Source organism: Streptomyces sp. NPDC003379, assembly GCF_053589195.1.
Map to the genome: position 1 here is coordinate 1 of NZ_JBSFRK010000024.1, position 113,413 is coordinate 113,413.

The 113,413-nt window shown below is 70.3% G+C and carries 93 protein-coding genes and 8 pseudogenes (1 of these 101 cut by a window edge); 26 read left to right on the forward strand and 75 right to left on the reverse strand.

The genetic code is table 11. The annotated features are described in order from the left end of the window. The 10 genes from ACWDVB_RS23510 to ACWDVB_RS23555 all read right to left on the reverse strand — a co-directional run. Positions 1-3,191: amino acid adenylation domain-containing protein (locus ACWDVB_RS23510; protein WP_451519410.1), on the reverse strand; the 3,191-nt coding region annotated here is incomplete at its 3' end. Between the two features lie 214 nt (positions 3,192-3,405). Next, positions 3,406-4,716: a sensor histidine kinase gene (locus tag ACWDVB_RS23515; protein WP_451519411.1), complete on the reverse strand. Its 1,311-nt coding sequence runs from the start codon at positions 4,714-4,716 to the stop codon at positions 3,406-3,408. 212 nt (positions 4,717-4,928) lie between these two features. Further along, positions 4,929-7,076, reverse strand: coding sequence for an ABC transporter ATP-binding protein (locus ACWDVB_RS23520; RefSeq protein ID WP_451519425.1), 2,148 nt, complete (start codon positions 7,074-7,076; stop codon positions 4,929-4,931). Positions 7,077-7,123: 47 nt separating this feature from the next. Beyond that, positions 7,124-7,348, reverse strand: coding sequence for an MbtH family protein (locus ACWDVB_RS23525; RefSeq protein WP_451519412.1), 225 nt, complete (start codon positions 7,346-7,348; stop codon positions 7,124-7,126). A 98-nt stretch (positions 7,349-7,446) separates the two neighbouring features. Continuing rightward, positions 7,447-8,256: an alpha/beta fold hydrolase gene (locus tag ACWDVB_RS23530; RefSeq protein ID WP_451519413.1), complete on the reverse strand. Its 810-nt coding sequence runs from the start codon at positions 8,254-8,256 to the stop codon at positions 7,447-7,449. 10 nt (positions 8,257-8,266) lie between these two features. Further along, the gene (gene dpgC, locus ACWDVB_RS23535; RefSeq protein ID WP_451519426.1) at positions 8,267-9,541 is read right to left on the reverse strand and encodes a (3,5-dihydroxyphenyl)acetyl-CoA 1,2-dioxygenase DpgC; all 1,275 of its coding nucleotides are present in this window, start codon (positions 9,539-9,541) and stop codon (positions 8,267-8,269) included. Between the two features lie 89 nt (positions 9,542-9,630). Beyond that, the gene (gene dpgB, locus ACWDVB_RS23540) at positions 9,631-10,317 is read right to left on the reverse strand and encodes an enoyl-CoA-hydratase DpgB (protein ID WP_451519414.1); all 687 of its coding nucleotides are present in this window, start codon (positions 10,315-10,317) and stop codon (positions 9,631-9,633) included. Between the two features lie 46 nt (positions 10,318-10,363). Continuing rightward, positions 10,364-11,416, reverse strand: a complete 1,053-nt coding sequence (gene dpgA, locus ACWDVB_RS23545) for a 3,5-dihydroxyphenylacetyl-CoA synthase DpgA (protein WP_451519427.1) — start codon at positions 11,414-11,416, stop codon at positions 10,364-10,366. A 151-nt stretch (positions 11,417-11,567) separates the two neighbouring features. Continuing rightward, complete coding sequence (locus tag ACWDVB_RS23550; RefSeq protein WP_451519415.1) at positions 11,568-13,961, reverse strand: aminotransferase class I/II-fold pyridoxal phosphate-dependent enzyme; 2,394 nt, start codon at positions 13,959-13,961, stop codon at positions 11,568-11,570. 101 nt (positions 13,962-14,062) lie between these two features. After that, the gene (locus ACWDVB_RS23555) at positions 14,063-15,199 is read right to left on the reverse strand and encodes a prephenate dehydrogenase (protein WP_451519416.1); all 1,137 of its coding nucleotides are present in this window, start codon (positions 15,197-15,199) and stop codon (positions 14,063-14,065) included. A 171-nt stretch (positions 15,200-15,370) separates the two neighbouring features. On the opposite strand from ACWDVB_RS23555, the gene hppD reads away from it, so the two are divergent. Both hppD and ACWDVB_RS23565 read left to right on the forward strand, forming a co-directional pair. After that, on the forward strand, positions 15,371-16,471 hold the full coding sequence (gene hppD / locus ACWDVB_RS23560) for a 4-hydroxyphenylpyruvate dioxygenase (protein WP_451519417.1): 1,101 nt from the start codon (positions 15,371-15,373) through the stop codon (positions 16,469-16,471). Next, positions 16,461-17,594 carry an alpha-hydroxy acid oxidase gene (locus tag ACWDVB_RS23565; RefSeq protein WP_451519428.1) on the forward strand — a complete coding sequence of 378 codons (1,134 nt, stop codon included), beginning with the start codon at positions 16,461-16,463 and terminating at the stop codon, positions 17,592-17,594. The genes hppD and ACWDVB_RS23565 overlap by 11 nt, the downstream gene beginning before the upstream one ends. A 23-nt stretch (positions 17,595-17,617) precedes the next feature. Here the strand turns inward: ACWDVB_RS23565 and ACWDVB_RS23570 are convergent, their stop codons facing one another. Then, positions 17,618-18,109, reverse strand: coding sequence for a cold shock domain-containing protein (locus tag ACWDVB_RS23570; RefSeq protein ID WP_451519418.1), 492 nt, complete (start codon positions 18,107-18,109; stop codon positions 17,618-17,620). Between the two features lie 150 nt (positions 18,110-18,259). Here ACWDVB_RS23570 and ACWDVB_RS23575 point away from each other — a divergent pair, with 150 nt between their 5' ends. Next, on the forward strand, positions 18,260-20,611 hold the full coding sequence (locus ACWDVB_RS23575; protein WP_451519419.1) for an ATP-binding cassette domain-containing protein: 2,352 nt from the start codon (positions 18,260-18,262) through the stop codon (positions 20,609-20,611). Here the strand turns inward: ACWDVB_RS23575 and ACWDVB_RS23580 are convergent. The 4 genes from ACWDVB_RS23580 to ACWDVB_RS23595 form a co-directional block, all read right to left on the reverse strand. Then, positions 20,596-22,110: an acyl-CoA synthetase gene (locus ACWDVB_RS23580; RefSeq protein ID WP_451519420.1), complete on the reverse strand. Its 1,515-nt coding sequence runs from the start codon at positions 22,108-22,110 to the stop codon at positions 20,596-20,598. The two genes, ACWDVB_RS23575 and ACWDVB_RS23580, sit on opposite strands and share 16 nt — an antisense overlap. Before the next feature lie 67 nt (positions 22,111-22,177). Beyond that, a complete protein-coding gene (locus ACWDVB_RS23585) occupies positions 22,178-22,924 on the reverse strand; it encodes a succinate dehydrogenase/fumarate reductase iron-sulfur subunit (RefSeq protein ID WP_451519421.1) in 747 nt (248 codons plus the stop codon). Continuing rightward, a complete protein-coding gene (locus tag ACWDVB_RS23590; protein WP_451519422.1) occupies positions 22,921-24,879 on the reverse strand; it encodes a fumarate reductase/succinate dehydrogenase flavoprotein subunit in 1,959 nt (652 codons plus the stop codon). The genes ACWDVB_RS23585 and ACWDVB_RS23590 overlap by 4 nt, the downstream gene beginning before the upstream one ends. Before the next feature lie 3 nt (positions 24,880-24,882). Further along, a complete protein-coding gene (locus ACWDVB_RS23595; RefSeq protein ID WP_451519423.1) occupies positions 24,883-25,590 on the reverse strand; it encodes a succinate dehydrogenase in 708 nt (235 codons plus the stop codon). Positions 25,591-25,685: 95 nt separating this feature from the next. On the opposite strand from ACWDVB_RS23595, the gene ACWDVB_RS23600 reads away from it, so the two are divergent. Further along, a complete protein-coding gene (locus ACWDVB_RS23600) occupies positions 25,686-26,567 on the forward strand; it encodes a LysR family transcriptional regulator (protein ID WP_451519424.1) in 882 nt (293 codons plus the stop codon). 194 nt (positions 26,568-26,761) lie between these two features. Here the strand turns inward: ACWDVB_RS23600 and ACWDVB_RS23605 are convergent, their stop codons facing one another. From ACWDVB_RS23605 to ACWDVB_RS23615, 3 genes are all read right to left on the reverse strand, one after another. Next, the gene (locus ACWDVB_RS23605; RefSeq protein ID WP_451516285.1) at positions 26,762-28,906 is read right to left on the reverse strand and encodes a putative bifunctional diguanylate cyclase/phosphodiesterase; all 2,145 of its coding nucleotides are present in this window, start codon (positions 28,904-28,906) and stop codon (positions 26,762-26,764) included. Continuing rightward, positions 28,903-29,715: an SAM-dependent methyltransferase gene (locus ACWDVB_RS23610; protein WP_451516286.1), complete on the reverse strand. Its 813-nt coding sequence runs from the start codon at positions 29,713-29,715 to the stop codon at positions 28,903-28,905. The genes ACWDVB_RS23605 and ACWDVB_RS23610 overlap by 4 nt, the downstream gene beginning before the upstream one ends. 208 nt (positions 29,716-29,923) lie before the next feature. Beyond that, on the reverse strand, positions 29,924-30,949 hold the full coding sequence (locus ACWDVB_RS23615; RefSeq protein WP_451516287.1) for an SCO0930 family lipoprotein: 1,026 nt from the start codon (positions 30,947-30,949) through the stop codon (positions 29,924-29,926). A 346-nt stretch (positions 30,950-31,295) separates the two neighbouring features. On the opposite strand from ACWDVB_RS23615, the gene ACWDVB_RS23620 reads away from it, so the two are divergent. The 4 genes from ACWDVB_RS23620 to ACWDVB_RS23635 all read left to right on the forward strand — a co-directional run bounded on the left by ACWDVB_RS23620 (position 31,296) and on the right by ACWDVB_RS23635 (position 33,696). Then, positions 31,296-31,829: a hypothetical protein gene (locus ACWDVB_RS23620; RefSeq protein ID WP_451611992.1), complete on the forward strand. Its 534-nt coding sequence runs from the start codon at positions 31,296-31,298 to the stop codon at positions 31,827-31,829. Positions 31,830-31,844: 15 nt separating this feature from the next. Then, positions 31,845-32,612, forward strand: coding sequence for a bestrophin-like domain (locus ACWDVB_RS23625; protein ID WP_451516289.1), 768 nt, complete (start codon positions 31,845-31,847; stop codon positions 32,610-32,612). A gap of 102 nt (positions 32,613-32,714) precedes the next feature. Then, complete coding sequence (locus ACWDVB_RS23630) at positions 32,715-32,933, forward strand: hypothetical protein (protein WP_451516290.1); 219 nt, start codon at positions 32,715-32,717, stop codon at positions 32,931-32,933. A gap of 211 nt (positions 32,934-33,144) precedes the next feature. Beyond that, complete coding sequence (locus ACWDVB_RS23635; RefSeq protein ID WP_451516291.1) at positions 33,145-33,696, forward strand: hypothetical protein; 552 nt, start codon at positions 33,145-33,147, stop codon at positions 33,694-33,696. 115 nt (positions 33,697-33,811) lie between these two features. On the opposite strand, the gene ACWDVB_RS23640 is transcribed toward ACWDVB_RS23635, so the two are convergent. Then, positions 33,812-34,303, reverse strand: coding sequence for a hypothetical protein (locus tag ACWDVB_RS23640; protein WP_451516292.1), 492 nt, complete (start codon positions 34,301-34,303; stop codon positions 33,812-33,814). 349 nt (positions 34,304-34,652) lie between these two features. Between ACWDVB_RS23640 and ACWDVB_RS23645 the strand changes: the two genes are divergently transcribed. Then, a complete protein-coding gene (locus ACWDVB_RS23645; protein WP_451516293.1) occupies positions 34,653-35,333 on the forward strand; it encodes a class F sortase in 681 nt (226 codons plus the stop codon). Between the two features lie 11 nt (positions 35,334-35,344). Here ACWDVB_RS23645 and ACWDVB_RS23650 read toward each other — a convergent pair whose 3' ends face one another. Next, positions 35,345-36,190 carry a polysaccharide deacetylase family protein gene (locus tag ACWDVB_RS23650; protein WP_451516294.1) on the reverse strand — a complete coding sequence of 282 codons (846 nt, stop codon included), beginning with the start codon at positions 36,188-36,190 and terminating at the stop codon, positions 35,345-35,347. A 344-nt stretch (positions 36,191-36,534) separates the two neighbouring features. Here ACWDVB_RS23650 and ACWDVB_RS23655 point away from each other — a divergent pair, with 344 nt between their 5' ends. After that, the gene (locus ACWDVB_RS23655; RefSeq protein ID WP_451516295.1) at positions 36,535-36,996 is read left to right on the forward strand and encodes a universal stress protein; all 462 of its coding nucleotides are present in this window, start codon (positions 36,535-36,537) and stop codon (positions 36,994-36,996) included. A 142-nt stretch (positions 36,997-37,138) separates the two neighbouring features. Then, complete coding sequence (locus ACWDVB_RS23660; RefSeq protein WP_451516296.1) at positions 37,139-38,560, forward strand: amino acid permease; 1,422 nt, start codon at positions 37,139-37,141, stop codon at positions 38,558-38,560. A gap of 26 nt (positions 38,561-38,586) precedes the next feature. Here the strand turns inward: ACWDVB_RS23660 and ACWDVB_RS23665 are convergent, their stop codons facing one another. Continuing rightward, positions 38,587-39,741, reverse strand: coding sequence for a CapA family protein (locus tag ACWDVB_RS23665; protein WP_451516297.1), 1,155 nt, complete (start codon positions 39,739-39,741; stop codon positions 38,587-38,589). Positions 39,742-40,143: 402 nt separating this feature from the next. Here ACWDVB_RS23665 and ACWDVB_RS23670 point away from each other — a divergent pair, with 402 nt between their 5' ends. Next, on the forward strand, positions 40,144-40,659 hold the full coding sequence (locus ACWDVB_RS23670; RefSeq protein ID WP_451516298.1) for a hypothetical protein: 516 nt from the start codon (positions 40,144-40,146) through the stop codon (positions 40,657-40,659). A 72-nt stretch (positions 40,660-40,731) separates the two neighbouring features. After that, the gene (locus ACWDVB_RS23675; RefSeq protein WP_451516299.1) at positions 40,732-41,370 is read left to right on the forward strand and encodes a zf-HC2 domain-containing protein; all 639 of its coding nucleotides are present in this window, start codon (positions 40,732-40,734) and stop codon (positions 41,368-41,370) included. Positions 41,371-41,436: 66 nt separating this feature from the next. On the opposite strand, the gene ACWDVB_RS23680 is transcribed toward ACWDVB_RS23675, so the two are convergent. The 9 genes and pseudogenes from ACWDVB_RS23680 to ACWDVB_RS23720 form a co-directional block, all read right to left on the reverse strand. Then, positions 41,437-42,297 carry an Fpg/Nei family DNA glycosylase gene (locus tag ACWDVB_RS23680; protein WP_451516300.1) on the reverse strand — a complete coding sequence of 287 codons (861 nt, stop codon included), beginning with the start codon at positions 42,295-42,297 and terminating at the stop codon, positions 41,437-41,439. A gap of 21 nt (positions 42,298-42,318) precedes the next feature. Continuing rightward, on the reverse strand, positions 42,319-44,346 hold the full coding sequence (locus ACWDVB_RS23685) for a SpoIIE family protein phosphatase (protein WP_451516377.1): 2,028 nt from the start codon (positions 44,344-44,346) through the stop codon (positions 42,319-42,321). Positions 44,347-44,510: 164 nt separating this feature from the next. Next, the gene (locus ACWDVB_RS23690) at positions 44,511-45,494 is read right to left on the reverse strand and encodes a streptomycin biosynthesis protein (RefSeq protein WP_451516301.1); all 984 of its coding nucleotides are present in this window, start codon (positions 45,492-45,494) and stop codon (positions 44,511-44,513) included. A 445-nt stretch (positions 45,495-45,939) separates the two neighbouring features. Further along, positions 45,940-46,992, reverse strand: coding sequence for a 3-deoxy-7-phosphoheptulonate synthase (aroF, locus tag ACWDVB_RS23695; protein WP_451516302.1), 1,053 nt, complete (start codon positions 46,990-46,992; stop codon positions 45,940-45,942). Between the two features lie 153 nt (positions 46,993-47,145). Next, positions 47,146-48,429 (reverse strand): sensor histidine kinase, encoded by a 1,284-nt coding sequence (locus tag ACWDVB_RS23700; RefSeq protein ID WP_451516303.1) that lies wholly within the window; start codon positions 48,427-48,429, stop codon positions 47,146-47,148. Positions 48,430-48,436: 7 nt separating this feature from the next. After that, positions 48,437-49,090, reverse strand: coding sequence for a response regulator transcription factor (locus ACWDVB_RS23705; RefSeq protein ID WP_451516304.1), 654 nt, complete (start codon positions 49,088-49,090; stop codon positions 48,437-48,439). 216 nt (positions 49,091-49,306) lie between these two features. Continuing rightward, the gene (locus ACWDVB_RS23710) at positions 49,307-51,586 is read right to left on the reverse strand and encodes a LuxR C-terminal-related transcriptional regulator (RefSeq protein ID WP_451516378.1); all 2,280 of its coding nucleotides are present in this window, start codon (positions 51,584-51,586) and stop codon (positions 49,307-49,309) included. A 177-nt stretch (positions 51,587-51,763) separates the two neighbouring features. Then, positions 51,764-52,201, reverse strand: a pseudogene (locus tag ACWDVB_RS23715) (ATP-binding protein); the annotation flags it as partial. A 420-nt stretch (positions 52,202-52,621) separates the two neighbouring features. Next, positions 52,622-53,806 (reverse strand): DUF6777 domain-containing protein, encoded by a 1,185-nt coding sequence (locus ACWDVB_RS23720; protein WP_451516305.1) that lies wholly within the window; start codon positions 53,804-53,806, stop codon positions 52,622-52,624. 122 nt (positions 53,807-53,928) lie between these two features. On the opposite strand from ACWDVB_RS23720, the gene ACWDVB_RS23725 reads away from it, so the two are divergent. Then, the gene (locus ACWDVB_RS23725; protein ID WP_451516306.1) at positions 53,929-55,356 is read left to right on the forward strand and encodes a lipase maturation factor family protein; all 1,428 of its coding nucleotides are present in this window, start codon (positions 53,929-53,931) and stop codon (positions 55,354-55,356) included. On the opposite strand, the gene ACWDVB_RS23730 is transcribed toward ACWDVB_RS23725, so the two are convergent. The 8 genes and pseudogenes from ACWDVB_RS23730 to ACWDVB_RS23765 all read right to left on the reverse strand — a co-directional run bounded on the left by ACWDVB_RS23730 (position 55,344) and on the right by ACWDVB_RS23765 (position 63,280). Further along, positions 55,344-56,210 (reverse strand): amidohydrolase family protein, encoded by an 867-nt coding sequence (locus ACWDVB_RS23730; RefSeq protein WP_451516307.1) that lies wholly within the window; start codon positions 56,208-56,210, stop codon positions 55,344-55,346. The genes ACWDVB_RS23725 and ACWDVB_RS23730 overlap by 13 nt on opposite strands. Further along, positions 56,207-56,374: pseudogene (locus ACWDVB_RS23735) on the reverse strand (hypothetical protein). Before ACWDVB_RS23735 ends, ACWDVB_RS23730 begins: the two are co-directional and overlap by 4 nt. Further along, complete coding sequence (locus ACWDVB_RS23740) at positions 56,371-57,390, reverse strand: aldo/keto reductase (RefSeq protein ID WP_451516308.1); 1,020 nt, start codon at positions 57,388-57,390, stop codon at positions 56,371-56,373. The pseudogene ACWDVB_RS23735 and the gene ACWDVB_RS23740 overlap by 4 nt, the downstream one beginning before the upstream one ends. After that, positions 57,387-58,142 carry an SDR family NAD(P)-dependent oxidoreductase gene (locus ACWDVB_RS23745; RefSeq protein WP_451516309.1) on the reverse strand — a complete coding sequence of 252 codons (756 nt, stop codon included), beginning with the start codon at positions 58,140-58,142 and terminating at the stop codon, positions 57,387-57,389. Before ACWDVB_RS23745 ends, ACWDVB_RS23740 begins: the two co-directional genes overlap by 4 nt. Further along, on the reverse strand, positions 58,139-59,479 hold the full coding sequence (locus ACWDVB_RS23750; RefSeq protein WP_451516310.1) for an L-fuconate dehydratase: 1,341 nt from the start codon (positions 59,477-59,479) through the stop codon (positions 58,139-58,141). The genes ACWDVB_RS23745 and ACWDVB_RS23750 overlap by 4 nt, the downstream gene beginning before the upstream one ends. Before the next feature lie 66 nt (positions 59,480-59,545). Beyond that, a complete protein-coding gene (locus ACWDVB_RS23755) occupies positions 59,546-60,583 on the reverse strand; it encodes an ABC transporter permease (RefSeq protein WP_451516311.1) in 1,038 nt (345 codons plus the stop codon). A gap of 79 nt (positions 60,584-60,662) precedes the next feature. Next, positions 60,663-62,201 (reverse strand): annotated as a pseudogene (locus tag ACWDVB_RS23760) (sugar ABC transporter ATP-binding protein); the annotation flags it as partial. Then, the gene (locus ACWDVB_RS23765) at positions 62,198-63,280 is read right to left on the reverse strand and encodes a sugar ABC transporter substrate-binding protein (protein ID WP_451516312.1); all 1,083 of its coding nucleotides are present in this window, start codon (positions 63,278-63,280) and stop codon (positions 62,198-62,200) included. The gene ACWDVB_RS23765 and the pseudogene ACWDVB_RS23760, both read right to left, overlap by 4 nt. A 200-nt stretch (positions 63,281-63,480) precedes the next feature. On the opposite strand from ACWDVB_RS23765, the gene ACWDVB_RS23770 reads away from it, so the two are divergent. After that, a complete protein-coding gene (locus ACWDVB_RS23770) occupies positions 63,481-64,191 on the forward strand; it encodes a FadR/GntR family transcriptional regulator (RefSeq protein ID WP_451516313.1) in 711 nt (236 codons plus the stop codon). A gap of 154 nt (positions 64,192-64,345) precedes the next feature. Here ACWDVB_RS23770 and ACWDVB_RS23775 read toward each other — a convergent pair whose 3' ends face one another. The 5 genes from ACWDVB_RS23775 to ACWDVB_RS23795 form a co-directional block, all read right to left on the reverse strand. Further along, positions 64,346-67,363, reverse strand: a complete 3,018-nt coding sequence (locus ACWDVB_RS23775; RefSeq protein ID WP_451516314.1) for an alpha-mannosidase — start codon at positions 67,361-67,363, stop codon at positions 64,346-64,348. 139 nt (positions 67,364-67,502) lie between these two features. Further along, on the reverse strand, positions 67,503-68,756 hold the full coding sequence (locus tag ACWDVB_RS23780; RefSeq protein WP_451516315.1) for a glycoside hydrolase 5 family protein: 1,254 nt from the start codon (positions 68,754-68,756) through the stop codon (positions 67,503-67,505). Between the two features lie 45 nt (positions 68,757-68,801). Next, positions 68,802-69,716: a carbohydrate ABC transporter permease gene (locus tag ACWDVB_RS23785; protein WP_451516316.1), complete on the reverse strand. Its 915-nt coding sequence runs from the start codon at positions 69,714-69,716 to the stop codon at positions 68,802-68,804. Next, positions 69,713-70,612, reverse strand: coding sequence for a carbohydrate ABC transporter permease (locus ACWDVB_RS23790; protein ID WP_451516317.1), 900 nt, complete (start codon positions 70,610-70,612; stop codon positions 69,713-69,715). Before ACWDVB_RS23790 ends, ACWDVB_RS23785 begins: the two co-directional genes overlap by 4 nt. A gap of 65 nt (positions 70,613-70,677) precedes the next feature. Beyond that, positions 70,678-71,976 carry an extracellular solute-binding protein gene (locus ACWDVB_RS23795; protein WP_451516318.1) on the reverse strand — a complete coding sequence of 433 codons (1,299 nt, stop codon included), beginning with the start codon at positions 71,974-71,976 and terminating at the stop codon, positions 70,678-70,680. Positions 71,977-72,287: 311 nt separating this feature from the next. Between ACWDVB_RS23795 and ACWDVB_RS23800 the strand changes: the two genes are divergently transcribed. From ACWDVB_RS23800 to ACWDVB_RS23815, 4 genes are all read left to right on the forward strand, one after another. Then, on the forward strand, positions 72,288-73,358 hold the full coding sequence (locus ACWDVB_RS23800; protein ID WP_451516319.1) for a LacI family DNA-binding transcriptional regulator: 1,071 nt from the start codon (positions 72,288-72,290) through the stop codon (positions 73,356-73,358). A 187-nt stretch (positions 73,359-73,545) separates the two neighbouring features. Continuing rightward, entirely contained in the window at positions 73,546-75,258 is a 1,713-nt protein-coding gene (ctaD, locus tag ACWDVB_RS23805; RefSeq protein ID WP_451516320.1) for an aa3-type cytochrome oxidase subunit I, read from the forward strand. 171 nt (positions 75,259-75,429) lie between these two features. Next, on the forward strand, positions 75,430-75,564 hold the full coding sequence (locus ACWDVB_RS23810) for a hypothetical protein (RefSeq protein ID WP_451516384.1): 135 nt from the start codon (positions 75,430-75,432) through the stop codon (positions 75,562-75,564). A gap of 53 nt (positions 75,565-75,617) precedes the next feature. Then, the gene (locus tag ACWDVB_RS23815) at positions 75,618-75,803 is read left to right on the forward strand and encodes a hypothetical protein (RefSeq protein WP_451516321.1); all 186 of its coding nucleotides are present in this window, start codon (positions 75,618-75,620) and stop codon (positions 75,801-75,803) included. 36 nt (positions 75,804-75,839) lie between these two features. Here ACWDVB_RS23815 and ACWDVB_RS23820 read toward each other — a convergent pair whose 3' ends face one another. From ACWDVB_RS23820 to ACWDVB_RS23835, 4 genes and pseudogenes are all read right to left on the reverse strand, one after another. After that, positions 75,840-76,739 (reverse strand): nitroreductase/quinone reductase family protein, encoded by a 900-nt coding sequence (locus tag ACWDVB_RS23820; protein WP_451516322.1) that lies wholly within the window; start codon positions 76,737-76,739, stop codon positions 75,840-75,842. Between the two features lie 438 nt (positions 76,740-77,177). Continuing rightward, positions 77,178-77,831: pseudogene (locus tag ACWDVB_RS23825) on the reverse strand (family 20 glycosylhydrolase); the annotation flags it as partial. Between the two features lie 22 nt (positions 77,832-77,853). Further along, positions 77,854-78,018 (reverse strand): hypothetical protein, encoded by a 165-nt coding sequence (locus ACWDVB_RS23830; protein ID WP_451516323.1) that lies wholly within the window; start codon positions 78,016-78,018, stop codon positions 77,854-77,856. Positions 78,019-78,131: 113 nt separating this feature from the next. Continuing rightward, positions 78,132-78,455 (reverse strand): putative quinol monooxygenase, encoded by a 324-nt coding sequence (locus ACWDVB_RS23835; RefSeq protein ID WP_451516324.1) that lies wholly within the window; start codon positions 78,453-78,455, stop codon positions 78,132-78,134. 64 nt (positions 78,456-78,519) lie between these two features. Here ACWDVB_RS23835 and ACWDVB_RS23840 point away from each other — a divergent pair, with 64 nt between their 5' ends. After that, positions 78,520-78,891, forward strand: coding sequence for a MerR family transcriptional regulator (locus tag ACWDVB_RS23840; protein WP_451516325.1), 372 nt, complete (start codon positions 78,520-78,522; stop codon positions 78,889-78,891). Between the two features lie 149 nt (positions 78,892-79,040). Here ACWDVB_RS23840 and ACWDVB_RS23845 read toward each other — a convergent pair whose 3' ends face one another. The 7 genes from ACWDVB_RS23845 to ACWDVB_RS23875 all read right to left on the reverse strand — a co-directional run bounded on the left by ACWDVB_RS23845 (position 79,041) and on the right by ACWDVB_RS23875 (position 86,924). After that, a complete protein-coding gene (locus ACWDVB_RS23845) occupies positions 79,041-79,214 on the reverse strand; it encodes a hypothetical protein (protein WP_451516326.1) in 174 nt (57 codons plus the stop codon). A gap of 307 nt (positions 79,215-79,521) precedes the next feature. Further along, positions 79,522-81,000 (reverse strand): SDR family NAD(P)-dependent oxidoreductase, encoded by a 1,479-nt coding sequence (locus tag ACWDVB_RS23850; protein WP_451516327.1) that lies wholly within the window; start codon positions 80,998-81,000, stop codon positions 79,522-79,524. A gap of 69 nt (positions 81,001-81,069) precedes the next feature. After that, positions 81,070-82,440, reverse strand: a complete 1,371-nt coding sequence (locus ACWDVB_RS23855; RefSeq protein ID WP_451516328.1) for a wax ester/triacylglycerol synthase family O-acyltransferase — start codon at positions 82,438-82,440, stop codon at positions 81,070-81,072. Positions 82,441-82,573: 133 nt separating this feature from the next. After that, positions 82,574-83,512: an SDR family oxidoreductase gene (locus ACWDVB_RS23860; RefSeq protein WP_451516329.1), complete on the reverse strand. Its 939-nt coding sequence runs from the start codon at positions 83,510-83,512 to the stop codon at positions 82,574-82,576. 150 nt (positions 83,513-83,662) lie between these two features. Beyond that, positions 83,663-84,880, reverse strand: coding sequence for a glucose-1-phosphate adenylyltransferase (gene glgC, locus ACWDVB_RS23865; RefSeq protein ID WP_451516330.1), 1,218 nt, complete (start codon positions 84,878-84,880; stop codon positions 83,663-83,665). Positions 84,881-84,918: 38 nt separating this feature from the next. Beyond that, a complete protein-coding gene (gene glgA, locus ACWDVB_RS23870) occupies positions 84,919-86,103 on the reverse strand; it encodes a glycogen synthase (RefSeq protein ID WP_451516331.1) in 1,185 nt (394 codons plus the stop codon). A 47-nt stretch (positions 86,104-86,150) separates the two neighbouring features. Further along, positions 86,151-86,924 carry an IucA/IucC family C-terminal-domain containing protein gene (locus ACWDVB_RS23875; RefSeq protein ID WP_451516332.1) on the reverse strand — a complete coding sequence of 258 codons (774 nt, stop codon included), beginning with the start codon at positions 86,922-86,924 and terminating at the stop codon, positions 86,151-86,153. A 261-nt stretch (positions 86,925-87,185) separates the two neighbouring features. Between ACWDVB_RS23875 and ACWDVB_RS23880 the strand changes: the two genes are divergently transcribed. After that, on the forward strand, positions 87,186-88,241 hold the full coding sequence (locus ACWDVB_RS23880) for a DMT family transporter (RefSeq protein ID WP_451516333.1): 1,056 nt from the start codon (positions 87,186-87,188) through the stop codon (positions 88,239-88,241). 41 nt (positions 88,242-88,282) lie between these two features. Here ACWDVB_RS23880 and ACWDVB_RS23885 read toward each other — a convergent pair whose 3' ends face one another. The 4 genes from ACWDVB_RS23885 to panD all read right to left on the reverse strand — a co-directional run bounded on the left by ACWDVB_RS23885 (position 88,283) and on the right by panD (position 92,664). After that, positions 88,283-89,512 carry a transglycosylase family protein gene (locus tag ACWDVB_RS23885; RefSeq protein ID WP_451516334.1) on the reverse strand — a complete coding sequence of 410 codons (1,230 nt, stop codon included), beginning with the start codon at positions 89,510-89,512 and terminating at the stop codon, positions 88,283-88,285. A gap of 121 nt (positions 89,513-89,633) precedes the next feature. Continuing rightward, positions 89,634-90,608: an acetylxylan esterase gene (locus ACWDVB_RS23890; RefSeq protein ID WP_451516335.1), complete on the reverse strand. Its 975-nt coding sequence runs from the start codon at positions 90,606-90,608 to the stop codon at positions 89,634-89,636. Between the two features lie 907 nt (positions 90,609-91,515). Next, positions 91,516-92,196 (reverse strand): aspartate/glutamate racemase family protein, encoded by a 681-nt coding sequence (locus ACWDVB_RS23895; protein WP_451516336.1) that lies wholly within the window; start codon positions 92,194-92,196, stop codon positions 91,516-91,518. 51 nt (positions 92,197-92,247) lie between these two features. After that, complete coding sequence (panD, locus tag ACWDVB_RS23900; RefSeq protein ID WP_451516337.1) at positions 92,248-92,664, reverse strand: aspartate 1-decarboxylase; 417 nt, start codon at positions 92,662-92,664, stop codon at positions 92,248-92,250. Between the two features lie 890 nt (positions 92,665-93,554). Here panD and ACWDVB_RS23905 point away from each other — a divergent pair. Then, a pseudogene (locus ACWDVB_RS23905) lies at positions 93,555-93,719 on the forward strand (IS630 family transposase); the annotation flags it as partial. Positions 93,720-93,782: 63 nt separating this feature from the next. Here the strand turns inward: ACWDVB_RS23905 and ACWDVB_RS23910 are convergent. The 12 genes and pseudogenes from ACWDVB_RS23910 to ACWDVB_RS23965 all read right to left on the reverse strand — a co-directional run. Further along, positions 93,783-93,905: pseudogene (locus ACWDVB_RS23910) on the reverse strand (flavoprotein); the annotation flags it as partial. 489 nt (positions 93,906-94,394) lie between these two features. Next, complete coding sequence (locus ACWDVB_RS23915) at positions 94,395-95,906, reverse strand: hypothetical protein (RefSeq protein WP_451516338.1); 1,512 nt, start codon at positions 95,904-95,906, stop codon at positions 94,395-94,397. 843 nt (positions 95,907-96,749) lie between these two features. Next, positions 96,750-97,301: a DUF6624 domain-containing protein gene (locus ACWDVB_RS23920; protein ID WP_451516339.1), complete on the reverse strand. Its 552-nt coding sequence runs from the start codon at positions 97,299-97,301 to the stop codon at positions 96,750-96,752. Further along, positions 97,298-98,137: an SAM-dependent methyltransferase gene (locus ACWDVB_RS23925; RefSeq protein ID WP_451516340.1), complete on the reverse strand. Its 840-nt coding sequence runs from the start codon at positions 98,135-98,137 to the stop codon at positions 97,298-97,300. The genes ACWDVB_RS23920 and ACWDVB_RS23925 overlap by 4 nt, the downstream gene beginning before the upstream one ends. A gap of 7 nt (positions 98,138-98,144) precedes the next feature. Further along, on the reverse strand, positions 98,145-99,296 hold the full coding sequence (locus ACWDVB_RS23930) for a quinone oxidoreductase family protein (protein WP_451516341.1): 1,152 nt from the start codon (positions 99,294-99,296) through the stop codon (positions 98,145-98,147). Between the two features lie 52 nt (positions 99,297-99,348). Beyond that, positions 99,349-100,305, reverse strand: coding sequence for a 3-oxoacyl-ACP synthase III family protein (locus ACWDVB_RS23935; protein WP_451516342.1), 957 nt, complete (start codon positions 100,303-100,305; stop codon positions 99,349-99,351). After that, positions 100,302-100,757 carry an ester cyclase gene (locus tag ACWDVB_RS23940; RefSeq protein ID WP_451516379.1) on the reverse strand — a complete coding sequence of 152 codons (456 nt, stop codon included), beginning with the start codon at positions 100,755-100,757 and terminating at the stop codon, positions 100,302-100,304. The genes ACWDVB_RS23935 and ACWDVB_RS23940 overlap by 4 nt, the downstream gene beginning before the upstream one ends. After that, the gene (locus ACWDVB_RS23945) at positions 100,757-101,332 is read right to left on the reverse strand and encodes a GNAT family N-acetyltransferase (protein ID WP_451516343.1); all 576 of its coding nucleotides are present in this window, start codon (positions 101,330-101,332) and stop codon (positions 100,757-100,759) included. Before ACWDVB_RS23945 ends, ACWDVB_RS23940 begins: the two co-directional genes overlap by 1 nt. After that, positions 101,298-102,047, reverse strand: coding sequence for a flavoprotein (locus ACWDVB_RS23950; RefSeq protein WP_451516344.1), 750 nt, complete (start codon positions 102,045-102,047; stop codon positions 101,298-101,300). The genes ACWDVB_RS23945 and ACWDVB_RS23950 overlap by 35 nt, the downstream gene beginning before the upstream one ends. Next, positions 102,044-102,940, reverse strand: coding sequence for a T3SS effector HopA1 family protein (locus ACWDVB_RS23955; protein ID WP_451516345.1), 897 nt, complete (start codon positions 102,938-102,940; stop codon positions 102,044-102,046). The genes ACWDVB_RS23950 and ACWDVB_RS23955 overlap by 4 nt, the downstream gene beginning before the upstream one ends. After that, positions 102,927-103,829: a phosphotransferase family protein gene (locus tag ACWDVB_RS23960; RefSeq protein ID WP_451516346.1), complete on the reverse strand. Its 903-nt coding sequence runs from the start codon at positions 103,827-103,829 to the stop codon at positions 102,927-102,929. Before ACWDVB_RS23960 ends, ACWDVB_RS23955 begins: the two co-directional genes overlap by 14 nt. A 93-nt stretch (positions 103,830-103,922) precedes the next feature. Next, positions 103,923-104,075 carry a hypothetical protein gene (locus tag ACWDVB_RS23965; protein WP_451516347.1) on the reverse strand — a complete coding sequence of 51 codons (153 nt, stop codon included), beginning with the start codon at positions 104,073-104,075 and terminating at the stop codon, positions 103,923-103,925. Between the two features lie 1,263 nt (positions 104,076-105,338). On the opposite strand from ACWDVB_RS23965, the pseudogene ACWDVB_RS23970 reads away from it, so the two are divergent. Then, positions 105,339-106,223: pseudogene (locus tag ACWDVB_RS23970) on the forward strand (transposase); the annotation flags it as partial. A 342-nt stretch (positions 106,224-106,565) separates the two neighbouring features. On the opposite strand, the gene ACWDVB_RS23975 reads toward ACWDVB_RS23970, so the two are convergent. From ACWDVB_RS23975 to ACWDVB_RS23985, 3 genes are all read right to left on the reverse strand, one after another. After that, entirely contained in the window at positions 106,566-107,567 is a 1,002-nt protein-coding gene (locus ACWDVB_RS23975; RefSeq protein ID WP_451516348.1) for a zinc-binding dehydrogenase, read from the reverse strand. 15 nt (positions 107,568-107,582) lie between these two features. Then, positions 107,583-108,344, reverse strand: a complete 762-nt coding sequence (locus ACWDVB_RS23980; RefSeq protein WP_451516349.1) for an SDR family NAD(P)-dependent oxidoreductase — start codon at positions 108,342-108,344, stop codon at positions 107,583-107,585. Between the two features lie 107 nt (positions 108,345-108,451). After that, complete coding sequence (locus ACWDVB_RS23985) at positions 108,452-108,832, reverse strand: hypothetical protein (protein ID WP_451516350.1); 381 nt, start codon at positions 108,830-108,832, stop codon at positions 108,452-108,454. 1,856 nt (positions 108,833-110,688) lie between these two features. Here ACWDVB_RS23985 and ACWDVB_RS23990 point away from each other — a divergent pair. From ACWDVB_RS23990 to ACWDVB_RS24000, 3 genes are read left to right on the forward strand one after another with little or no spacing between them, the layout of a single operon-like run. Further along, positions 110,689-110,982: a mycothiol transferase gene (locus ACWDVB_RS23990; protein ID WP_451516380.1), complete on the forward strand. Its 294-nt coding sequence runs from the start codon at positions 110,689-110,691 to the stop codon at positions 110,980-110,982. Beyond that, on the forward strand, positions 110,963-111,331 hold the full coding sequence (locus ACWDVB_RS23995) for a helix-turn-helix domain-containing protein (protein WP_451516351.1): 369 nt from the start codon (positions 110,963-110,965) through the stop codon (positions 111,329-111,331). The genes ACWDVB_RS23990 and ACWDVB_RS23995 overlap by 20 nt, the downstream gene beginning before the upstream one ends. Next, the gene (locus tag ACWDVB_RS24000) at positions 111,225-112,148 is read left to right on the forward strand and encodes an IS630 family transposase (protein WP_451516352.1); all 924 of its coding nucleotides are present in this window, start codon (positions 111,225-111,227) and stop codon (positions 112,146-112,148) included. The genes ACWDVB_RS23995 and ACWDVB_RS24000 overlap by 107 nt, the downstream gene beginning before the upstream one ends. 14 nt (positions 112,149-112,162) lie before the next feature. On the opposite strand, the pseudogene ACWDVB_RS24005 reads toward ACWDVB_RS24000, so the two are convergent. Beyond that, positions 112,163-112,395: pseudogene (locus ACWDVB_RS24005) on the reverse strand (mycothiol transferase); the annotation flags it as partial. 218 nt (positions 112,396-112,613) lie between these two features. Next, a protein-coding gene (locus tag ACWDVB_RS24010; protein ID WP_451516353.1) for a cytochrome P450 crosses the window boundary here: on the reverse strand, positions 112,614-113,413 show its 3' portion. 436 nt of this gene lie beyond the right edge of the window; 800 of the gene's 1,236 nt are visible here — the last part of the coding sequence; the start codon falls outside the window, past its right edge; the stop codon is at positions 112,614-112,616.

Genomic DNA, 113,413 nt, shown 5'->3' on the forward strand with positions numbered 1-113,413 from the left:
CCCCCCTCACCCTCACGCACCAACCGCGCCAAACCCGCCACCGTCGGCGCACCGAACAACTCCCCGATCCCCACCTCCACATCAAGCACCGCACGCACACGCGCCACCAGCCGCATCCCCAGCAGCGAATCCCCACCCAGGTCGAAGAACGACACATCGGCGCCGACCCGCCCCAGGCCGAGGACCTCGCCGAACAGCCCCCACAGCACTTCCTCCACGGGCGTCGCGGGCGCACGGCCACTTCCCGCGCCCATGAAGCCCATGAAGTCGGGCGACGGCAGGGCGGCCCGGTCGAGCTTCCCGTTCACGGTCAGGGGCAGCGCGTCCAGGACCAGTACCGCCGACGGGACCATGTACTCCGGGAGCGCCCTCGCCACGTGGTCCCGCAGCAGCCGGGGGTCCGCGCCCCGCTGCCCGTCGGGTACGACGTAGCCGATCAGCCGCTTGTCCCCGCCGGGGCCACCAGGGCCACCAGGGCCGCCGAGGCCGTCGTCCTGGCGGGCCACCACCACGACCGCCTGAGCCACCGATTCGTGCCCGGCGAGGACCGCCTCGACCTCGCCCGGCTCCACCCGGAACCCGCGGACCTTCACCTGCTCGTCCGCACGCCCGACGAACGACAGCTCGCCATCGGCCGTCCACCGCACCAGGTCACCGGTGCGATACATCCGCCCGCCGGCACCGAACGGGCACGCCACGAACCGCTCCGCCGTCAGCCCCGAGCGCCCCAGATAGCCGCGTGCCAGACCCGCCCCCGCCACATACAGCTCACCCACCACACCGGCCGGGACCGGCTGGAGAGCCGCGTCCAGCACGTAGACCCGACGGTTGGCCAGCGGGCGGCCGATCGGCAGCACCGGAGTGCTCGCCGCACCCACCGGCACCACATGCCACGTCGCGCACAGCGTGATCTCCGTCGGCCCGTACAGATGGCGCACCGTCACCTCCGGGCACGCCTCCCGCACCCGCGCCACCGCACCGGCCGGCACCACATCACCGCCCGTCAGCACCTCGCCGAGGCCGGTGAAGCACTCCGGGGACTCCTCCGCGAGCACCCGGAACATCCCCGCCGTGACATGCAGCGCCGACACACCGTCCGCGATCGCCGCGCGGACCCGTGCCGCGTCCACCACACCCGGTCCGGCGATCACCACACGGCCCCCCGCGACCAGCGGCACCCACACCTCGAACAGCGACACGTCGAAGGCGTGCGGGGCGTGCATCAGCACCGTGTCGCCCGCGCCCACCGACCAGCCCGAGTCGGAACTCACCAGCGCCGCCACTCCCCCGTGCTCCACCGCCACGCCTTTCGGCACCCCCGACGAGCCCGACGTGTACATCACGTACGCCAGGTCCTCCGCGCCCACCGGGACCGCGGGGCCGTCGATCCGGCACGCGGCGACGGCTGCCCGTACCCGGGGGTCGTCGAGGACCACCGGCTGCGCGTGGGTGTCCGCGGGGATCGCGTCCCGGTACGCCTCGGTGCAGAGCACCGCCGCCGGTTCCGAGTCGGCCAGCAGGAACGTCACCCGCTCGGCCGGATACTCCACGTCCACCGGCACGAACGCCGCGCCCGCCCGCCACACCCCCAGCAGGGCGACGATCAGGTCCGCGGAGCGCTCCATCACCACCGCGACCCGATCCCCGCGCCGCACTCCGACAGCCGCCAGGTATGACGCGAGCCGGCCGGACGCCGCGTCCAACTCCCCGTACGTCAGGGCCTGTTCGCCGTCGGCGACCGCTACCGCGTCCATGGACCAGCCGAGCTGGCGGGCCAGCAACGCGGGCACCGAGTCCGCGGCCGGCGGCCGCCGGGTGGCGTACCCGCCCTCCACCAGCGCGTCACGCTCGGTCCCGGCCACCGCCTCGACGCGGCCCACCGGCACCGACGGGTCCTTCACCGCCTTCTCCAGGAACGTCAGGAACGACCGGTGTGCCGCCCGGAGCCAGTCACGGTTGTGGAGCGCGGGGTTGGCTTCGAAGGTGACCCGCATGCCCTCGTCCTCGGACCAGCCGCTCACCAGCACGCCGAAGTCCTCGACCCGTCGGCTCGACAGGTCACGGACGATGCCCCGGTACTCGCCGAACCGCAGAATCTCGCCGGCCATCGGCATGACGTTGACGGAGGGGCCGAAGTGCCATCGGTCGCCCACCGGCCAGTTGAGTTCGCGGCGCAGCCGCTCTCCTCGGAAGGCCTGGTGGTCGAGGAGGCCGCCGATCTCGCGCCCCGCCTCCCGCGCCAGGTCCACGAGGCTCATACCGGCGGCCACGGGCAGCCGGAGGGGAAGCATGTTCGCCATCGTGCAGGGGGTCCGTCGCGCCTGGTCGCTCACGCGGCCGGAGACCGGGAGGCTCAGGACGGCCTCGTCCGATCCGGTCAACCGGCCCGTGAAGGCGGCGACCGCCGCGACGACGAGCCGGGGCCAGCTCACCTCGGCACGGGCAGCCGCCGCGCGCAGGGCCTCGACGGTGGAAGGCGGCAGGTGGCCCGTCTCGCGCAGGACCTCGCGCGCGTTCTCGGGCCGTGCGGCCGGACCGGGGCCGTGTCCGGGGACGGTGACCAGGCCCGGACGGTCGGCGAAATGGTCGAGCCAGTACCGCCGGTCGAGGGCATACCGCTCCGAGGCGCGGTACGCGGACTCCTCCTCAAGGAGGTCGCCAAGCGAGGCGTGTCCGGCCGGTTCCGGGGACCGCCCGCGCAGCATCGCCGAGTAGACGTCCGCGAAGCGACGAGCCACGAGGGAACATCCGAAGGCGTCCATCAGCAGGTGGTCGTAGCGCTGGAACCAGATGTGCCGGTCGGGAGCCAGCCGGAACAGGACGTAGGAGAAGGGGTGACCGGCGTGCGGGCCCGTCTCCTGGCGCAGTTCCGCCCGCATCCACTCTTCGGCAGCCGTCGGGGAATCGTCGACGTCGCCGAGATCTCCGAAATCGACGAGATCTCCGAGATCGACGTAGTGCAGAAGAGGGGAGGGGGGATTCTGCGGGGCGGTGACTTGTGAGACCTTGTCGCCGTCTTCCACGAATCGCACCTGGAGGATTTCCGTTTCGGCGACCACCTGCCGCAACGCCCGCTCGAATACCTGCTCGTCAATCCGTCCCGATATCTCGACGTACTGGCCGACGCTGTACATCCGACGGGAGCCCTCCACGCGCTGCGCCAGCCAGATCCCTTCCTGGGAATCGAACAAGGGCAGAGTGCGACCAGCTTTGCCGTTCATCTTTCCCCCTCGCCGAGCGATCCGCCGCGTCGGCTATTTCATTACCGAGCCGTCCAACCGCACGCTTTGCGCACTTGGACACAGGGCAGGCGCATGAACAAGCGCGGTGAATTCGATGCTATGCCCGACAGGGGAATTGAGGCGAGCGTCCGCGGTGACGGCGGGGGGGCACCCGGAGGCGGGGTCACCCGGAGGCGGAGCCGCCCGCGGCCGTCACGGAGGCGGCCTGGGGCAGGCGATGCCCCCCACCGTTCTGCTGGTGCCGGGTCTGCTGGCGTTCCGCCGCCTGCAGCGGGAAGGCGACCTCCACGACGAGCCCGCCCCCCGACCGGGCGTGCGCGTTCAGGGTCGCGCCGTGGGCCGCCGCGATGGAGCGCACGATGGACAGGCCGAGGCCGTGGTGGCCGTCGCCCGCGGTGCGGTCGAGCCGCTGGAACGGCTCGAACAGCCGGCTCACCCGGTCCGGCGGAATCCGGTTGCCGGAATTGGCCACCCGGACGACGGCGCTGTCGCCCTCGACGCGGGTGACGACCTTCACCCACCCGTCGGGCACGTTGTAACCGATGGCGTTGTCGATGAGGTTGGCCACCAGGCGTTCGACCAGCGCCCGGTCGCCCCAGGTGCCCGCGGCCTCGGTCGCCGCGTCCATCCGCAGCCCTCGCCGCTCCGCCTGCTCGCGGCAGCCGAGCACCGCCTTCCTCGCCAGCTCCGCCAGCTCCAACGGCTCCCGGCGGTCCAGGCCGCGTTCGCTGCTGGACAAGGTCAGCAGCGACTCCAGGAGCCGTGCCTGCTGCTCGCTCAGGACCAGCAGCCGTTCGAAGTTGGACCGGAAGGACTCGACGGTGGCGTCGCGGTCGATCAGCGACTCCTCAAGGAGCGCGTGTTCGACGGTCAGTGGAGTACGCAGTTCATGCGCGGCATTGGCCACGAAGCGTTTGTGGGAGTCCAACGCCCCTTCCAGCCGGCCGAGCAGCCCGTCGACCGTGTCGGCCAGGCCCTTCAGCTCGTCGCCGGGGCCCTCGACGGCCAGCCGTTGGTGCACGTTGTGGGCGGAGATCCGCTGGATGGTGGAGGTCATCGTGCGCAGCGGCCGCAGCACCCGGCCCGCGACGAACCAGCCGAGGCCGATCGCGATCACCGACATGATCGCCAGTGCGACGCCGGACTCGATCAGCAGGCGGCTCATCTCCAGCTCGTGCTGGCGCATCGCCTGCTGGCGCCGGGCCTCGGCGACGCTGTCCAGCGCGGCCGACGTGCTGCCCGTATACATGTGGACGCCGTCCGGCGCGGGTGTGCCGGACCCGCCGCGGCTGAAGAGGTACATGCCGTTGGAGCGGCTGACCAGCAGATAGGTGATCGTCAGCAGGACGGCGCCGGACACGACGAACAGCGAACCGTACAGCAGTGTGAGCCGCATGCGGACCCGCTTGGGCAGGAGACGGGAGGCCGCCCAGGCCCGGAGCCTGGCCGCGCGGGGCGAGCTGGGCAGACGCATCGGCATCTCACATCACATCGTCAAGTCCGGTACCCACAACGGGCGATGGTCTCGTCGTGACCGACGGCACCGCCGCGGCCCCGCATGAAGCGCATTCGCCGTCCAGGCTACCGGCGCGCACCGCCCTCAGGAGGGCTGTTCGCGGCAGCACGGCATCCGCGGCGCGGAGAGCGCGTCGCGGATGCCGTGATCCGTGCGGTGAGCGGGTGGGCTCATCCGTGGCCCGGGGGTGGTGGGCCCCCATGGGGACCACCCGGCGGACCGCCTGGGCCGGGGCCGGGGCCCGGGCCACCTGGGCCAGGACCTGGTGCGTAGTAGACCCCCGGGGGCTGCGGACCCTGGAAGGCACCGGGCGGCCCAGCGACCGTCATGGGGCCGCCGGGACCGCCGGGACCACCGGGGCCGCCGTTGATGACGCGGCCGGGGCCCTGCGGTCCACCGACCGGCTCGGGCACCGGCGCGTCGCCGTTCTTGGACGGCTGGCGGGAGAACTGCGTGCGGTACAGCTCCGCGTAGAGCCCGTTCAGCTCCATCAGTTCCTCGTGCGTGCCGCGTTCCTGGACGCGGCCCTTGTCGACGACCAGGATCTGGTCGGCGTCCCGGATGGTGGAGAGCCGGTGGGCGATCACGAGTGAGGTCCGCCCGCGCAGCGCGGTCTTCAGGGCCAGCTGCAGGGCCGCTTCGGACTCGGAGTCCAGATGTGCGGTGGCCTCGTCGAGTACGACGATGGGCGGGGCCTTGAGCAGCAGGCGGGCCATGGCCACGCGCTGTTTCTCACCGCCGGAGAACCGGTAGCCGCGGTCTCCGACGACGGTGTCGAAGCCGTCGGGGAGCGATTCGATCAGGCCCCAGATCTGTGCCGCCTTGCACGCGTCGATCAGTTCCTGCTCGGTGGCGTCGGGTCGCGCGTAGGTCAGGTTGTCGCGGATGGTCGCGTGGAAGAGGTGCGCGTCCTGGGTGACCATGCCGACGGTGTCGTTCAGCGACTGGAGCGTGACGTCGCGGAGGTCGTGGCCGCCGATCCTGATGGCGCCCTCGACCGGGTCGTACAGCCGCGGCACCAGGTGGGTGATCGTCGTCTTGCCGGCTCCGGACGGGCCGACCAGCGCGGTGAGTTTGCCCGCGGGCGCGGTGAAGGTCAGGTCGCTCAGGGTCCAGGTGTTCTGCGTGCGTTCCTGCATGGGCAGGGCGATGGACTCCAGCGAGGCGAGCGAGACGTCGGCGGCCCTCGGGTAGCGGAAGGACACCCCGTCGAACTCGATCTCCGGCGCCCCTCCGTCGCCGCCCGTGGCGGGCAGGGGCACGGCGCCCGGCTTCTCGGAGATCAGCGGCTTGAGGTCGAGGATCTCGAAGAGCCGGTCGAAGCTGACGAGCGCGGTCAGTACGCTCGTCTGCGCGCCGGCGAGCTGGTTGATGGGCCCCATCAGCCGGGTGAGCAGGGTGGCCAGCGCCACCAGCGTGCCGATCTGGAAGGTGCCTTCGATGACGAGGCTGCCGCCCAGGCCGTAGACGAGCGCGGTGGCCAGCGAGCCGACCAGCATCATCGTCAGGAAGAGCATCTTTCCGTAGATGGCGGTCTGGACTCCGAGGTCGCGGCCCCTGGCGGCCAGCCGGGAGAACATGCCCGTCTCGCCCGCGGGACGGCCGTACAGCTTGGCCAGCAGGGCGCCGGTCACGTTGAAGCGCTCGCTCATGAACGAGCCGACCTCGGCGTTGACCTGCATGTGCTCCCGCATGATCCGCTGGAGCCGCCCGCCGACGAGCTTTCCGGGCAGGACGAACAGCGGGATGATCACCAGGGAGATCAGTGTGACCACCCAGGACAGATAGAACATCGTGATCAGTACGAGGATCAGCGTCAGCCCCGCGGAAGCCACCGTGGACAGCAGGGTCGTGACCGCCTGTTGGGCGCCGACCACATCGGTGTTCAGCCTGCTGACGAGCGACCCTGTCTGCGCGCGGGTGAAGAACGCCAGCGGCTGCCGCTGCACATGGTCGAAGATCTTGGTGCGGAGGTCGTAGATGAGCCCCTCGCTGATCCGGCCCGAGTACCAGGCCTCCGCGAACCCGAGCGCCGTGCTCAGCAGTGCGATGCCGGCGACCGCGACGGAGATCCACACGACCACCGAGGTGTTGCGCTCGACGATGCCGTTGTCGATGAGGTACATGAACAGGATGGGCGTGGCCACCACATTGATCGCGTTGAGCGCGGTGATGGCCAGGAGGAGCACGATGTTGAGCCGATACGGTTTTGTGTAGGGGATGACGCGTTTCGCCGTGCCGGGCTTGATTCGCTGTTTGGTCACCGGCTCGTCCGGCCCCATACCGCTCATTATCACCGGCCCCGGGCCACCGATCATGGCCACGAAAACCTCCTGTTTTCGTTGTCGTTGTGATCTGGGCGCGTCTAACCGGCGGCTTCGTACTTGTCCATCTCGTCGATGAGGCTCTTGGGACGGATGTCCGTCCAGTTCTCCTCTATGTACTCCAGGCAGGCCTTGCGCGTGTCTTCGCCGAAGACGGTCTTCCAACCGGTCGGCACTTCCGCGAAGGAAGGCCAGAGCGAATGCTGGTTCTCGTCGTTGACGAGAACCAGGAAGGTGCCGTTTTCGTCGTCGAACGGGTTCGGCATGACCACTCCGATCAATTTCCGTAGGATGTGTTTCACGCTAGCCGGGCCCCTGCGGGCCGACAAGGCCGTCCAGTAAATGCGTGACGGGTGGGCGGAATTCACGGCCTTCGGCCGGCGAAGAAGTCGGTGATCACCGAATTCACGGCGGCGGGCCTCTCCAGATATCCGTAGTGGCCGCAGCCGGGGATCTCGGCATGGTCGCTGCCCGGAATGCTGTCGGCGACCTCGCGGGACAGCCGCGGGCGGATGACCAGGTCGTCCTGGAAACCGATGACCAGGCACGGCCGGCTGATCCGCCGGTACGCGTCGAGGCGGTCCGGGATGAGCTGGAGCCCGAGCTGGCCGCGTACGCCCGTCAGGTCCACGGCCGACATCTCGAACACGGCGAGCCAGTCCCGCAGCCGCTCCTCGTCGTTGAGGGTGCGCGGCGAGAGGTTCTGGAGGGCCTGCACATAGGCCGCGAAGCGGGGCGGCAACTTTCCGTAGCCGTCGGCGAGTTCGAGGTCGGCGGCCGTCATGGCGGCGGTCAGGGCGTCCGTTCGTCCGCTGGTCGCCATCAGGACGGCCCGGTGTACGAGTTCGGGGCGGGCCAGGAGCAGTTCCTGGACGGCGATCGCGCCCAGGGAGTATCCGACGACCCGGCACGCGCCCGCGTCCAGGTGTTCGATGAGGCGCGCGATGTCCGCCGCCATGTCGGCGAGGGTGAATCCCTCGGGGCAGGGGTCGCTGGGCGGGATGCCCCGGTTGTCGAGCGTGATCACCCGGTAGCCCGCCCGTGTCAGGGCGGGCACCTGGTGGGTGCGCCACATCCGGCCGGGCGCGCCGGTGCCGGTGACCATGACGACCGGCTCTCCGGTGCCGTACTCCTCGTAGGAGAGTTGGATTCCGTCCGTCCGGACGATCGGCATGAGGGTCCCTTCAGCCTGCGGCGAACCGGCCGACCTTGTCGATGACGTCCTGGCCGTAGATCCGCAGTGCCTGCTGGAGCGCGAACTCCGCCATGTAGGCGCGGAACGCGTCCGGCGGCTCCTCGGCGAGGTTGAGCATGCGGCGGTTGGCGAGCACCGCGGCGCCGTCGAGCCGTGCCAGGGCGCGCTCGACGGCGGCGTCCATCTCCTCGGGTTCCACGACCTCGTCGACCAGGAGCCGGGCCGCGGGTTCGGCCGCCCGGATCCTGCGGCCTTCGAGGATGACCTGCCGGGCGAAGCGGGGGCCCACGTACCGGCCGAACCGAAAGTTGGCGACGCCGGGGATGATGCCCTCCTTGGCCGCGGGCAGGCTGAGGTAGGCGTCGGAGGCGGCGAGCACGTGGTCGCAGACCAGCAGGACCTGGGCGCCGCCGCCGATGGCGAAGCCGTCCACGGCGGCGACCCAGGGCTTCTCCACGCGGGGCGAGTGCCACTGGCCTGGGTGGTCGGTGAGCACGCCGCGGACGAGCTTGTGGAGGTAGCCGAGTTCGCGCCGCAGCAGGAAGCCGACCAGCGGGATGTCGCCGGAGCTGAGGCTCTTGAGGTTGATGCCGGCGCTGAACACGCGCCTGCCGCGGTGGCGCGGGTGGCTCATCTCGCCGCCGCGCAGCAGTCCGACCCGTACGGCCGGGTCGAGCAGGGCGAGGTCGACGGCGGTCTCCATGTCGTCGACCTGGCAGGTGTCCTCGGCGTTCAGCCGGTCGTCGCGGCACATGGTCAGCCGGGCCACGCCGTCGTCGCTCCGTTCGAGGCGCAGAGACTCCATCCGCACCACGCCGGTGGCGGTGAACTCGGCGAGCAGGTCGAGGGCGCGCCGCGTCGGGCGGAGCATGGCGTCGAGCAGGTGCGGGCCCGCGGTCGGCGAGCGGAGCACCGCCCGCAGGAAGATGCCCTGGTCGATCTCGTGCCCCTCCTTGGCGGCCTGGGGCCTGCTCCGCTCGGACGCGAGCCGGGCCTCGTCGGGCACCAGGCCGGGGAGCTCGGTGGCGGCGGCGTCGAGGAGTTCGTCGATCCGCAAGGACGCGGTGCGGCCGGTGGTCAGCCGGTCGTACACGGCGTCGGCGTACGTGTCGAGGAAGGCGGCCCGCAGCGCGCGGGCCGCGTCCTTGGCGGCGGTCATCCCGGCCCGCTCGCCGGGCGTGCGGGCGGGCGGCTCCGGCAGGGCCGCCGCCAGTTCCTCGACGCGGGCGACGGCTCCGGAGGAGGCGGACAGGGCCGACCAGATGTTCCTGACGTCGTCGCGCTTTGACGGCGCGGGCCGTGTGCGGGGCCCGGGCTGGCCGCCTGCCTCGGCGGTGGTGTGGTGGACGGTCGTCACGAGGCCGCCACCTCTTCGTCGGCCCCCTGGCGCAGGGCGCGGTCGCAGGCCGCGAGGTGTGCGCCGAGGGCGTCCTCGAAGCTGGTCGTCGCGGCGTCGAACAGCAACTGCCGCCGGATGGCCAGCTCTCTGCCGGACAGGCCGTCCGCCAGTCGCGCCGCGGCGCTCACGGCGCCCGCCGGATCGTCGGCCAGTTCGTCGACGATGCCCAGCGCCAGCGCCTCGGCGGCCTCGATCGGATGGCCGAACAGGACGGCCTTGCGGACCCGCGCCGCCCCGGCGAGCTGGACCAGGCGGTAGCCGGCCATGCCGGGCCAGGTGGCCGTGGCGTCGCGCGGCAGGAGGAACCGGGTGTCCGGGGCGGCCACGCGGAGGTCGGCGGCCAGGAACGCGTCGAGCGCGGTGCCGCCGCAGTCGCCGCGGGCCGCCGCGACCGTGGCCGTGGGCAGCCGTTCCAGGCGGCGCAGGGCGCGCTCCCACTTGGTGACCAGCATGACGTCGAGGCCGCCGGTCCAGTCGCCGGCCGGCGCCCCGGTGACGTGGAGGACCGCGATGCCATGGAGGACCGCGATGCCGTGGCCGTCCCGGTCCTCGGCCCGGTCGCAGAGGTCGGCGACGGCCTTGACGGCCGTGGCCGAGAGGGGCTCCGAGCCGTCCAACTTCAGCGCGCGCAGGGGCTTCATGGTTCCGTCCGTCCTCACCATGGGCTCGTCCTCCGTCGGCTCGTCCTCACCATCGGACCAGCGCCGTCTCGATCGTGGAGCCCGGGCCCATGGTCATGAGCACTCCGTACTCTCCGGGCCGGGCGGCCTCCTCTGCGAGGAGGCGTTCGTAGGAGAAGAGGAACGAGCCGCTGGACACATTCCCGTGGTCGCGCAGCACACCCACGGTGTGCCGCACGTCGTGGCGGGTCAGCCCGAGGTTGACCACGACGGCGTCGATGACCTTCTTGCCCCCGGAGTGCACCAGCCAGTGCCGGATGTCGCTCCTGCGCAGCCCGGTGCCGTCCAGCAGGCGGTCGACGACGATCTCGGCGTGCGCGCCCACGACGTAGGGGATCTGCGGGTCGAGGAAGAAGCTGAACCTGCCCTGGTCGCGGTCCCAGTCGTAGCGCATGGCGTCGACGGCTTCGGGGATGATGCAGCTGGCGAACTTCAGGACGGCCGGGCCCTCTTGCCGGTCCGGGCGCCGCTCGGGGCCCGGCTCGGCGCGGAGCGCGACGGCTGCCGCGCCGTCACCGAAGAGGCTGTTCACGACCGCCGTACGCATCGTCGAGTCCATCACGTACGCGGCCGAGCACGCCTCCACGCAGAGCACGACGGCGAGTTCGCCGGGGTGGGCCGCCGCCCAACCGGCTTCCACGCTCAGCGCGTTGAGCCCCGCGTTGCAGCCCATGCCGACGATGTCGGCCCTGCCGCAGTGCCGGTCGATGCCCAGTTCCCGTATCAGCAGGGCGCTGAGGCCCGGTGTGAGCAAGCCGGTGGAGGTCACGCAGCACAGGTGGCGCAGGTCGGAGAGTTCGGCTCCGGCGTTCTTCAGGCAGGCGCGCAGGGCCTCGCCGCCCATCTCCAGCGCCAGTGCCTTGTGCTTGTCGAGCAGGTCGCCCTGTGACTCGGGGACGCGGACGCCGTGGGCGTCCTCGGCGGGCAGCGTGAGGTTGCGCCGTTCGATGGCGCTGTTCAGGAAGACCGAACGGACCTTGGGGTCGGTGATGCCGAAGGCGTCGAGCACTTCCCGCTGGGAGTAGGAGGTGGCGCTCACGGCCGTGCCCACGCCGATCATCCAGATGTCGTCCAGGACCCCGGTCGGTGCCGTGTCGGTGGTCGGTGGTGCTGTGTCGGTAATCGGTGGTGCTGTGTCGATGGTCATCGGAAGGTCCACCCCCACATACGTGGCTTGCTGCGACGCGGTTCTCGCATGGCGCTGGTGCCGGTCACTGTGCTGTCCCCTCTGGTGTCGTGGTGCCGGGAATCCGGCTCTGCGCCTCGATGAAGCGCGCGAGCCGCGCGGTGCCCTCCGCGATCTGGGCGGGCGTCAGATAGCTGGTCGAGAGGCGGATTCCGTGGAGGCCGCCACCGCCGGGATGGAAGTACGTCATGGGCGTCCAGATGACGCCGTAGTCCTGCGCCGAGCGGATCAGCGCGGCGTTGTCGGCGCGGAACGGCACGCGCAGGGTGAGGAAGAAACCGCCGGTGGGTTCGTTCCAGCGGACGCCGAGGGCCTCGCGCCGGGCCCGCGGCAGGTGGCGGTCCAGTTCCCTGAGCGTGGCCCGCATGGCGTCGCCGTAGTAGGCGGCGGCCGCGGTGTTCAGCTCCGAGACACGTCCGTCCGCCGCGAGGAGCGCGCCCGCCACGGCGGCCTGGCTGAGCGACGAGGTGTTGACCGTCACCATGCTCTTGATCTTCGCGAGTTCGTCCGCGAGCAGCCCGGTGCGGCCCGCGTCGTCCAGGACGGGCTGGTCGGCGATGACGAAGCCGACCCGGGCGCCGGGGAACACCGTTTTCGAGTACGAGCCCAGGTGTACGACGGTGTGCGCGCGGTCCAGGGACTTCAGGGTCGGCAGCGGCCTGCCGGGGCTCACCAGACGGTAGGGGCTGTCCTCCAGTACGAGGATGCCGTGCCGGGCGGCGAGTGCGAGGAGTTCGGCGCGGGCGCGCGGGCCCATCGTGGTCCCTGACGGGTTGGAGTGGTCGGGTACGACGTAGAAGGCGCGGGGGCGGCGGCCGCGTGCCCGCTCGTCCCTGATCGCCGCTTCCAGGTCGGCGCAGGAGATCCCGTCCTCGCGTTCCTCGACGGCGGTGACCGCGATGTCCAGGAGCCGGGCCGCGCCGGTGATGCCCACGTAGCAGGGGCTGGAGACGAGGAGCACGTCGTCGGGTCCGGTGATGAGGGCGCGCAGCACGAGGAGCATCGCCTCCTGCGCGCCGACGGTCACCACGATGGACTCGGCCGGTACGTCGATGTTCTCGTCGGCGCGCAGCGAGTCGGCGATGATCTCCCGGATCTGGCCGGCGGTGGGCCCGTACTGGTACATGGCGGTGCGCACTTGCTGCGGCGAACTCCCCTGCTCCTCAAGGTGGTTCAGGTACCGGCGCAGGTGCGTGAAGATCTGCTCGCTGTCGAAGAAGCCGTCGTAGGGGCGCCCCGGCGCGAAGGAGATCGCTTCCGGGTAGCGGGAGGTGATCTCGTTGAGGAACGTCATCGTGTCCAGGACGGGGTCCGACACGCTGGCGTGCAGTTCGGTCTTCCGTAGCGGCCGCGCGGCCCGGGTCGGTGCCACGTCCGCCGGGCGCGGGCCGGTGCGGATCGCTTCGGGGCCGATCTCCGTGACCGTGGCGGCGCCGGTGAACGCCATGGCGTCGGCCAGCTCGCGGACGAGGCCGTCCAGCGCTTCCGTCACGCCCGCGCGCCCGCCCGCCCGGAGCCCGTCGAGGACCGGGCGGCCCGCGAAGACGGCGTCGGCGCCCGAGGCGACCGCGGCGAGGATGTCCGCGCCGCGGCGGACGCCGCCGCTCAGCAGCACGGGGCAGCGGCCCGCCACGGCCTCGGTGATCTCCGGGAGCGCGTCGAGGGCGGTGACGACGATGCCGTCGGCGCCGGTGTCGAGGGCGCGCCGCGCGTCGGCGGTGTTCCGGACGCCCGCGACGAGCAGCGGCAGTGCGGTGGCCGCGCGCAGCCATGCCACGTCGGACCAGCCGGTGCGGGCCTCGAGCAGCGTGCGTACGTCGTCGAAGGGGCCCGGCACGCCGAGGTCGGCGGGGGCGGCGACGCGCCTGGCGCGGACGTCGTCGCGGTCGCCGAGCGCGAGGAGCAGCGCCCCGAACCCGGCGTCCTCGGCCCGCCCGGCGAGGTGCCGTGCCGTCTCCCGGTCGCGGAACGCGTAGGTCCGCAGCCAGAGCGGGACGTCGGAGGCCGAGGCCAGCTCGGCGAACGTGCGCTCGGCGAAGGCGCTCACGACGGCGGGGAGCCCGGCCGCCGCGGCGGCCTTGACGACGGCGAGTTCGCCGCCGGGGCGCGCCGGGGCGTCGAGCGGGCCGACCACCAGCGGCGCCGACCAGCCGCGGTCGAGGATCTTCACGGTGGTCTCGGGCGGCCCGGCGCTCACCTTCCGCTCCGGTCGGCGCCGTTGACCCTCCCGGCTCTGTCGCAGGCCGATCCGGTCGAACGCGTCGAGGTTGGCGGCGGATACGTGGTCGGCCGTCGATGAATTGCCCGGCACGCAATCCGCGCCCTGGTGATCCCCGTGCGCGGAACGTGCAGGTTCGTCGGCGATCTGTTCCGCCATGAATTTCTCCCCGGCGTCCGGCAGTTGTCGTGAATTCGGCATCGGCGCTCAGAGTCACACAAATCCCGACGGTCCGACAGCGTCGTCCAACCGCCCGATTCGCGCACTTGGACATGACGGGACGCAATCGGACACGGCGCCGCTCACGCGCTGGAAACCCTGGATCCCGCCTGTCCCTCCCGTACGACGTCCCAGCCCTCGGCACCGAGTACGTCCGCGAGTTTGTCGGCGGTCCGGGCCGGGACGGCGAACCGCACGGTGAATTCCGCGCCGCCACCGGTCGTGTCGACGGCGGCGTCCTCCGCGGCGACACCCAGGTCCGTGACCGCCGCCAGGAGCCGCGCCAGCTCCCCGGGGCGCTCCGCGACCGCCACGCGCACCCCGTGCCCGTCGCCGCCCTCGTCGGCGGGGCCGCCGGTGCCGGGCCCGGCCGCCGGGATTCCGGCGAGGCCGGAGATGCCCCGGTCGAGCAGGTCCACCAGGGTCCGCATCCCGAGGTCCCGGTCCGCGCCGCCGGGCCGGGCGAGCGCGTCCAGCGCCGGCACGAGGCGGGACAGGTCCGTGTGCAGGTCCTTGAGGACACCCGCGACGGCTGCCGCGTTCGCCTGCAGGATGTCGCTCCAGAGCCGGGAGTCGCCGGCGGCGATCCGGGTGGCGTCGCGCAGCCCCTGGCCCGCGACCCGGGAGAGCCCGGCGGGACCCTCGCCCAGCCGGGCCGCCATCAGGCTGGCCATCAGATGCGGCACGTGCGAGGTCACGGCCACGGCCGCGTCATGTTCCTGACTGCGCATCACCACGGGTACCGCGTCGCACAGGGCGACCAGTTCCAGGGCCCGCTCGAAGGCCCCGTCCGAGGTCAGCCGGGACGGGGTGAGCACCCAGTTGCGGTCCCGGAACAGCTCGGCCCGGGCGGCCAGCGGGCCCGAGCGTTCGCGGCCCGCCAGCGGGTGGCCGCCGATGTAGCGGGCGGGGTCGGGGGCGCGGCGCAGCACCGCCTGTTCGGGCTCGGCCTTCACGCTCGCCACGTCGGTGTACGTGTGGGCGAGGCCGCGTTCCTGGGCCTCGGTGAGGACGGCGCCGACCCGGCTGGGCGGCACCGCGATCACGGCCAGGTCGACGGTTTCGCCGGGTTCCCGCGCCAGACCGGCGCCGAGGGCCGCGGCCGTTCTCGCGGCGCCGGGGTCCCGGTCGGACAGGAACACCGTCACGCCGCGTCTGCTCACGGCGAGCGCGACGGAAGTGCCGATGAGACCGGTGCCGATGACGGTCATGGTGCGCATCACTGAACATCACCCGTTCGAAAGGACATCGCCCATCAACCGAAAGGCCGCTCACTTTATTCTGGACGGTTCGGGACGGCAAAGTCGGCCGTCCATTTCGTTTGTGGCCAGATACGCGGCCCGGATCGTAGAGTCCCAGAAACTCATTTCTCTCCGGATCTGGAGACATTCATGAGCTCTTTATCAGAAGCGGGAAATCCACTGGATGACCTGTCGATCGACTACGTCGAGATGTACGTGGAGGACCTGGACGCGGCGACGTCGTCCTGGGTCGACCGGTACGCCTTCGGCGTGGTCGGCACGAGCACGACCTCGGATCACCGCGGCGTCGCTCTCCGCCAGGGGCGGATCACTCTCGTCCTCACGCAGGCGACCTCGGACCAGCACCCCGCGTCGGCGTACGTGATGGGTCACGGCGACGGTATCGCCGACATCGCCCTGCGCACCGCGGACCCGGAGGCGGCGTTCCACGCGGCGCTCGCGCGGGGCGCCCTCGCGCACCGGTCACCGGAGCGGCACACCGATGGCGGCCCCGCCGTCACGGCGGCGGTCCGTGGCTTCGGTGACGTCGTCCACACACTCGTCCGGCGCGAGCCCGGCGAGGGTCCGGGGCTGCCCGCAGGGTACGTCCCCACCGCCTCGGCCCACGAACCGGCGTCGGACAGCGGCCTGTTGGAGCTCGACCACATCGCGGTGTGCCTGCAGGCGGGTGACCTCGCGCCGATGGTCGACTACTACCGCGACGCCCTCGGCTTCCGGGAGATCTTCGAGGAGCGCATCGTCGTCGGCGCCCAGGCGATGGAGTCGACGGCCGTGCAGAGCCTGTCGGGCACGGTGACGCTGACGCTGATCGAGCCGGACACGTCGGCCGCGAGCGGACAGATCGACGAGTTCCTCAAGAGTCATCAGGGCGCGGGCGTCCAGCACCTGGCGTTCTCCGCGCGCGACGCGGTGGAGTCGGTGCGGGTCCTCTCCGAACGGGGTGTCGGGTTCCTGCGTACGCCGTCGTCGTACTACGACCTGCTCGGCCGGCGGGTCTCGCTGACCGAGGAACGGCTGCGGGCCCTGCGGGCGACGAACGTCCTGGCCGCCGAGGACCACGACGGCCAGCTCTTCCAGATCTTCACCGCCTCCGACCACCCCCGCGGCACGCTGTTCTTCGAGATCATCGAGCGGCAGGGCGCCGAGACCTTCGGGAGCGCGAACATCAAGGCACTCTACGAAGCCGTGGAGCTGGAGCGGACGAAGCAGCGTGGATTCCATCAGCGCTGACGCGGCGGCGCGGGTCCCGGCCGACGACCGGGGCCTGGCCGACGTGCGGTGCCTCGCCGATGTCGAGCGCGCCGCGGCCGCGGTCCTGCCCGCCGACGTCCGGGACTTCATAGCGGGGGGCAGCGGTGCGGAGACGACGCTCGACGCCAACCGCGCCGCCCTTGACCGGGTCTTCCTCGTCCCGCGCGTCCTGCGGGACGTGTCGCGGTGCACCACGGAGGCCACGCTGCTCGGCCGCCCGGTCCGTATGCCCGTGGCGGTCGCGCCCGTCGCCTACCAGCGTCTCGTGCACCCCGAGGGTGAACTGGCCGCCGCCCGGGCGGCGCGCGCGGCGGGCGTGCCGTTCACCGTGAGCACGCTCAGCAGCGTCCCGGTCGAGCGGCTCACCGCGACCGGCGCGGCCGTCTGGTTCCAGCTCTACTGGCTGCGGGAGCCCGGCCACGCCTTCACCCTGGTGAGCAGGGCCGAGGACGCCGGCGTGGAGGCGATCGTGCTCACCGTCGACGTGCCGTGGATGGGCCGGCGGCTGCGGGACATGCGCAACCGGTTCGCGCTGCCGGACCAGGTGCGCGCCGCCCACCTCGCCGCCGGTCCCTCGCAGGCGCACCGGGCCCCGGCGGGCCCGGCCTCCGCGCTGGCCGTCCACACCGACGCGGCGTTCTCCGCGGCCCTGACGTGGTCGTCGGTGGCGGCGCTGCGGGCGCGGACCCGGCTGCCGCTGATCCTCAAGGGCGTCCTGGCGGCGGAGGACGCGGTGCGCGCCGCCGAGTGCGGGGTGGACGCCGTGGTGGTCTCCAACCACGGGGGCCGCCAGCTGGACGGCGCGGTGCCGAGCGTGGACGCGCTGCCGGAGGTCGTGTCGGCCCTGTCGGGCCGCTGCGAGGTGCTCCTGGACAGCGGCATCCGCGGCGGTACGGACGTACTGAGGGCGCTGGCGCTCGGCGCCCGCGGCGTCCTGGTCGGCCGCCCGCCGCTCTGGGGGCTCGCCCTGGGCGGCGAGGCCGGGGCGCGGCGGGTCCTCGGACTCCTTGCCGACGAACTACGGGACGCGCTGGGCCTCGCGGGCTGCGCGGACGTGTCCGAGGCACGGGAGCTGCGCACGGCCCACGGCCACAGGCCGTAGACGCAGCGCGCCTCGCCCGGGTCTCAGGCGTCCACCCATCCCCGCTTCTCGGCGAATTCCAGCATGTTCGCGCGTACCTGCGTGATCTGCCCGCCGGTCAGGTCCGGCACGGCCGTCAGCAGGACTTCGGTGATCTCGTGCGCGAACTCGGCGCGTGACAGGACGTCGCACACGCCCTCGTCACCGGCCGCGCCCTGCGCCGCGGCGCCGTCGGCGGGCGTGACGTGCCCGTTCACCGCGGGCGACAGCGGCGCGGCGCTGTCCGTGAGGTGTGCCGCGAACGCCTTGCGGCCGCGGTCGTTGGCGATGATCTGGAATGCGACGCGCGTCCCGGGCACCAGAGCTGCGGGGTCGCCCGCGAAGACCGAGGTGTGCAGAAAGACGTCCTCGCCGCCGTCATCCGCCGCGATGAACCCGAAGCCGCGCATTCCGTCGAATTTCAGAATCGTGCCCGTACCTGTGCCCGTGGCCGCGCCCGTACCCATACCCGTACCCGTGCCCGTTCCAGATGCCATTTCCCCCACCGCCTGACGCCCCGACAAGAGGCCACACCCTAACAAGGCCGCATATCTCCAGGTACCCCTACGGGCGGGCCCCCGACTCGCGCTCCGCCCCACGGCCTAGAATCGTGGGGTTTGTCCCCGAGCCGCGTACGGAGTCCGCCCATGCACAGCCCCCACGATCCGTACGTACGCGTCCGGGGTGCCCGGGAGCACAATCTCCAGGGCGTCGACGTGGACGTCCCGCGCGACGTTCTCGCCGTCTTCACGGGTGTCTCCGGTTCCGGCAAGTCCTCGCTGGCCTTCGGGACGATCTACGCCGAGGCCCAGCGGCGCTACTTCGAGTCCGTCGCCCCGTACGCCCGGCGGCTCATCCACCAGGTGGGCGCCCCGAAGGTCGGTGAGATCACGGGGCTGCCGCCCGCGGTCTCGCTCCAGCAGCGCCGCTCGGCGCCGACCTCCCGCTCCTCCGTCGGCACGGTCACGACGCTGTCCAACTCCCTGCGGATGCTCTTCTCCCGCGCGGGCGACTACCCCGAGGGCGCCGAGCGGCTCGACTCCGACGCCTTCTCGCCGAACACCGCGGCCGGCGCGTGCCCCGAGTGCCACGGCCTCGGCCGGGTCCACACCACCACCGAGGAGCTGCTGGTCCCCGACCCCTCGCTCTCCATCCGCGAGGGCGCCGTCGCCGCCTGGCCCGGCGCCTGGCAGGGCAAGAACCTCCGCGACGTCCTGGACGCCCTCGGCCACGACGTGGACCGCCCGTGGCGCGAGCTCGACGCGGCCGACCGCGAGTGGATCCTGTTCACGGACGAGCAGCCGGTGGTGACCGTGCGGCCGGTGCGCGAGGCGGGCCGGATCCAACGCCCGTACCAAGGTACGTACATGAGCGCCCGGCGCTATGTGATGAAGACCTTCGCGGACTCCAAGAGCCAGACGCTGCGCGCCAAGGCGGAACGGTTCCTGGCGAGCTCACCCTGCCCGGCGTGCGGCGGGAGCAGGCTGCGTCCCGAGGCGCTCGCGGTCACGTTCGCGGGCCGCACGATCGCCGAGCTGGCCGCGCTCCCCCTCTCCGAGCTGGCCAGGGCCCTTGAGGGCGGGGCGGGTTCCTCCGAGTCGGCGCGCGTCCTGACCGGGGACCTGCTGGCCCGTATCGCGACCGTCACCGAACTCGGACTCGGCTACCTCAGCCCGGACCGCGCGACCCCCACCCTGTCGGCGGGCGAACTGCAGCGTCTGCGTCTCGCCACGCAGCTCCGCTCGGGCCTCTTCGGTGTGGTGTACGTCCTGGACGAGCCGTCGGCGGGCCTCCACCCAGCGGACATGGAGGCCCTGTTGACGGTCCTCGACCGCCTCAAGGCCGCGGGCAACTCCGTCTTCGTCGTGGAGCACCACCTCGATGTCGTGCGCCACGCGGACTGGCTCGTCGACGTCGGCCCGCAGGCGGGTGAGCACGGTGGGCGGGTGCTGTACAGCGGCCCGGTGACCGGTCTCGAAGGCGTACGGGAGTCCGCGACGGCCCGCTTCCTCTTCGACCGCACGTCGGATCCGGTACGCGAAGTCCGAACCGCTCGCGGCTGGTTGAAGGTCGGCCCGGTCACCCGGCACAATCTGCGCGCGGTGACGGCGGAGCTGCCCCTCGGCGCGTTCACGGCGGTCACGGGCGTCTCGGGCTCGGGCAAGTCCACACTCGTCGGCGAGATCACCGAGGATCTCCCCGGGGTCGGCCGGCTGGTCCGCGTCGACCAGAAGCCGATCGGGCGCACGCCGCGCTCCAACCTCGCCACGTACACGGGCCTCTTCGACGTCGTACGCAAGGTCTTCGCGGGCACGGGCGCGGCGAAGGAGCGCGGCTACGGCGTCGGCCGGTTCTCGTTCAACGTGGCGGGCGGGCGGTGCGAGACCTGCCAGGGCGAGGGCTTCGTCAGCGTCGAACTGCTCTTCCTGCCGAGCACCTACGCGCCGTGCCCGGACTGCGCGGGTGCCCGCTACAACCCCGAGACGCTCGAAGTGACGTACCACGGAAGGAACATCGCCGAGGTGCTCGACCTGACGGTGGAGGCGGCCGCGGAGTTCTTCGCGGACACCCCGTCCGTCGTACGCAGCCTGCGCACGCTCCTCGACGTCGGTCTCGGCTATCTGCGGCTCGGGCAGCCTGCCACGGAGCTGTCGGGTGGCGAGGCCCAGCGGATCAAGCTGGCCAGTGAGTTGCAGCGGGTGAGGCGCGGCCACACGCTGTACCTCCTGGACGAACCGACGACGGGCCTGCACCCCGCCGACGTCGAGGTCCTCACGCACCGCCTGCACGAGCTGGTCGACGCCGGGAACTCGGTGGTCGTCGTCGAGCACGACATGGCGGTGGTGGCGGGCGCCGACTGGGTGGTGGACCTCGGGCCCGGCGGTGGCGACGAGGGCGGTCTGATCGTGGCGGCGGGCACCCCGGCGGAGGTGGCGCACGCGGAAGGCAGCCGCACCGCGCCTTATCTGGCCCGCGCGACCGGTCAGCCGCCCCGGTAGGCCTCGCGCAGGCGTGACTTCGCGAGCTTGCCGGTCGGTGTGCGCGGCAGACGGTCGGTGAAGTCGACGGTGCGCGGCGCCTTGTAGTGGGCGACGCGTTCACGGACGAAGTCCCGCAGCTGCTCCGCCAGTTCAGGCCCCGCCTTGACCCCTTCGGCGGCCTGGACCACGGCCTTCACCGCCTCGCCCATCTCCGGGTCGGGGACGCCGATGACGGCGACGTCCTCGACGGCGGGGTGCAGCACCAGGACGTCCTCGATCTCCTGGGGGTAGATGTTCACGCCCCCCGAGATGATCGTGAATGCCTTGCGGTCGGTGAGGAACAGATAGCCGTCCTCGTCGACGTGGCCGATGTCGCCCGTGGTGGTCCAGTGGGGATGCTCGGGGTGCCGCGTCTCGTGCGTGCGCTCCGGGTCGTTGTGGTAGCGGAAGGGCGCCTCGTCGCGTTCGAAGTAGACGGTGCCGGTCGTGCCCGGCGGCAGTACGGCGCCCGCCTCGTCGCAGATGCGCAGTGTGCCGAGGAGTCCGCCGCGGCCCACCGAGCCGGGCTTGCGCAGCCACTCCTCGGGCGAGATGAACGTGATGCCGTTGCCCTCCGTCGACGAGTAGTACTCGTACAGAACGGGCCCCCACCACTCCAGCATCCGCCGCTTGACCTCCACGGGGCAGGGCGCGGCGGCGTGGATGGCGACCTTCATCGACGACAGATCGTGGCGCCCGCGCACCTCGGCGGGCAGCTTCAGCATCCGTACGAACATCGTCGGCACCCACTGGCTGTGCGTCACCCGGTGGCGTGCGACGGCCGCGAGGGCGCCCTCGGCGTCGAAGGAGGGCATGAGGACGATCGTGCCGCCGAGCGCGGTGACGGCGCCGCAGAAGCGCAGCGGCGCCGCGTGGTAGATCGGCGCCGGGCTGAGGTAGACGGTGTCCTCGCCGAAGCCGTACATCGCCTGGAAGATCAGCGTGTACGTCGTCGGCTGCTCGCGCACGTCCCCGTCGGGGAGCGTCGGCTTGACGCCCTTGGGCCGGCCGGTGGTGCCGGAGGAGTAGAGCATGTCGGTGCCGAGCGGCTGATGCGCGGGCGGCTCGGCGCTGGCGCCCTCCAGGGCCTTCTCGTACGTCCCGTCATCGAGGCCCAGCACGTGCGGCGGCCCGCCCGCCAGGTCCCGTACACGCGCGCCGAGTTCGTTCAGCGTCCCGGAGACGATCAGCGCGCTCGCCCCGCAGTCGCGGACGATGTAGGCGGCCTCGTCCGCGCTCAAGTGGTGATTGACGGCGGTGAGATAGAGCCCGGACCGCAGGGCGGCCCAGTAGGCCTCCAGGGCGCGCGGGTCGTTGTCGCAGAGCAGGGCGAGGTGGTCACCCCGACGCAGACCCGCGGCCCGCAGATGATCCGCGAGCCGCAGGGAGCGTTCTTCGAGCTGTCCGTAGGTGAGGGCCCGTGTGCCGTCGGCGGTGACGACGGCCGTCCTGGCGGGGTCGTACGCTCCGGGATACATGCGGCGAAGCTACGCGCCTCGTAGGGGCGCGGGGAACCGAGCGGCCGGCCACACACGACCCGCGGGGTCAGCGACCGACCTTCCTGGTCGCCCGCAGCCACTCCTTGTTCATGGCCGCGATGGAAGGCAACGGAATCCCCTTGGGGCACGCGGAGGCGCAGGCGCCAGTAAGCGTGCAGCCGCCGAAGCCCTCCTCGTCCATCTGCGCGACCATGTCCAGGACGCGGGTCTCGCGCTCGGGGGCGCCCTGCGGCAGGACATTGAGGTGGTTGACCTTCGCCGAGGTGAACAGCATCGCCGAGCCGTTGGGGCAGGCCGCCACGCACGCCCCGCAGCCGATGCACTCGGCGTGCTCGAAGGCGGAGTCGGCGTCCGGCTTGGGCACGGGTGTGGCGTGCGCGTCGGGCGCGGAGCCGGTCGGGGCGCTGATGTAGCCGCCGGACTGGATGATCCGGTCGAACGCCGAGCGGTCGACGACGAGGTCCTTGACGACCGGGAAGGCGGCGGCGCGCCACGGCTCGACGTCGATGGTGTCGCCGTCCTTGAAGGACCGCATGTGGAGCTGGCAGGTGGTGGTGCGCTCGGGGCCGTGCGCGTCGCCGTTGATGACGAGCGAGCAGGCGCCGCAGATGCCCTCGCGGCAGTCGTGGTCGAAGGCGACGGGATCCTCGCCCTTGACGATGAGTTCTTCGTTGAGGGTGTCGAGCATCTCCAGGAAGGACATGTCCGAGGAGATGCCGTCCACTTCGTACGTGGACATCGCGCCGTCGGCGTCGGTGTTCTTCTGGCGCCAGACGCGCAGGGTGAGCTTCATGCGTAGCTCCGCTGAGTGGGGTGGACGTACTCGAAGACGAGGTCTTCTTTATGAAGGACGGGGGCTTCGCCGGTGGCGGTGAACTCCCATGCGGCCGCGTACGAGAACTCCTCGTCCACGCGCGCCGCCTCGCCGTCCGGGGTCTGGGACTCCTCGCGGAAGTGGCCGCCGCAGGACTCGGCGCGGTGCAGGGCGTCGAGGCACATCAGCTCGGCGAGCTCCAGATAGTCGACGACGCGGTTGGCCTTCTCCAGGGACTGGTTGAACTCCTCGCCGGTGCCGGGGACCTTGATGCGGCGCCAGAACTCCTCGCGGATCTGCGGGATGCGCTCCAGGGCCTTGCGCAGGCCGGTCTCCGTGCGGGCCATGCCGCAGAACTCCCACATCACTTCGCCGAGTTCGCGGTGGAAGGAGTCGGGGGTGCGGTCGCCGTCGACGGCGAGGAGGAGGTTGAGCCGGTCCTCGGTCTCGGCCAGCACCTCCTGTACGGCGGGGTGTTCGGCGCCGACCTCGTCGTTGTGCGGGTTGCGCGCGAGGTAGTCGTTGATGGTGGACGGCAGGACGAAGTAGCCGTCGGCGAGGCCCTGCATGAGGGCGCTCGCGCCGAGCCGGTTCGCGCCGTGGTCGGAGAAGTTGGCCTCTCCGACCGCGAAGAGGCCGGGGACGGTGGTCTGGAGGTCGTAGTCGACCCAGAGGCCGCCCATCGTGTAGTGCACGGCGGGGTAGATCCGCATCGGCACCTCGTACGGGTTCTCCGCGGTGATCCGCTCGTACATGTCGAAGAGGTTGCCGTACTTCTCGGCGACCTTCTTCTTGCCCATCCGCCGGATCGCGTCGGCGAAGTCGAGGTAGACACCTTGCCCGCCCGGACCGACACCCCGGCCCTCGTCGCATACGTTCTTGGCGGCGCGGGAGGCGATGTCGCGGGGCACGAGGTTGCCGAAGGACGGGTAGACGCGCTCCAGGTAGTAGTCGCGCTCGTCCTCGGGGATCTCGTTCGGCGGCCGCTGGTCGCCGTGCGCCTTGGGCACCCAGATCCGGCCGTCGTTGCGCAGCGACTCGCTCATCAGCGTGAGCTTGGACTGGTGGTCGCCGGTGCGCGGGATGCAGGTGGGGTGGATCTGGGTGAAGCAGGGGTTGGCGAAGTGGGCGCCGCGCCGGTGGGCGCGCCAGATAGCCGTCGCGTTGGAGTTCATGGCGTTCGTCGACAGGTAGAAGACGTTGCCGTAGCCGCCGGTCGCGAGGACGACGGCGTCCGCGAAGTAGGTGTCGATCCTGCCGGTGATCAGGTCGCGGGCGACGATGCCGCGGGCCCGCCCGTCGACGACGATGACGTCCAGCATCTCCGTGCGGGGGTGCATCTCGACGTTCCCGGCGGCGATCTGCCTGCTCAGTGCCTGATAGGCACCCAGCAGCAGCTGCTGGCCGGTCTGGCCGCGCGCGTAGAACGTCCTGGACACCTGGACGCCGCCGAAGGAGCGGGTGTCGAGCAATCCGCCGTACTCGCGGGCGAAGGGCACGCCCTGTGCGACGCACTGGTCGATGATCTCGACGGAGATCTGCGCGAGGCGGTGCACATTGGACTCGCGGGCGCGGAAGTCGCCGCCCTTGACGGTGTCGTAGAAGAGGCGGTGGACCGAGTCGCCGTCGTTGCGGTAGTTCTTCGCGGCGTTGATGCCGCCCTGCGCGGCGATCGAGTGGGCGCGGCGCGGCGAGTCCTGGTAGCAGAACTGCACGACGTGGTAGCCCTGTTCGGCGAGGGTGGCCCCGGCGGAGCCGCCGGCCAGGCCGGTGCCGACGACGATCACCGTGTGCTTGCGGCGGTTGGCGGGGTTGACCAGCTTCGCCTGGAAGCGGCGGGTGTCCCAGCGGTCGGCGATCGGGCCGCTCGGGGCCTTGGTGTCGACGAGCGGCTCTCCGGTCGTGTAGGCGGCGTACTCACTGGAGTAGTTCATGGTTCAGCTCACCAGTCCGGTCATGACGGCCACGGGTACGGAGACGAAGCCGACGGTCAGCACCAGGGCGAGGCCGTTGGCCAGGGGCTTCAGGACGCGGTCGCGGGCCGCGGTGCCGACGCCCAGGGTCTGCGCGGCGCTCCACAGTCCGTGCCGGACGTGGAGGCCGAGGGCGACGACGGCGACGATGTAGATGACGTTGCCGTACCAGGTGGAGAAGGTGTCGATGATGTTCTGGTACGGGTGCAGGTGCTGGTAGCCGCCCGGGTGCACCGTGCCGGTCGTCAGGTCGAGGATGTGCCAGACGATGAAGAGCCCGAGGATGACGCCGCCCCAGCGCATGGTGCGGGTGGCGAAGCTCGCCTGCGCCCTCTTGTGCACGTACCGGGTGGGGCGCGCCCTGATGTCGCGGCGGCTCAGCTGGTAGGCGGACGTGGCGTGGGCGACGACGGCGGCGACGAGGACCACGCGGACGAGCCAGAGGGTCCACTCGTAGTGCATGAAGGGCTCGCCGACCGTGCGCAGCCAGTGGGCGTAGTGGTTGATCTCCTTCGGCCCGAAGAAGATCTTGAGGTTTCCGACCATGTGCGTGACCAGGTAGAGCAGCATGATCAGACCACTCACCGCCATCACGGTCTTCTTCCCGATGGTGGAGTCCCAGAGCGTACGGGTCATGGACGGCCGTTTGTCCGTCCGCGTTGCCAGAGCCATGTCGGCGACGCTACGGCCGAAGGTCCCGATCGGTCCAAGAGATGGTTCGGCTCATCTCGATAGTCTCAGCCTATTGAGCGTCGTACCGTACGTGTATGCAATTCCAGCAGCTGCACTACTTCGTCGCGGTCGCCGAGACGCGGCACTTCACACGGGCCGCAGAGCAGGTCCACGTCTCGCAGCCCTCCCTCTCCCAGCAGATCCGGGCCCTGGAGAAGGAGCTGGGCGCGGAGCTGTTCAGCCGGGCCCGCGGCAACATCACGCTGACCGACGCGGGCGAGGCGCTGCTGCCGCTGGCCCGCCGGATCCTCGCGGACGCCGACACCGCCCGCATCGAGGTGCAGGAGCTGGCGCAGCTGCGCCGCGGCCGCATCCGGCTCGGCGCGACCCCGAGTGTCTGCACGGGGCTGCTCCCCGACGTCCTGCGCGCCTTCCACGACCGGCATCCGGGAATCCAGCTGCTCATCGAGGAGGGCGGCTCCCACGACCTCGTACGTGAACTGGCGCGCGGCGCCCTGGACCTGGCGCTGGTGGTGCTCCCGCTGCCCAGCCCGTCGCCCGCCCTGACCACCGTGGAGCTGCTGCGCGAGGACCTGGTCGTGGTGTCGTCCCCGCGGGCGCGGCGGCTGGGCGAGGCGGTGCGGATCGCCGACCTCCAAGGCGAGCGCCTGGTGATGTTCCGGCACGGCTACGACCTGCGGGAGCTGACCGTCGCCGCCTGCCGCGCCGAGGGTTTCGAGCCGGAGTTCGCGGTCGAGGGCGGCGAGATGGACGCGGTGCTGGGCTTCGTGCGCGCGGGGCTGGGTGTGGCGGTCGTGCCGCGCATGGTGGCGGAGCGGTCGGGCTCGGACCTGCGGATGACGCCTCTGTCCCGGCCGAGCCTGCGTCGGACGATCGCCCTGGCGCACCGCAGCGACGTGGCTCCGCCGCGGGCGGCGCGGGAACTCCAACGGATGCTTTTGACTCGGGACGGGTGAGAGCTCGGGAGTGCGCGTCCTCTTCCCTGTGCGGGTGCGTTGTGGCTGGTCGCGCAGTTCCCCGCGCCCCTGGCCGGGGCGCATCCGTGCCCCGTCAGGGGCGCGGGGAACCGCGCGCGCAACCACATGAAGACCCGCACCCGGCAGGCCGGCCGCACCCCCCCGAGCTCCGATCCGCACCCGCTCCCCGGCGGTCAGCCCACCGCGTCGGCCAGCGCCAGTTCATGCAGCCGGTCCGGCGGACCGGGCCGCGCGTAGTACCAGCCCTGAGCCGTATCGCAGCCGAGTTCCCGCAGCTGGTCCGCCTGCGCCCCCGTCTCGACGCCCTCGACGGTGACCGCGAGGTCCAGGCTGTGGGCGAGCGCGACGATCCCCTCGACGATCTTCAGGTCGACGGGGTCGGCCGGGAAGTGCTGCATGCCCTGGGTGAAGGAGCGGTCGAGCTTGAGGACGCTCACCGGCAGCCTGCGCAGGTTGGCGAGGTTGGAGTAACCCGTACCGAAGTCGTCGAGCGCGATGTCCACGCCCATCTCGGCGAGCCTGCGCAGCGGCTTGAGCAGGTCGTCGTCGGCTCCTATCAGCGCCGACTCGGTGACTTCGAGGCAGAGCGCGCCCGGCTCCAGGCCCTCGCGCTCCAGGATGTCGACCGTGTCGGAGACCAGGCCCGGGTGCGTGAGCTGCATGGGTGAGAGGTTGACGTTGACCCGGAGCGGACCGGTGACGGCCCCGTCCAGGGGACGCGCCTTCCAGAGGCGGGCCTGGCGCACGGACTCCTCAAGGACCCAGCGGCCGAGCGGCACGATGAGGCCGGTGTGCTCGGCGAGCGGGATGAACCGGTCGGGCCCGATGATGCCGTGCTGCGGGTGCAGCCACCGCACCAGCGCCTCGGCGCCGCGCACACTGCCGTCGCCGAGGTGCACCAGCGGCTGGTACTCGATGAAGAACTCGCCGCGCTCCAGGGCCGCGGGCAGCGCGGTGGTCAGGCCGTGCCGGGTGATGGCGCGGGCGTCGGCCTCGGGGTCGGCGAGTTCGTAGCGGTTGCCGCCCGCGGACTTGGCGCGGTACATCGTGATGTCGGCGCTGCGCAGCACGTCGGCCGCGCCGCGCTCCCCTGCCGGGCCCTCCACGATGCCGATGCTGCCGCGCACGGTCAGCTCGCGGCCGTCGACGCGGATCGGGGTGGCGAGGGCGTTCATGATGCGCCCGGCGAGCTCGTCCACCTCCGTCTCGGTGTCGGCGCCCGTGGTGAGCGCCACGAACTCGTCGCCGCCGAGCCGGGCCACCATCTCGCCGGGCGCGGTCGCGCAGGACTGGAGCCGGTCGGCGACCTCGACGAGCAGCCGGTCGCCCGCCGCGTGGCCGAGGCTGTCGTTGACGGTCTTGAAGCCGTCGAGGTCGAGGTAGCAGAGCCCGAACCGCGCGTCGTCGCCCGCCGCGAGCGCCTTCTCCAGGCGCTCGAAGAACAGCGTGCGGTTGGGCAGCCCGGTGAGCGCGTCGTGCGTCGCCTCGTAGCGCAGGCGCAGGTTGAGCAGCCGCCGCTCGGTGGTGTCCTCCATCAACGCCAGCTGGTACTGCGGCAGCCCGTCCGCGTCACGCAGCAGTGAGACGGTCAGGTTGGTCCACAGGACCGTGCCGTCGGGGCGGTAGAAGGCCTTCTCCACGCGGTAGTGCTCACGCTCGCCGCGCACCAGCTCCTCGTACAGCTTCCATATGTGGGGAGAGTCGTCGGGGTGTGTCCACTCCGCCGCGTTGCGCCCGCGCAGGTTGCTCTCCAAGCCGCCGAACATGCGCGCCAGCGCGTCGTTGACCTCCAAGATGGTGCCGTCGAGGTCCGCGATGCCGATGCCGATCGCCGCGCCGTGGAAGACGGCCCGGAAGCGCGCCTCGCTCGCGTGCAGGGCCTCGGCGACGGCGCTGCGCGCGCTCAGCGCGGCGCAGGAGATCGCCTCCTGCTCGGCGAGGGTGCGCTCGCGCAGCGCCCGGGCGAAGCCCGCCGCGACCGCGTGCTGGATCCGCGCGCAGCGGGCCCGCAGCTCCTCCCGCGGGCCTTCGCCGCCGCAGTACAGGACCAGATAGGCGTCGACGCAGTCGAGGGTGCGGCTGAGCGCGTCGGGGTCGGTGCAGTGCGTGTCGATGAGGGCGGCGCCGACGGCCTGGCCCTGCCTCGCGTCGAAGACCCGTTCCTGGAGCGCGTCGCGCAACCGCCGGGCAAGCGGCAGCAGTTGCTGCTCGAACTCGGGGCGGGTCAGTGAGGTGGCCGTCACCGGGAAGATCGCGCGGCTCCAGATGGTGGCGAACCTGCGGAGTCTTCCTTCCGGTCCGTCCGGCTCGGCGCTCAACGCTTCTGTCCCACGCCCGCGAACCCGGAGAAGGAGTAGGGGTCCTCCTCCTCGAGCGCCGTGTCGGGCCGCCAGTGCGGCATCGGCACCAGGCCGGGTTCCACCATGTCGTACCCCTCGAAGAACCGCGCGATCTCCTCGCGCGAGCGCATGATCAGTGGGTTGCGGATGTCTTTGTATACACCGACCGTCCCGTCGGCCTGCTCGGGGGGAACCGGGATCCCTTCGTACGAGGCGTGGGTCAGGACGATCAGGCTGCCGGGCGCGAGGCCGTCCCTCAACTCGGCGACCGCCGCGCGAGGATCGTACGCGTCCTCGACGAAGTGCAGGACGGCGACGAGCAGCAGGGCCACCGGCCGGTCCAGGTCGAGGAGCGAGCCGACCTCCGGACTGCCCAGGATGTCCCGGGGCTTGCGCAGGTCGGCGGCGAGCACCGCGGTGCGCTCGTCGCCGTCGAGTACGGCCTTGCTGTGTTCGACGGCGACCGGGTCGTGGTCGACGTATACGACGCGTGCCTCGTCGCTGGCCCGCTGTGCCACCTCGTGGACGTTGCCGAAGGTGGGGATGCCGGAGCCTATGTCCAGGAACTGGGTGACGCCCTGGTCGACGGCGTACCGGACCGCTCGCCGCATGAAGGCGCGGTTCGCCTGCATGATCTTCGGCAGGCCCGGCATGAACTCCATGGCCCTGCGGCCGGCCTCCCGGTCCACCTCGAAGTTGTGCGAACCGCCCAGGTAGTAGTCGTAGATGCGGGACACGCTGGGCATCGTGATGTCGATGCCGATCGGGGCCCAGGCGGGACGCTCCATCAAGACTCCAAGGCATAGGGGGGTGACGCGGGCGATCCGGTGTTCGAGGGTGAGGCTACTGATCGCCCGCCAAGGGAGCGAGTCAAAACGGAAATTGGCCGTCCGTTCTCGGTCACTGCCTTTGGCAAGTGCCGTATCACACACCGAAGACCGGCCCGTCCCTCCTTGTGATAGGGGGACGGGCCGGCCGGCCGTGCTCCGTGGGGGGTTACTTGGGGGCGCCCACCGCCTTGCCGTCCGGGCTCGCGGCATACCAAGTGCCGCCGACGCCCTGGCCGTTGGTGTCGCCCGGCTTCTTGTCGCCCGCGAAGGTGTACAGCGGCCAGCAGTCGATCGTCTGCTGCTTGCCGCCGTCGGGGCGGTCGTAGGTCATATAGCCCTTCTTCTTGATCCCCTCGGCGTCGGCCTTGTCGACGGGGGCGACGGCGGGCCACTTCTCGGCGCAGGCGCCCACGCAGTTGGATTTGATCGGCCAGGCGGAGTCCTTGGTGAAGCGGTAGACGGTCATGCCGTTCTTGTCGACGACGATCTCGCCGAGTTTCGGGTCGTTGCGGGTGGACAGGCCCGCGGGGTCGGCGGGGGCCGGTTCGGCGGGAGCGGTCTCGTCGGGGGCGGCCTCGTCGGGGGCGGTTCCGGCCCCCGCGGGCGAGGCCTTCTTGCCGTCGGGGGCCGCGGCGTGCCAAGTGCCACCCACTCCCTGCCCCTTGGCGTCGCCGGGCTTGGCGTCCTTCGCGTACCGGTACATCGGCCAGCCGTCGATGGTGAGCTGCTTGGTGCCGTCGGCGCCGGTGACCTCGCCGAGCAGGGACTCGTCGACGCCCGGCGCGGCCTTGGCGCCGTTGGCTGCCACGGCGGGCCAGGCCTTCAGGCAGACGGCGTCGCAGTTGGACTTGGGGGGTTGGGCGGTGTCCTTGTCGAAGCGGTAGAGCGTGAAGCCCGCGCTGTCGGTGACGACCTTCCCGAGCTTCTTGCTGTCCCAGACGGCGAGCTGCCCGGCCGGCTTCGCCTTGGCGTCGGCGCCGTCGTCCCCGGCGCCGGAGTCCGCGCCGTATCCGTCGCCCGCGCCGTATCCGTCGCCCTTGGCGGGCGCCTCGTTGCCCACATTCTGGCCATTCGGGGACTGGTCGCCCTTCTCCTGTCCGCACGCCGCCGTCAACGCCACCAGGGCCGCAGCCGTCGCTACGAGCGAGGCGCTCCGCCAGGCCCGAGGGGCTCGCCCACTTGGATGCCGCATCTCTCACTCCCGCTGTCAGCTGTGGTGTTGTGGCGCCTGTTTGCGTCACACATGGCCCTAGGTACGGGCGGGGGCGACCGTCGCGTTCAACCGGGCGCAAGATTCTTTGCGCGGCGCACGGGCGGAGGGTGCGGTGCGGGAGTGGGGCGTGGGGCGCGAGGGTGAGGCGTAGGGCACGTGAGCGGGTCGTAGGGCATGAGGGTGTTCACGTCGTCAAACCTGCGCGGGGGCCGCCTCCTTCCTTCGGGGCATTCGGGAGCGTTACGGCATGCCGGGGGCAGGCGCCGCCCATGCTCTCGTCGTGCATGGAACCTCGCGGGCCTTACCTCCCCTCGTCATACGGGCGTTGGCGCTCCTGGCGCTGACCTTGCTGCTCGGCGCCTCCGCCACCACCGGCACGGCCGCGGCCGACGACTGCGCGTACGCGTCGGTCAACCGGGGCGGTGCCTCTTCGGGCGGCGACAACCTGGCCGTGGCGGGCGACGGCGGTGACTGCTGGGCGGGGCCCACGCACCGCCCGAAGCCTCCGCCACCACCGCCGCCGCCCGCTCCTCCGCCACCACCACCTCCGCCGCCTCCACCTCCACCTCCGCCTCCAGAGCCCGAGGCCCCCGAGCCGCCACCGCCTCCCGCGCCGAAGCCGGTCCCGACACCGGCCCTCGCCCCGGCCGCGGCGCCCGAGCCCGCGCCGAAGCCGCCGCCCGAGCCGAAGCCCCCCGCTCGCAGCAGAACAACCAAGCCATCGCCATCCGTGACATATCCGGCGTACCACGCGCCAACCCGCAAGCGGCCGCCGCGCGGTGGCCCGTCCCTCGTCTCGCTCACCCTGCTCATCACGGCGCCCGCGGTGCTCGCCGTCGCCGCGCTCCGCCCGCGCTGACCGCCGGAGGTTCCCATGTCGGAATGGCTTGTTCTCACCCTCGCGATGGTGGCCGCTTGCGGTGTCGTGCTCATCGTGACGCTGCTGCGGCACCGCAGGACCGGCGCGGACTACGACTCGTCGGAGACGCCGGACGTCATCGAGTACATGACGATGATGATCGGCGTCGTGTACGCCATCGTGCTCGGCCTGGCCATCGCGGGCGTCTGGGAGGCGCGCGGCGCCGCCCAGGAACACGTCCGCGTGGAGGCCCAGGCACTGCACGAGATCTCGGAGCGGGCGCGGGTCTATCCGGAGGACGTCCGGGATCGTATCCGCGCCGACGTACACACCTATGTCAGCCATGTCGTCACCAAGGAGTGGGACACCATGGCGGCCAAGGGCGAGCTCACCGACCGCGGCGCCGATCTCCTCACCCGGATCCGCCACGACGTCACCGACTACGAACCGAAGTCGGACTTCGAGGCCCAGGCCTACCAGCCGCTGGTCGACGAGGTGGCGGCCGCGGACGACGCCCGCAGCGCCCGGGCGGACAGCGTCGGGGCGACCATGCCCGGCGTGGTCTGGTTCGGCCTGATCATCGGGGGCCTGGTGACGATCGGCATGATCTTCGCGCTGCAGATCCGCCGCACACCGCGCGAACTGGTCCTCGCCGGTCTCTTCTCCGCCCTGTTCGCCTTCCTGCTCTTCCTGATCTGGGACTTCGACGCCCCGTACGGCCGTGGCATCGCGGCGACGGCGGAACCGTTCAAGGCGCTGTTCCCGGGAATCGGCGGCGGCTGAGACCGGGGACTCGCCCCGGAGTACGCCTCAGCCGTGGCGAGTTGCCGCTCGATGGCCGTGAACCATGCTGCGCCGGGCCCCTGCCCGGCGCATTCTGGTGCCATGGCCTGGCAGACACCGATCGTCGTCCATCCACCCGCCGCCGACGGCGGGCGGCGGGTCACCGTGCGCGGACAGGACGCCGGCGTAGCCCGCGGCGACCGCGACCTGGTGGAGCTCCTGCGGCGCGCGGGGCTCGGCGAGGCCGACATCGCGCTCGACGACCCGAATCTCGTGGAGTGGCGCGGCGGCCCTCACATCTGGCCCGAGCCGCGGCACTGAGACCCGCCACTCCCCATGCCATACGCGCGCGCTCCGTCCCGTCCGCCACGCCGCGCCGTTCCCCTGTCCGGCGGAGCGGATTGCCCCGTTCGCGCGACACCGATCGCGGCCCCAAGGGAGCGTACTTAGCGTTTCGGTCATCGAGGTGCATTTCAGGCGTCAGCGGAAGAAGGTCCGCGGCTGCTCCTCGGGGACCCGGAGGATCCACACCATGCACGCGATACGCGTCGCTTCTGCCGCTCTGCTCACCGCCACCGTCCTGACGCTGACGATCCCGCCCGCGTCGGCGGCCGTCACGGGCGACGACACGAACAACAACATCACCTCGTTCGGCTTCCGCGTGACCCCGTCGACGATCGCCGCGGGCGGGCAGGTCACGCTCAGCGTCGAAGGCTGCGACGGCGACGCCAAGGTCACCTCCGGGGTCTTCGACGACGCCCACATCCCCAAGGGACAGTCGTCCGCCACGGCCAAGGTGTTCTGGGACGCCAAGCCGGGGGCGATGTACGAGGTGACGTTCACCTGCGACGGGGAGACCGGCAAGACCGACCTGACCATCGCCACCGGCCGCCCCGACAACAACAGCCACCAGAACCAGAACCCCAACCCGAACCCCGTCCACAAGGGTGTCAAGGCCGGCATCGGCGGCAGCCTCGGCGGGTTCGACCTGCACGAGATCGCCCTCGGCGGCGCGCTGGTCGTGGGCGGCCTGGGCGCCGCGTACTACAAGGCACGGCGCCGCACCGGCGAGGACAACTCCTGACCGGCTCCCGACCGGCTCCCGCCCCGCTCCTGACCCTCCCTCGGCACCGCCGCTTCGCCCCCGGGGCGTCTCCAGACCTCGGGGGCGAAGGGGGCGCGCCGGTTCGCCCGGCGGCTCAGGACCGGTTCTCGGCCCGGCGGCGCATCCAGAACACGCCGCCGCCGACCACGGCCGCCGCCACCAGGGCGCCACCGATCGCGATGTCGGTGGGGGTCGCCCCCGACGGCGAGCTGCCGCCGAAGCCACCGCGCACACCGCCGTGGATGACGGTGAACGCGGCCGGGCGGGTGAGCGTCTTGCCGCCGCAGTGGGCCGTGATGTCGTACGCGCCCGGGGTCGCGTGCTTGTGGACGACGGCTGTCGCGCTCGACGTGGTGCCGCCGGGGATCGAGTGCAGGTTCGTGTCCGGGAACGCGTGCGAGGTGATCTTGCCGCCGGCCTGGCAGGACGAGCCGTCGACCGTGACGGTCAGGTGTCCGCCCCGCGGAATCACGCTCGGCATCGCCACGATGTTGGTCGGGTCGGCCCACGCGGACGCGGCCGGGGCGGCGAGCCCGACGACCGCGCCTGCCGCGGCGGCGACCGCGAGGGCACGAGTGGTACGCATACGAGAAGTACGCATGGAAGTCCTCCGCGGAAGGCGCCCCGGGGGTACCGTCCCCGGTCGATCGGCGAGAGCGCCTCCCAGTCAGACCCTCAGATGCGGTGCGCCGGGCCGCATTTCGGGGATCGGCCGTCCTGGTGAGACGACACGCCGGGACGGGTCCACGCGATCGGACATCACCGCAGGTCACGGTCCGTCAGAAATTTCCTGTCCGGGGGCGACCCGGATGGCGCACCCCGACCGTGGCGCCACCCGTTCGCACCCGCCCTTTCGCACGCCACGCGCCCCGCGCTTAGCGTTCTCGTACGCGTAACCGACGCGGCGCGCCCGCCGCGTCGAGAGGGGATAGAGAATGCCTTCGTCCCACCCGGCCGACGAGTTCGAGTTCCAGGATTCCCAGGAGGACGAAAAGCAGAAGAAGCGCGCCCCCTGGGGCGTGATGGCGCTCGTCCTGCTGACCGGTCTCGCGCTGATCCGCAATGGCTCGGGGGAATTCGACGTGGGGCCGCCGCAGCCCGCGTCCGCCGCGGCCGCGGACCGCACACCGGACCCCGGGGTCGCCGCCCCTGCGCCCCTGACGTTCTCGCCCGCCGAGCGCGTGCGCATCAAGGGCATCCAGGTGGACGCGCCGGTCACCGCGGTGGGGCTCGACCCCGAGGGGTGGGTGGACGCGCCGCCGCCGGAGGACGCGAACCTCGCCGGCTGGTTCACGGGCGCCGTCTCGCCGGGCGAGAAGGGCACGGCCGTAGTCGTCGGCCATGTGGACAACCAGCAGGGACCGGCCGTCTTTTACGGCCTAGGTTCCCTGAAGAAGGGACAGCACGTCGAGATCAGGCGCGAGGACAAGAAGACCGCGATTTTCAAGATCTACGGCATCGAGGTGTTCGACAAGAAGGACTTCCCCGGCAAGCGGGTCTACGGAAACGACGGAACTCCCGAGTTGCGCGTCATCACCTGCGGCGGCGGTTTCAGCAAGCAGTCCGGATACGACGGGAACGTCGTCGTGTTCGCCCGCCTGACCGCCGTGCGCTGACCTCGGGCGCGTCACATGGCGTAGCGGTTCGGCACCGTGACGCGGTAGCCGGAGTCGAGGAGTTCGGGAAGGTAGGTGCGCAGGGCCCTGACGCTGGCGGAGCGGTCGCCGCCCGCGTCGTGCGAGAGCACCACCACGCCGGGTGCCGCGCCCGCGCGGACGCGGCGGACGATGGTCTTCGCGCCGGGCTCGGTCCAGTCGAGGGTGTCGACGGTCCAGGCGAGCGGTTCCATGCCGAGTTGTGCGCCGAGTTGGAAGGTGTTGCGGTTCCACGCACCGTAGGGGGCGCGGAACCACTCGGGAGGTTCGCCGGTCACGCCCTCGATGACGTCGCAGGTCCGCTCCATCTGCGCGCGCGTCTTGGAGCGGCTCAGCTTGGGCAGCAGCGGGTGGCTCCAGGTGTGGTTGCCGATCACATGCCCGTCGTCGGCCATCTCGCGCAGCAGGTCCGCGTTGTCGACGACCATCTCCCCGCACACGAAGAACATCGCGCGGACGTCGTACGCGCGCAGGGTCCGCAGGATGGACGGGGTGTAGCGGGGGTCGGGCCCGTCGTCGAAGGTCAGCACCATCGAACGCTCGTGCCGGTCCAGGCGCAGGATCGGTGCCTTGCGGACCCGGGGCAGGGCGCGCGCGGAGCGCGGCGGGCCGTGTCCCGCCATGGGCTGGAGGCGGTACGCGGAGGGCTTGAGGGCGCGGGCGGCCGCCGGTCCCGCGGCGGGCCTGCCGGTGGGTGCGGTCGGTCCGGGGGCGGCCGGGCGGCCGGTGTCCGCGCATCCGGCGGTCGCGGCGAGCCCGAGGGCGACGGCGGCACGGAGCACGACCCGACGCCCTGGAGTCAGCTGATCGTCTTTCATGACCAATCCGTCGCATGGCGGAAGGCCGACGCGGCACACCAACACCGGACCGCTCCCCGAAAGCACCCGATCAGCCGCCTCCGGGCGGCCTGACGCGGCGGACAGGTCTCTTTCTCCCCACGAGGAGCGACCGCGCGGCGAGGCACGCCCGACGCTGTCCGACGAGGTCGCTCAACTTCCGCCGACCACTGCCCAGTTCGACGCCCCAGCGCGTGAGCGGAGGGGCATCGAGGACGATGCCGTCCGCCGTGTACGGGACGAAGGGAAGGCCGCGGTGCCTGTACAGGGCCTGCGCAGGGCGCCTGCCCGCGGCAGCACCGCGCCGCTCCGTTAACCTCTCGGGCGTGAGCGCAGACCAGTCCCAGCAGTTTGAACGCGGTACCGACGGGCCCAAGGTGATCGTCGTCGGAGTCGATGGCTCCGATTCGTCGTTGCGGGCCGCGGCGTACGCCGGAGGCCTTGCCCGGCGCCAGCGGGCCCTGCTCGCCGTCGTGTACATCCAGCCGGTGATGGCCGCGGGCGCGGCCCTCGGCGCCCCGGTCGCCGAGACCACGGACGAGATCGCCGAGGGGCTCATATCGGAGATCAGGGACGCCGCCGAGCGGGTGAAGGACATATTCGACGTGAGATGGGAGTTCCACACCTTCCACGGCGACCCGTACAACGGTCTGGTCGCCGCGGCGGACGAGCTGAAGGCGGACGCCGTGGTCGTCGGCGCCTCCGAGCAGGCGGGCCACCGCATCGTCGGCTCGGTCGCCGTCCGCCTGGTGAAGGCGGGCCGCTGGCCGGTGACAGTGGTGCCGTGACCGGAGCCCCCGCCGAACGAACCCTCACGCACAAGCCGAATGAACCCTCACGCGCAAGGGGTGTGGCGTCTTCCGTCGTGCCGCGGGCTGGGCCATCATGATCCGCCATCAGCCGACTGCCGTCCGCGAAGAGGTGGAGCTCATGGCGGGACTCCGGATGGGGCGGGGCATCCTGCGCCGCAAGCCCATCGAACGCATCGAGGAGACGGAGACCGGGGCGGGCGGCGGGCTCACCCGGTCGCTGGGGCTCTGGCAGCTCACCGCGATCGGCGTCGGCGGCATCATCGGCGCCGGCATCTTCACCCTGGCGGGCACCGTCGCCAACGAGAAGGCAGGGCCCGCGGTCCTCGTCTCGTTCCTGATCGCGGGTGTGGCGAGCGCCGCGGCGGCGTTCTCGTACGCGGAGTTCGCGGGCCTGATCCCGAAGGCGGGATCCGCGTACACGTACGGCTATGTGGTGCTCGGTGAGCTGGCCGGCTGGTTCATCGGCTGGGATCTGCTCCTGGAGTACACGGCGATCGTCGCGGTGGTCGCGATCGGCATCTCCGGCTACTTCAACTTCCTGGTCAACGACATGGGCGCCGAGCTGCCGAAGTGGATGCTGGGCGCGCCCGGCACCGGCGACGGACACAAGGTCGACCTCTTCGCGGCGCTGCTCTGCCTGCTCATCGCGTATCTGCTCACCCTCGGCATCAAGAACGCGGCGCGCTTCGAGATGGTCGTCGTGGTCCTCAAGGTCCTCGTCGTGCTGCTCGTCATCGGCGTCGGGTTCTTCCACGTCAACACCGGCAACTACCAGCCGTTCTTCCCCTTCGGGGTCAGTGGCGCCTTCACGGGTGCGGCGACCGTGTTCTTCGCGGTCTTCGGCTACGACGCCATGAGTACCGCCGCCGAGGAGTCCAAGGACGCCCAGCGCCACATGCCGAAGGCGATCCTCTACTCCCTCGCGGTCTCGATGGTGCTCTACGTGCTCGCGTGCCTGGTCCTCACCGGCATGCAGGGGTACAAGGACATCGACCCGGAGAGCGGGTTCTCCAGCGCGTTCAAGGCCGTGGGGCTCGGTGGGCTCGCCGACGTCATCGCCGTCGGCGCCATCATCGGCATCCTCACCGTGATGTTCACCTTCATGCTGGGCGTCACCCGTGTGTGGTTCTCCATGAGCCGCGACGGGCTGCTGCCCAAGTGGTTCGCGAAGACGCACGAGACGCGGCACGTGCCGACGCGTGTGACGTGGATCGTCGGGTTCGCGTCGGCCGCCATCGCCGGGTTCCTGCCGATCGGCGAGGCGGCCGAACTGACGAACATCGGCATCCTGCTGGCGTTCGTCGTGGTGTGTATCGCGGTGATCGTGCTGCGCTACAGGCGGCCCGACCTGCCGCGCACCTTCCGGTGTCCCGGGATGCCGGTGGTGCCGGCGGTCGGGGTGGTCTTCTCCATCTGGCTGATCACGTTCCTGCAGTGGCAGACCTGGGTGCGGTTCGCCGTGTGGTTCGCGGTCGGGCTGCTCGTGTACTTCGGCTACTCCTACCGGAAGTCGGAGCTGGTGGCGAAGGCGGAGCAGTAGTAGCGCTGTAGTTCTGTAATGCGTGGCTACTTGGCCATCACCAGGCCGTCCTTGGCCGCGCCCCGGCTGAGGACGACGCGGCGGATCCGGTCGCGTACGTCGCGTACGTCCGCCCCGCGGCGCAGCGCCGAGTTGAGGTTGACGATCCGGCCGGCGTCCGTGTCGAACCACATCGGGATGAACTCGGCCTTCCTCACCTGCCACCGCCCGCCCGGCGCGGCCGGCGGCGCGAAGGTGAAGCGGCCGATGGAGTTCTGGTTGCCGCGGGGGTCCTTGTCGCCTTCGTCGTTGATCATGTCGCCGGCGATCTGGTCGCCCATGCCGTAGATGATCCAGGTGCCGTTGACCTTCTCGTACGCCTGGGGGACGTGCGCGTGGGTGCCGATGATCAGGTCGATGTCCGGTCGGCCCGCCGTGCGCGAGGCCGTGAGCCGCTTGCCGAGGCGCAGCTGCCGCCGGTCGGGCACGGTCTGCCACTCCGTGCCCCAGTGCAGGCTGACGACGACCACGTCGGCGCCCGCCTTCCGCGCCGCCCGCGCGTCCGCGACGATCCTGCCGCGGTCGATCAGGTCGACCGACCAGGGCTTGCCCTTCGGCATCGGGTAGCCGTTCGTGCCGTACGTGTACGCCAGCTGCGCGACCTTGGCGCCGCCCGCCCGCAGCCACGCCGGTCTCCTGTCCTCGGCGGCGGAGCGGGCCGAGCCCGCGTGCTTGACGCCCGCCTTGTCGAGCGCGTCCAGGGTGCGGCGCACGCCCGCCGCGCCGTCGTCCAGGGAGTGGTTGGAGGCGGTGGAGCACGAGTCGTACCCGGTGGCCTTGAGGGCGCGGGCCACCTGGGGCGGGGACTTGAAGTCGGGGTAGCCGCTGTAGTCGCCCTTCGCTCCGTACACCGTCTCCATGTGGCAGATCGCCAGGTCGGCCTTGGAGACGACCGGCTTGGCGCCGGCAAGCATCGGTGCGAAGTCGTGGCCGTCGCCGTCCGCGTCGGCTCGGGCCTGGCGGATGATCGAGGCGTGCGGGAGGACGTCACCGGAGGCGACGAGGGTGAAGCGGCGCCGCTCGGCCGTGCCGCCGCTCGCCGGGGAGTGGGCCGGGGCCGCCTGGCGTGACACTCCCGGCGGGGTGGACCGCCCGGCGGCCCCGCTCGGTGGCTCTGGCACGCACGCCGCGGCGCCCGCCATCAGGAGGGCCGTCGCGGCGGCGGCCGCCGGTCGTCCTCTTCTGGCCCGTGGTGGGGGCGGTGAGGTGCTTGGGGTCCCTGTGTGCCGTGAGTTCCGTACGCGCTGCGTCATCGATCAGGCTCCGCGAATAGGGTGATAGCAGATAATATGACTACATCTACGGAGCTATAGGACAGTCAAGGACCAATGCCGTCTCAGTCGCTGAAAGGGAGTCAAATCATTTGGCCCTGTGACGCGAACAACACGGGGTGGCTCACCTGCGGGGAAACCGTGGGCCGGGTCAAGGCTCCGTAAAGCGCCTTGCTCGGCACCCCCCTTGAGTAATCGGCTGTCCTCATCCGTGTTCCGGATTGGGGGGCCAGAGGCCGGTGACGCGCACGGACCGGAGGAAGGCGGAGCGGGATGCTGCACGAGAGCAGAGGCAACACGGAAGGCCCACGGGGCGGCGAACTGACCGTGCCGATGGCGTGGTTGTACGCGGAGTACATCGCCGACGAGTTGCTGCGTACCGGCGATCTGATGCCGCCCACGTCGTTCGAGTACCGGGCGGGGCGGGACGCGCTCGCCCTGACGATCTTCCTGTCGGACAGCAGGGGCGAGCTGTCCGGGATCCGGGTGATCACCCAGCTGGAGACCTGGCTCTCCCTGACGGAGTACGACCATGCCTGGCAGGAGTGGGTGCGCGAGCGGATCGAACTGCTCCTGGAGGACGCCGCCGCGGCGGGCGGGCCGGGCCCCGATCTGGAGCTGGCCGAGCTGGCCTGGCGGTGGCTGGAGGAGACGGAGCTGCTGGCGCCGGATCTGGACGCGGTGCCGGGCGGCGGGGCCGTGCCGGGCGAGGAGGACGGGCCGAAGGTGTGGACGCCCGCGTGGCGGCTCGGGCTGCCGCTGGGGCATCTGGCGATCCATCTGTTCTGACGCGGCCCTTGAACGATCCGGCGACCCCTTACGTACCGGAGGGCAAGCGGCACCCCTCCCGTAAGGAACGCCATGAGGTCCCTGGAACGGCATCGTGACGCCGGCGCCTACGCGCTCGGTGTTCTCGACGAGCCGGACGCGTTCCGGTTCGAGGACCACCTCGCACAATGCCCGGCCTGCCACCTCGCGCTGGGCGAACTGCGCCGCACAGCCGCCCAGTTGAAGCTGTACGGCCGTGCGACGCCGCCCGCCGCCGCGCCCGGCCCGAAGCTCCTGGAGCACACCCTGCGCGAGGTCGGCCGCGTGCACACGGTGCGGCGCAGGAGGCGGCTGTGCGCGCTCGCCCTCGCCGCCGTGCTGGCCTTCGGCGCGCCCGCCGTGGCCCTCGTGACGGCCGCCGGGCCCGACCCCGGGCGGCCCGAGCGGCTCAGCGCGCGCGACGCCCGCAGCGGGGTCCACGCGACGCTGACGGCCCGCGACCGCGCCTGGGGGACGGAGCTCGCGCTCACGGTGCGGGACCCGGCGCCCCGGTCACGGGTCTGCGAGCTGGTCGCCGTGGGCAAGGACGGTTCGGAGCGGACCGTCACGACGTGGCAGGTCCCCGCGCGGAGCGTGGAGATTCCGGCGGTCGCGGCCCTGCGTCCGGACGAGACCGATCGGTACGAGGTGCGGACCGCGGACGGGGAACGGCTGGTGACGCTACGGCCGTAGTCTGCCGCGCCGCGAAGGCCCCCACTTCAGCCCCCCCCTTCAGCAATCGCTCACTTCAGCGGCCCCTCACTTCAGCAGCCGCGACAACCTCCGGTCCGCCAGCGGCTTTCCGCCCGTCTGGCACGTCGGGCAGTACTGCAGGGAGGAGTCGGCGAAGGACACCTCGCGGATCGTGTCGCCGCAGACGGGGCACGGCTCACCGGTGCGGCCGTGTACGCGCAGGCCGCTCTTCTTCTCCGCCTTGAGACGGCCCGCCGCGACGCCGTGTGAGCGCTCCACCGCCTCGGTCAGCGTGGCGCGCAGCGCCTCGTACAGCCCGTGGACCTCGCCCTCCGTAAGGCTGGACGTGAGCTTGAAGGGGGACATGCGGGCCGCGTGCAGGATCTCGTCGCTGTACGCGTTGCCGATGCCGGCGATCAGGCCCTGGTCGCGCAGTGCCCCTTTGATCCGGCGCCGTTCACCGGCGAGGAGGCGGGTGAACCGCTCCTCGTCGAAGTCCGGGGCGAGCGGGTCGGGGCCCAGCCGGGCGATGCCCGGGATCTCCTGCGGCGCCTCGGTGACGTACACCGCGAGGCGCTTCTGGGTGCCCGCCTCCGTGAGGTCGAAGCCCTCCCCCGCGTCCAGGGCGACGCGCAGCGCGAGCGGGCCCTTGCCGGGGCGCGGGGTGCCGTCGGGAAGCCGGTCCTTCCACTGCAGCCAGCCGGCGCGGGCGAGGTGCGTGACGAGGTGCAGCCCGTCGGCGTCGATGTCCAGGAACTTGCCGTGCCGCTCCACGGCCGTGACGGTGCGGCCGTGGAGGGCGGTGAGCGGAGGGTCGTACGTCTTGAGGACGTTCACCGCGACGGGCAGCACGCGCACGATCTCGCGGCCGGTCAGCCGGTCCGTCAGAAAGGCTCGCAGGGCTTCGACTTCGGGCAGTTCCGGCATGGCTCTCGCTCTCCCTCAGGCTCACTCGTTCCTGGCGGGCACGACGAACTCGCACCACACGCATTTGCCGCCGCCGCGCGCGTCCACGCCCCACAGGTCCGTGAGCCGGTCCACCAGGAGCAGACCGCGTCCCGACACACCGTCCTCGCCCGCCTCCCGGCGGCGCGGCAGGGCGCTGGAGGAGTCCTCGACGTCGACGCGCAGCCGCCGGTCGGTGCCGCTCAGGACGCGCAGGGTCACGATCGCGGAGCCGTCGGTGTGCATCAGCGCGTTGGTGATCATTTCGTCGGCGACCAGCTCGATCTCGTCGGCGCGCTCGCCCGCGCCCCAGGCGCGCACCGCGGCCCTGATCATGTGCCGGGCCTCGGCGAGCGCCTCCGGGTCGCTGGGTGCCACGTGCTGCTGGAGGCGGCCGCCCGAGCGGGGCGCGTCGATCGTGCGGCGGCGGAGCAGGAGCAGCGCGGCGTCGTCGTCCCCGCCCCGGCCGTCGACGATGCCGCAGAGCCGGTCGGCGAGCTTCGACAGGTCGCGGGGGCCGGTGGCGGCCAGCTCCGAGAGGGCCTGCATGCCGTCGTCGAGGTCGGCGCCGGGGACCTCGACGAGGCCGTCGGTGCAGAGCAACAGGGTCTGGCCCGGGTCGAGTTCGAGGGTGGTGACGGGGTAGTCGAGCCGCCCGAACTCGGCGGACAGACCGAGCGGCAGACCGCCGTCGACGGGCACCCTGCGGCAGGAGCCGTCGGTGAGCTGGAGGAGCGGGTCGATGTGTCCCGCCCGCACGAACTGCACCACGCCGGTCGTCAGGTCGGCCTCCGCGTACAGGCAGGTCGCGAAGCGCTCGGTGTCGAGCTCGTGCAGGAAGGTGGAGGCGCGGGCCATGACGGTGGCGGGCAGATGCCCCTCGGCGGCGTAGGCGCGCAGCACGATGCGGAGCTGGCCCATGACGGCCGCCGCGTGCGTGTCGTGGCCCTGGACGTCGCCGATGACGGCCCCGACCCGGCCTCCGGGCAGCGGGATCACGTCGTACCAGTCGCCCCCGATGTCCCGGCCGAGCGCCGCCGCGCGGTACCGGACGGCGATCTCCGCGCCCGGCACGCCGGGGATGGTCCGCGGCAGCATGGCCTGCTGGAGGCCCTGGGCGAGGTCCTTCTCCTGTTCGTAGAACATGGCGCGCTGCAGGCTCTGCGCGATGCTGCTGCCGAGCGCGACCAGGACGTTGCGCTCCTCCGCGGTGAAGCCGGTCTTGTGCTGGTAGAGCAGGCCGAGCGCGCCGATGGGCCTGGCCTGCGCGATCAGCGGCAGATACGCGGCCGCGGTGATGCCGAGCCCGGCGATGTGCGGCCACAGCAGCGGATAGGACCGCGCGAAGTCCTCGGCGGACTCGATGTAGCGCGGCGCGAGCGTGCGGACGACCTCGCTCATCGGGTACGCCTCGTCGACGCGGGTCACCCGGGTGCCCGGCACGAAGCTGCCGGCCGGTCCCTCGGCGACCAGGCGGATCCGCCCGGCCTCGACCAGGCCCATGACCAGGTTCGACGCCCCGAGGTGGGCGAGGCCGTGGGTGTCCTTGAGTACGTCGATGACGTCGCGGACCGTGCGGGCGTGCGCCAGCGCCGCCGTGGTGCCCTGGACGATGCTGGTCCTGCGGCGCCGCTCGGCCTCCTCGTCGACCCGCTCCCGCACGGCTGGCGGGCTGTCGCCGAGCTCACGGGTGGCGTCCCTGACGATGCCCACGATGCGGCGGGGACGGCCCGTGTCGTCACGCCGGATACAGCCGTGCGTGTGGGTCCAGCGCAGCGCGCCGCCCCGCAGGCGGACCCTGAAGTAGGCGCCGTAGGTCTGGCTGCCGTCCTTCAGCGCGTGCGAGACGATCTGGTCCAGGCGGTGCGCCTCGGCGGTCGGGACGCGCGCGGAGAGGGTCTCCGGCCGGCCGTCGTATTCGTCGGCGCGTACGTCGAAGACCTCGTGGGCGGTGGCGTCCATGCGCATGAGGCCCGTGCCGAGGTCCCAGTCGAAGCAGCCCATGCGCAGCGCGGCTCCGTACAGCTCCATGAAACAGCCGGCTGGCTCCCCGGCCGGCTGTCCACAGCGGCAGTGCGCCGTCGGGTCGTACGCACTGGTACCCGCGTCCATGGGGCCACGCTAGGCGGAGCCCCCCGCGCGCGCATGTGGGGGAAGCGCCGCCGCGTGGGGCCCCGGTGGTGCCGCTCGCGGTGTTACGCCGACTCGGCGACCTTGTCCTGCACCCGCACCGCCACCTCCGTCCACATCTCCGCGCTCTCGCCGGCCAGGTACGCCACGACGCCCCGGCAGTGCGGGGGAACCTGGTCGATGATCTGTTCCCACTCCGCCATGCTGATCGTGTGGATGTTGAGCAGCCGCAGCAGTGTGCGGCCGATCTCGCTGAAGCGCAGCGCCGGGTCCGCCTTGAGGCGCTTGACGGCCGCGGCGCGGTCCTCGGCCGTGTCCCTCTCGGGCAGGGCCGAGGGGCCGCGGCCGAGGCGCGGCGCGACGACGCGGTCCTCGGTGCCCGGCTGCCTGCCGCGGCGTACCAGCGGGTCCTCGCCCCGCATCATGCGGTTGCGTACGTCCCGTACGGTCTCCGGCGAGATGGACGCGACGCGGGCGACCTGGCGCAGCGACAGGCCGGGGTTCTGGGCGATCAGCTCGCTGGCGAGCCTGCGCCCCTCGGCGCCGTTGATGGGCCTGACGCGGCCGTCGTGGCCGATCCGGCTGCCGTCCCCCGCCCCGCTGTCCGGGTCCCGTCTGCGGATGTCCGCCACGGTGCCCGGGGCGATGCCGCTGACCGAGGCGATCATCCGGTCCGACCACTGCGGGTGCGAGGCGATGATGCGCGCGGCCGCGCGCTTGCGGTCCGCCGTCGTCAGCGGCAGGCCGTGTGTGACGTTCGATTCGACGGCGAGGACGAACGCGTCGTCCTCGGCTCCGTCGAAGTACTTCACCGCGATCTTGCGCTGCCCGCGGAGCTCCGCGGCGCGCAGCCGGTGCAGGCCGTCGATGACCCGCATCGTGGGACGGTGCACGGTGATGGGCGGCAGTGGGGTCTGTACGACCGCCAGCGCCTCCACGTGGTCCGGGTCCACTCCGGACGTACGCGGTGAATCCGCCGTCGACAGCGAGCCGATCTCGACTTCGACGACCATCAGTTGGTCGAACTGTTCGTGCCCAGGTGTTGCCAACTCAACTCCCCCTCAAGCTCTGATGTCCCCCGTGGGTGTGCGTCCCGGCACACTGAACGACTCACACCACATCGCCGCACCCCTCCCGCGGCCGCCGGCCGAGCCGGCTGGGCCACGTCTCCCGGATGAGTGCGTCGATGGATCGCGTGGGTCGCGCCTCGTACGCGTCCGCCCTTCGTCGAGGGCCCCTGAAGTGAATGCGCTGCGCGCTCCGCAGACGTGGTTCTCCCGGATCGCGCGGAGTGTTCGCCCGGTTTTTGGGCGCGGGTGCAGCGCGCAGTGGTGCGCCCGCGCCGTCCTGAATCACCCGTTGAAACCGAGTCGAACATTCCGGCGAATGTGCGTTCGTCGGAGAATTTCCCGCCGAACGAACACACTTACCCTAACAACGCCTATTCGGTGCTGGTACCCCTCACTAATAGCGCGCTCACAGGTTCCGCTACCCCTAACGACCCCTACCGGCCCGCACTTCGGCGGCCGGCCGCGCCGGGACGCGGCCCATCAGCGGGGAGAGCTGCGCGACGGCGCTCGCCACCTCGGCGGTCTCCGTCCGGGTCAGGGCCTGCGCGCCGTCGCAGAGCGCCGTCGCGGGGTCCGGGTGTACGTCGATCATGACGCCGTCCGCGCCCACGGCGAGGGCGGCGCGGGTGAGCGGCAGGACGAGGTCCCTGCGGCCGCCGGAGTGCGAGGGGTCGACGATCACCGGCAGGTGGGAGAGGCGCTGGACGACCGGCACGGCGCTGATGTCCAGGGTGTTGCGGGTGGCGGTCTCGAAGGTGCGGATGCCGCGCTCGCACAGCACGATGTCGAGGTTGCCGCGCTGCGCGATGTACTCGGCGGCCATCAGCCACTCCTCGATCGTGGCGCCGAAGCCGCGCTTGAGGAGCACCGGCATGCCGGCCCGGCCGACCTCCTGGAGCAGGGCGAAGTTGTGCATGTTCCGGGTGCCGATCTGGAGCATGTCCGCGTAGGGGGCGACCAGTTCGACGCCGGCCGGGTCGATGACCTCGGTGACCAGCGGCAGCCCGGTCTCCGCCGTGACGTCGGCGAGGATGCGCAGCCCGCTCTCGCCCAGCCCCTGGTACGCGTAAGGAGAGGTGCGCGGTTTGAAGGCGCCGCCCCGCAGCAGCGAGGCGCCCGCCGCCTTGGCCATCTCGGCGGCCGCGAGGGTCTGCGCGGGCGTCTCCACGGCGCAGGGCCCGGCGATGACGGTCAGGGTGTCGGGGCCGATGGGCACGCCCGCGACGGTGACGACGCTCCGGTCGACGTGGTGCTCCCGGCTGACCAGCTTGTACGGCACCGAGATCCGTACGACGTCGAGTACTCCGCGCAGCTGGGAGAGGTTGAGGGCGTCGAACGCCTCCACGTCCCCCACCAGGCCGACGATGGTGCGGGTCACGCCGCGGCTCACGAACGCGTCCCCGCCCGCCGTGCGCACCCGTTCGACGACCGCGTCCACATCGTTCTGTGTGGCCTCCGGGGCCATCACGACAACCACAGGGTTCCTCCTCGGGATTTTCCACGTGAATGGATCAGTGGAATCCGGAACGCAACGGGGGCTGAACGAAATGCGTTCGGTGATGTGCGGCGGTGTTCGGGGAAATTCACCGCCGCACTTGTCGTACCATCGTAGGAGTGCCGTGGATTTTCCTCAACGAAGTCCCGTGTCCTTGTCCAACTGCCCAATATCCATTCCGCGTCCGCCGGAGCGCTCCGACCGTCGCGGAAAGGCGATCTCCACCGCGAGGCCGCCTCCGGCACGGGCCCGCGCGCTGATCGCCGCCCCGTGGGCGACGGCGATGGCGTGGACGATCGACAGACCGAGCCCATGGCCCTCGCCGACGGTGCGGCCGAGCCGCTGGAAGGGTTCGAAGAGCCGCTCGACCTGCTCGGGCGGCACCGCCGTCCCCGTGTTGGCCACGGCGACGACGGCGCTCCCGCCGCGGGTGCGGGTCGCGATCTCCAGGCGGCCGCCGGGGGTGTTGTGGCGTACGGCGTTGTCCACGAGGTGGGTCACCAGGCTCTGCACGAGGGCGGGGTCGCCCACGGTGTCCGCGGGCCCGATCACGGGCTCGGCCCGCAGGCCCCGGCGTTCGATCTCCGGGCGCGCGGTGTGCAGGGCCCATTCGGCGATGAGGGAGAGGTCCAGCGGCTCGCTGTGGTCAAGGCCCCGCTGGCTGCTGGAGAGGGTGAGCAGCGACTCCAGGAGGCGTGCCTGCTGTTCGCTGATGGCGAGGAGCCGTTCGAAGTTGGCCCGGAACGACTCGGTGGTGGCGTCGCGGTCGATGAGCGACTCCTCCAGGAGCGCGTGTTCCAGGGTGAGCGGGGTGCGCAGCTCGTGGGCGGCGTTGGCGACGAAGCGCCGATGGGAGTCCAGCGCCGCGTCGAGGCGGCCGAGGAGCCCGTCGACGGTGTCGGCCAGGACCTTCAGCTCGTCCTCGGGGCCCTGCACGGCCAGCCGCTCGTGGATGTTGCGGGCCGAGATGCGCTGGATGGCCCCGGTCATCGTGCGCAACGGGCGCAGGGCCCGCGAGGCGACCAGCCAGCCGAGCCCGGCCGATACGACGACCATGAGGGCCAGGGCGATCCCCGACTGGACGAGCAGCTGCCGCAGGCCGGCCCGGCGCTGGCGGGACGCCTGTTCGCGCAGCTGCCCGGTGACGTCGCCGGGCGAGAGGGGGACGTGCGCGCCGGGGACGCCTTCGTCGACGCGGATGCCCCCGCCCGGCGCGGGGAACGGCCCGTCGCCCGTGCCGCCCAGGATGACGCCGCCGATCGGGGAGCGGGCGACGAGCAGATAGGTGATCGCGAGCAGGACCGCTCCGGAGAACACGAACAGCGCGCCGTAGAGCAGCGTGAGGCGTACGCCCACCCGTCGGGGCGTCAGTCGGCGCCGTGCCGCGAGGGCCGGGGTGGCGAGCGAGGGCAGGCGCATGGATCCCTCAAATCCGGTAGCCGCCCCGAGGAATGGTCTCGATGACGGGCGGGTTGCCGAGCTTGGGTCGCAGGCGGTTGATCGTCGCCTTGACGGTGGTGGTGAACGGGTCCGTCGCCTCGTCCCACACCCGTTCCAGGAGTTCCTCGGCCGACACGACCCGGCCCTGGGCGGCGAGCAGGTACTCCAGGACGGCGAACTCCTTGGGTGTGAGCGGCAGCCGCTCCCCGGCGCGCGACGCGACCCGCTGCGCCGGGTCGAGTCTCAGATCGCCGCGGACCAGGACGGGCGGCAGCGCGGGCTGGGAGCGCCGGGCGAGCGCGCGGATGCGGGCGACCAGCTCGGCGTAGGCGAACGGCTTGGGGAGGTAGTCGTCCGCGCCGAGGCTGAAGCCCTCCACGCGGTGGGCGATCGTGCCGGATGCGGTCAGCATCAGCACACGGGCCTGCAGGGGCTCTTCGGCGAGCCTTCTGCACACCTCGTCGCCGTGCACGCCGGGCAGGTCACGGTCGAGCACGACCACGTCGTAGTCGACGACGGAGGTGCGTTCCAGGGCGTCGGAGCCGTCGTGGACGACGTCGACCGCCATGCCCTCCCGGCGCAGCACCCGTGCCACCGACTGTGCGAGCTCGGCATGGTCCTCGACCACCAGCACCCTCATCGTCCACCCCTCGCCGAGCGCGACACGGGCGGCGGGAAGGGGATCCGAGAACCGATCATGAGGACCACGTTGCCCGAACCCGCGTCACGTACCGGTCACAGGCCAGCAGGCTACCTGTGCGTCTTCCTGTGCATCTTCCTGTGCGTCGGTCACAGATCTTCGGACCGCCGTGTGACCGTCCGCCGCGTAGAAAAGACAACCGTGCTCCTCCACCGCCTATCCCACGTGCAGCCGGTCGCAGGCGTCGTGCGTCGCGTTCCCCTCGTGGCTGCCGGGGCCCGCGAAGGGGCTGAGCTTCGCCGCGAGGTCGGCGCGCCGCTGGACGGCGAGCTTGCGGTACGCGCGGGTCAGGTGCTGTTCGACGGTGCTGACCGTGATGCAGAGCTTGTCGGCGATCTGGCGGTTGGTGTGGCCCCGCACGGCGAGCGTGGCCACGCGCAACTCGGCGTCGCTCAGTTCGTCGGGATGTCGGCGGTTCCCGGACGACCACGGCTGTTCGGCGGGGCGCGTGCCGTCGGCGTCGGCGGTCCGCGCCCGGGGTACGGGCATGCCGCACTCCGCGGCCAGCTGCTGTGCCTTGCGGGCCAGGGCGCGCGCCTGGCCGCTCTTGCCGAGCTCGCGGTGGGTCCGCGCCAACTCGTCGGTGGCGCCGACCAGTTCGAGCCGGTGTCCGCGCTCCCGCAGGATCTCGATGGCCTCGCCGAGCAGCGGCGGCCGGTGCGCGGCGTTCAGCGTGTTCGCGAGGGCCCGCAGGGAGACGGCGCGCGCCCAGCCGCTCCTCCGCCCCACCAGGGTCAGCTGCTCCTCGGCCAGGGCCCGGGCGCGGTCGTTCTCGCCCAGCGAGAGGTGGGCCTCGGCGGCGTCGGTGCGCCAGGGCACGAGCGCGGGCAGGTCGAACTCCCAGCGTGTCATCAGGTCCCCGCAGCTGAGGAAGTCGTCGAGCGCGGCATAGGGGCGCCCGGCGGCGAGGTAGTAGTGGCCGCGGGCCCGGAGGTAGAGCAGCCCGTCGGGCGTCTGGAACGCCGGGTCGGGGACGGGGACGTTCAGATGGGCGGCGGCCTCGTCGAGACGGCCCATGACGGTCCTGGCGTACACCGCGGTGGCGACGGGCGAGGCGACGGCGACGCCCCAGCCGTCCGCGGGGACCAGGGTGAGCGCCGAGCGCGCCGACTCCTCGGCGGCGGCGAGCGCGCCCGTACGCAGCTCGATGCGGGCCTTGGCCGAGACGAGCAGCGCCTGCCACATGGGGGCGCGCCGCTCGGCGGCCTCCTTGAGGAGGGTGTCGCACCAGAAGGCCGCGGTGTCGAGGCGGTCGGCGAGGACCAGGGAGTTGAGCGCGACCAGGAGCGCTGTGAGCGTGTTGTCGTCGAGGCGGGTGCTCTGCAGGATCTGCTCGGCCCGGACGACCGCTTCGCCGTCCGCCCCGTCGAGGAGGGCCTTCATCAGGGTCGCCGCCCGCTGGTGGGGGCCGCGCGCCCGGGAGCGCGCGTGCTTGGGGGCGGCGTGTTCCGGCGTCTCGTCCGGCGTCTCGTGCCGCGTCTCGTGCCGCGGGTCGTCGCCGAGGCAGGCGCGGGCCGAGGCGGGGAGCCCCGGATAGGCGTACGTCATCCAGCGGCGCGGGCAGTCGTGCCGGTGGGACGTGCCGGGCCCGGGGTGCGCGTAGGGCTCGGTGCCGCGCTGCTCGGTGGCCCGGAGCACATCGAGGGCCCGCTCGACCTGGCCGAACCAGAGGAGGTGGGCGACGAGTTCGTCCGCGTCGCCGGGGCCGAGGCGGCCGTCCAGCGCGGCCTCGGTGAGCTCGGGCAGGTGCTGGGTGACGCCGGACGGGTTGACGCGCCAGCCGGCCCGGGTGAGCGCGGCCCTGATCTCCACGGCCTGGCGCGCGTCGGCGCCGGAGTCACGGGCGACCCGCAGACAGGTGAGGGCCAGGTCGACCTCGTCGTCGGCGAGGGCCCGCCCGGCGGCCTCGATGAGGGTGCGCAGCGCCCAGGGCGCCTCGACTCTCCCCGCCGCCATCAGGTGCTGGACGACGACGGTGGCGGCCGCTCCGTGCTCGTGCAGGACCTGGGCGAAGCGGGCCTCCAGGCGGGTGCGGTCCGCGGGTTCCATGCTTCTGAGCACCGCGGCGCGTCCGTCCTCGTGGCGGAACCAGCCGGCGTCGAGCAGGCCCGCGTCGTTCAGCGCGCGCAGACTGCGGTGGAGCGACTCCCGGCTGCCGCCGAGGACCTCCACCAGTTCGGCCAGCGACACGTCGGGACCGGCCACGGCGAGCGCCCAGGCGGTGCGCCGTGTGGCGAGGTCGCTGCGGTACAGGGCGGTGGCGACGGCCTGTACGAAGGCCTCACCGGACACGAGATCGCCGCCCGGCCCGGCGCCCGAGGAGCGGTGGTCCTCGATCAGCGCCCGGGTCAGCAGCGGGCTGCCGCCACCCATCTGGTGCAGCTGCGTGACGAACTTGCGCGTCCGCCACCCGGGTCCGCCGCACCTTGAGATCATTTCGGCCACTCCTTGCCGCTGGAGGGGCCCGAGCCTGATATTGCGGCATCCCGAGAGGCGCAGCAAATCAACGCGCAATCCCGTATTCCCGGCCAGGAAACCGCTGTTCTCTCCCAGGACGACCAGAACGCGACCGACGTCGATGCGACGCGCCAGATACAGCAGGCATTCCAAGGACTGACTGTCGGCGTGATGCACATCGTCTATGCCGAGCACCACTGTGGTCTCCCTGGCCTTTTCGAGGACAATCCCACAGAGCTCGGGAATCTCGTTCATCGCCGCGGACGGTGCGCACGCGGTGCGGTGCGGCTGCGCCGCGCCCGCGACAAGGCCGAGGAGCCGGGCCGCGCGCCGGGCGTCCGCGCCCACGAGTCCGGCACCGAGCAGCAGCTGCCCCATGACACCAAGAGGCAGGTCGCTCTCTGCCTGTGAAGCCGTGGCCTGGAGATACAGGGCTCCGGCGGCTGTCGCGCGCTCACCGAAGGCGCGCAGGAGCGCGGTCTTGCCGCTGGCCACCGGGCCGCTTACCAGAAGGACTCCGCCATGCCCGCCCGCGCACGAGCCGAGCATGCTTTCCATGATCGAGAATGCTTCACCACGTTCCACCAAGTTCATGAGCCGACTTCTCCCCCGCACCTGACGGCTGATCCTTGACCGGCCGGACGACCAGCTGGATCAATTCCCCTGACTTGACCTGCCACCCGTGCGAAGACTCTGCCATATATGAAAATCAACCACCAGCGCTATTTGACTCAATGCCTTCCTATTACCGTCGTGAATGCGCCACGTATCAGACAAGTGGAAGCTGACACTCCACATCCGGGGAAAACCATTGCTCAATTGCCTGAGGAGTGAATCAACGGCTTTCCAGAACGCAGTTTCGAAGCAGATTGAATGAACGGATGTGACGCCTGGGGCACCAGCGACGTGAGGGCCGGGGAACGATTGGCCCGATCAGCGTGGCTCCGCCGAGCGGCGTGTGACTGATTCGCAGGCGTCGGCCGACCGCCGGGACGGGCGCGTCGCCGGGCCGGATCAGCTGTCGAAGGTGCCCGGATCGCTGTCGGAGAAGGGATTCTCGGACAGATACGGATCGTCGGGCTCCGTCGGCTCAGTCGGCTCCTCCTGCGTCGAGGGCGTGGGGCAGCCGGGCGGGAGCGGCGACGACGGCTCATCGGGAGTGCCCGTCCCCTCCGAGGGGCTCGGGCAGTCGGCCGAGGCCGTGCCGGGGTCGTTGGGGACGACGTCCTCGCGGGAGGGGTCCTGGCTCTCGTCGGAGTCCTGGCTCTCGCCGGGGTCCTGGCTGCGGTCCTGGTCCTGGTCCCGATCCCGATCCCGATCCTGGTCCTGGTCCTGGTCGGATTCCGTGGGTCCCGGGGTGTCGCTCTCGTCAGTGGACTCGTCGGGGTCGCTGGGCGTCGGGGGCGGAGGCGGGGTCGGCGGCACCGGCGGCTTGGTGACGCGGTCCTGGTCGCCGTCCTTGTCACCGATCTTCCGCTCGATCCAGGTGTTGTTGACGATGTTCACGATGGTGATGTTCGTGATCGGTCGCGGCGCCGGCGTCACCACGACCACGCGCGTCGGCTGGTAGCCGCTCCAGGGGCGCCCGTTGTGGCGGGGCGAGCCCTTGAGGGCGACGGGTGGCTTCAGCGGGTTGCCGCACGCGCAGCGCACCCGCGGCAGCCCCCGCTCGTCGACGAGGACGGCCGTGCCCGCCTGGAGGACGGACTGGAAGCTCGTCGCGGAGTCGCCGCGGAATCCGTGGTTGGTCACGCGGGTGTCGGCCCGCAGCACGACGGGCGTCAGGCCGTGCAGGAAGCTGCCGATCTCCGCCTGGTCGATGCCGGACAGCCGCGCGAAGGCACGGGCCTTGGCCTGGTCGCCGGTCAGGTAGCGCACCTGCTGGTCGACGTCACAGCTGCCGACGGAGTGTGTGCCGCCGTACAGGCCCGGCGTACCGCCCGAGACGGAGCGGGTCCCCTGCGGGGTCGCGGACCCGGTGGGCGAGGGTTGCGGCGAACGGGTGACGGGCGGCGGGCTCGCGGCGCTCTTCGCGGTGGAGTCGGTGAACGGGTCGGGGCCCTGCGCGGCGACGGGCTGCATGAACAGTTCGCGGCCACCGTCGGCGGAGTTCTTCCCGCCGTCGCCGGAGCAGCCCGCGACCGCGAGGGCCGCGGATATCGCGAAGGTCATCGCGTGGGTCCTGGTGGGTGCGCGCACGGGTTCTCCCGCCGTTGCCGGGCCATGTGCCCCGCTCTGTGCCAAGGGGGTCCCGTCATTGTCTGCGGGGGCTCCGGGCGCCTCGCAAGCCGAAGCGGCTCACCCAGCGTGACAATGGACGCATGGAGTGGTTCACGGCGGACGGGTACGGACTGAGCCGGCTGATCTTCCAGCGAGCCCTGGCCGCGCTCTATCTGGTGGCGTTCCTGGGCGCGGCCCTGCAGTTCCGGGCGCTCATCGGGGAGCGCGGGATGCTGCCGGTGGCGAGGTACGTGGAGCGGGTGCCGTTCCGGCGGGCGCCGAGCCTGTTCCAGCTCCACTACTCGGACCGGTTCTTCGCGCTCTGCGCGTGGGCGGGGTGCGCGGTCGCGGTGGCGCTGCTCGCGGGCGCCGACAGCCTGCTTCCGCTGTGGGGCGCGATGCTGCTGTGGCTGGTCCCGTGGGCGCTCTATCTCTCCATCGTGAACGTGGGGCAGACGTGGTACGGCTTCGGCTGGGAGTCGCTGCTCCTGGAGGTGGGCTTCCTCGCCGTCTTCCTCGGCAACGACCACGTCGCGCCGCCCGTCCTCGTGCTCCTCCTGCTGCGCTGGGTGCTGTTCCGCGTGGAGTTCGGCGCCGGGCTGATCAAGATGCGCGGCGACGCGTGCTGGCGCAAGCTCACCTGCCTGGACTTCCACCACGAGACGCAGCCGATGCCGGGGCCGCTGAGCTGGTTCTTCCACCACCTGCCCCGGCCCGTGCACCGGGTGGAGGTCGCGGCCAACCACGTCACTCAACTGGCCGTGCCGTTCCTGCTGTTCACGCCGCAGCCGGTGGCGACCGGAGCGGCCTGCCTGATGATCGTCACGCAGCTGTGGCTCGTCCTGTCCGGCAACTTCGCCTGGCTGAACTGGATCACCATCGTGGTCGCGGTGTCCGCCGTGGACTTCTCCGGCCTGCGCGCCCCGTCGCCGTACCCGCGGACCCCGCTCTGGTACGAGGTGGTGGTCATCGGCGTCACCGCGCTGCTGCTCGCACTGAGTTACCGCCCGGTCCGCAACCTCCTGTCCCGGCGGCAGGTCATGAACACCTCCTTCGACCCGCTGCACCTCGTCAACTCCTACGGCGCGTTCGGCAGCGTCAGCCGCGTCCGTCAGGAGGTCGTCGTGGAGGGCACGACGGCTCCGGTGCCGCGCGAGGACTCCGAGTGGCTCGCCTACGAGTTCAAGGGCAAGCCCGGTGACGTGCGCCGCTGGCCGCGCCAGTTCGCCCCGTACCATCTGCGGCTGGACTGGATGATGTGGTTCGCGGGGCTCTCCCCCGCCTACGCCCGCTCGTGGTTCGGCCCGCTGGTGGAGCGGCTGCTTGACGGCGACCGCGACACGCTGCGGCTGCTGCGTCGCTCCCCGTTCCCGCCCGATGCCCCGCCCACGTACATCCGTGCCCGGCTGTACCGCTACCGGTTCACGACCTGGCGCGAGCTGCGCGAGACGGGCGCCTGCTGGGAGCGCACGTTCGTCCGTGAGTTCCTGGCGCCGACGCGGCTCGCCACGCCCGCTCAGAAGCGGTAGACGCGGCGCGCCGTCCCGCCGAAGACCTCGCCGCACTCACGGGTGTCGAGCGAGGACGTCAACAGCCCGGCGGCGTCGAGGACTTCGACGTACGAAGCCGCGAGGGTACTGACGGGCCAGTCGGAGCCGAACATCAGCCGCCCGGGTCCGAAGGCGTGCAGGACGGTGTCCGCGTAGGGCCGCAGGTCGTCCACCGTCCACGTCCGGTGGTCGGCCTCGGTGACCATGCCGGAGAGTTTGCACACGGTGTTGGGGCGCGCGGCGAGCGCGCGGACCGCCGAGGCCCAGGGTTCGAGGGCTCCTGAGGCGATGGGCGGCTTGCCCAAGTGGTCGAGGACGAGGGTGAGTCCGGGGAGGTCCGCCGCCGCCTTGGCGCAGGCGGGGAGCTGATGGGGCTGTACGAGGAGGTCGTACGCGAGCCCCGCGTCGGCGAGGGCGGCCAGTCCCCTGCGGACGTCCGCGCGCAGCAGCCACTCGGGATCCGGCTCGCTCTGCACCTGATGACGGATGCCCACCAGCCGCTCCCCTCCCGGGAGTTCGCGGAGGGAGGCGAGGGCGTCGGCCACGTCGGGGCGGGTCAGGTCCGTCCAGCCGACGACGCCGGCGACGAGGTCGCTGTCCGCCGCGAGGGCGAGGAGCTCCGGGGTCTCCTGCGGGACGGTCACCGTCTGGACGAGGACCGTGGCGCCGATCCCCGCCGCGCGGGCCTCGGGTGCGAGGTCGGCCAGGGAGAAGTTCCTGCGGAGCGGCGCGAGGGCGTCACCGGTGATCCACTCCTGGTCGCGGACGGAGAGGTCCCACACGTGGTGGTGGGCGTCGACCACGGGCCCCACCGGGCGGGGCCCGCCGCTCACGGGAGCTCCCATACGACGGGCAGCCCGGCCTCCGCGCCCTCGGCGGAGTAGTCGTGCGGCCGTAGTCCTCGCACTCCAGAAGATGAAAGAGGTACCTCGCGGTGGGCGGCGTCGTACGCCTCGACGCGGTCCGCGCGGACCTCGGTGTGCAGGGCGATTCTCATGGACGGCCCCTTTCTCCTACGTCGGACGGTACGGGCACCTCGGGCGGCAGCAGCCCCTCCGCGCGGGCCTCCCGCCAGAAGTCTTCCGGCACGTCGGCCGCGAACTGCTCGGCGGCGTCCGTGACCTGTTCCGGAGCGTGGATGCCGACCAGGACGCTGGCGACGGCCGGGTGCCCGAAGGGGAAGGCGAGCGCGGCGGCCCGCAGGGTGGTGCCGTGCCGTTCGGCGAGGGCCCGCAGGGCGCGGGCGCGCCCCAGGAGTCCGGGCGGCGCCTCGGTGTAGTCGAACCGCGCGCCCGGCTTCGGATCGGCGAGCAGCCCGGAGTTGAAGACGCCGCCGATGACGATCGACGCGCCCCGCTCGCTCGCCGCGGGCAGCAGTCCGGTGAGGGCCTCGTGGTCGAGGAGGGTGTAGCGGCCCGCGCACAGCACCGCGTCGACGTCCGTGTCGCGGACGAAGCGGGTGAGCATCCCGGCCTGGTTCATGCCCGCGCCGATCGCGCCGACGACCCCTTCGGAGCGCAGCTTCTCCAGGGCCGGGTATCCCTCGCGGAAGGCCTCTTCGCCGTGGTCGTCGGGGTCGTGGAGGAAGACGACGTCGACGCGGTCGGTGCCGAGGCGGGTCAGGCTGGACTCGATGGAGCGGCGCACGCCGTCCGCGCTGAAGTCCCAGACGCGGCGGTGTGTCGCGGGCACCGCGAAGCCGCCGTCGGCGAGGTCGTCGCCGCGCACCTCGTCGACCGGTTCGAGGAGCCGCCCGACCTTCGTGGAGATCACGTACGAGGAGCGGTCGCGGCCGCGCAGCGCCTCGCCCAGCCTGCGTTCGGAGAGGCCGAGGCCGTAGTGCGGGGCGGTGTCGAAGTAGCGGATGCCCGCGTTCCAGGCGTGGTCGAGTGCGGCGGCCGCCTGGCCGTCGGTGACCGGCGAGTAGAGGTTGCCGATGCCGGCGGCGCCGAAGGACAGCTCGGTCACCTCGACGCCGCCGGTGCCCAGTGGGCGCCGCGCCAGGGCGTTCATCCGTTCACCGGCCGCAGGCGCAGGCCCTGCATGCCGCCGTCGACGGCGAGCGCGGTGCCGGTGGTGGCGCCGGACAGGGGGCTCGCCAGGTAGGCGATGGCGCCCGCGACCTCGTCGGCCGTGACGAGGCGGCCGGTGGGCTGGCGGGCCCGGAGCGCGGCCCGCTCGGCCGCCGGGTCGGGCGCGGCGTCCAGGAGGCGGCCGACCCACGGGGTGTCGACGGTGCCGGGGTTGACGCAGTTGACGCGAATGCCTTCGCGTATGTGGTCGGCGGCCATCGCGAGGGTCAGGGAGAGCACGGCGCCCTTCGACGCCGAGTACAGGGCGCGCTGGGGCAGGCCGGCGGTCGCGGCGATGGAGCAGGTGTTGACGACGGCGGCCCGCGAGGAGGAGCGCAGGTGGGGCAGGGCGGCGCGGGTGGTGCGGACGATCCCGAGGACGTTGACGTCCAGGACGGTGTGCCACTGGGCGTCGTCGTTGTCCTCGACGGTGCCCTGGGCGCCGATGCCCGCGTTGTTGACGAGGATGTCCAGGCCGCCGAGGTCGGTGGCGGCCGAGGCGACCGCCTGCCGCACGGAGGCGTCGTCGGCGACATCGGCGGCGTACGCGCGCAGCGGCTTGTCCACACCGCTCGGGTCGAGGTCGAGGACGGCGACCTCGGCGCCGCGCGCGGCCAGCAGGTCGGCGGTGGCGCGGCCGATGCCGGACGCGCCGCCGGTGACCAGCGCCTTGAGCCCCTCGAAGTCGGTCATGCGGCTGCTCCCTTGTCCGATGCGAGGTCGGCGGCCCAGAACGTGCCGCCCGGATAGGTGAACTCGGCGACCGACTCCGTCCGCATCGTCGCCGAGAAGCCCGGCGCGGTCGGGGCCGTGTAGTGGCCCCCGCGCATCACGACCGGGTCGATGAAGTGCTCGTGGAGGTGGTCGACGTACTCGATGACGCGGTTCTCCGTGGTGCCCGACAGCGCCACGTAGTCGAACATCGACAGGTGCTGGACCAGCTCGCACAGGCCCACGCCGCCCGCGTGCGGGCAGACGGGGACGCCGAACTTGGCGGCGAGGAGGAGGATCGCGAGGTTCTCGTTGACGCCGCCGACGCGCGCCGCGTCGATCTGGAGGATGTCGATGGCGCCCGCCTGGAGGAGCTGCTTGAAGACGATGCGGTTCTGGACGTGTTCGCCGGTGGCGACCTTGACCGGGGCGACGGCCTCGCGGATCACGGCGTGGCCGAGGACGTCGTCGGGGCTGGTGGGCTCCTCCACCCAGTAAGGGTCGAACGCGGTGAGGGCGCGTGTCCACTCCACCGCCTCGTCGACGTTCCAGCGCTGGTTGGCGTCGATCGCCATGCGGATGCCGGGGCCGATCGCCTCGCGGGCGGTGCGGCAGCGGCGGATGTCGTCGGCGAGGTCCGCGCCGACCTTCAGTTTGATCTGCGTGAAGCCTTCGGCGACGGCCTGGCGGGCCAGGCGGGTGAGCTTCTCGTCGCTGTAGCCGAGCCAGCCGGGCGAGGTGGTGTAGCCGGGGAAGCCGCGCTCCCGTAGGGCTGCCTCACGCTCGGAAGCGCCCTTACGCCCGGCCCGCAGCAGCTTAAGGGCCTCCTCGGGGCCGAGGGTGTCCGTGATGTAGCGGAAGTCGACCTGGGAGACGAGCCACTCGGGCGTGGCGTCGGCGAGGAGCTGCCACAGCGGCTTGCGCGCCCGCTTGGCGGCGAGGTCCCAGACGGCGTTGACGACCGCGCCGATTGCCATGTGCATCACGCCCTTCTCTGGTCCGAGCCACCGCAGCTGGCTGTCGCCGATCAGAACGCGGTTGACGGTGCCGGGGTCGGCGCAGAGCTCGTCGACCTCACGGCCGATCACGTGGTGGCGCAGCGACTGGACCGCCGCGACCTGCACCTCGTTGCCGCGGCCGATGGTGAAGGTGAAGCCGTGTCCCTCCAGGCCGTCGCCCGCGTCGGTGCGCAGCACCACGTAGGCGGCGGAGTAGTCGGGATCCGGGTTCATCGCGTCGGACCCGTCCAGCTCCCGTGAGGTCGGGAACCGTATGTCGTAGGTGTCGACCGCGGTGACGCGGGCGGGAGTCGGTGACACAGGAGGCCTTTCCGGAAAGGTGCGGGAAGCCGCGGACCGGTACGGGGTCGGTGGACCGGTACGGGGTCAGTCCTGGGCGCGGCCGGTCGTGACGCGCGCGATCATCAGGGCGACCAGGATGATTCCGCCGTAGATGGCCTGGATCCAGAAGGACGGCACCTGGGCGAGGGTGAGCAGGTTCTGTACGACGCCGAGCAGCAGTACGCCGGTGAGGGCGCCGAACATGGTGCCCTTGCCGCCGTCGAGGCTGATGCCTCCGATGACGGCGGCGGCGAAGACCGTGAAGATCATGTTCTGGCCCTGGTTGGCGTTGATGGCGCCGACGTAGCCGGTCTGCATGAGCCCGCCGACCGCGGCGAGGGCTCCGGCGACGACGAACACGCCGAGCATGACGCGTTCGACGCGGATGCCCGCGGCGCGCGCCGCGTCCGGGTTGCCGCCGATCGCGTAGAGGGCCCGTCCCACCCGGTGGTACTTGAGGACGAGGCCCGCGATGCCGAAGGCGGCCGCCGCGAGCCACACCGACAGGGGGACGGTGAGGAAGGTGGTGGTGGCGAGCGTGTGGAAGGCGTCGGGCATGCCGAAGAGGGTCTTGCCCTTGGTGGCGCCGACGAGCAGCCCGCGCAGCACGATCAGCATGGCGAGCGTCACGATGAACGCGTTGAGCTTCAGCTTCACCACGAGTACGCCGTTGAAGGCGCCGATGGCCGCGCCGACGAGGAGGATCGCGAGGAGCCCGACGGCGGCGGGCAGGTCCGTCCCGAAACCGGCCTGCGCGGCGGGCAGGACGAGAAGCGCGCCGAGGGCGGGCGCGATGCCGACGACCGACTCCAGGGACAGGTCGAACTTGCCGGTGATCAACACGAGCGACTCGGCGAGTACGACCATCGCGAGGGCGGCGGACGCGCCGAGGATGGAGATGAGGTTCCGCTCGGTGAGGAAGGAGTCGTTGAGCAGTGCGCCCAGCAGCATGAGCAGCAACAGAGCGGGAACGAGGGCCAGTTCTCTGGCGCGGCGCAGGAGTACGGATTTGGCCGAGGCCGCGTCCCGGCCCGGCCGTACGGGGGTGGCCGCCGTCGCGGCCGGGGCCTTGAGGCCAGCCATGGCGCTCTCCTCGTGGGTCGTCTGCGGGTGCGTTGTGGCTGGTCGCGCAGTTCCCCGCGCCCCTGACGGGGCCCGGCTGGTCCACGCCCTCGATCGATGCGATCAGGGCGTGGTCGGGCCAGCCCGCCGCGTGTTCCGCGACGATCCGGCCGTGGAAGAGGACCAGGACGCGGTCGCAGCGGCGCAGGTCGTCCAGTTCGTCAGAGACCACGAGCACCGCCGTGCCGTCCTCGCGGGCGTTGTCCACGCGGGCGAGCAGGGACTCCTTGGACTTCACGTCGACGCCGGCGGTGGGGTTGATGAGGACGAGCAGGCGCGGGTTCGAGGCGAGGGCACGGGCCATGACGACCTTCTGGGCGTTGCCGCCGGAGAGGTCGGACACCGGCTGGTCGGGGCCCTCGGCATGGATGTCGAGGCGCTGGATGAGGTCGTCGGCGAAGCGGCGCTTGCGCTCGGCGGCGACGAATCCGTACCGCCCGAGCCGGTCGAGGACGCTCATCGTGGCGTTGTCCCCGATGGACATGCCGAAGACGAGGCCCTGGCCGTGCCGGTCGCGCGGGACGCAGCCGACCCCGGCGCGCAGGGCCGCGCTCACTTCGCCGAACGGCAGTGGCGTGCCGTCAAGTCGGGCGGTGCCCGCCGTCGGCGTGTGCAGTCCGGCGAAGCTCTCCGCGAGGCTGATCTTGCCGCTGCCGCTGGATCCGGCGAGGCCGACGACCTCGCCCGCACGGACGGTCAGGTCGATGTCGGCGTACGCGTCGCCGGTGAGGCCGCGGGCGTCGAGCACGACGGGGGTGTCGGCGGGGACCTCGGTGCGCGCGACGGCCTCCTCGGCCTCCGCCTGCTCGGTGATGACCTCGCCCGCCATGGCCTCCACCAGCGCCGCGCGCGGCAGTTCGGCGACGGGGGCGCTGGTGATCCAGCGGGCGTCGCGCAGCACGGTGACGGTCTGGCACACCTCGTACACCTCCTGGAGGTGGTGCGAGATGAACAGGAAGGTGACGCCGGACTCCTGGAGGGCGCGCATGCGGGTGAAGAGGCGTTCGATCTCGCGGTTGTCGAGCTGCGCGGTCGGCTCGTCGAGGACGATGAAGCGCGCTCCGAAGCTCAACGCCCGGGCTATCTCGACCATTTGGCGGTCCTCGACCTTGAGGTCGGCCGTGCGCGCTTCGGGGTCGACGCGTACGTCCCAGGTGTCGAGGAGTCCGGCGGCCTCGGCGCGCAGTCTGCGCCAGCTGATGAAGCCGCCGCGGCCCGAGGGCTGCCGGTTGATGAAGAGGTTCTCGGCGACGCTCAGTTCGGGCACGACCGTGGGCTTCTGGTAGACGCAGGCCACCTTGCGGCGCCAGGCGTCGCGGTCGGTGAGCGCGGGCGCGGGCTCGCCGTCGAAGAGGACGGTGCCCGCGTCCGGCGCCTGGAGCCCGGTGAGGATGGTGACGAGGGTGGACTTGCCCGCGCCGTTGCGGCCGACGAGGGCGTGGGACTCACCGGGCAGGACGGTCAGGCGGCCGTCCCGCAGCGCGACGGCGGGTCCGTACCGCTTCACTATGCCGGAGGCCTCGACGAGCGCGGTCGCGGCCCGGCCGTCCGCGGGGGGCTCGGTCATCGGCGTACTCATTGGACCGTGTTGCCCCACAGCTCGGAGTCGTCGACGTTCTCCTTGGTGACCAGGGGCGCGGGCAGCTGGTCCTCCAGGATGCCGCTGGGCAGCCTCACGATCTCGGAACCGTGGCCGGTCGGGCCGGGCTTGAACTTCTTGCCGTTCATCGCGGCCTTGATGTAGTACATGCCGTACTTGGCGTAGGCGTCGGCGGGCTGCGAGACGGTCGCGTCGATCTGGCCCTTGCGGATGGCGTCGAACTCCTGCGGGATGCCGTCGTTGGAGATGACGGTGATGTGCCCCTTCTCCCCCGCCTTCTTCAGCATCCCCTTCGACTTGAGGGTCTGGAGGGTCGGCGCGAGGTAGACGCCGCCCGCCTGCAGATAGATGCCCTTGATGTCCGGGTTGGAGTTGAGCAGCGTGTCCAGCTTGGAGGCGGCCGTGTCGGACTCCCACTTGGCCGGGATCTCCAGGACCTCCAGCTCGGGGTACTTCTCCTGCACGCAGTGGCGGAACGCCTCGGAGCGCTCGCGGCCGTTGACGGACGCCAGGTCACCCATGATCTGCACGACCTTGCCGGTCCTGACCTGCTTGCCGAGGTAGCCGCAGGCCTTCTTCCCGTACGCGACGTTGTCGGCCCGCACCACCATCGCGACCTTGCCCTTCTCGGGTGCGACGTCGACGGCGACCACGGGCACGCCCTTGCGCTCGGCCTGGTCGAGTCCGGCGGAGACGGCGGCGCTGTCGAGCGGCGCCACGACGAGCCCCTTCACTCCCTGGTTCAGCTGGTTGTTGATGTCGGTGATCTGCTGCGAGGGGTCACTGTTGGAGTTGACGGTCTTCATCACGTCCACGTCCTGCGACTTCGCCATCTTCGGCACGTAGTCGTTGTACGACTGCCAGAACGGCGAGGTCAGCAGGGGCAGGATCACCCCGACCTCGCCCTCGCCGCCGCCTTCGCCGCCGGGCGACGCGGTGTCCTTCGTACTGCCGCACGCCGTGAGCACGAGGGACGCGCAGGCGGCCGCGGCCGCGGCGCGCACCACCCGTGAACTGCCCCGCCTGCTCGGCTTGTCGCGCACTGTCATGCCGGCCATCTGACGGCTCCTCATCGAGCGGGATCGGTCGGGATCGGTCGGGATCGAAAGGATTCCAGCATCTGATGACGCGAATATTTATCAGACCACTTGGCGCCCACAACACCCCTCAACGCCAATCTTTCCCACTTTCAGGCCGTAGTGGTCGGACCACATCTCTGGCTAGACTGCGCCGCACCCGGCCAGTGGAGGAGCGTCACGTGGACCAGTCGGACCAGTCCGCCCCGCAGAAGGGCACCGTGACGCAGCGGGCCATCGAGCAGATCAAGGCGCTGATCGGCGAGGGTCGCCTGGAGCCGGGGCAACGGTTGCCCACGGAAAGGGACTTGGCGACGCGGCTGGGCATCTCCCGCAGCTCCATGCGGGAGGCGATCCGGGCGCTCACGGTGATGGGCGTACTGGAGGCCCGGCACGGTTCGGGCATCTACGTCACGCAGTTGGAGGCCGGTGATCTGCTGGAGACCTTCGGAGTGGTGGCCGACCTGTCGCGCGGGCCGCGCCTCGTGGAGCTGCTCGAAGTACGGCGGGTCCTGGAGTCGACGGCGACGGCACTGGCCGCCGCCCGTATCTCACGCGACCACCTCGCCGACGTGGAGAGGCACTTGGAGGCGATGAACGCCACGGACGATCCCGAGGAGATTCTCTCCCACGATCTGGCGTTCCACCGCGCGATCGCCCTCGCGGCGGGCAACGACACGATGGCCGCGATCCTGGAGGGCCTGTCCTCACGGACGTTCCGCGCCCGGGTGTGGCGCGGCTACCAGGAGGAGGGTGCCTTTGAACGCACCCGCCGCGAGCACGCCCGCATCCACCGCGCCCTGGTCGCCCGCGACCCGGAGGCGGCCCGCGCCGCGGCGGCGGCGCACGTGGGCGAGGTGGAGGAGTGGCTGCGGACGCAGTTGGACGGTTAGGCGGTTGAAGCGGGCGGAGGCGTAGGCGCCCGTCAGGGGCGCGGGGAGCTGCGAGCAACCACAGCGCGCCCGCACCGGGGAAGCCCACCGGGGAAGGAAGCCCGGGAGGGGCCAGCACACGCGGGGCGGCGGTCCTCGCCGCCCCGCGTGGGGGTCACCCCCGCGTCAGCCGCAGCGTCATCAGCTCGAACGGGCGCAGCCTCACCGGGACCGCGTCGCCCGTCAGCCGCGGGGCGGCGGTGTCCGCGAGCGGGCGTTCCAGGAGGTCGGTCACCGTGACCGACGCCGCATCGAAGCCCGTCGTCAGGGTCGCCCTCGCGCGGCCGCCGCGCGACTCGTGGAAGCGGACGACCACGTCTCCGCTGCCGTCGTCGGCGAGCTTGACCGCCGTGACGACCACCGCGTCGTTGTCGACCGTGACCAGCGGCGCCACCTCGGAGCCGCCGGCGAGACGCCGCTCGGGCAGGTTGACGCGGTACCCCTCGCGCACCGCGTCGCCGATCGTCGCGCCCGGCACCAGCGCGTGCCGGAAGCGGTGCACGCCCTGGTCGGTCTCGGGGTCGGGGAAGCGCGGGGCGCGCAGCAGCGAGACGCGCACGGTCGTGGTCGTGCCCGCGTCCTCGCCGCGGACCGCGCGGGTCACGTCGTGGCCGTACGTCGAGTCGTTGACCAGGGCGACGCCCCAGCCCGGCTCCTCCATGTGCACGAAGCGGTGGTTGCACGCCTCGAACTTGGCGGCCTCCCAGCTCGTGTTGGTGTGCGTGGCACGGTAGAAGTGGCCGAACTGGGTCTCCGACGCGTACCGCTCCGCGTGGATGTCCAGCGGGAAGGCGAGCTTGAGGAACTTCTCCGTCTCGTGCCAGTCGACCTCGGTGTCGATGTCGAGCCGCTGCGCGCCGGGTGCCAGCGACAGGACCTGCGTGAGGCGCGAGGCGCCGAAGGTCCGCACGATCCGCACCGACGCGCCTTCGCCCGCCGCCACCTCGTCGGCCTCCGTGAGGTCGGTGACGGTGTTGCGGTAGAACTCATCGACGTCCCACGCGTCCCACATGTTCGGGAAGTCGGCGTGGATCTGCGGCAGGTTCGCCGCCTGGCCGGGCGCGACGGCCTCCCGGTCGGCCATCAGGTCGTACGCGGAGACGACCAGGCCCCGCGCGTCGATCTCGACCCGCAGCAGGCCGTTGTCGAGGACGAAGCCTCCCTCGGCACGCGAGGCGATCGCCGACCGCCCGTCGATCGCGGTGGGCCGGGCGCCGCCCGCGGGCACGCCGTCACGGGTGTGCGGCGTGGAGTTGAAGACCAGCTCGCCGCCGCCCTCACCGGCGAGGGCGCGCTGCGCCTCGTCGATGATGCCGTTCAGCTCCTGCGCGAGCGCCGCGTAGGTCGCGCGGGCCTCGCGGTGCACCCAGGCGATGGACGAGCCGGGCAGGATGTCGTGGAACTGGTGGAGCAGCACCGTCTTCCAGACGCGGTCCAACTGCTCGTAGGGGTACGCGTAGTCGGCGCACCGGACGGCGGCCGTCGCCGCCCACAGCTCGGCCTCGCGCAGCAGGTGCTCGCTGCGGCGGTTGCCCTGCTTGGTGCCGGCCTGGCTGGTGAGGGTCGCGCGGTGCAGTTCGAGATAGAGCTCGCCGACCCAGACCGGGGCGTTCGGATACTCGGCCTCGGCCTTCTCGAAGAACTGCTCCGGCGTCTCCCACTGAACGGTCGCCGAGCCCTCGAGGTTCCGCATCCGCGCGGCCTTCGCGATCATCTCGCGGGTGGTGCCGCCGCCTCCGTCACCCCAGCCGGTGGGCGCAAGGGAGTGCCGGGCGACGCCCTTGTCCTTGAAGTTCCTCGCCGCGTGGGCGATCTCACTGCCCTTCATCGAGCAGTTGTAGGTGTCGACGGGCGGGAAGTGCGTGAAGATCCGGGTCCCGTCGATGCCCTCCCAGTTGAAGGTGTGGTGCGGGAAGCGGTTCGTCTGCGACCAGGAGATCTTCTGCGTGAGCAGCCACTTGGAGCCCGCCGCCTTGATGATCTGCGGAAGGCCCGCGGCGAAGCCGAAGGTGTCGGGCAGCCACGCCTCGTCGTTCTCGACGCCGAACTCGTCGAGGAAGAACCGCTTGCCGTGCACGAACTGGCGGGCCATCGCCTCCGAGCCCGGCATGTTCGTGTCCGACTCGACCCACATGCCACCCGCGGGCACGAACCGCCCGTCGGCGACCGCCTTCTTGACCTTCGCCCACACCTCGGGCCGGTGCTCCTTGATCCAGGCCCACTGCTGCGCCTGGGACATGGCGAAGACGAAGTCCGGCTCGTCCTCGATGAGCGCGGTCATGTTCGACGTCGTACGCGCCACCTTGCGCACCGTCTCACGCAGCGGCCACAGCCAGGCGGAGTCGATGTGGGCGTGGCCGACGGCGCTGATGCGGTGCGCCGAGGGTTCGGCGGGGGCGGTGAGCACGCCTTCCAGCAGGGCGCGGGCCGTGGCGGCCGAGCCGTTCACGTCCTGGAGGTCGACGGCGTCGAGCGCGCGGCCGACCGCGCGCACGATGTCGTAGCGCCGCCCGGAGTCCGCGGGCAGCTCCTGCATCAGCTCGCCGAGGACTTCGAGGTCGATGACGAGCTGCCACACCGTCTCGTCGAAGACCGCGAGGTCCATGCGCTCCAGCTTGTACTGGGGCTCGCTGCCGGCCGTCTCCTTGTCGCCCAACCGGGTGGGCAGGAAGGGGTGGTAGTCGAGGATGACCGGGTTGGACGCGGCCTCGATGTGCAGCAGCACCTCTTCGCCACCCTCGGCGGGCGCGGCGACGCGCACCCACTGGTTGCGGGGGTTCAGGCCCTTCACCGGGATGCCGTCGGGGCGGTAGACGAGCCCCTCGCACTGGAAGCCCGGCATGTTCTCGTCGAAGCCGAGGTCGAGGATCGCCTCGACGGTCTTCCCCGCCCACTCCTTCGGCACCGTCCCGGTCACCCGGAACCAGCTGGTCCCCCAGGGGGCGCCCCACCGCTCCCCGACAGCGGTCGGCGACGGCTCGGCACCGAGCCCTTCGGCCACCGGAACGGGCTCGCCCGGCGCGTTCCACACGGCGACGTCGAGCGGCACGGAGGCGGGGTGGACGGCGGGCCTGATGCGCTCGTCCAGAACGCGCTTGAGGCGGGCTTCGACCAGGGTGCGGTCGTCATGCATGGGGATTCTCCCGAGGCTGAAGGGGTTGAGCCCGTCCGGCGATTGAGGACGAGCGCGGAGCGCGATCTACGGTGGTCGTACGGGCCTAGGGGGCGTCTCTCCGATCTTCGAGGGCCCGCGACGATCGATGAGACACCCCCTAGCGGACCTCCTCCGGTTTCAGTACCTCCGTAATGCCCCTCCCAGCGAGATACCCCGCATCCGACACACGCCCCGCAAGGACCACCGAGGGCCGCACCCCATCCGCCGCGAGGCGAGCGAACGCCTCGAAGACCACTCCCCCCGGGCCACACTCGGAGCGCCGCTCCATGGCGTCGTCCACGACCACCGCCGTGGTCCGGGCCGCCGGCGCGTACGTACGGCTACGCCACTCCTCGGCGATCCGCGCGATGGCCGCGCCCGCGGGCTTGACCTGCCCGTCGTTGGTCAACAGGCCGAGGCTGTACTCCAGTTCGGGGAAGTCCGCGAGGCCCCGCGACACGTCGTGGGAGCACCACCACGTCACGCCCCACACGTCCTGGCAGTCGAGCGCCGCCTCGATGGTCGCCTCGGTGAACGCGGCCGCGTGCTCCGCGGGGATCAGCGGTGCGGGCGCACCGACCTCCTGGAGCCAGACGGGGCGGCGCGGATCGAGCGCCCACGCCTTGGACAGCTCGATCATGTACGCGGCATGGGTGCGGGTGGCCGTGCCGGTGCGCCCGTGGCGCTGGGCGGTGCCGTTGAAGACCCAGGAGTGCACGGCGGTCGCGCCGCCGAGCCGGGCGGCCTGCGCCGGGGTGAAGGGCTGGTCGTCCTGGTACCAGGCGGCGTCGTACTCGGCGTGCAGGTGCAGCCTGCCGGGGGCGCCCTCCTCGCAGGCGGCGAGGACGGTGCGCAGCCAGGTGTCGGCCTGCTCCGGGGTGATGCGGTCGGGGTCTGGGTGCGGTCCGGCCGAGAACTGGTTGATCTCGTTGCCGATGGTCATGCCGATGAAGTTGGGCCGGTCGGCGAGGGCGGCGGCCAGCGTACGGAGGTAGTCGGTCTGCCCGGCGACGACGTCCGGGTCGGTGAAGATGTTGCGCCGGTGCCAGGTCTGCGTCCAGGCGGGCAGGAAGTCGAAGCTGGACAGATGGCCCTGGAGGCCGTCGACGTTGATGTCGAGGCCTCGCTCGGCGGCGGCGTCGGCGAGCTGGACCAGCTGCTCGACGGCGCGGGGGCGGATGAGGGTCCGGTTGGGCTGGAAGTACGGCCAGATCGGGAAGGCCCGCACATGGTCCAGGCCCAGTGCGGCGATGGCGTCGAGGTCGGTGCGTACGGCGTCGAGGTCGAAGTCGAGCCAGTGGTGGAACCAGCCTTGGCTGGGCGTGTAGTTGGCGCCGAAGCGCGGGGCGCCCGAAGGCGTTGCGAGAGGCAATGCGGGTCCTGGTTCTTCGTAAGTCCGAGTTCGAGGTGGCGCCGTTCAGCCCTTGACCGCTCCTTCGCCGACGCCGCGGAAGAAGTACCGCTGCAGACAGGCGAAGAGGACGATCAGCGGGAGCACGGCGATGACCGTGCCCGCGGCGACGAGGCGTTCGTCGTTGGCGAAGGTGCCGTGCAGATAGTTCAGGCCGATGGTGAGGGTGAACCGCTCGGGGTCGCTGAGCACGATGAGCGGCCACAGGAAGTCGTCCCAGGCGCCCATGAAGGCGAAGATCGCGACGACGGCGAGGGTGCCCTTGACGGCGGGCAGCGCGATCCGGACGAACCGCTGCCAGACGTTCGCGCCGTCCACGAACGCGGCTTCCTCGATCTCGTAGGGCACGTTGAGGAAGGCGTTGCGCATCAGCAGGACGTTGAGCGCGGAGACACAGCCGGGCAGCAGCACCCCGATGAGGGTGTTGTTCAGGCCCAGCTCACGCATGGTCGTGAACTGGGCGATGATGATGCCCTCGACGGGCACCAGCATGGCCAGGATGAAGACGAGGGTGGCCGCCTTGCGGCCCCGGTAGCGCAGGCGCGCCAGGGCGTAGCCGGCGAGGGCGGCGCCCACGCAGTTGGTGACGACGTTGGTGGCGGCCACCTTCAGGGAGTTGAGGGCGTAGTCCCAGACGGGGATGGTGTCGGCGACCCGCTCGTAGTTGTGGAAGGTCGGGTCGGAGGGCAGGAACTTCGGCGGCGAGCTGAAAATGTCCTCGTGCGGTCCCTTCAGGGACGTGGAGAGCTGCCACAGGAACGGGCCGATCATCAGCGCCAGCACGGCGAGCAGCAGCCCGTAGCGCAGGATGATCTCCCACAGGGCCATCCGGCGGCCGTTCTCGTCGGTGATCCGGCGGCGCGGCTTCGAGGGTGCCGCGCGCTCGGTGGCCACCGCGGGGGCCTTCTCGGTGACGCTCACGCGTCCTCCTTCCGGTCCGCCCGCAGCACGAGCAGCATGAGCACGACGGTGACGACGAAGACGACGACCGAGATGGCCGAGGCGTAGCCGACCCGTCCGGTCAGGCCGGTGCCCGTGCGCTGCACCAGCATCACCAGCGTGGTGTCCTCGCCCGCGGGGCCGCCGGTGGGCCCGGCCATCAGATACACCTCGGAGAACACCTTGAAGGCGGCGACCGAGGAGAGGGCGCCCACGAGCACCAAGGTGGAGCGCACGGCGGGCACGGTGACGCTGAAGAAGCGGCGTACCGGGCCCGCGCCGTCGACCGCCGCGGCCTCGTGGAGCTCGCGCGGCACGTTGGCGAGCGCCGCGAGGTAAATGATCATGTAGTAGCCGAGGCCCTTCCAGACCGTGACGGCCATGGCGCTGAACAGCAGCAGCCACTGGTCGCTGAGGAAGCCGACCTTGCCCACGCCCACCGCCTCCAACAGGGCGTTGATCAGGCCGCGTTCGTCCAGCATCCACACCCAGATCAGACCGACCACGACGATGGAGGCGACCACCGGGGTGTAGAAGGCGGACCGGAAGAAGGTGATGCCGGGGATGTGCTTCTGGACGAGCATGGCGAGCAGCAGGGGCAGCAGTACGAGCGCGGGGACGACCACGAGGACGTACAGCGTGCTGTTGCGCAGACCGATCCAGAACATGTCGTCGTGCAGCAGCTCACGGAAGTTGGCGAGGCCCACGTACTCGCCGGGTATCAACGTCCTTTTGTCGGTGAAGGAGTTGTTGAGCGTGCTGACGAACGGATAGAGGCTGAAGACGGCGACGATCGCGAGCCCGGGGGCGGCGAACAGCCAGGGGCTGGTGGGCAGTTGGCGCCTGATTCTGGTCCTGCTGGCAGTACCGGTCTTCATGCTGGCAGTACCGGTCTTCATGGCTGACGTCGTTCCCTGGTCACGGCTCGGCACGGCGCCGGCGCTCAGCTCTGCTGCAACAGCCGGTCGCAGCTCTTGACAGCGTTGTCAAGCGCTTCCTCGGGGCTCTCCTTGCCCTGCAGCGCCTTGGCGACCGAGTTGCGCAGCTCGACCTTCATCTGCTCGCTGAACAGGACGGGCGTGTAGTTCACCGCGGTCTTGACGGACTTGGCGGCCTCGACGCGGACCCGCGTCTCCTCCTTGCCGTCCTGCTCGGTGAAGTACGGGTCATCGAGGGAGCCCTGCGTGCTGGGGAAGATCGCGACCTTCTTGGCGAACTCCATCTGGTGCCGCGTGTCGGTGACGAAGTGCGCGAAGGCGACGGCGGCCGGCGTCTGCTTGGTGCGGGCGTTGACCATCACGCCCATCACGTACATGTTGTCCTTGCCGGTGCTGCTGATCTGCGGGGTGATGCCGATGTTCTTGTAGAGCTTCGGCGCGTCCTTCTTGAACTTCTCCAGGTCGAGCGCGCTGCCCGGGTTCATGGCGACGGCCTCGGTGAGGAACTTCTTGCCGGTCGACTCCGGAGTGGCGGTCAGCGCCTGCCCGTCCAGCGCCTTGGCGTCGTACAACTTCTTGTACTTGCTGAGGAGTTCGACGCCCTTGGCGTCGTTGAACGTGAAGCCGGTGCCTTCCTTGTTCATCAGCGGCACGCCGTAGCGCCCGAAGTCCTCGATGGTGGGGACGTTGGCGAGCGTGGCCACCTTGCCGTCGCTCTTCTTCGCCAGCTGGAGGGCCTGGTCGAAGAGCTGGTCGTAGGTCTTCGGGGGCTTGTTCTCGTCGAGGCCCGCGTCCTTGAAGAGGCGCTTGTTGTAGAAGAGCGGCCCCGTGTTGAGGTACCAGGGGAAGGCGTACGTCCCTTCCTTGCCCGGTATCTGGTGGCTCTGCCAGGCCCCGGGGAGGTACTCCTTCTCGTACTTGCCCGCGGCCTTGTCGAGGTCGAGCGCGAGGCCGGCCTTGGCGAGCGGGGCGACCAGGTCGGGCGAGACGTTCACGACGTCGGGCAGTGTGCCCGCGGCGGCGTCGGCGCTGATCTTGTCGGCGTATCCCTCGCCGGGCTGGTCGACCCACTTGACGTCGGTGCCGGGGTACTTCTTCTCGAACTCGGCGACGAGGCCGTCGAAGTAGGGCTTGAAGTTGGCCTTCAGATTCCAGGTCTGGAAGGTGATCTTGCCTTCGATCTTGCCCGAGGCGTCCATGGAGCCGCCGCCGTCACCTCCGTCGCCACAGGCGCTCAGCGGCAGCAGGACAGCGAGGACGGCGCCTGCGGCGACCGCTCTGCGGGGAATGCGGGAGATACGCACGGTGAAACGGCTCCTTTGCTCGGCCCAACGCGAGACGGCGGTGACTGTGTCCGTCGAGGCCGGACAATCCACGCCGAGGCAGACCCTGCATCCAACCGTGGCGCGAAGTCAATGGATTCGCGGAACCGAAATCGAAAATCTGTCGATGCGCCAAGCAACACCCCTGGTCAGGCCGGTGTGTTGAGAGGCTTGCGGCGGATGACTAATGCGCTTTAGAGTCGGCCCGCTCAAGTGCTTTGGAGTGCATCTGCTCAAGCGCTTTAGTGCGGAGGCTGACGGGGGTTGACGGAGGCCCAGGAAAGGGGCAACGGGTGCAAGGCAAGCGGTCACCGGCGCGCCGGCCGACCATGAAGGACATCGCGCGCCGCGCCGGGGTCTCCGAGAGCGCCGTCTCCTTCGCGCTCAACGACCGGCCCGGCGTCTCCGACATCACCCGGGACCGGGTGCGCAGGGTCGCGGAGCAGCTGGGCTGGCGGCCCAGTACGGCGGCGCGCGCCCTGTCGGGCGAGGGCTCGGCGACGGTGGGCCTGGTCGTGGCGCGTCCCGCGGCGACGCTGGGCGTCGACTCGTTCTTCCTCCAGCTCATCTCCGGCGTCCAGGAGGTGCTGGCCGAGCGGCACTTGGGGCTGCTCTTCCAGGTGGTGGACGACGTGGCCGCCGAGTGCGCGGTCTACCGCCGCTGGTGGGCCGAGCACCGGGTGGACGGCGTCCTGGTGGTGGACCCGCGCACGGACGACCCCCGTCCGGCGCTCCTCGACGAGCTGGGGCTGCCCGCGGTGGTGACGGGCGGCGTGCCCGACCCGGACGCGGGCCAGCCGGGTCTCTCCACGGTATGGGCGGACGACGCGGGAGCGATGGCGTCGATCGTGGGCCATCTGTACGCGCTCGGGCACCGCCGCATCGTGCACATCGCGGGCCTGGAAGGGCTCGCGCACACGGAGCGCCGTATGCGCACCCTGCGCGCGGAGGCGGCGAGCCGGGGCATGTCCGGCGTGCGTTCGGTGCCGACCGACTACTCCGACGCGGAAGGCGCCGCCGTGACCCGGCGCGTCCTGGAGTCCGCCGAACCACCGACGGCCCTGGTGTACGACAACGACGTGATGGCCGTGGCCGGGGTCGCCGCCGCCTCGTCCCTCGGTTTCGGCGTGCCGACCGACGTGTCGGTCGTGGCCTGGGAGGACTCGGCGCTGTGCCGCATGGTGCACCCGTGGCTGACGGCCCTCTCCCGGGACACCGTGGCGTTCGGCCGCACCGCGGCCCGCGAACTGCTCGCCCTCCTCGACGACGGCCCGGCGGCGACCGTACAGGTGCCGTTGCCGCGGCTCATCGAGCGGGAGAGCACGGGGCCGGCGCGGGAGGGCGGGCCGCGGGCAGCGCGATGATCCGTTGACGGCATCGGCGCTGCACCGGCGCCGGCCTCTCTGGACGACCCCGACCGCGGCCTCCCCCGTCCGGCCGGGGTCTTTTCACGCTGTCAGGGCGCCCGCCAGCGCGTTGTGACCACTTCGGCGCGCTTTTAGGGGAGCTTGGTGGCGGAATGCGGCACTTGCTACCGATGCGAGGAAGTAGATGACTGCGCAGACAGAACCGGTCACCTTGGTCCCGACCGAGGGGCGTCGCAGCCGGGGGCAGGTGATCGTCTCCTGGGTGACCACGACCGATCACAAGAAGATCGGCCACCTCTACCTGATCACGTCGTTCGCGTTCTTCCTGATCGCCGGGGCCCTGGCCATGGTGATCCGGGCGGAGCTGGCCCGCCCGGGCATGCAGCTTCTCTCCAACGAGCAGTACAACCAGGCGTTCACCATGCACGGCACCCTGATGCTGCTGCTGTTCGCCACCCCGACCTTCGCCGGCTTCGCGAACGCGGTCATGCCGCTGCAGATCGGCTCCCCGGACGTGGCCTTCCCCCGCCTGAACATGCTCTCGTACTGGCTGTTCCTCTTCGGCGGGCTGATCGTCCTCAGCAGCTTCCTCACGCCCCAGGGCGCCGCCGACTTCGGCTGGACGGCGTACACCCCGCTGAGCGGTCCCATCCGCAGCGGCTACGTCGGCGGAGACCTGTGGATCATGGGCCTCGCGCTGTCCGGGTTCGGCACCATCCTCGGCGCGGTCAACTTCGTCACCACGATCATCTGCATGCGCGCCCCCGGCATGACGATGTTCCGGATGCCGATCTTCACCTGGAACGTGCTGCTCACCTCGGTCCTGGTCCTGTTCGCCTTCCCCGTCCTGGCGGCGGCGCTGCTGGCGCTGGAGGCCGACCGGCGCTTCGGATCGCAGGTCTTCAACCCCGAGAACGGGGGTGCGATCCTGTGGCAGCACCTGTTCTGGTTCTTCGGGCACCCCGAGGTGTACATCCTCGCGCTGCCGTTCTTCGGCGTGATCACCGAGATCATCCCGGTCTTCTCCCGCAAGCCGATCTTCGGCTACACGGGGCTGATCGGCGCCACCATCGCGATCACCGGCTTGTCCGTGACGGTGTGGGCGCACCACATGTTCGCCACCGGCGCGGTGCTGCTGCCGTTCTTCTCCTTCATGAGCTTCCTCATCGCGGTCCCCACGGGTGTGAAGTTCTTCAACTGGATCGGCACGATGTGGAAGGGGTCGTTGTCCTTCGAGCCGCCGATGCTGTGGGCCGTCGGCTTCCTCGTCACCTTCCTCTTCGGCGGCCTGACCGGGGTCATCCTCGCCTCGCCCCCCATGGACTTCCACGTCACCGACAGCTACTTCGTCATCGGCCACTTCCACTACGTGCTCTTCGGCACGATCGTCTTCGCCATGTTCGGCGGCTTCAGCTTCTGGTGGCCGAAGATGACCGGCACCATGCTCGACACCCGCCTGGAGAAGCTCCACTTCTGGACGCTGTTCGTCGGCTTCCACACCACCTTCCTGGTCCAGCACTGGCTCGGCGCCGAAGGCATGCCCCGCCGCTACGCCGACTACCTGGATGCCGACGGCTTCACCGCCCTCAACACCGTCTCCTCCATCGGCGCCTTCCTGCTCGGCCTGTCCACGCTGCCCTTCCTCTACAACGTCTGGAAGACCGCCAAGAAGGGTGAGCGGGTCGACGTCGACGACCCCTGGGGATTCGGCCGCTCCCTGGAGTGGGCGACCTCGTGCCCGCCGCCCCGCCACAACTTCGTCACCCTGCCGAAGATCCGCTCCGAATCCCCAGCCTTCGATCTGCACCACCCCGCGGTGGTCAAGCTGGACCAGAAGGAGAACACCGGGCAGCGCGACGTCTTCGACGCGTCAGGACACGAGAGCGACCGGTCATGACCACCACGGACGTGCCCGCGGCGCCACTGGACCGCCGGGACGCCGCGCTCGCCGGTGAGGTCGAGGGCTCGCTGCCTGCTCGTACTCTTCACCCTGCGCACATCTGGCTCTTCGCCCTGGCGCCATCTGGATCGCTCACCCCCGCCATCGGAACCCGGTCTACCCTGAGGCATGGCACCGGTACAGATAGCCGTTCACCGGCCGTCCCCCTCGGGCGGTCGGCGGGTGACGGTGCGCGGGCAGATCCTCGGCCTCGCCCACAGCGACGAGGACGTGGTCGAGTTCCTGCGCAGGGCGGTCACGTGACAGACCGGCCGACAGACTCCTCCGCCCCTCGGCGCTTCACGCCGGGGGACCGGGTGACGCCGCGAGAGGCGACGGATCATCCCGAAGACCCGGTCGGCACAGTCATAGCCCGCGTCTCCACCGGCGAACTTCTCGTCTCCTTCCCCCAGGCCGGCGGCGAGATGTACCTGGACGAGGAACTCGAACTGGTCGAGTCGGCACCGCCAGGCTGGACGCCACCGCCCCCGGCCCCGTCATAGGGCCGGGCCCGTCATGCCCGGCGGCATCCCCCGAGATCACGGTCGTGGCGGCCAGGGCAGCTGTGCCAGGATCGGCAGGAGTGACTCCTCCTCGTAGTCGAGGTGGAGGTTCAACTCCTCCGACATGCGCGCCAGTTCGGTACGGAACCGCTCTGGGTCCGCGCTCGCGATGTTCGCGAGGAGCGCGGCGAGCTCGCCCTGGATGCGGGCGACCGTCCGGTGTTCCCGCGCGAGCCGGTCGAAGGTCTCGCGCAGCTCGGGGTGGTAGCCCGCCATCGTCGGGAAGAGGTGCGTGTCCTCGCTGGTGTGGTGGAACTCCAGGGCGTCGCAGAACGCCAGGCAGTGCTGGCGGATCTGCAGTCCGAGGCCCGGCGCCGGCGGCGCCCCGGGTCCCTGGTGCGCGGCGAGCGCCGCGAAGTGCGCCTCGGTCTCGTCCCGCACGTGCCGCAGCTGACCGCGCAGCCACAGGTGCACCTGCACCATCTTCTCCGCGAAGTTGCCGGCCCCTTCGGGGATGTCGGCCTCGTGCGCGGGCCGCTCCAGGACGACGACCGGCAGGATGCGTTCGGTCCTCGCCTGGTAATCGCCGTATCCGGGCTCGGCTGCGACCACCGACTCGAAGAGCCGGTCGCGCCGCTCCCCCTCGGCGGGGACGGCGATCGCCTGGAACTCCTCGGTGCCCAGCTCCACGGTCACCGTGGGGTGGGCGAGGATGTTGTGGTACCAGTCGGGATGGCGCGGCGCGCCCAGGTTCGACCCGACGAGCAGGAGCAGTCCGCCGTCGCGGACGAAGCCGAGCGGGGTGGTGTGCTCCTTGCCGGACTTGGCTCCGGTGGTGGTGAGCAGGAGGAGTTCGCCGCCTTCGAAGGGGCCGCCGACCTTGCCGGCGTTGGCGCGGAACTCCTCGATGACGGACTGGTTGAAGGGTGTGGGCATGGCTGTGTGAAGTCTCCGTACAGGTGTGGGTACCGCGTCGACCGCCGCGCGCACCGCACGAGGTGGCGGCGCCGCGTCGACCGCGGTGAAAGGTGGTGGAGTGGTGGAGGGCCACGCTTGGTGTGACGGCGTGGCCGAGAGCCCGCGACAGTGCGTGAGTGGCGCGAGAGGCGCGCGAATCAGGCGGAGGCGGGAGCCTCTGGGTGTGAACTCACGACGTATCCATCGGCGTCGTCCTTGAGTGAAGGTGCTCGCCCGGTCGCCGACCTGCCCACTGCTCTTTGGTCGGCGCCACGCGGCACGAGCACCATTACAGTCACTCACTCCCCCACCTGTCAACGCGGGACGCGCCCCCGAGGACGCCCTCAAGGAACCCTCCGCTCACACCTGCGAGCGGTAGAGGCCGAATTCCGCGATGCGCACGGGGCCCCGCGACCGCGCGTTCTCGCCGTACTTCTTCTTCGCGTACTCCAGGATGTGCGGGTACTTGGCGAAGTCGGAGCCCAGCATGTACTCGTCGGCGCCCATGTGCCAGGACGTCGCGGGGAAGACGTCGGCGTACTCGTCGACGAGGCTTGTGTAGTACGCGAAGGACGCGTCCTTGGTGATGTCGAGGCGTGAAGGCTGGGGCCTGCCGTCGGAGTCGGTGAGCTGGAGGTCGGGGCGGTTCTCCAGCCAAGGGTCCATAGAGCCGGGCGAGTTGATTTCCGGGATGATCGTGACGTGGTACTTCTCGCCGAGCGCGACGAGGCGGCGTATCTGGCTCTTCGTGTAGTAGCCCCAGGAGTTGGCCTCGGGGTGGCGGTCGCTCTTGACCTTGAGTTCGAGGAGCAGCTGGTTCTGTTTGCGGTACGCCATGTCGCGTACGAGGTTCTCCAGCCAGGGCATGGAGATGTTGATGTAACAGGCGCAGACTCCGACGCCGCGTTCCTTGTAGCGCGGCACGTCGAGGGTGCGCCCCGCCGGTACGCGGTCGTCCTGGGCGAGGAGCTGGAGAAGCGTGCGGGTGCCGTAGAAGGCGCCGGTACCGGTCGCCCCGGTGATCTCCAGGCGTTCGCCCGCGCGGAGTTCGTGGCCTTCGGCGCCGAGCGGCTTCTGGGCGCGGTCGACGTCGCTAGGCGGGCGCCCAGTTCGTCAGGGCGGGGACGGCCCGTGGGGTCTTTCGGGGGATTTCCTGGGTGGTGGCTGCCGCCGGGATCGGCGCCATGAGCAGCAGGGCCACCGCGGCGCCGAGAAGCCGGCGCGGCCGGGGCGCGGACATCGAACGCAGTTCGGTCATGACATCCGATGATTGAAGGGCGCCCCGGAGGTGTCAATGCACGCGCACGCCTCACCGCTTGAACATTTCCTAGCGACCCCTCGGATGAATCGGCCAAGGGGACGCCGGAGCACCTAGCGGCCGTCGTTCGTCGGATAGGGGCTGACCATCGTGTCGAAGTAGCCGTCGGGAGCCTCTTCGAGGAAGTCCGACAGGTTGTCCAGGAACTGGCGCAGCGGCGGGTTCGCGTTGTGCCGGTCCAGGTCCTCCTGGGAGCGCCAGACCTCGTACAGGAAGAGCCGGCCGTCGTCCTGCGCGTGCAGGTGGTATTCCAGATTGCCCTCTTCACGGCGCGTGGGCTCCACGAGGGAGGCGAGGAACTGCCGGACCTCGTCGGCACGTTCGGGCCTGGGGCGCAGGAAGCCGTAGAGGGAGAGGGGTGCTCGCGTCGTCGTCATGCGGGCAACGCTAAGATCTCACATCCATGTGAGGTTCAAGTTCGTGAAGCGTGAGGTGTGCCACATGAAGATCGGCGAGCTGGCCCGCGCGGCAGGCGTGAGTGTGCGCCTGCTGCGCTACTACGAGGAGCAGGGCCTGCTCACCTCGTACCGGACGGACGGCGGCCACCGCCATTATGGCGCCGACGCGTTGACGACCGTCACACGGATCCGGACGCTGCTGGCCGCCGGGCTTCCCACGCGGATCATCCGCGACCTCATGCCGTGCTTCCTCGGCGAGGGTCCCGAACTCGACACCTGCGTCCTGGACCACCTCCAGACGCACCTGCGCGAACTGGACACGCGCATAGCCGAATTGCAGCACGCGCGCACCTCACTCGGCGACCTCCTCGACGCTTCTACGCGGGCCTCACGGGCCGCGGCATCGCCCGTGTGAATCTCCCGGCCCCACAGGGGTACTGGCGTGAGATGTCGGCGGGGAGCGGACGGCCGTGGAGGGGACGGTCGTCCGCGCCACAGCGGACACGCCTGTGCCCCCGCCACAGGACGGGGGCACAGGGCGAAGCGGACGACCGGCGGTACCGATCAGTCGATACCCGGGAGGATGTGCGGCTCGGCGAGGTCGTCCTCGTAGCCGGCCAGCCGGATGGGGGCCGCCTTGGCCCACGCCTCCAGGTTGCGGAGCTTGGGGGGCCTGCCGGCCCGCTCGCCGCCGCGTTCCGCCGGTCGCTTTTCCTGCTTCGTCAGTTCGGGTGTCACCGCGCACTCCTTTGTGTCGCGTAACGGAAGGACAAGGGCAGTTCGGTCGCGGTGGCGCCGGTATCTGGCGGGACCGCGGCCGTGATTGCCGGCCTGTCCCCGGGGTGGCCGAGAGATGTTCGTGGATCTCTCGTGGCCACCCGTCCGACCCAGGTTAACCAAATGAGCGCGGCCGCGCTCGATGGAAGCGCAGGACCGGGTGAATTCCGGACAAACGCCGGGCCGTACGCGTGGGGTCACAGAGACGCAGTGGGGTCACAGAGACGCAGGTGGCTGGCGTACGAGCCCCGCCCCGGGAATGCCCGCCCTACCACTTACCGGGTGCGTAGTCCTTGAGGAAGACCCCGTACAGGTCGTCGCCGGCCTCGCCGCGCACGATCGGGTCGTAGACGCGGGCCGCGCCGTCGATCAGGTCCAGCGGGGCGTGGAAGCCCTCCTCGGCGAGGCGCATCTTGTCGGGGTGCGGGCGCTCGTCGGTGATCCAGCCGGTGTCGACGGCCGTCATCAGGATGCGGTCCTTCTCGAACATCTCCTGCGCGCTGGTGCGCGTCAGCATGTTCAGCGCGGCCTTGGCCATGTTGGTGTGCGGGTGGCCCGCGCCCTTGTAGCCGCGGCCGAAAACGCCCTCCATGGCGGAGACGTTCACCACGTACGCGCGGCCGTCGTCGTCGGCCGCGGCGGCCGCCGCCATCGCGGGGCGCAGATGGCTGATGAGGATGAACGGCGCCGTCGAGTTGCACAGCTGGACTTCGAGCAGCTCGATCGGGCCGACCTCCTCGACGGTCTGGATCCAGCTGTTGGTGTCGTGCAGGTCCGGCACCAGGCCGCCCGCGTCGATGGCCGTACCGGCCGCGATGCGCTCCAGGGACGCCGACCCCGTGACCAGGGCGAGCCCGGTGACGTCGTCGGCGGTCAGCGCGCCGCCCCCGGCGACCGGCAGCGCGGCCACGGCGCCGGAGCCGAAGGTGCCGATCACCTCGGAGGCGGGCAGCTCACCGGCGGGCAGCGGGGCGGACTCGGCGGCGAGCAGCTCGCTGTAGGCCTGCGGGGAACGGCGTACCGTCTGCGCGGCGTTGTTGATCAGTACGTCGAGGGGGCCCTCGGCGGCGACCGACTCGGCCAGCGCGACGACCTGCGCCGGGTCGCGCAGGTCGATGCCGACGACCTTCAGCCGGTGGATCCACTCGTCGCTGTCGGGCATCGCCTTGAAGCGGCGGATCGCGTCGCCCGGGAAGCGCGTGGTGATGGTGGTGTGGGCGCCGTCACGCAGCAGCCGCAGCGCGATGTACATGCCGATCTTGGCGCGGCCGCCGGTGAGCAGGGCGCGCTTGCCGGTCAGGTCGGTGCGGGCGTCGCGCCGCGCGCGGTTCTCGGCGGCGCAGGCCTGGCAGAGCTGGTGGTAGAACGCGTCGACCTCGACGTACCGCGTCTTGCAGGTGTAGCAGGAGCGCGGGCGCTGGAGTATGCCCGCGATCTCGCCCTTCGCCGAGGAGGAGGGCAGGACGCCCGCCGTCTCGTCGTCGATGCGCTCGGCGGAGCCGGTGGCGGTGGCCTCGGTGACCGCGCGGTCGTGGGCGGTCTTGGCGGCGCGGCGCTCCTGGCGGCGGCGCTGCTTCACCGTGCGGTAGATCCCGGCCGTCGCGCGGCGCACCGCGACGGCGTCGGGGTGGTCCACGTCCAGCTTGTCCAGCTCGTCGAGCACGCTCAGGCAGACGGCGAGACGGTCCGGGTCGATGCCGGGGCCGTACGCGACGGTCCCCTCGTGGCTTTCGTCTGTCACCGTCATCGCCGCTGTCCTCGTGTCATTCGTGCCGCGGCGCGCCTGGTCGTCCGCGGAAGCTCCAAAAGTGGAACTTTACGTAGCTCCGGGCCCCGTCACCAAACCCGAGCCCCGCCCGCACACCTCCACGAGGGTCTCGATCTCGTCCCGCACGCTCTGCGCGAGGAGGTCGAGGTCGGGTACGGCGGCGGCGTCCGCGACCAGGCCGTAGTGCACACGGCCCCGGTACGTGGAGACCGCGACGGCGAGCGCCTGGCCCCCGGCGAGCGGCGCGAAGGGGTAGACCTCGGCCAGGGGGCAGCCGCCGAGCCGCAGCCCGATGCCGGGCAGCGGGACGCTGGTGACGAGGACGTCGAAGAGCAGCCGCGCGGCCTGTGCCACGACCGGGCCGCCGATCCGGTGCCCGAGCGGCGGCACGTGCTCGGCGAGCAGCGCGACGGCCCCTGCGCCCCGCTCGGGCCCCGCCTCCTTGTTCCGGTCCATGGCGGCGCGCACACGGTGCAGCCGCACGAGAGGGTCGTCGTCGCCGACCGGGAGCCGGACCAGATAGCCCGAGAGCCGGTTTCCCGGCGGCTGCGCGGTGCGGGGGCGGCGGCGCGAGACGGGGATCAGGGCCCGCGGCTCGACGCCCTCGCTGCAGTCGCCGCGCTCGTCGAGCCAGCGCCGCAGAGCCCCGGCGACGACGGCGATCAGTACGTCGTTGACGGTGCCGCCCACGGCCTTGCGCACCCGGTGCACGTCGTCCAGGTCGAGGACGACGCCGGCGGTGCGGCGGGTGCCGGTGGCGGCGGAGGCGAGGGAGGCGCAGGAGCGTACGCCGAGGGTGGCGCGCGCGACCGCGGCGCCGATGCCGAGGGCCTGGCCCAGCTCGGTGACGGTGTCGCGGGCGAGGCCGGGCAGTCTGCGCGGGTCGGGCAGTGGCCACCGGGAGGCGGCGGGGGCCGGTGGGCGCGGCCGGGAGGCGGGCAGGTCGACGGGGTCGAGGAGCGCGGCGCCGAGCGTCAGCGCGCGCAGCCCGTCGGCGAGCGCGTGGTGGAACTTGAAGAGCACCGCGAAGGACGCGCCGTCGGCGCCCGGCAGCACGTGCGCCTCCCACGGCGGCCGGTCGCGGTCGAGCTGACGCCGCATCAACTCCCCTGCGGCGGCGTGGAAGTCGCTTGCGGGCTTGGCGAGCCGGACGTGCTCCAGCGGGTCGAAGGCGGGCACGGGTACGCGCCGCGCTCCGCCAATCGGCAGCCAGACGGAGCGTATGCGCATGCGGAGTCCCGGGACGGCCGCGGCGCGGGCCGCGAGGAGCGCGGTGGCGCGCTCGGCCGCGTCGGGGCCGTCGGCCTCGAAGACGCCGAGTGCCCCCAGATGCATGGGGTGTTCGGCGGTCTCGATGTTCCAGAAGGCCAGATCGAGGGGTGCGAGCGGGTCGGAGGTCTCAGCAGGCGATGAGGTCATGGTGAGCGTGCAGTCAACCGCCGCCGAGCGATTACGGTCAAGTACGATCAGGCTACGCTGCGTTAATAACAGGTTAAGGCCCGCCTCCGCGAGAGAGGCGGGTCTCATGCGACGCATGTGGTGCAAAAGTGAATCAGCGCGTGTCCGTCTCGCCGCCCGTCACCGCGATGACCTCGCCCACGGTGAAGCTGGAGTCGGCGTCCGAGGCCAGATACACGTAGGCCGGTGCCAGCTCCTCGGGCTGGGCGGGCCGGCCGAGCGGGGTCTCGCTGCCGACCTGGGCGAGGCCGTCCTTCGGCATGTGCGGGTCGGCGGTGTTGAGGACCGTCCACACGGGTCCGGGCGCGACGACGTTGGCCCGGACGCCCCGCTTGGCCAGATGCGGCGCGATCGACTTGGTGAAGGTGATCAGCGCCGCCTTGGAGGCCGCGTAGTCGATCATCGTGGTGCTGCCCTTGAGCGCTTCCTCCGTGGCGGTGGCGATGATCGCGTCGCCTCCCTTCAGGTGCGGCAGTGACGCCATCACCAGATGGAAGTAGGCGTAGACGTTCGTCTTGAACGTGCGGTCCCAGTCCTCGGCCGTCAGCTGGTCGAGCTCCAGCTTGCTGTTCAGATAGGCGGCGTTGTTGACCAGGATGTTCAGCTTTCCGAACTCGGCCACGGTGCGCGCGACGGCATCGCGGCAGAAGTCCGGGTCGCGCACGTCCCCGGGCAGCAGCAGGCAGGTGCGCCCCGCCTTCTCGACGGCCTGCCGGGTCTCCTCCGCGTCCCGCTGCTCCTCGGGCAGGTGCACGATGGCCACATCGGCGCCTTCACGCGCGTAGAGCACGGCGACCGCCCTGCCGATCCCCGAGTCGCCGCCCGTGATCAGCGCGGCCTTGCCCAGCAGCTTGTCGGCGGCCTTGTACTTCGACGCCTCGTAGCGGGGCCGGGGCGACATGTCGGCCTCGGTGCCGGGGGGCGGGTCGTGCTTCTCCCCGGGGAACGGAGGCCTCGGCTCCGACGTCACCTGTGGTGTGTCGTCCGGGCCGCCGGTACCGGTGCGGGAGTCGTCGTGCTGGCCGTGTCGCATGGGAAGAGGCCTCCTGCGGAACCTGCGGAAGTCGGGCGTGGACGGACCGCGGTGTGCCGCGAGAACCGTCCAAGATCGTGACTCGCCTCGGGTTCCCCTTGCCCGTGCGGACAAACAGGAGGAAACGGCGTACGAAGGGTCAGCGGGCGCTCACTCGACCAGCTGCCCCTTCCCCAGCGCGATCACCCCGCCCTTCGACACCGTGTACAGCTCCTCGTCCCGGTCCGGATTGACCCCGACGGTCGCGCCCGGCGGTACGTCGACGTTCTTGTCGAGCACCGCGCCGCGCACCACCGCGCCCCGCCCCACCCGTACGTTGTCGTGCAGCACCGAGCCCTGCACGACCGCTCCCTCCTCGATGGTCACGCCGGGCGAGAGGACGGAGCGGGTGACCTGGCCGCGGATGACGCAGCCGGGGCTGACGATCGACTCGCCGGCGATGCCGCCCGCGCAGAACTTGGCGGGCGGCAGGCCGCCCGGGTGGGTGTAGATCGGCCAGCGCCGGTTGTCCAGGTTGAAGACGGGGTGGTCGGAGATCAGATCCATGTGGGCCTCGTAGTACGAGTCCAGAGTGCCGACGTCACGCCAGTAGCCGTGGTCGCGCGGGGTCTCGCCGGGTACGTGGTTGCCATCGAAGTCGTACACCTGCGCGAGGCCCTGCTCGGTGAGCATGGGCAGGATGGAGCCGCCCATGTCGTGCGCCGACTCCTCGTCCTCGGCGTCCTGCTGGAGGGTGTCGACGAGCGTCTTCGTGGTGAACATGTAGTTGCCCATCGACGCGAAGACCTGGTTCGGGGCGTCCGGTAAGCCCGGCGGATCGGCGGGCTTCTCCAGGAAGCTCTCGACGCGCGTCCCGTCGCGGGCCGGCGTGATGACGCCGAAGGAGGGCGCCTCGGCGCGCGGCACCCTGATCCCGGCGACGGTCACCGCGGCGCCGTTGTCGATGTGCTGCTGGAGCATCTGCCGCGGGTCCATGCGGTAGACGTGGTCGGCGCCGAACACCGCTATGTAGTCGGGCTGTTCGTCATGGACGAGGTTGAGCGACTGGAGGATCGCGTCGGCGCTCCCCAAGTACCAGTGCGGGCCGAGGCGTTGCTGTGCGGGCACGGGCGTGACGTAGTTGCCCAGCAGGCTCGACATGCGCCACGTCGTCGTCACATGCCGGTCCAGGGAGTGCGACTTGTACTGCGTCAGGACGCAGACACGCAGGATGTCGGCGTTGACGAGGTTGGAGAGGACGAAGTCCACGAGGCGGTACGTCCCGCCGAACGTGACCGCTGGTTTGGCCCGGTCGGCGGTGAGCGGCATCAGCCGCTTGCCCTCCCCGCCGGCGAGCACGATTCCGAGCACCGAAGGTCCACCGCGCATTCCGGCCTCCTACTTGTCGGCCTCATGGGCCTTGTCGGCTATCTGTCGGCGTGCAGGGTCTCCTCGTACACCTCGACCGTGCGCCGGGCGACCGCGTCCCAGCCGAACTCCTCCAGGGCGCGCCGGCGTCCGGCCCCGCCCATCGCCGCGGCCCGCCCGGGGTCGGTGGCCAGCTCGTTCAGAAGCTGCCCGAGGTCGCGTTCGAAGCCTTCCGGATCCTTCGCCTCGTACGGGACGAGCAGCCCCGTCGCGCCGTCCCGCACGACCTCGGGGATGCCGCCGACCCGCGAGGCGACGACGGCCGTGCCGCACGCCATCGCCTCCAGATTGACGATGCCCAGCGGCTCGTACACCGAAGGGCAGACGAACACCGTGGCGTGGGTGAGGAGTTGGACGACCTGCGGACGCGGCAGCATCTCGGGGATCCACCGGACGCCCGCGCGGGCGCGGCTCAACTCCTCGAAGAGCACGCGGAACTCGGCGTCGATCTCCGGGGTGTCGGGGGCTCCGGCACACAGGACCAGCTGGACTCCCTCGTCCAACGCCCTGGCCGCACGCAGCAGATGAGGCACGCCCTTCTGCCGGGTGATGCGCCCGACGAAGAGGACATAGGGGCGCGCGGGGTCGATGCCGAGCCGCTCCAGGTCGTCCGTGCGCGGGTCGGGGCGGTACAGCCCGGTGTCGATGCCGTTGTGCACGACGTGGACCTTCGCCGGGTCGACGGCGGGGTAGCAGGCGAGGATGTCCTCGCGCATGGCGCGGGACACCGCGATCACCGCGTCGGCGGACTCGGCGGCGGTGCGCTCGGCCCAGCCCGACAGGGCGTATCCGCCGCCCAGTTGCTCGGCCTTCCAGGGGCGCAGGGGCTCCAGGGAGTGTGAGGTCATCACGTGCGGGATGCCGTGCAGGAGCTTGCCGACGTGGCCCGCGAGGTTGGCGTACCAGGTGTGGGAGTGGACCAGTTCGCGCCCGGCGAGCGCGGCGGCCATCGCCAGGTCCACGGAGAAGGTGCGCAGCGCGTCGTTGGCGCCGTCGAGCGCGGACCAGGGCCGGTGCCGCACAGGACCGTCGGCCGCGCCCTCGCCTTCACTCCCGCCCTCGCCCCAGCAGTGCACGTCGAGGTCGACGAGAGGACGCAACTCCCTTGCCAGGAACTCGACATGGACGCCCGCGCCGCCGTAGACATCGGGCGGGTACTCCCGGGTGAGCAGTCCCACTTTCACGTAGAACCCTCCGTCGTCCGCCTGAGGTCGGCCGCGCCCCCTCATGGTCACCCAGACGTGGCCCCGGGGGAAGACCGCTGCGGCGGCCGTTCGAAGCAGCAGTCGCCGCATACGCCGCCGCCGGGGCACCGGTAGTAGAGACAGCAGCTGCGGCGCCGGAAGGCGGTGCCGTCCAGGGTGCCGGTGCCGCGCAGGTCCGGGTGGTCGAAGAGCGCGGCGGCCAGGCCGAGGGCCCGCTCCCCCACTCCCTCGCGCCCCTCCCGTACCGCCCAGCCGTGCAGTTCGCGCGCGGCGCCCGCGAGCGCGGAGCCCGCGTTGCCCCACAGCAGCCCGGCGGAGATCCGGTACCGGGCGCGCAACGCGTCGGCGAGCGGCGCGAGATGACTGTGCTGTACGACGTTCCGTACGGTCTCGACGTCGACTGTGGCCGTGGCCGCGGCTGCGGTCCCGCCGTCGGCGTCGGCGGGCAGGGCGCGTACGTCGCTGAGCCACAGGTCGTCGGGCGAGGTCCCGTCGGCGTCCCAGTGCAGCAGGGCGGGATCGAGGTCGGGCACCGCGCCGTACAGCGCCGCGGAGCCGAGCGCGACGGACCAGAGCCGGGCGGCGAGCCCCAGCTGCGCCACGGACACCGCGATGCGCTCCTCAGGGGCGCCCAGTCGCCGCGCGACCTTCTGGACGCGGAACGCCAGCGGGTCGGCGGCGGCCGGTGGCCCGTACACGTCCGCGAAGGGGCGGGCGGCGCCGCCCGGCGCGGGGCCCGCGCGGAGGGCGAAGAAGCCGCCGACGGATCCGAGTTCTGCCAGGTCGATGCGGTTGGTCACCACAGCAGTACAGCAAGCGACGCACCGCCCGCACGCCCCGGGGTGCCCCCAGGGCGTCCCTCCGGGGTGTCCCCCTCTGCCCGTAGGGGGTAACCCGCCCTGGGGAGGACGCCGCCAGGGGCGTACTCCATCGGCAGTAGGACCGATTGCCTGCTCAGGTACGACGACGTGAGGCGATTTGCGAGGCATCGTGGTAACCATGGAAGCCGACCGTTCGCCTCGCCGGGACCACCGGGCACACCGCATGCCGCGGAGCACCTCATGAGTGCCCTCGTGCTGTCCGTGCTGCTCTCCCTCGTCTCCGCCGTGGCGTACGCCGGCGGGGCGATCCTGCAGGAGCGCGTGGCGGCGACCACACCGGAGCAGCGGTACGCGCCGCTGCGCCGCGGCACCTGGTGGACGGCGATCGCCCTGAACGGCCTGGGCGCGCTCCTGCACGTCGTGGCGCTCGCCTACGGCCCGCTCAGCCTGGTCCAGCCGCTGGGCGCCCTGACCATCGTCTTCGCCCTGCCGATGGCGGCCGTGTTCGTGCGCCGCCGGGCCGGGACCACCGCGTGGCGCGGCGCGATCATGGCGACGGTGGGGCTCGCCGGGCTCCTCTCGCTCACCTCGGCGTCGGGCTCGCACTCCCTGGACGACGCAGAACGCCTCATGCTGGCCCTGGTCACGGGCGGCGGCGTCCTCGCCCTGATGGTGGTGGCGCACGCGGTGCACCGGCACCCCGTGGTGCGCAGCGTGCTTCTGGCCTGCGCGGCCGGTGCGGCCTTCGGCATCGCGTCGGTCTTCACCAAGACGGTGGCGGTGGACTGGGAGCGGGACGTCGCGCTCGTCCGGCAGCTCCCGAGCCTCGGGGTGATCGCCGTGCTCGCGGTGGTCGGCGTGCTGCTCTCGCAGGCCTCGTACCGGGGCGCGGGCCTCGCGGCACCGCTGTCGACGGTGACCGTCGTGAACCCGGTGGTCGCGGCGGCGGTCGGCCTGACCCTCTTCGAAGAAACCTTCCGCTACGGCACCACGGGCACCGTCCTGGCACTGGGCTGCGGCGTCGTCGCCGCGGGTGGCCTGATCCTGCTGACCACGGAGCGGATCGCGCGGGAGACGTCGACCGTGCCGGAGGCGGAGCCGACCGTTCCGGAGGCCGAGCGGCTTCCCGCGCTGCGGGAGACGGCGCCCGAGCCTGTGCCCGCGCCGGCCGAGCCGCGATTCGCCGGCGCCGCCGAGACGCTCCCGGCCGTGCCGTCCCAGCCCGCCTCGGCGGCGCCGGCACACCACCGGGTCCAGCACCGGCACCTGAGGCGCCGCGAACGCATCAGCTCCTGAGAGGCACGCCCTCCTGAAGCTGCTGCTTCAGGTCCACGGCCTCAGATCCGCACTCCGCGGGCCCGCAGATAGGCGAGCGGATCGATGTCGGACCCGAAGCCGGGCCCCGTCCGCACCTCGAAGTGCAGATGCGGGCCCGTGCTGTTGCCGGTGGACCCTGACCGGGCGATGCGCTGACCCGCGCCGACCTTCTGCCCGGCCTTCACGGAGAGCGCCGACAGATGCCCGTACTGGCTGTACTTGCCGTCGGCGTGCCGTATGACCACCTGGTAGCCGTAGCTGCCGCCCCAGCCCGCGGAGACGACCTGCCCGGCGGCGACGGCCTTCACGGAGGTCCCGGTGGGCACGGCGAAGTCGACGCCGGTGTGGTAGCCCTTCGACCAAGAGCGGCCCGCCGCGCGATAGGGCGTGCTCGGCGACGCGGCGACGGGCGCGGAGGCGGCGGGCGACGTGGCGGGCCTGGCCTTCTCGGTGCGCGGCGAGGAGTCCTCGGAGGACCGCGACTTCTCCCGCTTCTGCTCGGCGGCTTTCCGCTCGGCGGCTTTCCGCTCGGCCGCCTTCTTCTCGGCCGCCTTGGCGGGACGCTCGACCTTGTCCGCCCCCTGGGGCGCACGCTTGCCCTGGCCGTGTACCGAGAGCCGCTGCCCCGGTGTGATCAGGTCGGGGTCACCGCCGATGACACGCCGGTTGGTGTCGTACAACTGCCGCCAGCCGCCCCGGACTTGGCGCTCGTCGGCGATCCCGGAGAGGGTGTCTCCGCGTACCACGGTGTACATCTCGGCGGTGCCGGCGGTGGACTGCGGGGTCACCTCCGGCTTGACGTCCTTGACATCGCGCTTGACCGGCTTCGGCTTGCCCGGGGCGCGGGCCGGAGCGACGTCGGGCGAACCGCCGCCCTTGGTGAGACCCGCCCTGGCGGAGCACACCGGCCAGGCACCGGGCCCCTGCGCGTCGAGGACCTTCTCGGCCACGGCGATCTGCTGGTCCTTGGTGGCCCGGTCGGCGCGCGGCGCGTAGGCCGTGCCGCCGTACGCCTCCCAGGTGGACTGCTTGAACTGGAGGCCGCCGTAGTAGCCGTTGCCGGTGTTGATGCTCCAGTTGTTGCCGGACTCGCAGGCCGCCACCTTGTTCCAGGTGCCGATGTCGGCGGCACCGGCGGTGCCCGCGACGGTCAGCGGAAGCGCCATGCCCGCGCCGCCCGCGGTGACCGTGAGCGAGGCACGGTTGATGCGGTTCGGCTGATACCGGCGATGCCGACCCCGTACGGCCATTGGGAGCCCCCTCGGACACACGTCATCACGGATTGCACACAGCGGACACACGACAAGCCCGCAAGCTAGCCGGTCGGACCAATCCATGACAAGGGCCGCGCACCGAAAGCGCGTTGACCCATCAGCCCCTCAAATGCCCCTCAAGCCACCGCAGTTGCACTCCTTGCTGGTAGGGGCCACCGCCCTCGTGATCGTTGAAGCGGTACACCTCCATCGAACGCTCGCTCCCCGCGTAGGCGTTGTGGGCGGCGAACACCGTGGAGGGCGGACACGTCTGGTCCTCAAGGGCTGCCGAGAAGAGAGCGGGCGCCCGCCCCCGGGCGGCGAAATGCACGCAATCGAAGTACGAGAGCGTCTGGAAAACCCCCTCTTCCCCACCTCGACGCGCCTTCAAATACAGGCCGATCTCCTTGTAGGGCGGCCGGTCGGTGACTGTCACGGCACGCGGGAAGTCGCACAGGAACGGCACGTCGGAAGCGACGGCCGCCAGATCCGGCACGAGACCGCCGACCGCGAGGGCGAGGCCACCTCCCTGACTGACGCCGAGCGCGGCGACCCGCGAGGCGTCCACGAGCGGGTGGGCGCGGGCCGCCTCGACGGCGCGCACCGCGTCGACGTACAGCCGCCGGTAGTAGTACTCGTGCGGGTCCTCGATGCCGCGCGTCATGAACCCGGGGTACGCGGGCCCGCTGCCCACCGGATCCGGGGTGTCGCCCTGCGCCCACCCCCCGCTGCCCTGCCCCCGGGTGTCCATGACGAAGTGCGCGTACCCGGCCGCCGCCCACAGCAGGTGCATGTGCGGCAGCCCGCGTCCGCCGCCGTATCCGATGTACTCGACGACGGCGGGCAGCGGCTCCTCGGCACCGGCAGGCAGAACAAGCCACCCCTTGACGGAGTGCCCACCGAACCCGGCGTACGTGACGTCATAAACCCGTACGCCCTTCAAGGGCAGCTCCACCGCCTCGTACCGCACGTCCAAGTCGTACTGCCGAGCCTCCAGCAGCGTCTTCTCCCAGAAGGCGTCGAAGTCGTCGGGCTCGGGCAATTGGGGCCGGTATTGGCGCAGTTCATCGAGGGGCAGGTCGAACTGGGGCACGGGCGGCTCCTCCTTCAGACACGGTGTCGAAGGCTCACGCTATGCCAGCCGCCCCGCGTCCGGCAGGGCCGTTTTCCCGGCCCGGGGGGCAGGGCACGACGGCCCCACCCCCACACTTCCACCATCCACCATCGACGTCAGGACATTGGCCCCGGCTGCGGCTCGGGCACCGGGTCGGGCCCCGGCGGCTTAGGGATCGGAGAGGGCGACGGCTCCGGCGGCAGTGGCTCGGGCCGCGGCACGGGGTCCGGGTCCGGGAAGGGCCTCTCCGGCTCCGGGAGCGGTCCCGGCGGTGCGGGATCAGGGTACGGATGGGTCATTACGATCCTCCAGCCAGTGGTTCGTCGGCTTCTCCCCCGCCTACCCGACACCCCCGCACCCAAGCCTGACAGCATTCCGCGGACGACGCCCCCGACGACGGGGCCCGCACCCACCAAGAACCGCGGGCGAACGGGTGACCCCCGACAGCCCGCGGCCGCGAGACGACCGGAGGGGACGTGGCGGTATGCCCGCCCGGAGCACAGTGGTACGGCGCCGGGCGCCAAGCGGAGGGGCGCCGACACCAAGATGGCGAGGACGGACATACCGCCGCGGCCCCGCCCACACGAACCCGCAGGCGCCCCACGCCAAACCGGCAGCGCGCCACGGCAGAGCCCCGCCACCCGCAAGCGCCCCCGCGGCAGAGCGCCAGCCCGGAAGCACCCCACGCCCAACCAGCAGGGCCCCCACGGCAGAAACCCACCACCCAGAGGCGCCCCACGCCAACCCGACAGCGCCCCCGGCAGAGCGCCAGCCCGGAAGCACCCCACGCCAAACCAGCAGGGCCCCCAGGGCAGAAACCCACCACCCCAGAGGCGCCCCCCACGCCAAACCAGCAGCGCACCACAGCAGAAAGCCGACGCACGCCCTACGCCACCACAGACGCCCCAAGCGTGGCCGCAGCCGCCGCAAGCCCCACCCGAGGGCTGGAGAACACCGGCACCGAACCCCCCGGAACCAGCCCCTCCGCCCCCGCCATGGACGCCTGCGCCAGCACAACCGCGTCAGCGCCCCGCACCTCACCGACCGCCCGCGCCACGAGCGTGACGGACCCCGCCGAGTCCCCCGCCTCGAACCGCTCCCACGCCCCGCCCACCACGACGGACCGCACCGCGACCTCGCGCCCGGCCCGGCGCGCCTCTTCCTCGACCAGCGCCACGGTCGGCCCGAGGGTGGACTCCACCGTGGCCAGTACGACGACGCGCGCCCCGACGGCGACGGCCGCGGCCGCCATGGGCCGGTCGACCCGCAGCACGGGAACGCCCAGCTCCGGCCCCAGGGCCTCGGCGACACCACCGATGCTGGAGCAGGTACACAGCACGGCTCCCGCCCCGCCCCCGGCGGCCGCCCCGTCCCCGGCGACCCGCAGCAAGGCATCCCGCACGTCCGAAGCAACAGCCTCCGGCCCTTCGGACCGAGCCCGCGCCAGCAACGACTCCACCACATGATGCCGCAGCTCAAGCCCCGGATGGTGCGCGTCGCGCAGCCCGTCGAAGACCGGCACATGAACGGACGACGTATGCAGCAGCCCCAGCGTCCGGACGCTCATCGGCTCTCCTCGCAGTTGATCCCGCCCCCACCCCGAGGACGACGAGCCACCTCAGACGCTCAAGGGACTCCGCATCATCTCCGGGTCCCCCGGCACGGCCTCGGCCGGATCGTCACCGAGGGCCACCACGCGATTGGCCTCGTCCACATGCACGACCCGAGGCCGCAACGCCCGCGCCTCGGCGTCCTCGACCTGGGCGTAGCTGATGATGATCACTTTATCGCCGGGGTGGACGAGGTGTGCGGCCGCGCCATTGATGCCGATGACGCCGCTCCCACGCTCGCCTTCGATCGTGTAGGTCTCCAGGCGGGCACCGTTGGTGATGTCGACGATGTGGACGAGCTCGCCGGGCAGCAGATCGGCGGCGTCGAGAAGATCCGCGTCGATGGTGACGGACCCCACGTAATGCAGGTCCGCCTGGGTCACCGTGGCACGATGGATCTTGGACTTGAACATAGTACGCAACATTGGGGCACTCCCACACTAGGCTCCCTGCCTGCTTTTTTGCAGGTCAAGGGCTATTTCGACACCCTACAACGAGTCGCACGTTCGGGCAGCTTTCCCCAGGTTCTTCAGGACTCATGCTGACCACTTGCTGACTTTTCTGACGCTTCGTCAGGCCAATGGAGGAGGGTTCCGCGCGCTTCCGTCCCGCACCGCGACGATGGCACAAGCCTACGCATTACCCCCTCAGGGGCATCCCGTGATGACCGTCACTCGAGCGGTCTAGCCAGCAGTCAGAGGCAAAGGCGGTCGACCGGGCGCCACCATGGGTCAGCCGGCCCAGGGCCCCTACTATTCGCCTGAAAAGTGGGTCCCATGGTTCATCGAGGGATCTGAGCGCCGAAGCGGCGCCGCAATATAGCAGTGGGCCGCCGGTTAGCGAAACCGGCGATTCTCATGACCATGGCTATAGCTCGTCCGGTGACCCTTGGCGGTGGCACAGGGCGATGTCAAAGACCCGCGCCGACATCAACTCGTCGCGCAGGCGCTGTAGCGTCGAGCCCGTCCTCCTGGACACTTCTGAGGTCGCTGCGACGCTCAGCATGTCCACTAGCTGGGTCTATAGGGAGGCATCGAAACTGGGCTTGAAGGGTTACAAGCTCGGCCGAGGGAGGAACGCCAAGGTCCTGTACAAAAGGGCCGAAATCTTCAAATGGTCGGAGCAGCAGAAGATCCATTAATCGCCGCTCCTGCCTCTCCTCCACTTCCATGATCGGCAGTCTCCGGCGCGTCCCGAACCCCTCCGGGACACCCACCCCGTTCCGAACGAGTGAACGCGGGCTTATCCGCGTACAGGCTTGCCCGTCACGTCCACGCTGATCACGACGGTGGCGCAACAAGCCCCACGCGGTCCTGAAGGGATCTGGTCTCTTCTGCGGCGGGCCGTGACAGCGAACACCGTCTTCCCCAGCCGGGACCACCTCGTCCGGGCCGTCCGCAGCGGCCTGCGACACATCCAGTACACACCACCGCTCATCGATGGATGCCTGGACGGCACTGGCCTGTCGTTCACGACGTAACACTCCCCGACAACTCATCGGAAAGGTCAGTAACGCATCTGACGGGAAATAGGGCACCAACACCACCGGCGCAGCCGAGGCCAACACTACGGACGAGGCCAAGTCATCAGCAATTCCAGTGGCAATTTTGGTGCAGAAGCTCAACGTGGCGGGGTAAACCAGCACCGTGTCCGCCCAGCCTGCCAAGAAGAGACGCTGTGTTCCATCACTGTCTTCAGGCGCCCGTCCAGGCCCGGCGACAGGATGGCCCGTAGCGCTGGCAAGTGCTCGAGACCGTCGTCGATGCCCGTTCGGTGATGAGCGCGTGGACTTCGGCTCGGAAATGACTGCGCAGGGCCGCGGCCCAAGGGGCTATGTGCTGCGTCTGCACCTCCGGTGACGACGAGCAGAAGTCGGCGCAGACGTTCCTCAGACGCCTTCCCCCCGCCCCGCAAGGCAGAACTCGGTGCCACTCTCCTTGTCTGACACTGGACATGTTCCCTTCCGGTTCCTGGGCAGAGGCCTGCATCGCGGTGTGCGCCACGGTCCGCCACTTCCGGCCTTCGAATCCGCCGGTGCTGGCGGGCCAACTGGCGTCAAGGCGCGCTTCAGAGCAATGGTCAAGACCTATGGAGCGGACACGGGCCGGACGTAGAAGGCGGGTCAATGGGCCTGGCTCAGGTACACCGATCGAGCTCAAGCACCGGTCGCCCCGACGGCGCACGCCAGCATTGACTTGGCGTCGTCCACTGGGACCACGATCGTCCGCGCTGGCCGTCGCGCGCCCCACCGGATCGGCACCTCAACCGGCTCCTCACACAGGACCGTCACTTGCTCCCGGCCGGATGCAGGAACTATGAACCGGTCGGACGTAGCGCCTTCCCTCGGCTGCCCCTGCGCGGGCTGTTCCAACGTGATCGAGCGTACCGTTGACAGCGGGATCTCCAACTCGTGGTGAAGGCCCCAGCGTACGATCAGGCTTTCGGCACGCAGCAAGTGGGGACGCACACCGCCGGCCAGGCCCATAGTGGCTGTCAGCAAGGCTGCGTAGAGCAGGATGACTCCCAGGACAATGCGCAGGACTCCCGAGGCAAGGGTCATCAGTACGACCAAGCCCGCCGCCAGGAGAAGTGCCGCTACGCCGATCAGGGCTTTACGGGACGCGCTGCCGTAGGGCATTTGCAGGTCGCCAGGGCGTGGCCGTTCGGTACGTCGCAACAGCACGAGCGCCAGCACCCGCAGGACGCTCAGTTCCCTGCGGACCATGGCGGCCATGGGCTCGGGCATCAAGGAGAATGCGGCGGTGCTGAAGGAGTCGGCCCGGGATTCGCCTGCGGCGCGCAGGCGGCGGTACAGAGTGATGAGGGCTGCTCCGGCAACAAGGGCCAGGACTGCGAGGGTTCCCTCCGTCACGATGAGGATGACGGCCGCGATACGCCAGTCAAGCAGTCCCGTGCTGACCAAGGCAATCTCGGCGAGTAGCACCAGCACGCCGATCCAGCGCAGTGCCCGCATCCATCGGGATGGCTTACGCGGAACGTCTGCTTGCCCCTGTGCGACGTCCTCTGGGGTGTCGTTCCCGACGGGCACTGTGGTCTTGGTCTGCCCTCCGCCACGCAGTGTCTGAGCACCCGACGCGGGGTCAACGGCAAAGATGCGGATCTCCCTTACCAGGGACGTGCCTACCTTCGGCAGGGCCATCTCCACCGGCGGGTCCAGGGTCACCGCCAGGTTAGTGATGCCCGTCATCGGCACTGACAGGACGCCGTCTGTGACCTCTGCTGTGCGCTTCTGTCCGCTCATGGAACGACGTTCGGTCACCTTCGCCACGTGATCCAGCGGGACGGAAACCTCGAAGACCGCACCGTAGTTGACCGTCAAGGCCCCCTTCTCCACCCAGTGCGGAAACGCGCGCAGAGCGACGACCAACGGCAAGATCACGAGTAGCCCCAGCAGGCCAAGTACTAAGGCGAGCGCTCTGGCCCATGTTGCGGAAAGTATGAAGTCGAGCAGCACGATCTCCACCACGGACGAGAGCGTGATCAGAACCACTGGCATCATGACGCTGCTCTGGTAGGGGATCGCCCTCGGATCCGCAGCGCGTCCGCCCCTACCCCGGGACGGCCACAGCGCGCGTGCAGCCTTGGGCCAATTCAGCCCGTGCGCGGTAATCATCGCGCCCTCCGAAGCGGCCTGGTCGTGACGCATGCTCTCCACCTTCTCACCTCGGTACTTTAAGCAAAGAAATACCCATGCTGAGTTAAAAATAGCCCCACACACTCAGGAGTTCCGGCTCTCTGGGAAGGTCGCAGCATCTCCTTCGCCCGGTCTGGACCGGGAGGCCGGCGGGAGGCGTTCCAAGCGCATCCGGATAGCGCCGAAAAATTCCCCCACACCGAGGCTGCGCCCAGGCGGCCGTCCCCGAGCTTGGGCATGGGCGTGAGGGCGAACTGCACGTACGTGCCACGGTCTTACGACCAGCAGACCGGAGTTGGTCCTGCCGGCCTTTGGGCGCACAGACATGGCGATGCAGCCGATGGCGACGGTGACGCGGAGCTCGTTGGACCATGCAGACCGGAACCCTGCACCACGAGCATGCTGTGCAGCGAGCGCTGACCGGAACGCAGCACGAGGCCAGGCCGTTCGGCAGCGGATGCGTCAACGAGAGCTTAGTGCCCCGTAATGGACCGGCCGTGTGCCAGGCGCGCTGGTGGCGCAGGACGCCATCGCGATAGCTGCGGGCTGCGAAGTACATCGCGCCGTATTTCGTCGAGGTCTGGGTGAAGGTGGGCCAGAGCCGGAACGCCGTAAGGCTGCAACCGCCTCACTCGTAGGCGAGGGATCCCTAGTGCCAGCCGGGTTGGTACCCTCGCCGAGCTCCTTGACGAAGGTGCTGATGCTCCAGAGTAGAACCTCTGGCCGCGGACTCTTGGAGGACCGCCCCACGCAGTGCCAGTGTCTCGTCCGGCGGCAGCACGTCGACAGGGAAGACCAATCCGTTGTCGTGGGACGCTGTTCTCTGCTGCGGGGGCACTCCTGGCGTCCGGCCCGTCACTGGTGTTGCCTGAGGATCTCGGCGCCCACATCGAGTTCTCGTTCGAACTCGGCCACGGAAGGCAACCCCAGTTGGGCGCGCCGCGCCTCGACTCCGGCAAGGTCCTCCACCGGGAGCATACGATAGCGGCCGTCTTTGCCGCGCGCGTACTGGGTGCCGTAGCGGGTGGGCACGCCCGTGTGTAGGTGGATGCGATCGACCAGGTATGCGATATGCGCAGGCGTCGCGTCACCAGCATCCACGGCCTCGATAAGAAGTTCCAGACCGTAGCGTTGCAAGGGCCGGTCTCGGTCAGCATGTTGGACCAGCAGGGCCGCATCGTCCGAACCCTGCACACCCACCATGCGGTGGCCTGGCCAGCCATGTTCGCGCAGCACCCGCCAGATCCACTGCTGATTCTCCGTGTCCACGGCCATCCAGCGCGCCACATCGGCGGTCGACTTCCCGGGTTTCCTGCGCACATCCTGATCCAGTTCGGCGCGCCGGCGCAGTTCGGCGGCAAGGCCCGGCTCGTGGCATGCGGTGGCAGTTGCCGGGGTGGAGGTCATCGCACTCGCTCCGCAACGATGAAGTCCCGCGCCATAAAGGGTGTGTCGGAACCGTCGTCCTGTCCGGTGGTGATCCGCTCGGTCTCCTTCACCACGAAGCCGTACTCCGCCAACTCGGCGGAGAGTTCGGCCGGGCCGTCGAGGCGAAAGCGGAATCCGGTCAGGAAACGGCGAGTATGCCCGTCGGAGCTGACGAGTTCCGCGTACATGTTGGTGTATTGGGTGCGCTGGGGAGCATCCCGCCGTGAGCCGATCAAGACGAAGCCCGAACGTTCACGCAACCGTATGGGACAACTCAGTACCCGTTCGGTCACCCGCTCCTCGTCCAGGGCCGGGGTGTGGTCAAACAGTAGCCGCCCGCCGGGGCGCAGGTGGCGGCGCACCGCCTGTAGCAGGGCGTCACGCGCGGCACCGTCGAACAGGGTCAGGCTGAGTCCGCCGATGACGACGTTGTCGTAAGTACGGCCGAGTGCGATTTCGGTGACATCCGCGTGCAGCCAGGTGATCCTTCCAGCGGTTTCCTCGTCAGCCGCATCTGCCAGTGCCCGGGCGGCGGCCAGTTGAGTGTGCGACAGGTCCACGCCCGTGACGCGGTGGCCGCGCCGGGCAAGCTCGAGCACCGACCGGCCGCCGCCGCAGCACAATTCCAGCGTGTCCGCGAGCCCGGCGCTGGTGTGCTCCGCGAACCAAGCGCTGTCGTCCTGCGCCTGAGTGACGAGCTTGGTGTACAGCGCCCCGAGGACTCCGTCAAAAGGCGCTGTCACCCGGGTCTCGGGCAGGTTAAGGGCGTGGATGCCTGCGAAGGGCTCGAACAAGTCATCGGCAAGGTCTGGCATCTGTCCGTCACGCACCTTTCGTGTTGTCGCGCCGGGCAGACTCGTCGTGATCGCGGCGCCCGAACGCGTACGCCGCTTTGCCCAGCCTCGTGGGATCGAATGTCCTGCGGATGAACGGGCCGACTTCAGTGCCGGAGAACTCCGAGTCGACGACCACCGTCAGCCGGCCCGCCTCCCAATCGGCCAGCGCCGCCTCCAGATCGGTACGCATCCCGAGGCACTGGCCGTGGATGGTGGCGTTCTTCGAAACCAGGCTGGTCAGCATCGACACCCAGTGCCCGCCCGGCACATCGGTACCAGCCATTTCATCGTGCGGGCCGCCGGCCAGTCGGCAGGTCACGTACTGGCCGTGGAAACCGATCAGCTTCACTGCAGTCAGGACATGGGAATCACAGAACGGGTCGACGACCGCATCGAATCCACGGATCTCGCGGGCAAGCCCTGCCAGGTCCTTAAGCTCGGCAGGATCGGTGGGATCGAAGGACCGCAACACGCCCAGACTTGCCAGCAGTTCCGAGCCACGGCCACTGCGCGACAGGCAGTAGACCCGTGCGCCGCGCCCGCAGGCAGCGCTGATCGCAAACAGGCTCGTCATCGAGGTGGCGGCGGTCACCAGTACGGTGCTGTCCCGGCCCACCTCAGCCCGTCGCAGCATTGCGTACGCCGTCTGGGCGCCAATCGAGAACGATGCCGCCTGTGCCTCGCTCATCGCAGCCGGGACGGGGACCAACCGGGAGTAGTGGACCCGCTGCAGTTCACGTGAGGCGGTGTTGGTGACTACGCCCGCCGATACGGTGTCGCCGGGCTGCGGCGGCCAGTCCATCGACGGGATCACCCGGTCTCCCCCACGCAGCCCGCGGACGGCGGAGCCAGTGGCGACGACTTCCGCGACGAAGTCGGAGCCGAAGCCACGCCCCCGGTCGTGGGTTCCTTGAGCGTGCTCACCTAGAGCCAGGGCCGTATCACGGTAGTTCAGTGAGAAGGCCCGTACGCGTACCAGTACGTACTCGCGGTTGTAGTCGGCCGCCGGGTCGAAGGCGGTGTCGGTCGTCTCCGCCAAGCCGAAGCGCAACGACTGCCCCCGGACCGTGTGTTCCGCCACAACTGACCAGTGGTCCGGGGGCGCGCCCTGGCCCCCGTCAACGACCAGAATTCTCATGTGTAGTTCCTCAATTTTTCGATACGACCTTGGTCCTGCCTCGGTACTGGTCTCAGTACCAGCGCAGTACAGCCGCGCCCGCAGTCATGCCGGCGCCGACGGCCACCAGCGCCACCAAGTCCCCCCGCTGGAACGGTCGCTCCTCGTGTGCCATCGCCAGCGCGACGGGGACGGAGGCCCCAGCGGTGTTGCCGGTCTGGATTCCGTAGCGTGGAACGATGTGGTCGTCCAGTCCGACGGACTCCGCCAGGGCCCCGACGAGGCGCGGGTTGGCTTGGTGCACGATCACCCGGTTGAGCTGATCCATCCGGGCCCCGGCCTTGGCCAGTGCGGCACTGAGGACCTTGGGGCCCATTTCCAGGACGACTTCGCCCACCCCGCGGCCGTTCATCTCGAACCAGCCCTCGCCGGGCGGGGGCACGGTGGCGTATAGGGCCTGCGAGCCATCAGCCCACAGTTCGGTCGCGAGGATTCCGTAGCCGTTGGGAACAGGGCCTAGCTGGACTGCTCCCGCGCCGTCGCCGAACAGGGGGGCGGTTCGGCGGTCGGTGGGGTCCACGAAGCGTGTGAAAACGTCCGCACCGATTACCAGCGGGGTTCGTGCGACGCCGGAGGCAACCGTGCCTGCCGCCATGACCAGCGCGTAGATGAACCCGGAGCAGGCGGCGTTGATATCCAGCGCCGGGATCCCGGGCAGGCTCAGCTGGTCCTGGACGAGGCAGGCGGTGGCCGGCACCGGGCGGTCCGGGGTGATGGTGGCGAGCACAATCAGGTCCGGAGCAACCGGCGAGTGCGCAGCGACTCGCCGGGCCACCCGGGTGGCGATGTCGGATGTGCGTTCGTCTGGTGCTGCTCGGTGCCTCGTCTGGATCCCGATGCGGTCGCGGATCCACCCGAGGTCGACACAGGTGGCGGCACCGATCGAATCGTTCGTCACCGGTTCACCCGGCAGGTAGGCGGCCAGGGCGACGACTCCAAGGCCGGATCCCCCCTGTGGGTCGGTGGTCATTTCCACCATCCCATCTGCTGCGTCAGGGATGCTTTGTCCGTTTCGCACGTTTCCTCGATCAGGAGTCCGTCCGACAGCCGGGCAATGTTGATGCCCCGCACGCTAATCAGTCCCACGTCGGGGACATCGCGGACGATGATCCGCAGGCCGGGGCCCAGCTGCTCGATGTCGTTCAGCCGCCCAGTCAGCTCCCAGCGGTAGACGACCAAGTTGCCTTCGCAGACGACGTGGGTGGCGCACATGGCGATGTCCGTCAGCAAAGCCTGGTAGGTGAGCACGTCCTGGGCGAATTCCTCGCGACCACGCATCATCAGCTCGGCGCGCTCATCGAGCAGCACGTAGTCGGCGTGGATGAACTTCGGCACCAGATCTACGCGCCCTTGGGTCCAGACCTGTTCGAGGAGATCGCCAATCACCTCGGTTGCTACCGGGTCACTGGCCGGCGCGGTCATCACGGGGTTACCTGCTTCTCCAGCGCGGCCGCTCCCTGCCATTCGCCACGGAGCATGGCCATGACGATGGCGTCAGCCCGGAGCTCCGGACCCACGGGCATGTGCTCGCGGGCGATTCCCTCGCGGACGAAGCCCAGCCGATCGCACATGGCCAGGGATGCCGGGTTGGTGACTGCGACATGGCCACTGAGGCGGTAGACCTCCTTGTCCGCGAAGAGCGCGTCGAGTGCCACTGCCATGCAGGCAGTGCCAATCCAGCGGAATGGCAGGTCGCCATGGCCTGGAGCATTGATCGTTTCCCCGCTCCACACGCCGGAGGTCCCGGTCGGCGCGTAGAGCTGGATCGACAAGGGGCCATGGCTCGGAAGTTCGATGAACCAGCCCTTGATCAGCCCTTGGTCGATCAGAGGAAGCACTTGATCGCGGATGATCTCGTCTGTCCCGGTGAATCCGGACTCGGCCATCTCCTCGATACGTTCATTGGAGATGAACTTGTCGAGCAGCAGTTGGTCGTTGGTGGTGGCGGGGCGGGCAACGAGTTCACTGGGCAACAAGCGACGCTTCTGGCTGGCCATCGTAGTCCTTCTGGGAGTGGGGTCGGGAGGGCGCGGGGGAGTGGGGCGGCGGGACCGTCGAGGACGCTGCGGACCGGGCAATCAGACCGGCCAGGGCGCGCAGCACCATGTCCGGGGAGGCGCACGCCCCCGGGGACTTCTCCCAGTTCGAGACGGAATAGCCGATGACGGGACCGACGAGGTTGTGGCCGTCTTGAGTCAGCAGCCGCACTGCGCGCCGGAACGGGCCACCGTTGACGGCCGCACTGGCCACTGACGGGGCGAACAGGACTGGCGCGCCGGTGGACAGCACGATGGCGGACGGCAGAGTATCGGCCAGGCCGAAGGCGCACCGGGACAGAAAGCTCAAGGTGGCGGGCCAGACAATCACTGCCTCGGCCCAGTCACCCCAGCTCACGTGGGAGGGGCTGCTCTCTCCCGACCAGTCGGGGGCGATCACCGGGCGGCCCGAAATCACCTCCAGTGCACGGGGTGACACCATCTCGCGGGCGGACCGTGTCAGGCAGACGGCGGTATCGGTTTCGAAATGCTGCCGCAAGAGGGTGACGAAGGCGGGCAGGTGGCAGGCTCCGATAGCACCCGTGCCGATGACGAGAACGCGCTTCACCCCAAGGGTCGCGGGAAGCTCGGAGGCATCGGCCTCTTCAGCGACGGGGGCTTCGGAGGGGGCGATCCCAGCAGCGGACGGCCCCGGGGAATTGGTCTCCTGGTTCATATCCGTGCCGGCTCCACCGCGCGTGCGGCATCGATGGTTCGTCGGGCGTCGGCCCACGACACCGCAAGTCGCGCGAACACCGCTTCCACGCCCTCATCCCCCGACGCGGTCCACTCCTCGACCACAGCGCGCGACCAGTGGTAGCCGATGCTGCCCGTCAGCACCCCCCGGGATGGCTCGGAATCAAGCGCGACGCCGACGCCGTCCGCCACCTGGGCGCTGAAACCGGGGGCGTGGCCCTGTAAACCGTCGAGGCCGGTCAGGCAGTCGAGGATCCGGTGGATATCGTGGGCCGCGCTGTAAACGACGATGCCGTCTGCGCGGTTCAGCATCTCTGTCGATCCACCGATCTTGGTCGAGAAGGTCACCGCAGCACCCTCCAATGATCGGATAATGGCGCACCACAAGGCGATGGCCTGATCGGCTTGTGCGTTCACGTATATGCGGGCGTCCGGCTTCTCCGTGAACCGGCCGGGCGGATTCCACTGCAACCACCGTGCATCCATCGGAGTGTTCAGTGGGCTGGCTCTAAACGTTGTCTCACCGGACTCGGACACTTCGGCGTCAGCGGCTGGGACGAGGACCTCGATGCCATCCGGGCAGCGGACCGTAACGTGCTCCGGTGTCCGGTTCAGGAAGGTGAAGCCCTGTAGCTCGAAAGTCAAGTCTGACAGGCTCCGCAATGCCGCTTCACTGAACTCGGAAAGCTCTTCCCGGTTGGATGAGAATGCACTCTGCGGATTCAGTTGCCTAGTATGGATTGCACTGTAGATATCCTCGATCAGGTCTTCACGGAGTGAGGCTGTGAGGTTCTCCCTTGGATCGCTGGTAGCCAGCAGTTCGCCGATTGCCAGGCGGACTTCGTCGAGGTTCCGACGGTCACGCGCGTCCATCGATAACCTCCCAGCGAGCGGGGTCGAGTAGAAGTCCCCGTCCTATCTCGTAAAGTGCCGAGACAATGCGGTCGCGGCTTGTCATGGAGGCACGCATGAAAGCCCGTGCGAGCAGTCCGCAGCCGACTGCGGAAGCCAGCAGTTCCCTGTCGACTTCCTGTCCACCGCCGTCTCGGTATCCGTTCAATGCGGAGTGAACGAGTCCGGCACCGCGCGTCATGGCCGCGGAAAGAGCGGGCCGTGCCTGGTGTTCACTTGGAGACGCAGAGAGGCAGTCCATGAGAAGTGCGCTGCACAGCAACCCCAGATCCGTCTCCGGCTGCCCTAGGCCGGCGCTCTCCCAGTCGATCAGGAGCGGGAGGCCGTCCGATGTGACGACGACATTGTTGGTGCGGGCATCGCCGTGGCACCACACGGCCGGTCGCGCCAGGAGATCGCGGGTCCGCCGTCCGCGTTCGCGAAGTTCGGCGTCACGGTGGAAGGTGCCGACCAGTCCGCGCTGCACTGGGGAAAGCCCAGCCCACAGTCGTACCGGGAGCGCGCCCCACGGCGGCGCTTCGACTGTGACCGCGTGCTGCCCGGGCGGTAGCGCACCGTGGAGCACAGCCAGTGCACGTCCCGTAGCTGCCAGGCACCCATCGGGCTCACTGCCGTCCTGTATGCGTAGATCCAGCCGGGGGCCCGGCACATGGTCGAGAACGGGCCGCCCCATACGGGTGCCCACGACAGCCGGAGCGACAGTCGTTCTCGGGTGCACTCGTAGGCTGGCGGCCCATTGCGCCACATCGGTCTCCGTGGGCCGCGTGATACCGACGGTTGGTGATGCGACGACAGAACGCGGCGGGCCGAGCGTCGGTGGCATGGTGGACGGCGGGGCTGGTGGGCGCATCGGACAGGACCTTTCTGCGGTGTGCCGCTGGGGTGCGGTGACGGGGCGGCCTACCGCCCGTCACCGCACCCCAGCTAGTCAGTCAGGGTCCGGTCAGCAGTGGGCGGTGACCGTCCAGACGACCGAGCTCTTGGCGACCGGCATCTGCGACGGGTCGATCTCCAGTTCGGCCAGGCCGCCGACCGTCTCGTCGTCCAGCAGGGCGGACAAGATGTCGTCGACGACCAGCTCAGGGGTGTTCTGCATGGCAATTCCTCCAGCTTGTTTTGAACGCACCTCGAATGAGAATGCGAGTGATCCGGGGATTTTTCGGATGCCGAAAAGAACTCCGGAAAAAATGATGCATGCGTGCGCACGGACTGACTGGAGAAGCGAAATGTAATGACATCTCGCTTCACTGAATCCTCCCGTGCGACTCTGAGTCGTTTTCCGACACAGCCAACACACATCAGGAATGTGGGGAGTCAGTGCGTGATCAGCATCTGCTCCAGGAAGGAAGCTCAAAGGGGCCGGCGGGAATATTGATCTCGCACGGTTGCAACTTGAGCGCTTGACGACTGCGCGCATGAAGTGCGGTGTATCACAATCCGCGTGGCGCTGAAGTGTAGTTTTTTACCCGGTCCCGGGGAACCACGGTCGCGGGCGGAGCCATCGGATCATCCCGATCCGCTTTCCAGGAAGAGACGACTCGCCATCTCCCAGTAAAGCGCTGGCATCTTCACCCAACCATGAGTTCCTTAACACATGTCCCCCGACAATTGTGAACCAGTTTCATTGGCGTGCATGAACCGTGGCGCTGATGTGAACGCTAGATCGGCTTCAAGAGATCGTCAAGGACGAGTCAAAGCAAACAAATGGATCCAAGAATTCCAGAAACCTCTTTCGTGGCGGTATGACCGAAATACAAACCGGCAAATAGGACACAAGGGGTGTGCGGGGCGTGAAAAGATTGAGTCGCATGCTTCTAATATGAACTCGTAAAAAGATCTTGTTGAAGTGTCCCGGTCGGCCGATCTGCGGGCTATTTCCAGCCATGGGCGTCGAATAACGGCTCAGCCATGAATCGGAGAATACGGTGCCTCCCACACCGAGTTCCCCACGGCAGGGCCCCAACGGGCATTCTGCCCCGGTTGCAATCCCACCGCATGAATCAAGACATCATGACCCGGGTTCCCCGCCGCTTGGCGCACTGTGCCCGGAAGGTTCGGCTCGGGAGGCGAGGCCAGGTGCGGAATGACCGAAGCAGAGATCAGGGAAGCAGCGGCAAGCGCGCGAGGACCTAGAGCCGGGCGGGGAGCCCCCCGCTCTCAACCTCTCGGCCCCCGGGTGGGAACAGCTGGAAGAAGCGCGCGCCGCACAGGAAGGCAAGGGCGTCAGCCGTGGCCCTTGTGCTTGCCCGCCTCGGCGTCATCCTGACGATGCAGCCCTTGGGACTGTAAAACGTTCGGCGTAACTCCCGATCATGGGAGATGCATCGATGACAGCAACAACGTGACCGAGGCCGAGTCCATAGAGCCGTCTGAGACGGTGTCGGCGAAGTCTGTGGACGACCGTCTGATCGATGAGCTGGTGGGCCGGGCTCAGGCTGAGGGCCTCCGGCTGACCGGCGAGGGCGGGCTGCTCCAGCAGCTGACGAAGCGGCTGCTGGAGTCCGCTCTCAAGGGCGAGATCACCGACCACCTCGGCTATGACAAGCATGCTCCGGCCGGGAAGAACAGCGGCAACTCCCGCAACGGCACCCGCGCCAAGACCGTGCTGACCGATGTCGGGCCGGTCGAGATTACCGTGCCCCGGGACCGGGAAGGCAGCTTCGAGCCGAAGATCGTGAAGAAGCGGCAGAAGCGGCTTTCCGGCGTGGACGAGATGGTCATCTCGCACGCGGCCAAGGGCCTGATGACCGGTGAGGTCCAGGCCCCCCACCTGGCCGAGGTCTATGGCGCCGAGGTCTCCCGTCAGACGATCTCCACGATCACCGACAAGGTCCTCGACGGCATGGCCGAGTGGCAGAACCGGCCCCTGGACGCCGTCCACCCGGTGCTCTTCATCGACGCCATCCACGTGAAGGTCCGCGAGGGCGCGGTGGCCAACAGGCCCATCTATGCGTCTTTCCGCTATGCCGCCCGCCAGGACTGGGACAAGATCGCCCAGGTCCTCAAGCCCGTCTACACCACGGCGACCGAGGAGGCCGCCCTCGACCGGTTCACCGAGTTCGCCGACGCCTGGGGCCGGAAATACCCGGCGATCGTCCGGCTCTGGGAGAACGCGTGGGAAGAGTTCACCCCGTTCCTCCGCTTCGACACCGAGATCCGCCGCATCGTCTGCATGACCAACGCCATCGAGTCTGTCAACGCCAGGATCCGACGGGCGGTCAAGGCCCGCGGCCACTTAGTAACTCCAACAACCTGAGTTACACCGTTCTTTTGACAGGCCCGGTCTTGCCGGGGTGTGGATCCTCGCCATGTAGTAGGCGGCAGTGTCGGCGGTGGGTGCGGCTCCTTTGGAGGGACGGTGTTCATGCTGTCCGGCGCTCACCTCGGCCGCGCTCCTCGCGCCCTGGTCGCGGCCGACATGGGCCTCGGACTGCGCGAGGGGCGGTCCGCGGAACGCCGCAGGTGAGACGTCTGCATCACGATCGCGGAGCGCGGTCCCTCCAAAGGAGCCGCACCCACGGTCGAACCATCGCATCGGTGCCGCCCGGCCAGGGCACCTGACACCTGACACCTCAACCAGATCCTGTTACGAACTCTGAACAGGTCGGCCGTGCCCGCGGCCCACAGTGAAAACCACCTTTCCCCAAAGCCCACCGCCGGCCATCTGCTCGAACCCGGTGCGCGCCTGCTCCAACGGCAGTACGGAGCCGATGATCGGACGCACCTTCGCCGCCCCGCAGAAGGCGATGAGGTCGGTCAACTGACGCCGCGTACCCAACGTGGCCCCGAGCACCCTCAACTCCTCCGCCACGATGCGGTCCAACCCGAGGTCCGGCAGTTCCGCGCCCGAGGTGGCTCCGGAAACGACCAGAGTCCCCCCGGGACGCAGCGAGTCGATCGAGTGCCGCCAAGTCGCCGCCCCTACGGTCTCCATCACCGCATCGACCGGAGCTGGAAGCTTCGCCCCCGCCTCGAACGCTGCGTCGGCACCCAATTGCAGGGCCTGATCGCGCCTGGCCACGCTCCGGCTCGTGACCCAAACGCGCAGGCCGGCCGCCCGGCCCAGCACGACAAGCGCGGTGGCGACACCACCGCCCGCGCCCTGCACCAGCACTGTGCCACCAGGCCACGCGCCAGATTCCACCATGAGCATTCGATAGGCCGTCAGGTATGCGCCAGGCAGACAGGCCGCCTCCTCAAAGGACAGCTCTGGTGGCATGGGCAGCAGATTCCAACGGGGGACGGTCACCCGCTCGGCAAATGTCCCGTCGTACTTCTCTGCCAGCACTGAAGGCCGCTCCCCCGGTGCCACGCCGTGGCCGGACTCTCCGATCACACAGTGGATGATCACCGGATTGCCGTGCTCGTCATACCCGGCGCCGTCGGAGCCGAGCACAAGTGGCCTGCGCCGCCCTGGATGGATGCCCACGCCCCGCAGCGTCCACAGGTCATGGTGGTTGAGGGCCGCGGCGCTGACCCTGACAGTGTCCCAACCTGGGCCGGGCGCGACCGGATCGGGTCGCTGCCCCATTTCCAGCCCGCTGAGCGGTCTTTCGGGATCGAAGCGTGTGACGGTAACGGCGAACATGACCCACCTAAGCAATCAACGAGGAGGCAGCCGCAGGGCACCGTCGAGGCGGATCGTCTCACCGTTCAACATGCCGTTGCCGACCACGTGCTCGACCAGTGAGGCGAACTCGTCGGGCACTCCCAGCCGCTCCGGGTGCGGTACCTGGCCACCCAGTACGTCCCGCACGGTGGCGGGCACGGCGCTGAACACCGGCGTGTCGAACAGCCCCGGCGCGATAGTGACAACCCGAATCCCATGTACGGACAGCTCGCGCGCCAACGGGAGCGTCATCCCAACAATCCCTGACTTCGCGGCGGCGTAAGCGGCCTGTCCGACCTGACCGTCCCAGGCCGCAATGGACGAGGTATTGACGATGACTCCCCGGTCTTCCTCGGCTGCTGGGTGCGCAACGATGCGCGGGACAGCCAGCCGGATCACGTTGAACGTGCCGACCAGATTCGTCCGCACCACCGTTTCGAACTCGGCGAGGGGCATCACCCCGGACCGATTCACCAGCCGCCGGGCGTGCGACACCCCGGCACAGGAAACCACGATTCGCAACGGCCCCAACCTGTCGGCGGCGTCCAGGGCTCTGGTCACATCGGACTCGTCGGCCACGTCCCCCGCGACAAAGAGGGCCCGTGAGCCTAACTCCTTGGCCACGGCTCTACCCGCCGTCTCGCTTCTGGCCATCAAGACGACACTCGCCTCGGATGCGACCAGCCGCCGGGCAGTAGCCAGCCCTAGACCTGAACTGCCACCAGTGACCAGCGCCACCGATCCGGGGATTCGCACGAATGTCCCTTCGAGTAACGCTCACGTAGGATGCTCAACTCGACCGTCGGTGACGAGTCTTAGTGATCATTAATCGCGGTGTCAATGAGATCGCAGCACGGTCGGCTTCACCGCGGCGTGCGCGCGGCACGGCCCACGTACTCCGCCCGGCAAGGTTGAGGGCGGCCGCCAGCCGTGAGTTCGTGGGCTCCCAGTACGCCAGATCCCTGCACGGGCTCGGCCACGCGCAGCTGCGTCGGCGGACGGGGCCTTCGCCGAGCGGCCAGCCGCACCGCAGGCCGGGCGTGGTGGAACACCTCTAGTGGGGGCATCGCGTACCGCAGCGCCTGCGCCTGTGCGGCGTCCCAGCGGGCCCGCTGCTGCCTCTGGTACAGCCACACTATGCCGGCTCCCGCCGCTGCCACTCCCAGGGCGACGAGAATCCACCAGTTCGCCAGCAGCCAGTTGACGGCCGACACCACCAGGCCCACGCCCACGAGCCCGGCCACGACGTGCTCTGCGTGACGGACTGCGCGAGTTGCTTCAGGAAGTCCCCGATGCCCTGCCCGACCGGGGTGGGCGCGATCAGGATGCCCAGGCACAGCGCCTGCGGGACCGGCGGGGTCGGCGCGTCCCCGCCGGTACGGGTGTAGCGGTCGGGGTCGAAGTCCCGCACGACCCTGATCCACCTCGTGGCCGGCCAGGCGCGGCAGGAGAGCGACCGCCGCCTCGACCTGCACGTCGTAGGCGGTCACCGTTCCCTCGGCCGCCAAGGCGGCCAGCAGTTCCTCGTCACCATGGACCAGGAGCCGGCCCCTCAGCCGTTTGCCGGAGGCTGCTCGGTGCCCGGCCCGTCCGAACCCCGCCGGCCGAACCCGCACGCCCGGGCACCGACATGCCTGATATGCCCGACGGATGACCCCGTCCCGCCCTTCACGCGCGAACGCCGACCGGTCCTCCCCGGGGTTGCCCTCCACGGCCCCCGTACGCACGATCCCTCTCCTGTGCGCCGCGACACGCGCTCTCCGGACGTATACCCGTCACGCTCCGCTGACCGATCCCGGGCGACAGAAGGAACGTGACCAGCAGTCACCGTGAGGGGCCCACCTAAAAGTGAGGTTCCGCACGCGTTGCAGCCTGGACGGTCGGCCACGAGAACCGCCGGCCAGCCAGCAGATCATCCTGCGGTATCCGGATCAGGCCGGGGTTTACGGCTACGGGAGAACTGTTTGACCCGCTCCACACGTGATCGATGCGGGCCACCTGCTCCCCGCCCTCCGGCCGTCGCCACATGCAACTCCACACCGCCGTAACGATGTTGGGTTGGCCGGACGGCGGGCTGTTCAGTTCCCCCGCCAGAATGGGGCGGTTGTCGGGTTCAGCCTGAACAGCAGCTCCACCTCCCCCGCTCCACCAGCATGGTGACCAGGCAAGGAGATATTCCGCCGAGTGTCCGTGACTGCCATGCGAGATCGTCGATGTTCACGGGCCCGAGCGTACGAGCGTCCGCTGGCAGGCCTCGTCGACCAGCCGGGCTGGACCACCCGTTCTGCGCCAGAAGCACAGGCTGACGGACGGGTTCACCGTCAGACCCCTGCCAGGTTCCGCGGACCCGCGCAGAGGGAAGCGTGGTGCTGCCGTCGCTCGTGCGGCGGCACGGGTCCGGCAGGGAGGGGCTGCCGACGGCGCTCGGTGCAGGAGCAGCCGCCGGGGCCGGGTCACCGCCGACCCGCGCAACGGCGTGCCCCTGGCGGGTTGAGCGCCTTCGCCACAGGCGCCTCCTGGAGGCAATCGGCGGCCCCGTATCGGCAGTATCCGTCATCGCAGCCTCGGCCCGCTCGGCGACGCCCGACGCCGAGCGGTGGCGACTCACGCGAAGAGCTCAGCAGGAAGCAGCCGAAGCCGCCTGCCAGTTCCTGAGCGAACGACCCGACCACTGACCCAAGACGAGTACCACTTCAAAGATCCGCAGCCAGATGCATTCGTGGTGACAGGTGCCGTGCCGAGTGGGCTCGGATTTGAAGAGCGATGACTGGCTGGTCAAAGGATCGCGAACGGGCTGACCGACTCGGATGACCAAGCAGGACGGCAACGTCCCACGAAGTCTGTGAAGATCTCGGAATCGACAACTGTGGGCGGCATCGAGCGATGAGTTCCGACGCGAAGAGAAGTCTTCTTGAGTGCACGTGCTCGTGAGGTGCTAGTAGAGGCACCTCCGCCCAGTCCGCTGGTCGTGGGCACGTACGGATTCGACCAAGCTTGATGACCGGTAAGGGAGACATCAGCGTGAGCGACGTTGTGGTCCACAAGATCGTCCGGCCTGAGCGCGCAATATCGGGCTCGTGGCTGGAGGTGATCGCCTCGAATCTCGACTACCACCGAGCGACCTTCCTACGTCACCGCTGACGGTGGCGACTGGTACGACGAGTCGGACGCCACGCCGGCCAGGGACGTCTACGAGGACTACCTGACGGCGTGCGAGGAGTCGCGTCGGCTATTCGCGAAGGTGACCGTCGACCTCGCGCGCATCGCGCCGAACCCGGAGTTCGGTGACACCGATGTGCGGTTCGTCCTTGAGCACGTGATCGAGGAGTACGCCCGCCACGTCGGCCACGCGGATCTCCTCCGCGAGGCCATCGATGGCGTCACCGGCGAGTAACCGACCGCTGCGCGGCTACTACTGCTGGATTCCCCTTTCGCTGGGTATATGTCCTGGTGGCGGGGTAGTTGAGGGTGCTCGGGGGCGGGTGCTGGGCGATGTTTTATGGGCACGGCCGGAGCGTGACGAGGACGAACAGGCCATCGTTCGCCGGTTGTCGCGGGCACGGAAGGCGCCGCGGGATGCGGTGATGCGGGTCCGGATGATTGAGGTGAGCTGGTCGGGGCTGAGGGTGCCGACGATTGCCGTGGAGCTGGGATGCAGCCAGAAGACGGTCCGCTGCTGGCCGCACCGCTTCAACCGATCGGGCCTGCAAGGGCTGGACGACCTGGGCGGGCAAGGGCCGTAAGCGCCGGATTACGGAGGAAGAACGCTCCAGGATCATCGCCCTGGTCAAGACCGTGCCGCCGGGGCGACTGCGGTGGGAACCCGTTGGAGAACTGTGGGCCTTCGACGAGTCGGGGCCGGCCGAGTGGACACTGGATTCTCTGGCCGCGGCCGAGGGGATCGAGGTAAGCCGCTCACAGGTACGCCGCATCCTGCTCGCCGAAGGCGTGCGCTGGCGCCGCACCCGGTCCTGGACGCGGTCCTGGACGCGGTCCAAGGATCCGCATTTCGTCGCAAAAGGACGAGGATCATCGGCCTCTACACTCACCCGCCCCGGCGACGCGACGGTGATCTGCGCCGACGAGCTAGGGCCGGTGATCCCTCGGACCTTCCCGCCCGCACCCGCCTGGTCACCCGACGGACGCCGGATCAAAGTAGAACTCGACTACAGCCGCGGACCGGAGAGAACCTGGATCTACGGGGCCTTACGCGTCCGGGACGGCCAGCAGATCACCATGACTGCCTCCTCCCGCAACAGTGCCTTCTACCAGCAGTTCCTGCAACAGATCGAGGACGCCAACCCGACCGGCCAGCTCTGGATCGTCACCGACAACCTGTCCAGCCACAACTGCCTGTCCACCCGGACATGGCTCGAAGACCACCCCCGCATCCACCGCGCCTTCATCCCCGTTGGAGCCTGTTGGCTCAACCTCCAGGAAGGCTGGTGGCGCATCTTCCGCAAAGCCGCCCTCGCCGGACAGTCATTCGCCAACCGCAACGACATCGAACCCCCACCGCCAACCCGCCGACTACGGCGGCGATATGTGTACGCCCTTTGAGGAATCCAGCAGTAGTAGTAGCCCTTCGTGCCGTCGAGTAGCTCCCGGGCGATGTCCGCGCGTGCCCTGCGTGTCGCCCCGCCTCCTCGACGAGGTGGATCAGCATCCAGCGGAGGTTGGCGCTGCCGTCGCGGAAGTCGGGGTGGCGGCCGACGTCGTCCAGGTCAGCCGCGGCAACGATCTCGTTGCTGCGGGTGCACTGGGCCTCGTACTCCGCGAGGAGCGCGGCGAGGGGGCGGCCGTCGGTACTTCCACTCTCGACTTGCCACAGACAGAGTAACCGGACTCCGTCCCCACATTGGAACCGAGATGACTTACGTGAGCCTGCCGAACGCCCTTGACACTGTCCGCAGGGCAGAAGATCAAAGACATCGTCGTGCGACTTCGCTCCGAGAGGGATCGCGACCGCTACGGCGCGCTGAGTCACCTCCTGAACCGCAGGATTTCCGATTCAAGCACCAGCCCTCAATCCTCAGAGTGCAAAGATACCGGACAGCGCTCCAACTGATTCAGCCCTGTCCCCTCGATCCACAACTCCTTACCGGCGAGCGACATGTACGGAAAACGGGCCAGGAGACTTCTAACAGCGCACACCAGGAAATCCATGGTGAAACTCCTGCCCAGACAGCTATGAGGCCCGAAGCCGAATGGCGCTGCGCCGGAGGATTCCCGGTCGGGATTGAACTCCTCTGGCCTGTCGTGGACCAGTGGGTCGTTATTGGCCGAACCGATCAATACAATGAGTCGATCGCTGGCTGAGATCGACTTCCCCCCTAGCATGTGCTCCTCGACAGAGAACCGCACCGCGAAGGTCTGGACTGGGTTCCTACGCAGCAATTCCGCTATCCCGCGCCGAAATCCGCCCGGATCCACTGAAGCAGCGGCATCGAGCTGTCCCGCCATGTAACGGCGGGCGGCTTCGTCGGCAAGTATCTCGCGGAGGCACAGAACTACCGCTTGCGGCAGCGGTGTTGCGTCCACAATGATATTGATGGCTCTGGCTGCGGCAGCTGTATCCGAGAGATCACCTCCCTCGCATTTGGCCAGGGCGCCGAGGAGTCTGGCATCCGAGCTGCCAGTCGACACCCTGATCAATTTGCCGATCCGCTTCATGACATCGGATGTGCCAGCCATCTGGTGACTGTCAGCCATGCCATTGACCACGCTCACCGCTGCGGGGATCCATTCATCCCGCGTGCGGATCAGTTCGTCGTCGAGACCTACCCAGTCCCTTAGGAGTACGTCCCAGAGAGGCTCCACCAATG

Excerpts from the sequence above, each read along its gene's own strand:
- ACWDVB_RS23515 (WP_451519411.1), bottom strand. The coding sequence starts at position 4,716 with ATGCGTCTGCCCAGCTCGCCCCGCGCGGCCAGGCTCCGGGCCTGGGCG.
- ACWDVB_RS23520 (WP_451519425.1), bottom strand. The coding sequence starts at position 7,076 with ATGATCGGTGGCCCGGGGCCGGTGATAATGAGCGGTATGGGGCCGGAC.
- ACWDVB_RS23525 (WP_451519412.1), bottom strand. The coding sequence starts at position 7,348 with ATGCCGAACCCGTTCGACGACGAAAACGGCACCTTCCTGGTTCTCGTC.
- ACWDVB_RS23530 (WP_451519413.1), bottom strand. The coding sequence starts at position 8,256 with ATGCCGATCGTCCGGACGGACGGAATCCAACTCTCCTACGAGGAGTAC.
- dpgB (WP_451519414.1), bottom strand. The coding sequence starts at position 10,317 with ATGAAGCCCCTGCGCGCGCTGAAGTTGGACGGCTCGGAGCCCCTCTCG.
- dpgA (WP_451519427.1), bottom strand. The coding sequence starts at position 11,416 with ATGATCGGCGTGGGCACGGCCGTGAGCGCCACCTCCTACTCCCAGCGG.
- ACWDVB_RS23550 (WP_451519415.1), bottom strand. The coding sequence starts at position 13,961 with ATGCCGAATTCACGACAACTGCCGGACGCCGGGGAGAAATTCATGGCG.
- ACWDVB_RS23555 (WP_451519416.1), bottom strand. The coding sequence starts at position 15,199 with ATGCGCACCATGACCGTCATCGGCACCGGTCTCATCGGCACTTCCGTC.
- hppD (WP_451519417.1), top strand. The coding sequence starts at position 15,371 with ATGAGCTCTTTATCAGAAGCGGGAAATCCACTGGATGACCTGTCGATC.
- ACWDVB_RS23570 (WP_451519418.1), bottom strand. The coding sequence starts at position 18,109 with ATGGCATCTGGAACGGGCACGGGTACGGGTATGGGTACGGGCGCGGCC.
- ACWDVB_RS23575 (WP_451519419.1), top strand. The coding sequence starts at position 18,260 with ATGCACAGCCCCCACGATCCGTACGTACGCGTCCGGGGTGCCCGGGAG.
- ACWDVB_RS23580 (WP_451519420.1), bottom strand. The coding sequence starts at position 22,110 with ATGTATCCCGGAGCGTACGACCCCGCCAGGACGGCCGTCGTCACCGCC.
- ACWDVB_RS23585 (WP_451519421.1), bottom strand. The coding sequence starts at position 22,924 with ATGAAGCTCACCCTGCGCGTCTGGCGCCAGAAGAACACCGACGCCGAC.
- ACWDVB_RS23590 (WP_451519422.1), bottom strand. The coding sequence starts at position 24,879 with ATGAACTACTCCAGTGAGTACGCCGCCTACACGACCGGAGAGCCGCTC.
- ACWDVB_RS23595 (WP_451519423.1), bottom strand. The coding sequence starts at position 25,590 with ATGGCTCTGGCAACGCGGACGGACAAACGGCCGTCCATGACCCGTACG.
- ACWDVB_RS23600 (WP_451519424.1), top strand. The coding sequence starts at position 25,686 with ATGCAATTCCAGCAGCTGCACTACTTCGTCGCGGTCGCCGAGACGCGG.
- ACWDVB_RS23610 (WP_451516286.1), bottom strand. The coding sequence starts at position 29,715 with ATGGAGCGTCCCGCCTGGGCCCCGATCGGCATCGACATCACGATGCCC.
- ACWDVB_RS23615 (WP_451516287.1), bottom strand. The coding sequence starts at position 30,949 with ATGCGGCATCCAAGTGGGCGAGCCCCTCGGGCCTGGCGGAGCGCCTCG.
- ACWDVB_RS23625 (WP_451516289.1), top strand. The coding sequence starts at position 31,845 with ATGTCGGAATGGCTTGTTCTCACCCTCGCGATGGTGGCCGCTTGCGGT.
- ACWDVB_RS23630 (WP_451516290.1), top strand. The coding sequence starts at position 32,715 with ATGGCCTGGCAGACACCGATCGTCGTCCATCCACCCGCCGCCGACGGC.
- ACWDVB_RS23635 (WP_451516291.1), top strand. The coding sequence starts at position 33,145 with ATGCACGCGATACGCGTCGCTTCTGCCGCTCTGCTCACCGCCACCGTC.
- ACWDVB_RS23640 (WP_451516292.1), bottom strand. The coding sequence starts at position 34,303 with ATGCGTACCACTCGTGCCCTCGCGGTCGCCGCCGCGGCAGGCGCGGTC.
- ACWDVB_RS23645 (WP_451516293.1), top strand. The coding sequence starts at position 34,653 with ATGCCTTCGTCCCACCCGGCCGACGAGTTCGAGTTCCAGGATTCCCAG.
- ACWDVB_RS23650 (WP_451516294.1), bottom strand. The coding sequence starts at position 36,190 with ATGAAAGACGATCAGCTGACTCCAGGGCGTCGGGTCGTGCTCCGTGCC.
- ACWDVB_RS23660 (WP_451516296.1), top strand. The coding sequence starts at position 37,139 with ATGGCGGGACTCCGGATGGGGCGGGGCATCCTGCGCCGCAAGCCCATC.
- ACWDVB_RS23665 (WP_451516297.1), bottom strand. The coding sequence starts at position 39,741 with ATGGCGGGCGCCGCGGCGTGCGTGCCAGAGCCACCGAGCGGGGCCGCC.
- ACWDVB_RS23670 (WP_451516298.1), top strand. The coding sequence starts at position 40,144 with ATGCTGCACGAGAGCAGAGGCAACACGGAAGGCCCACGGGGCGGCGAA.
- ACWDVB_RS23675 (WP_451516299.1), top strand. The coding sequence starts at position 40,732 with ATGAGGTCCCTGGAACGGCATCGTGACGCCGGCGCCTACGCGCTCGGT.
- ACWDVB_RS23680 (WP_451516300.1), bottom strand. The coding sequence starts at position 42,297 with ATGCCGGAACTGCCCGAAGTCGAAGCCCTGCGAGCCTTTCTGACGGAC.
- ACWDVB_RS23685 (WP_451516377.1), bottom strand. The coding sequence starts at position 44,346 with ATGGAGCTGTACGGAGCCGCGCTGCGCATGGGCTGCTTCGACTGGGAC.
- ACWDVB_RS23700 (WP_451516303.1), bottom strand. The coding sequence starts at position 48,429 with ATGCGCCTGCCCTCGCTCGCCACCCCGGCCCTCGCGGCACGGCGCCGA.
- ACWDVB_RS23705 (WP_451516304.1), bottom strand. The coding sequence starts at position 49,090 with ATGAGGGTGCTGGTGGTCGAGGACCATGCCGAGCTCGCACAGTCGGTG.
- ACWDVB_RS23710 (WP_451516378.1), bottom strand. The coding sequence starts at position 51,586 with ATGATCTCAAGGTGCGGCGGACCCGGGTGGCGGACGCGCAAGTTCGTC.
- ACWDVB_RS23725 (WP_451516306.1), top strand. The coding sequence starts at position 53,929 with ATGGAGTGGTTCACGGCGGACGGGTACGGACTGAGCCGGCTGATCTTC.
- ACWDVB_RS23740 (WP_451516308.1), bottom strand. The coding sequence starts at position 57,390 with ATGAACGCCCTGGCGCGGCGCCCACTGGGCACCGGCGGCGTCGAGGTG.
- ACWDVB_RS23745 (WP_451516309.1), bottom strand. The coding sequence starts at position 58,142 with ATGACCGACTTCGAGGGGCTCAAGGCGCTGGTCACCGGCGGCGCGTCC.
- ACWDVB_RS23755 (WP_451516311.1), bottom strand. The coding sequence starts at position 60,583 with ATGGCTGGCCTCAAGGCCCCGGCCGCGACGGCGGCCACCCCCGTACGG.
- ACWDVB_RS23765 (WP_451516312.1), bottom strand. The coding sequence starts at position 63,280 with ATGGCCGGCATGACAGTGCGCGACAAGCCGAGCAGGCGGGGCAGTTCA.
- ACWDVB_RS23775 (WP_451516314.1), bottom strand. The coding sequence starts at position 67,363 with ATGCATGACGACCGCACCCTGGTCGAAGCCCGCCTCAAGCGCGTTCTG.
- ACWDVB_RS23790 (WP_451516317.1), bottom strand. The coding sequence starts at position 70,612 with ATGAAGACCGGTACTGCCAGCAGGACCAGAATCAGGCGCCAACTGCCC.
- ctaD (WP_451516320.1), top strand. The coding sequence starts at position 73,546 with ATGACTGCGCAGACAGAACCGGTCACCTTGGTCCCGACCGAGGGGCGT.
- ACWDVB_RS23810 (WP_451516384.1), top strand. The coding sequence starts at position 75,430 with ATGGCACCGGTACAGATAGCCGTTCACCGGCCGTCCCCCTCGGGCGGT.
- ACWDVB_RS23820 (WP_451516322.1), bottom strand. The coding sequence starts at position 76,739 with ATGCCCACACCCTTCAACCAGTCCGTCATCGAGGAGTTCCGCGCCAAC.
- ACWDVB_RS23830 (WP_451516323.1), bottom strand. The coding sequence starts at position 78,018 with ATGACCGAACTGCGTTCGATGTCCGCGCCCCGGCCGCGCCGGCTTCTC.
- ACWDVB_RS23835 (WP_451516324.1), bottom strand. The coding sequence starts at position 78,455 with ATGACGACGACGCGAGCACCCCTCTCCCTCTACGGCTTCCTGCGCCCC.
- ACWDVB_RS23840 (WP_451516325.1), top strand. The coding sequence starts at position 78,520 with ATGAAGATCGGCGAGCTGGCCCGCGCGGCAGGCGTGAGTGTGCGCCTG.
- ACWDVB_RS23850 (WP_451516327.1), bottom strand. The coding sequence starts at position 81,000 with ATGACGGTGACAGACGAAAGCCACGAGGGGACCGTCGCGTACGGCCCC.
- ACWDVB_RS23855 (WP_451516328.1), bottom strand. The coding sequence starts at position 82,440 with ATGACCTCATCGCCTGCTGAGACCTCCGACCCGCTCGCACCCCTCGAT.
- ACWDVB_RS23860 (WP_451516329.1), bottom strand. The coding sequence starts at position 83,512 with ATGCGACACGGCCAGCACGACGACTCCCGCACCGGTACCGGCGGCCCG.
- glgC (WP_451516330.1), bottom strand. The coding sequence starts at position 84,880 with ATGCGCGGTGGACCTTCGGTGCTCGGAATCGTGCTCGCCGGCGGGGAG.
- ACWDVB_RS23880 (WP_451516333.1), top strand. The coding sequence starts at position 87,186 with ATGAGTGCCCTCGTGCTGTCCGTGCTGCTCTCCCTCGTCTCCGCCGTG.
- ACWDVB_RS23885 (WP_451516334.1), bottom strand. The coding sequence starts at position 89,512 with ATGGCCGTACGGGGTCGGCATCGCCGGTATCAGCCGAACCGCATCAAC.
- ACWDVB_RS23895 (WP_451516336.1), bottom strand. The coding sequence starts at position 92,196 with ATGAGCGTCCGGACGCTGGGGCTGCTGCATACGTCGTCCGTTCATGTG.
- panD (WP_451516337.1), bottom strand. The coding sequence starts at position 92,664 with ATGTTGCGTACTATGTTCAAGTCCAAGATCCATCGTGCCACGGTGACC.
- ACWDVB_RS23915 (WP_451516338.1), bottom strand. The coding sequence starts at position 95,906 with ATGCGTCACGACCAGGCCGCTTCGGAGGGCGCGATGATTACCGCGCAC.
- ACWDVB_RS23920 (WP_451516339.1), bottom strand. The coding sequence starts at position 97,301 with ATGACCTCCACCCCGGCAACTGCCACCGCATGCCACGAGCCGGGCCTT.
- ACWDVB_RS23925 (WP_451516340.1), bottom strand. The coding sequence starts at position 98,137 with ATGCCAGACCTTGCCGATGACTTGTTCGAGCCCTTCGCAGGCATCCAC.
- ACWDVB_RS23930 (WP_451516341.1), bottom strand. The coding sequence starts at position 99,296 with ATGAGAATTCTGGTCGTTGACGGGGGCCAGGGCGCGCCCCCGGACCAC.
- ACWDVB_RS23935 (WP_451516342.1), bottom strand. The coding sequence starts at position 100,305 with ATGACCACCGACCCACAGGGGGGATCCGGCCTTGGAGTCGTCGCCCTG.
- ACWDVB_RS23940 (WP_451516379.1), bottom strand. The coding sequence starts at position 100,757 with ATGACCGCGCCGGCCAGTGACCCGGTAGCAACCGAGGTGATTGGCGAT.
- ACWDVB_RS23945 (WP_451516343.1), bottom strand. The coding sequence starts at position 101,332 with ATGGCCAGCCAGAAGCGTCGCTTGTTGCCCAGTGAACTCGTTGCCCGC.
- ACWDVB_RS23950 (WP_451516344.1), bottom strand. The coding sequence starts at position 102,047 with ATGAACCAGGAGACCAATTCCCCGGGGCCGTCCGCTGCTGGGATCGCC.
- ACWDVB_RS23955 (WP_451516345.1), bottom strand. The coding sequence starts at position 102,940 with ATGGACGCGCGTGACCGTCGGAACCTCGACGAAGTCCGCCTGGCAATC.
- ACWDVB_RS23960 (WP_451516346.1), bottom strand. The coding sequence starts at position 103,829 with ATGCGCCCACCAGCCCCGCCGTCCACCATGCCACCGACGCTCGGCCCG.
- ACWDVB_RS23965 (WP_451516347.1), bottom strand. The coding sequence starts at position 104,075 with ATGCAGAACACCCCTGAGCTGGTCGTCGACGACATCTTGTCCGCCCTG.
- ACWDVB_RS23975 (WP_451516348.1), bottom strand. The coding sequence starts at position 107,567 with ATGTTCGCCGTTACCGTCACACGCTTCGATCCCGAAAGACCGCTCAGC.
- ACWDVB_RS23995 (WP_451516351.1), top strand. The coding sequence starts at position 110,963 with ATGGCGTCACCGGCGAGTAACCGACCGCTGCGCGGCTACTACTGCTGG.